General features: G+C 55.0%; 105 protein-coding genes, 2 tRNA genes and 1 pseudogene (2 of these 108 running past the window's edge). 69 read left to right on the forward strand and 39 right to left on the reverse strand.

Annotation, left to right across the window (positions count from 1 at the left end; genetic code table 11):
- Positions 1-652, forward strand: the 3' portion of a protein-coding gene (locus tag ACMGGX_RS13890; protein ID WP_181594433.1) for a class I SAM-dependent methyltransferase. Its footprint begins 122 nt before the window's first position; 652 of the gene's 774 nt are visible here — the last part of the coding sequence; the start codon falls outside the window, past its left edge; its stop codon occupies positions 650-652.
- Between the two features lie 52 nt (positions 653-704).
- On the opposite strand, the gene mltD is transcribed toward ACMGGX_RS13890, so the two are convergent.
- Both mltD and gloB read right to left on the reverse strand, forming a co-directional pair.
- Positions 705-2,069: a murein transglycosylase D gene (gene mltD / locus ACMGGX_RS13895; protein WP_032661729.1), complete on the reverse strand. Its 1,365-nt coding sequence runs from the start codon at positions 2,067-2,069 to the stop codon at positions 705-707.
- A gap of 68 nt (positions 2,070-2,137) precedes the next feature.
- On the reverse strand, positions 2,138-2,896 hold the full coding sequence (gene gloB, locus ACMGGX_RS13900) for a hydroxyacylglutathione hydrolase (RefSeq protein WP_420298494.1): 759 nt from the start codon (positions 2,894-2,896) through the stop codon (positions 2,138-2,140).
- A gap of 32 nt (positions 2,897-2,928) precedes the next feature.
- Here gloB and ACMGGX_RS13905 point away from each other — a divergent pair, with 32 nt between their 5' ends.
- Positions 2,929-3,648, forward strand: a complete 720-nt coding sequence (locus tag ACMGGX_RS13905; protein ID WP_023310484.1) for a class I SAM-dependent methyltransferase — start codon at positions 2,929-2,931, stop codon at positions 3,646-3,648.
- Here the strand turns inward: ACMGGX_RS13905 and rnhA are convergent.
- Positions 3,645-4,112, reverse strand: coding sequence for a ribonuclease HI (gene rnhA / locus ACMGGX_RS13910; RefSeq protein WP_023310485.1), 468 nt, complete (start codon positions 4,110-4,112; stop codon positions 3,645-3,647). The genes ACMGGX_RS13905 and rnhA overlap by 4 nt on opposite strands.
- Before the next feature lie 64 nt (positions 4,113-4,176).
- Here rnhA and dnaQ point away from each other — a divergent pair, with 64 nt between their 5' ends.
- The 9 genes from dnaQ (at position 4,177) to ACMGGX_RS13955 (ending at position 13,271) form a co-directional block, all read left to right on the forward strand.
- Complete coding sequence (dnaQ, locus tag ACMGGX_RS13915; protein WP_348560634.1) at positions 4,177-4,908, forward strand: DNA polymerase III subunit epsilon; 732 nt, start codon at positions 4,177-4,179, stop codon at positions 4,906-4,908.
- Between the two features lie 132 nt (positions 4,909-5,040).
- A tRNA-Asp gene (locus tag ACMGGX_RS13920) sits at positions 5,041-5,117 on the forward strand.
- A 379-nt stretch (positions 5,118-5,496) separates the two neighbouring features.
- Positions 5,497-6,216 (forward strand): FadR/GntR family transcriptional regulator, encoded by a 720-nt coding sequence (locus ACMGGX_RS13925; protein WP_181594436.1) that lies wholly within the window; start codon positions 5,497-5,499, stop codon positions 6,214-6,216.
- The gene (locus ACMGGX_RS13930) at positions 6,213-7,226 is read left to right on the forward strand and encodes an ABC transporter ATP-binding protein (RefSeq protein WP_420298495.1); all 1,014 of its coding nucleotides are present in this window, start codon (positions 6,213-6,215) and stop codon (positions 7,224-7,226) included. Before ACMGGX_RS13925 ends, ACMGGX_RS13930 begins: the two co-directional genes overlap by 4 nt.
- Positions 7,223-8,305, forward strand: coding sequence for an ABC transporter ATP-binding protein (locus ACMGGX_RS13935; protein WP_420298496.1), 1,083 nt, complete (start codon positions 7,223-7,225; stop codon positions 8,303-8,305). Before ACMGGX_RS13930 ends, ACMGGX_RS13935 begins: the two co-directional genes overlap by 4 nt.
- A 2-nt stretch (positions 8,306-8,307) precedes the next feature.
- On the forward strand, positions 8,308-9,822 hold the full coding sequence (locus ACMGGX_RS13940) for an ABC transporter substrate-binding protein (RefSeq protein ID WP_420298497.1): 1,515 nt from the start codon (positions 8,308-8,310) through the stop codon (positions 9,820-9,822).
- An 18-nt stretch (positions 9,823-9,840) separates the two neighbouring features.
- On the forward strand, positions 9,841-10,782 hold the full coding sequence (locus tag ACMGGX_RS13945; protein WP_023310491.1) for an ABC transporter permease: 942 nt from the start codon (positions 9,841-9,843) through the stop codon (positions 10,780-10,782).
- A 2-nt stretch (positions 10,783-10,784) separates the two neighbouring features.
- Positions 10,785-11,660, forward strand: coding sequence for an ABC transporter permease (locus tag ACMGGX_RS13950; RefSeq protein WP_029739694.1), 876 nt, complete (start codon positions 10,785-10,787; stop codon positions 11,658-11,660).
- Positions 11,661-11,669: 9 nt separating this feature from the next.
- Positions 11,670-13,271 (forward strand): gamma-glutamyltransferase family protein, encoded by a 1,602-nt coding sequence (locus tag ACMGGX_RS13955; protein ID WP_045356214.1) that lies wholly within the window; start codon positions 11,670-11,672, stop codon positions 13,269-13,271.
- 93 nt (positions 13,272-13,364) lie between these two features.
- Here the strand turns inward: ACMGGX_RS13955 and ACMGGX_RS13960 are convergent, their stop codons facing one another.
- The gene (locus ACMGGX_RS13960) at positions 13,365-14,135 is read right to left on the reverse strand and encodes an amidohydrolase (protein WP_039263863.1); all 771 of its coding nucleotides are present in this window, start codon (positions 14,133-14,135) and stop codon (positions 13,365-13,367) included.
- 108 nt (positions 14,136-14,243) lie between these two features.
- Positions 14,244-16,688: an acyl-CoA dehydrogenase FadE gene (fadE, locus tag ACMGGX_RS13965; RefSeq protein ID WP_181594440.1), complete on the reverse strand. Its 2,445-nt coding sequence runs from the start codon at positions 16,686-16,688 to the stop codon at positions 14,244-14,246.
- Positions 16,689-16,927: 239 nt separating this feature from the next.
- Between fadE and lpcA the strand changes: the two genes are divergently transcribed.
- Positions 16,928-17,506 (forward strand): D-sedoheptulose 7-phosphate isomerase, encoded by a 579-nt coding sequence (gene lpcA, locus ACMGGX_RS13970; protein WP_010427884.1) that lies wholly within the window; start codon positions 16,928-16,930, stop codon positions 17,504-17,506.
- A gap of 46 nt (positions 17,507-17,552) precedes the next feature.
- Positions 17,553-18,320 carry a class II glutamine amidotransferase gene (locus ACMGGX_RS13975; RefSeq protein WP_023310496.1) on the forward strand — a complete coding sequence of 256 codons (768 nt, stop codon included), beginning with the start codon at positions 17,553-17,555 and terminating at the stop codon, positions 18,318-18,320.
- On the opposite strand, the gene dpaA is transcribed toward ACMGGX_RS13975, so the two are convergent.
- A complete protein-coding gene (gene dpaA, locus ACMGGX_RS13980; protein WP_420298498.1) occupies positions 18,291-19,031 on the reverse strand; it encodes a peptidoglycan meso-diaminopimelic acid protein amidase in 741 nt (246 codons plus the stop codon). The two genes, ACMGGX_RS13975 and dpaA, sit on opposite strands and share 30 nt — an antisense overlap.
- A 298-nt stretch (positions 19,032-19,329) precedes the next feature.
- Between dpaA and ACMGGX_RS13985 the strand changes: the two genes are divergently transcribed.
- From ACMGGX_RS13985 to dinB, 8 genes are all read left to right on the forward strand, one after another.
- Positions 19,330-20,673, forward strand: coding sequence for a Na(+)-translocating NADH-quinone reductase subunit A (locus tag ACMGGX_RS13985; protein WP_181594442.1), 1,344 nt, complete (start codon positions 19,330-19,332; stop codon positions 20,671-20,673).
- A 3-nt stretch (positions 20,674-20,676) separates the two neighbouring features.
- Entirely contained in the window at positions 20,677-21,912 is a 1,236-nt protein-coding gene (locus ACMGGX_RS13990) for an NADH:ubiquinone reductase (Na(+)-transporting) subunit B (RefSeq protein WP_420298499.1), read from the forward strand.
- The gene (locus ACMGGX_RS13995; RefSeq protein ID WP_214579377.1) at positions 21,905-22,699 is read left to right on the forward strand and encodes a Na(+)-translocating NADH-quinone reductase subunit C; all 795 of its coding nucleotides are present in this window, start codon (positions 21,905-21,907) and stop codon (positions 22,697-22,699) included. The genes ACMGGX_RS13990 and ACMGGX_RS13995 overlap by 8 nt, the downstream gene beginning before the upstream one ends.
- Positions 22,692-23,330, forward strand: coding sequence for an NADH:ubiquinone reductase (Na(+)-transporting) subunit D (locus ACMGGX_RS14000; RefSeq protein WP_420298500.1), 639 nt, complete (start codon positions 22,692-22,694; stop codon positions 23,328-23,330). Before ACMGGX_RS13995 ends, ACMGGX_RS14000 begins: the two co-directional genes overlap by 8 nt.
- A 6-nt stretch (positions 23,331-23,336) precedes the next feature.
- Positions 23,337-23,933: an NADH:ubiquinone reductase (Na(+)-transporting) subunit E gene (gene nqrE / locus ACMGGX_RS14005; protein ID WP_008500255.1), complete on the forward strand. Its 597-nt coding sequence runs from the start codon at positions 23,337-23,339 to the stop codon at positions 23,931-23,933.
- 10 nt (positions 23,934-23,943) lie between these two features.
- Positions 23,944-25,167 (forward strand): NADH:ubiquinone reductase (Na(+)-transporting) subunit F, encoded by a 1,224-nt coding sequence (gene nqrF / locus ACMGGX_RS14010; RefSeq protein ID WP_420298501.1) that lies wholly within the window; start codon positions 23,944-23,946, stop codon positions 25,165-25,167.
- Positions 25,167-25,370: a (Na+)-NQR maturation NqrM gene (nqrM, locus tag ACMGGX_RS14015; RefSeq protein WP_023615899.1), complete on the forward strand. Its 204-nt coding sequence runs from the start codon at positions 25,167-25,169 to the stop codon at positions 25,368-25,370. Before nqrF ends, nqrM begins: the two co-directional genes overlap by 1 nt.
- 109 nt (positions 25,371-25,479) lie before the next feature.
- On the forward strand, positions 25,480-26,538 hold the full coding sequence (gene dinB, locus ACMGGX_RS14020; RefSeq protein WP_023310503.1) for a DNA polymerase IV: 1,059 nt from the start codon (positions 25,480-25,482) through the stop codon (positions 26,536-26,538).
- Positions 26,539-26,615: 77 nt separating this feature from the next.
- Here dinB and pepD read toward each other — a convergent pair whose 3' ends face one another.
- On the reverse strand, positions 26,616-28,073 hold the full coding sequence (gene pepD / locus ACMGGX_RS14025) for a cytosol nonspecific dipeptidase (RefSeq protein ID WP_063439699.1): 1,458 nt from the start codon (positions 28,071-28,073) through the stop codon (positions 26,616-26,618).
- A 260-nt stretch (positions 28,074-28,333) separates the two neighbouring features.
- On the opposite strand from pepD, the gene gpt reads away from it, so the two are divergent.
- The 3 genes from gpt (at position 28,334) to crl (ending at position 30,600) form a co-directional block, all read left to right on the forward strand.
- Positions 28,334-28,792, forward strand: coding sequence for a xanthine phosphoribosyltransferase (gene gpt / locus ACMGGX_RS14030; protein WP_010427903.1), 459 nt, complete (start codon positions 28,334-28,336; stop codon positions 28,790-28,792).
- Between the two features lie 104 nt (positions 28,793-28,896).
- Entirely contained in the window at positions 28,897-30,141 is a 1,245-nt protein-coding gene (gene frsA, locus ACMGGX_RS14035; protein WP_109846588.1) for an esterase FrsA, read from the forward strand.
- A gap of 57 nt (positions 30,142-30,198) precedes the next feature.
- Positions 30,199-30,600 carry a sigma factor-binding protein Crl gene (gene crl / locus ACMGGX_RS14040; protein ID WP_023310506.1) on the forward strand — a complete coding sequence of 134 codons (402 nt, stop codon included), beginning with the start codon at positions 30,199-30,201 and terminating at the stop codon, positions 30,598-30,600.
- Positions 30,601-30,741: 141 nt separating this feature from the next.
- On the opposite strand, the gene phoE is transcribed toward crl, so the two are convergent.
- Positions 30,742-31,794, reverse strand: coding sequence for a phosphoporin PhoE (phoE, locus tag ACMGGX_RS14045; protein ID WP_047648644.1), 1,053 nt, complete (start codon positions 31,792-31,794; stop codon positions 30,742-30,744).
- A gap of 304 nt (positions 31,795-32,098) precedes the next feature.
- On the opposite strand from phoE, the gene proB reads away from it, so the two are divergent.
- From proB to ACMGGX_RS14065, 4 genes are all read left to right on the forward strand, one after another.
- The gene (gene proB / locus ACMGGX_RS14050; RefSeq protein WP_023310508.1) at positions 32,099-33,202 is read left to right on the forward strand and encodes a glutamate 5-kinase; all 1,104 of its coding nucleotides are present in this window, start codon (positions 32,099-32,101) and stop codon (positions 33,200-33,202) included.
- Between the two features lie 11 nt (positions 33,203-33,213).
- Positions 33,214-34,467, forward strand: coding sequence for a glutamate-5-semialdehyde dehydrogenase (proA, locus tag ACMGGX_RS14055; RefSeq protein WP_420298502.1), 1,254 nt, complete (start codon positions 33,214-33,216; stop codon positions 34,465-34,467).
- 111 nt (positions 34,468-34,578) lie between these two features.
- Positions 34,579-34,654, forward strand: a tRNA-Thr gene (locus ACMGGX_RS14060).
- Between the two features lie 111 nt (positions 34,655-34,765).
- On the forward strand, positions 34,766-35,035 hold the full coding sequence (locus ACMGGX_RS14065; RefSeq protein ID WP_155731428.1) for a hypothetical protein: 270 nt from the start codon (positions 34,766-34,768) through the stop codon (positions 35,033-35,035).
- A 53-nt stretch (positions 35,036-35,088) separates the two neighbouring features.
- Here the strand turns inward: ACMGGX_RS14065 and ACMGGX_RS14070 are convergent, their stop codons facing one another.
- The 12 genes from ACMGGX_RS14070 to ACMGGX_RS14125 all read right to left on the reverse strand — a co-directional run bounded on the left by ACMGGX_RS14070 (position 35,089) and on the right by ACMGGX_RS14125 (position 47,328).
- Positions 35,089-35,715 carry a histidine phosphatase family protein gene (locus ACMGGX_RS14070; protein WP_063439704.1) on the reverse strand — a complete coding sequence of 209 codons (627 nt, stop codon included), beginning with the start codon at positions 35,713-35,715 and terminating at the stop codon, positions 35,089-35,091.
- 6 nt (positions 35,716-35,721) lie between these two features.
- Positions 35,722-37,071 carry an iron-containing redox enzyme family protein gene (locus tag ACMGGX_RS14075; RefSeq protein WP_198886327.1) on the reverse strand — a complete coding sequence of 450 codons (1,350 nt, stop codon included), beginning with the start codon at positions 37,069-37,071 and terminating at the stop codon, positions 35,722-35,724.
- A 188-nt stretch (positions 37,072-37,259) separates the two neighbouring features.
- Positions 37,260-38,375 (reverse strand): nucleotidyltransferase family protein, encoded by a 1,116-nt coding sequence (locus tag ACMGGX_RS14080; RefSeq protein WP_047648622.1) that lies wholly within the window; start codon positions 38,373-38,375, stop codon positions 37,260-37,262.
- The gene (locus tag ACMGGX_RS14085) at positions 38,365-39,546 is read right to left on the reverse strand and encodes an MFS transporter (protein ID WP_420298503.1); all 1,182 of its coding nucleotides are present in this window, start codon (positions 39,544-39,546) and stop codon (positions 38,365-38,367) included. Before ACMGGX_RS14085 ends, ACMGGX_RS14080 begins: the two co-directional genes overlap by 11 nt.
- Positions 39,543-40,601 (reverse strand): M14 family metallopeptidase, encoded by a 1,059-nt coding sequence (locus tag ACMGGX_RS14090; RefSeq protein ID WP_029739712.1) that lies wholly within the window; start codon positions 40,599-40,601, stop codon positions 39,543-39,545. Before ACMGGX_RS14090 ends, ACMGGX_RS14085 begins: the two co-directional genes overlap by 4 nt.
- Before the next feature lie 14 nt (positions 40,602-40,615).
- On the reverse strand, positions 40,616-41,326 hold the full coding sequence (locus ACMGGX_RS14095) for an iron-containing redox enzyme family protein (protein WP_029739713.1): 711 nt from the start codon (positions 41,324-41,326) through the stop codon (positions 40,616-40,618).
- Positions 41,319-42,371: a hypothetical protein gene (locus ACMGGX_RS14100; protein ID WP_420298504.1), complete on the reverse strand. Its 1,053-nt coding sequence runs from the start codon at positions 42,369-42,371 to the stop codon at positions 41,319-41,321. The genes ACMGGX_RS14095 and ACMGGX_RS14100 overlap by 8 nt, the downstream gene beginning before the upstream one ends.
- A gap of 12 nt (positions 42,372-42,383) precedes the next feature.
- A complete protein-coding gene (locus ACMGGX_RS14105) occupies positions 42,384-43,535 on the reverse strand; it encodes a pyridoxal phosphate-dependent aminotransferase (protein ID WP_196760026.1) in 1,152 nt (383 codons plus the stop codon).
- The gene (locus tag ACMGGX_RS14110; RefSeq protein ID WP_325760537.1) at positions 43,532-44,503 is read right to left on the reverse strand and encodes an NAD(P)-dependent oxidoreductase; all 972 of its coding nucleotides are present in this window, start codon (positions 44,501-44,503) and stop codon (positions 43,532-43,534) included. The genes ACMGGX_RS14105 and ACMGGX_RS14110 overlap by 4 nt, the downstream gene beginning before the upstream one ends.
- Positions 44,504-44,520: 17 nt before the next feature.
- Positions 44,521-45,297 carry a hypothetical protein gene (locus tag ACMGGX_RS14115; RefSeq protein ID WP_348560645.1) on the reverse strand — a complete coding sequence of 259 codons (777 nt, stop codon included), beginning with the start codon at positions 45,295-45,297 and terminating at the stop codon, positions 44,521-44,523.
- 13 nt (positions 45,298-45,310) lie between these two features.
- Positions 45,311-46,249 carry a U32 family peptidase gene (locus ACMGGX_RS14120; RefSeq protein WP_196760027.1) on the reverse strand — a complete coding sequence of 313 codons (939 nt, stop codon included), beginning with the start codon at positions 46,247-46,249 and terminating at the stop codon, positions 45,311-45,313.
- 23 nt (positions 46,250-46,272) lie between these two features.
- A complete protein-coding gene (locus tag ACMGGX_RS14125; RefSeq protein WP_063439712.1) occupies positions 46,273-47,328 on the reverse strand; it encodes a phosphotransferase family protein in 1,056 nt (351 codons plus the stop codon).
- 397 nt (positions 47,329-47,725) lie between these two features.
- Between ACMGGX_RS14125 and ACMGGX_RS14130 the strand changes: the two genes are divergently transcribed.
- Positions 47,726-49,006, forward strand: a complete 1,281-nt coding sequence (locus tag ACMGGX_RS14130) for a hypothetical protein (protein WP_420298505.1) — start codon at positions 47,726-47,728, stop codon at positions 49,004-49,006.
- Between the two features lie 164 nt (positions 49,007-49,170).
- On the opposite strand, the gene ACMGGX_RS14135 is transcribed toward ACMGGX_RS14130, so the two are convergent.
- On the reverse strand, positions 49,171-49,542 hold the full coding sequence (locus ACMGGX_RS14135) for a zincin-like metallopeptidase domain-containing protein (RefSeq protein WP_063439714.1): 372 nt from the start codon (positions 49,540-49,542) through the stop codon (positions 49,171-49,173).
- A 146-nt stretch (positions 49,543-49,688) separates the two neighbouring features.
- On the opposite strand from ACMGGX_RS14135, the pseudogene ACMGGX_RS14140 reads away from it, so the two are divergent.
- Positions 49,689-49,805: pseudogene (locus ACMGGX_RS14140) on the forward strand (toxin); the annotation flags it as partial.
- Positions 49,806-49,987: 182 nt separating this feature from the next.
- Here ACMGGX_RS14140 and catA read toward each other — a convergent pair.
- The 5 genes from catA to ACMGGX_RS14165 form a co-directional block, all read right to left on the reverse strand.
- Positions 49,988-50,665: a type A chloramphenicol O-acetyltransferase gene (gene catA / locus ACMGGX_RS14145; protein WP_420298506.1), complete on the reverse strand. Its 678-nt coding sequence runs from the start codon at positions 50,663-50,665 to the stop codon at positions 49,988-49,990.
- 63 nt (positions 50,666-50,728) lie between these two features.
- Positions 50,729-52,660 (reverse strand): EAL domain-containing protein, encoded by a 1,932-nt coding sequence (locus ACMGGX_RS14150; protein WP_420298507.1) that lies wholly within the window; start codon positions 52,658-52,660, stop codon positions 50,729-50,731.
- Between the two features lie 17 nt (positions 52,661-52,677).
- Positions 52,678-53,172: a molybdopterin-dependent oxidoreductase gene (locus ACMGGX_RS14155; protein ID WP_032661646.1), complete on the reverse strand. Its 495-nt coding sequence runs from the start codon at positions 53,170-53,172 to the stop codon at positions 52,678-52,680.
- Positions 53,173-53,572: 400 nt separating this feature from the next.
- Entirely contained in the window at positions 53,573-54,160 is a 588-nt protein-coding gene (locus ACMGGX_RS14160) for a cytochrome b (protein WP_348560651.1), read from the reverse strand.
- Positions 54,157-55,230 (reverse strand): catalase family peroxidase, encoded by a 1,074-nt coding sequence (locus tag ACMGGX_RS14165; RefSeq protein ID WP_420298508.1) that lies wholly within the window; start codon positions 55,228-55,230, stop codon positions 54,157-54,159. The genes ACMGGX_RS14160 and ACMGGX_RS14165 overlap by 4 nt, the downstream gene beginning before the upstream one ends.
- A 365-nt stretch (positions 55,231-55,595) precedes the next feature.
- On the opposite strand from ACMGGX_RS14165, the gene ACMGGX_RS14170 reads away from it, so the two are divergent.
- Positions 55,596-55,889 (forward strand): hypothetical protein, encoded by a 294-nt coding sequence (locus ACMGGX_RS14170; RefSeq protein ID WP_348560653.1) that lies wholly within the window; start codon positions 55,596-55,598, stop codon positions 55,887-55,889.
- Here ACMGGX_RS14170 and ACMGGX_RS14175 read toward each other — a convergent pair.
- Positions 55,886-57,670, reverse strand: coding sequence for a diguanylate cyclase (locus ACMGGX_RS14175; RefSeq protein ID WP_420298509.1), 1,785 nt, complete (start codon positions 57,668-57,670; stop codon positions 55,886-55,888). The genes ACMGGX_RS14170 and ACMGGX_RS14175 overlap by 4 nt on opposite strands.
- 119 nt (positions 57,671-57,789) lie before the next feature.
- Entirely contained in the window at positions 57,790-58,899 is a 1,110-nt protein-coding gene (locus tag ACMGGX_RS14180; RefSeq protein WP_159515581.1) for an AI-2E family transporter, read from the reverse strand.
- Between the two features lie 363 nt (positions 58,900-59,262).
- Between ACMGGX_RS14180 and mmuP the strand changes: the two genes are divergently transcribed.
- The 6 genes from mmuP (at position 59,263) to tauD (ending at position 65,603) form a co-directional block, all read left to right on the forward strand.
- A complete protein-coding gene (gene mmuP / locus ACMGGX_RS14185; RefSeq protein WP_181594473.1) occupies positions 59,263-60,663 on the forward strand; it encodes an S-methylmethionine permease in 1,401 nt (466 codons plus the stop codon).
- Positions 60,650-61,582 carry a homocysteine S-methyltransferase gene (gene mmuM, locus ACMGGX_RS14190; RefSeq protein ID WP_348560656.1) on the forward strand — a complete coding sequence of 311 codons (933 nt, stop codon included), beginning with the start codon at positions 60,650-60,652 and terminating at the stop codon, positions 61,580-61,582. Before mmuP ends, mmuM begins: the two co-directional genes overlap by 14 nt.
- Positions 61,583-62,193: 611 nt before the next feature.
- A complete protein-coding gene (gene tauA / locus ACMGGX_RS14195; protein WP_420298510.1) occupies positions 62,194-63,156 on the forward strand; it encodes a taurine ABC transporter substrate-binding protein in 963 nt (320 codons plus the stop codon).
- A 10-nt stretch (positions 63,157-63,166) separates the two neighbouring features.
- On the forward strand, positions 63,167-63,934 hold the full coding sequence (gene tauB / locus ACMGGX_RS14200) for a taurine ABC transporter ATP-binding subunit (RefSeq protein ID WP_420298511.1): 768 nt from the start codon (positions 63,167-63,169) through the stop codon (positions 63,932-63,934).
- The gene (gene tauC, locus ACMGGX_RS14205; protein ID WP_420298512.1) at positions 63,931-64,758 is read left to right on the forward strand and encodes a taurine ABC transporter permease TauC; all 828 of its coding nucleotides are present in this window, start codon (positions 63,931-63,933) and stop codon (positions 64,756-64,758) included. The genes tauB and tauC overlap by 4 nt, the downstream gene beginning before the upstream one ends.
- Entirely contained in the window at positions 64,755-65,603 is an 849-nt protein-coding gene (gene tauD / locus ACMGGX_RS14210) for a taurine dioxygenase (protein WP_194399672.1), read from the forward strand. The genes tauC and tauD overlap by 4 nt, the downstream gene beginning before the upstream one ends.
- Positions 65,604-65,702: 99 nt before the next feature.
- Here the strand turns inward: tauD and ACMGGX_RS14215 are convergent, their stop codons facing one another.
- Together ACMGGX_RS14215 and hemB are read right to left on the reverse strand one after the other, a co-directional pair.
- A complete protein-coding gene (locus ACMGGX_RS14215; RefSeq protein ID WP_420298513.1) occupies positions 65,703-67,403 on the reverse strand; it encodes a lysophospholipid acyltransferase family protein in 1,701 nt (566 codons plus the stop codon).
- A 127-nt stretch (positions 67,404-67,530) separates the two neighbouring features.
- Positions 67,531-68,505 (reverse strand): porphobilinogen synthase, encoded by a 975-nt coding sequence (gene hemB, locus ACMGGX_RS14220; RefSeq protein WP_028017695.1) that lies wholly within the window; start codon positions 68,503-68,505, stop codon positions 67,531-67,533.
- 451 nt (positions 68,506-68,956) lie between these two features.
- Between hemB and ACMGGX_RS14225 the strand changes: the two genes are divergently transcribed.
- Positions 68,957-71,731, forward strand: a complete 2,775-nt coding sequence (locus ACMGGX_RS14225) for an autotransporter outer membrane beta-barrel domain-containing protein (protein WP_420298514.1) — start codon at positions 68,957-68,959, stop codon at positions 71,729-71,731.
- A 94-nt stretch (positions 71,732-71,825) separates the two neighbouring features.
- Positions 71,826-72,449, forward strand: coding sequence for a helix-turn-helix domain-containing protein (locus ACMGGX_RS14230; protein ID WP_054830101.1), 624 nt, complete (start codon positions 71,826-71,828; stop codon positions 72,447-72,449).
- 2 nt (positions 72,450-72,451) lie between these two features.
- Here ACMGGX_RS14230 and ampH read toward each other — a convergent pair whose 3' ends face one another.
- Complete coding sequence (ampH, locus tag ACMGGX_RS14235) at positions 72,452-73,612, reverse strand: D-alanyl-D-alanine-carboxypeptidase/endopeptidase AmpH (protein WP_023310524.1); 1,161 nt, start codon at positions 73,610-73,612, stop codon at positions 72,452-72,454.
- A gap of 204 nt (positions 73,613-73,816) precedes the next feature.
- Between ampH and ACMGGX_RS14240 the strand changes: the two genes are divergently transcribed.
- From ACMGGX_RS14240 to ACMGGX_RS14250, 3 genes are all read left to right on the forward strand, one after another.
- The gene (locus ACMGGX_RS14240) at positions 73,817-74,350 is read left to right on the forward strand and encodes an isochorismatase family protein (protein WP_033144738.1); all 534 of its coding nucleotides are present in this window, start codon (positions 73,817-73,819) and stop codon (positions 74,348-74,350) included.
- Between the two features lie 115 nt (positions 74,351-74,465).
- On the forward strand, positions 74,466-75,686 hold the full coding sequence (sbmA, locus tag ACMGGX_RS14245) for a peptide antibiotic transporter SbmA (RefSeq protein ID WP_033144739.1): 1,221 nt from the start codon (positions 74,466-74,468) through the stop codon (positions 75,684-75,686).
- 14 nt (positions 75,687-75,700) lie between these two features.
- On the forward strand, positions 75,701-76,798 hold the full coding sequence (locus ACMGGX_RS14250) for a DUF1615 domain-containing protein (RefSeq protein WP_054830103.1): 1,098 nt from the start codon (positions 75,701-75,703) through the stop codon (positions 76,796-76,798).
- Here ACMGGX_RS14250 and ACMGGX_RS14255 read toward each other — a convergent pair.
- Positions 76,795-77,094, reverse strand: coding sequence for a DUF2755 family protein (locus ACMGGX_RS14255; RefSeq protein ID WP_008503287.1), 300 nt, complete (start codon positions 77,092-77,094; stop codon positions 76,795-76,797). The genes ACMGGX_RS14250 and ACMGGX_RS14255 overlap by 4 nt on opposite strands.
- A 249-nt stretch (positions 77,095-77,343) precedes the next feature.
- Here ACMGGX_RS14255 and ACMGGX_RS14260 point away from each other — a divergent pair, with 249 nt between their 5' ends.
- The gene (locus ACMGGX_RS14260) at positions 77,344-77,580 is read left to right on the forward strand and encodes a DUF2754 domain-containing protein (RefSeq protein ID WP_045356384.1); all 237 of its coding nucleotides are present in this window, start codon (positions 77,344-77,346) and stop codon (positions 77,578-77,580) included.
- On the opposite strand, the gene ddlA is transcribed toward ACMGGX_RS14260, so the two are convergent.
- On the reverse strand, positions 77,577-78,677 hold the full coding sequence (ddlA, locus tag ACMGGX_RS14265) for a D-alanine--D-alanine ligase (RefSeq protein ID WP_420298515.1): 1,101 nt from the start codon (positions 78,675-78,677) through the stop codon (positions 77,577-77,579). The two genes, ACMGGX_RS14260 and ddlA, sit on opposite strands and share 4 nt — an antisense overlap.
- A 103-nt stretch (positions 78,678-78,780) precedes the next feature.
- Between ddlA and ACMGGX_RS14270 the strand changes: the two genes are divergently transcribed.
- The 6 genes from ACMGGX_RS14270 (at position 78,781) to adrA (ending at position 84,448) form a co-directional block, all read left to right on the forward strand.
- Positions 78,781-79,464 (forward strand): extensin family protein, encoded by a 684-nt coding sequence (locus ACMGGX_RS14270; protein WP_348560663.1) that lies wholly within the window; start codon positions 78,781-78,783, stop codon positions 79,462-79,464.
- 168 nt (positions 79,465-79,632) lie between these two features.
- Positions 79,633-80,847, forward strand: a complete 1,215-nt coding sequence (locus ACMGGX_RS14275) for a multidrug efflux MFS transporter (RefSeq protein ID WP_023310531.1) — start codon at positions 79,633-79,635, stop codon at positions 80,845-80,847.
- Between the two features lie 209 nt (positions 80,848-81,056).
- Positions 81,057-81,317 (forward strand): anti-adapter protein IraP, encoded by a 261-nt coding sequence (gene iraP, locus ACMGGX_RS14280; RefSeq protein ID WP_023310532.1) that lies wholly within the window; start codon positions 81,057-81,059, stop codon positions 81,315-81,317.
- Between the two features lie 99 nt (positions 81,318-81,416).
- Positions 81,417-82,832 (forward strand): alkaline phosphatase, encoded by a 1,416-nt coding sequence (phoA, locus tag ACMGGX_RS14285; RefSeq protein WP_085841529.1) that lies wholly within the window; start codon positions 81,417-81,419, stop codon positions 82,830-82,832.
- An 89-nt stretch (positions 82,833-82,921) separates the two neighbouring features.
- On the forward strand, positions 82,922-83,242 hold the full coding sequence (gene psiF, locus ACMGGX_RS14290; RefSeq protein ID WP_023310534.1) for a phosphate starvation-inducible protein PsiF: 321 nt from the start codon (positions 82,922-82,924) through the stop codon (positions 83,240-83,242).
- Between the two features lie 102 nt (positions 83,243-83,344).
- Positions 83,345-84,448, forward strand: coding sequence for a diguanylate cyclase AdrA (gene adrA, locus ACMGGX_RS14295; protein WP_262768410.1), 1,104 nt, complete (start codon positions 83,345-83,347; stop codon positions 84,446-84,448).
- A 14-nt stretch (positions 84,449-84,462) separates the two neighbouring features.
- Here adrA and proC read toward each other — a convergent pair whose 3' ends face one another.
- Positions 84,463-85,272, reverse strand: coding sequence for a pyrroline-5-carboxylate reductase (gene proC / locus ACMGGX_RS14300; protein WP_024906789.1), 810 nt, complete (start codon positions 85,270-85,272; stop codon positions 84,463-84,465).
- Between the two features lie 97 nt (positions 85,273-85,369).
- Here proC and ACMGGX_RS14305 point away from each other — a divergent pair, with 97 nt between their 5' ends.
- The 5 genes from ACMGGX_RS14305 (at position 85,370) to ppnP (ending at position 88,006) form a co-directional block, all read left to right on the forward strand.
- Positions 85,370-85,828 carry a YaiI/YqxD family protein gene (locus tag ACMGGX_RS14305; RefSeq protein WP_010428006.1) on the forward strand — a complete coding sequence of 153 codons (459 nt, stop codon included), beginning with the start codon at positions 85,370-85,372 and terminating at the stop codon, positions 85,826-85,828.
- Between the two features lie 143 nt (positions 85,829-85,971).
- Positions 85,972-86,496 (forward strand): shikimate kinase AroL, encoded by a 525-nt coding sequence (gene aroL, locus ACMGGX_RS14310; protein ID WP_023334674.1) that lies wholly within the window; start codon positions 85,972-85,974, stop codon positions 86,494-86,496.
- Positions 86,497-86,540: 44 nt separating this feature from the next.
- Positions 86,541-86,732, forward strand: coding sequence for a protein YaiA (gene yaiA / locus ACMGGX_RS14315; protein ID WP_032638425.1), 192 nt, complete (start codon positions 86,541-86,543; stop codon positions 86,730-86,732).
- 237 nt (positions 86,733-86,969) lie between these two features.
- Positions 86,970-87,647, forward strand: a complete 678-nt coding sequence (locus tag ACMGGX_RS14320; protein ID WP_008503271.1) for an AroM family protein — start codon at positions 86,970-86,972, stop codon at positions 87,645-87,647.
- A 71-nt stretch (positions 87,648-87,718) separates the two neighbouring features.
- Entirely contained in the window at positions 87,719-88,006 is a 288-nt protein-coding gene (gene ppnP, locus ACMGGX_RS14325; RefSeq protein ID WP_008503270.1) for a pyrimidine/purine nucleoside phosphorylase, read from the forward strand.
- Positions 88,007-88,054: 48 nt separating this feature from the next.
- Here ppnP and rdgC read toward each other — a convergent pair whose 3' ends face one another.
- Positions 88,055-88,969, reverse strand: coding sequence for a recombination-associated protein RdgC (rdgC, locus tag ACMGGX_RS14330; RefSeq protein WP_023310540.1), 915 nt, complete (start codon positions 88,967-88,969; stop codon positions 88,055-88,057).
- A gap of 123 nt (positions 88,970-89,092) precedes the next feature.
- Between rdgC and mak the strand changes: the two genes are divergently transcribed.
- Positions 89,093-89,998, forward strand: coding sequence for a fructokinase (gene mak, locus ACMGGX_RS14335; RefSeq protein ID WP_420298516.1), 906 nt, complete (start codon positions 89,093-89,095; stop codon positions 89,996-89,998).
- Between the two features lie 504 nt (positions 89,999-90,502).
- Here the strand turns inward: mak and sbcC are convergent.
- Together sbcC and sbcD are read right to left on the reverse strand one after the other, a co-directional pair.
- On the reverse strand, positions 90,503-93,634 hold the full coding sequence (gene sbcC, locus ACMGGX_RS14340; protein ID WP_420298517.1) for an exonuclease subunit SbcC: 3,132 nt from the start codon (positions 93,632-93,634) through the stop codon (positions 90,503-90,505).
- Complete coding sequence (sbcD, locus tag ACMGGX_RS14345) at positions 93,631-94,836, reverse strand: exonuclease subunit SbcD (RefSeq protein WP_420298518.1); 1,206 nt, start codon at positions 94,834-94,836, stop codon at positions 93,631-93,633. The genes sbcC and sbcD overlap by 4 nt, the downstream gene beginning before the upstream one ends.
- A gap of 187 nt (positions 94,837-95,023) precedes the next feature.
- Here sbcD and phoB point away from each other — a divergent pair, with 187 nt between their 5' ends.
- The 7 genes from phoB (at position 95,024) to ACMGGX_RS14380 (ending at position 106,652) form a co-directional block, all read left to right on the forward strand.
- Complete coding sequence (gene phoB, locus ACMGGX_RS14350) at positions 95,024-95,713, forward strand: phosphate response regulator transcription factor PhoB (RefSeq protein WP_008503265.1); 690 nt, start codon at positions 95,024-95,026, stop codon at positions 95,711-95,713.
- A 21-nt stretch (positions 95,714-95,734) separates the two neighbouring features.
- Positions 95,735-97,030 (forward strand): phosphate regulon sensor histidine kinase PhoR, encoded by a 1,296-nt coding sequence (gene phoR / locus ACMGGX_RS14355; RefSeq protein ID WP_023310544.1) that lies wholly within the window; start codon positions 95,735-95,737, stop codon positions 97,028-97,030.
- A gap of 409 nt (positions 97,031-97,439) precedes the next feature.
- Positions 97,440-98,759 carry a branched-chain amino acid transporter carrier protein BrnQ gene (gene brnQ, locus ACMGGX_RS14360; RefSeq protein WP_023310545.1) on the forward strand — a complete coding sequence of 440 codons (1,320 nt, stop codon included), beginning with the start codon at positions 97,440-97,442 and terminating at the stop codon, positions 98,757-98,759.
- An 81-nt stretch (positions 98,760-98,840) separates the two neighbouring features.
- Positions 98,841-100,214: a proline-specific permease ProY gene (proY, locus tag ACMGGX_RS14365; protein WP_008503261.1), complete on the forward strand. Its 1,374-nt coding sequence runs from the start codon at positions 98,841-98,843 to the stop codon at positions 100,212-100,214.
- A 534-nt stretch (positions 100,215-100,748) separates the two neighbouring features.
- On the forward strand, positions 100,749-102,566 hold the full coding sequence (gene malZ, locus ACMGGX_RS14370) for a maltodextrin glucosidase (protein WP_420298519.1): 1,818 nt from the start codon (positions 100,749-100,751) through the stop codon (positions 102,564-102,566).
- Between the two features lie 88 nt (positions 102,567-102,654).
- Positions 102,655-105,270 (forward strand): DUF2339 domain-containing protein, encoded by a 2,616-nt coding sequence (locus ACMGGX_RS14375; RefSeq protein WP_420298520.1) that lies wholly within the window; start codon positions 102,655-102,657, stop codon positions 105,268-105,270.
- The gene (locus ACMGGX_RS14380; RefSeq protein ID WP_420298521.1) at positions 105,267-106,652 is read left to right on the forward strand and encodes a DUF3999 domain-containing protein; all 1,386 of its coding nucleotides are present in this window, start codon (positions 105,267-105,269) and stop codon (positions 106,650-106,652) included. Before ACMGGX_RS14375 ends, ACMGGX_RS14380 begins: the two co-directional genes overlap by 4 nt.
- A gap of 43 nt (positions 106,653-106,695) precedes the next feature.
- On the opposite strand, the gene ACMGGX_RS14385 is transcribed toward ACMGGX_RS14380, so the two are convergent.
- Both ACMGGX_RS14385 and acpH read right to left on the reverse strand, forming a co-directional pair.
- Entirely contained in the window at positions 106,696-107,298 is a 603-nt protein-coding gene (locus ACMGGX_RS14385; protein WP_014168840.1) for a peroxiredoxin, read from the reverse strand.
- A 127-nt stretch (positions 107,299-107,425) separates the two neighbouring features.
- On the reverse strand, positions 107,426-108,007 hold the full coding sequence (gene acpH, locus ACMGGX_RS14390) for an ACP phosphodiesterase (protein ID WP_420298522.1): 582 nt from the start codon (positions 108,005-108,007) through the stop codon (positions 107,426-107,428).
- Positions 108,008-108,099: 92 nt separating this feature from the next.
- On the opposite strand from acpH, the gene queA reads away from it, so the two are divergent.
- The 7 genes from queA to ACMGGX_RS14425 all read left to right on the forward strand — a co-directional run.
- Positions 108,100-109,170, forward strand: coding sequence for a tRNA preQ1(34) S-adenosylmethionine ribosyltransferase-isomerase QueA (gene queA, locus ACMGGX_RS14395; RefSeq protein ID WP_047173805.1), 1,071 nt, complete (start codon positions 108,100-108,102; stop codon positions 109,168-109,170).
- 53 nt (positions 109,171-109,223) lie between these two features.
- Positions 109,224-110,351, forward strand: coding sequence for a tRNA guanosine(34) transglycosylase Tgt (tgt, locus tag ACMGGX_RS14400; protein ID WP_003859110.1), 1,128 nt, complete (start codon positions 109,224-109,226; stop codon positions 110,349-110,351).
- Between the two features lie 22 nt (positions 110,352-110,373).
- Positions 110,374-110,706, forward strand: coding sequence for a preprotein translocase subunit YajC (gene yajC / locus ACMGGX_RS14405; protein WP_003859109.1), 333 nt, complete (start codon positions 110,374-110,376; stop codon positions 110,704-110,706).
- A gap of 27 nt (positions 110,707-110,733) precedes the next feature.
- Positions 110,734-112,581 carry a protein translocase subunit SecD gene (gene secD, locus ACMGGX_RS14410; RefSeq protein WP_071789390.1) on the forward strand — a complete coding sequence of 616 codons (1,848 nt, stop codon included), beginning with the start codon at positions 110,734-110,736 and terminating at the stop codon, positions 112,579-112,581.
- A gap of 10 nt (positions 112,582-112,591) precedes the next feature.
- A complete protein-coding gene (gene secF / locus ACMGGX_RS14415) occupies positions 112,592-113,563 on the forward strand; it encodes a protein translocase subunit SecF (protein ID WP_024906803.1) in 972 nt (323 codons plus the stop codon).
- Between the two features lie 142 nt (positions 113,564-113,705).
- On the forward strand, positions 113,706-114,071 hold the full coding sequence (locus ACMGGX_RS14420; RefSeq protein WP_033144761.1) for a VOC family protein: 366 nt from the start codon (positions 113,706-113,708) through the stop codon (positions 114,069-114,071).
- Between the two features lie 14 nt (positions 114,072-114,085).
- Positions 114,086-114,439 carry the 5' portion of a helix-turn-helix transcriptional regulator gene (locus ACMGGX_RS14425; protein ID WP_420298523.1) on the forward strand. The gene runs 327 nt beyond the window's last position, so only the first 354 of its 681 coding nucleotides appear in the window; it begins with the start codon at positions 114,086-114,088; the stop codon falls past the right edge of the window.

A 114,439-nucleotide genomic window follows, 5' to 3' on the forward strand; every position in this document is an offset into this window, starting at 1 on the left:
GGCGGCGTTTCCGCACGCGCACGTGCTGGATTTAGGCTGCGGGGCAGGGCATGCCAGCTTTACGGCTGCGCAGCAGGTCGCTCACGTTACCGCGTATGACTTATCCAGCCAGATGCTGGACGTTGTTGCCGGGGCGGCGAAAGCGAAGGGACTGGACAACATCGATACGCAACAGGGCTATGCCGAATCCTTACCGTTCGATGATGCGTCGTTTGAGGTTGTTATCAGCCGTTATTCCGCTCACCACTGGCACGATGTCGGCCAGGCATTGCGCGAGGTCAAACGTGTTCTGAAGCCGGGCGGCACCTTCATCATTATGGATGTGATGTCTCCCGGACACCCGGTGCGCAATATCTGGCTGCAGACGGTAGAAGCGCTGCGCGATACCTCACACGTGCAAAACTACGCCAGCGGAGAGTGGTTGTCGCTTATCACTGAAGCGGGGCTGATCGCGCGCGCGTTGATTACAGACCGCTTACCGCTGGAGTTCAGCTCCTGGATCGCGCGTATGCGCACCCCGGAAGCATTAAGCCAGGCGATCAGGCTCTATCAGGAGAGTGCGTCCGCGGAGGTAAAGGCATACTTTGAACTGCAGGCCGATGGATCGTTTACCAGCGATACCATCATGGCCGAAGCGCAAAAAGCGGAATAAATAAAAAAGGCACCGAGGGGAATCGGTGCCTTTTTATCTTTCGATCGTGTTATCAGGAGTCTGGCGTCGCGCTGTTCTTCACAAACAGCGTCAGCTGGTCGCCAGGTTTCAGATTGTCAGTATCATTGTTCCAGCGCATCACATCCTTGATGTTTACGCCGTGTCGTTTTGCGATACTGGACAGTGAATCACCCTTCCGCACGCGATAGGTAATGCTATCGCTGTTGCTGGCGAGACGCTGTGCGCTGCTACCTGCGCCTACCGTCAGAGTCTGACCCACTTTCAGGCCGGAGCTGCGCAGATTATTCCATTGCTGCAGATCTTTCGCATTCACGCCAAGACGTGACGCAATGCCCGAAAGCGTATCTCCTGAACGAACCTTATAGCTGCGGCTGTTAACTGATGATGCATCCGCGATCAGCGTTGACTGAACGGCGGCGATTTCACCAGAAGCTAAAGACTCGCGTAACTGCTCGGCATGTTTCTGCGGAACCATTACATACTGCGGGCCACTTGCCCCCAGGGTTGAGCCTTTAACGCCAGCATTAAAGGTTTTCAATTTACTTACCGACATACCCGTCATATCAGCAACCTGTTGAATATCAACCGGATTGCTGAGGCGAACACGCGCCAGTGCACGACTTTCGTCTGGTGTTGGCAGTTGTACACCGTAACGCTTGCTATTCTTGAGAATATCGCTCAATGCCAGCATTTTCGGTACGTAAATCTTTGTTTCCTGTGGCAGTGAGAGCGACCAAAAATCGGTGGATTTACCCCGTGCTTTATTCGCTTTCATTGCCTTCAGTACACGACCTTCGCCACTATTATACGCTGCGACCGTTAACAGCCAGTCGCCGTCAAACATCTTGTTCAGACGTTGCATCATGTCGAGAGCGGCTGTCGTTGAAGCGACAACATCGCGACGCGCATCATAGTTGCGGGTCTGTTTCAGACCATAGTTTCGCCCGGTGCTCGGAATGATCTGCCAAATGCCTGCGGCATTGGCGCCAGACGTCGCGTGTGGGTCAAAAGCGCTCTCCACTATGGGTAGGAGTACCAGCTCCATAGGCATGTTACGTTTCTTAACTTGCCCGGCTATCCAGTACATATACGGCTCTGCCCGTAACGTTACATCGTGGAGATAGCTCTTATTACTTAAATACTTCTGTTTCTGTTCGCGAATCCGGGGATTTTCCGGAATTCCCATCTTTAGCTCGTCGCCAATAGAGGTCCACAAGTCTTGATCCTGCGCGTAAGATGTTCCATCGTCCATCCATCGCGCCGAACTTGCAAACTTCCCTGCTTCCCCTTGACCAGCCGCAGAAAGGCTCTGTGCGTGCTGTTGTACGTTGCTGCCGTTTTGCGACTGGCAACCTACAAGCAGGACAGAGGCGAGTAATATCGCTTTTGCCTTCATGTGTGTGTCAATAGTTGCTTAAAAGACGAGCGATGATAACGGCGAAATTTTGAAAAGGCAACCCGCAATTATCTGAAGTTATCTTTCTTTGACCTTAACCATGCAAATCGTTGTTCTGGTTGTTGCAAATTTGTTTCTTGGTTAATTTTATTAATTAAATCAATATCATCTGTTCGTAAAAATAAATTAATTTGGCGCTCGTTTTTCAGAATTACGGGGAGTGTTTTTTGGTTTTTTGCACGTAACTCCTTCACTTTGTGATAATAATCCTGAATCGCTCGATCCTCGGGTAAGAGGCTCACGGCAAACTTCATATTTCCTAATGTATACTCATGGGCGCAACAAACGAGCGTCTCATCGGGTAGCGCGTTAATCTTCTGTAAAGACTGATACATTTGAGCTGGCGTACCTTCGAACAGTCTTCCGCAGCCTCCGGAGAACAGCGTATCGCCGCAAAAAAGATAAGGCTTACTGTAGAAACACAGATGTCCCAAAGTGTGACCTGGTGTAGCAAATACGGAAAACTCCCACTCGCGTATGAGGATATTTTCGCCTTCTTCGACTACATGCGTGATTCCCTTATCTTGTGCTTCTGCCGGTCCGTAAACCACAAGATGCGGAAAATGGGTGCGCAGTTCAGGCACGCCGCCAGTGTGATCGTTATGATGATGCGTTAACAAAACGGCTTCTGGCTGCCAGCCGTTCTCTTTTATGGCGTGCAGAACAGGGGCGGACTCTCCGGGATCGACAATGACGCATCGGCGATCGTCGTCAACCAAAACCCAGATGTAATTGTCCTGAAACGCTGGAATACTGATAAGATTCATACATTACCTCTTAGAGCGTGGCGGGTGTTTTGATGAAACCGGCAAGGATACCTCAGACTGTCGCAGCACCGGAACGTTGGGCGGAATTGCCCTGGGGTGAATACTATCGCGAAGCGTTAGAACAGCAGCTGAAGCCCTGGCTCGCGAAAATGTATGGCTTTCACCTGCTTAAGATTGGCAATCTCAGCGCGGAAATCAATACCGAAAGCTGCGCTATCTCGCATCAGGTTAACGTCTCTCTCGGCGGATCGCCGGTTCAGGTGAAGGCAGACCCGCTGCATCTGCCGTTTGCGGAAAAATCCGTCGATGCGTGTTTGCTTGCACATACGCTACCCTGGTGCAGCGATCCGCATCGTCTGCTTCGCGAAGCCGATCGCGTGCTGATTGATGACGGCTGGCTGGTACTTAGCGGATTCAATCCACTAAGCCTGATGGGCCTGCGTAAGCTGGTACCGGTGCTACGCCGGACTCCACCTTACAACAGCCGGATGTTCACCATGATGCGCCAGCTCGACTGGCTTTCGCTGCTGAACTTTGAGGTGCTCTGCTACGGAGGTTTTCAGGTGCTGCCCTGGGCGCGGCAGGGGGGCGTGGTACTGAGCACCCATCTCCCCGCATTGGGCTGTTTGCAGTTTATCGTTGCGCGTAAGCGAACTATTCCCCTTACGCTTAACCCCATGAAGCAGAGCAAGTCGAAAACGCCCATCCGCCAGACCGTCGGCGCCACGCGGCAGTACAAAAAAACCGATTAGGCGTCGGGCTGATAGCCCGCATCTTCATGTGCGGGATTGGATGCCGCAGCACGCGCCAGTTCGTCGCAGCGTTCGTTTTCCGGATGGCCTGCGTGGCCTTTAACCCACTCCCACTTAATCTGGTGCTGGCCCAGCGCAGCATCAAGACGTTTCCAGAGATCGACGTTCTTGACCGGCTTCTTATCGGCGGTTTTCCAGCCGCGTTTTTTCCAGTTATGGATCCACTGGGTGATCCCCTGACGCACGTACTGGCTGTCGGTGCTTAACACCACGTCACAATGTTCTTTTAACGCCTCCAGCGCCACGATGGCCGCCATCAACTCCATCCGGTTGTTGGTGGTCAGAAAATAGCCTTCGCTAAAGGTTTTTTCGTGCTGGCGATAGCGCATAATCGCGCCGTAGCCGCCGGGCCCTGGGTTACCGAGACAAGATCCATCGGTGAAAATTTCTACCTGTTTACGCATCTCTGGTAGACTTCCTGTATTCGAAACGTTCAGTTAAACGATAAGTCTGACATAAATGACCGCTATGAGCACTGCAATTACTCGCCAGATTGTCCTCGATACCGAAACCACCGGTATGAACCAGATCGGCGCGCACTACGAAGGGCATAAGATCATCGAGATCGGCGCCGTTGAAGTGGTGAACCGTCGTCTTACGGGGAACAACTTCCACGTCTACCTCAAACCCGATCGGCTGGTGGATCCTGAAGCGTTCGGCGTTCACGGTATTGCCGATGAGTTCTTGCTGGATAAGCCGACTTTTGGGGATGTCGCTGACGAGTTCCTGGAATATATCAAGGGCGCCGAGCTTGTTATCCATAACGCATCGTTCGATATCGGCTTTATGGATTATGAATTCAGCAAGCTTAATCGTGATATTCCGAAGACGAACACCTTCTGTAAGGTGACGGACAGCCTGGCGCTGGCAAGGAAGATGTTCCCCGGCAAGCGTAACAGCCTGGATGCACTCTGCTCGCGCTACGAGATAGACAATACCAAGCGAACGCTCCACGGGGCGTTGCTCGATGCCCAGATCCTGGCCGATGTCTATCTGACGATGACCGGCGGGCAGACGTCAATGAAGTTCAGTATGGAAAATGAATCCCAGCAGACGCAAGGCGAAGCGGGCATTCAGCGTGTTGTTCGTCAGGCCAGTCGCTTGCGGGTTGTTTTAGCCAGTGATGAAGAGCTTCTTAACCACGAATCCCGGCTTGATCTGGTACAGAAGAAGGGCGGCAGCTGTATGTGGCGCGCCTGAAAAAACGCCTGAATGCCTGTAAAACCATCGTTTGGGCGATTTTTGCAGCAAACGATTCAAAACGTGAGAAAAAGCGTTGACGAGATCGGAGGCGCACCGTAATATGCGCCTCGTTCCCCAAACGGGAACAGTGGAGCGGTAGTTCAGTCGGTTAGAATACCTGCCTGTCACGCAGGGGGTCGCGGGTTCGAGTCCCGTCCGTTCCGCCACTATTCAGAAGGCCTGAATCAGAAATGATTCAGGCCTTCGTCGTTTCAGCCTTCTGTAATCTCATCCTCTCACTTATTGTTAACATAAAGTTAATATGCGTGGTGCAATTTATTAACAATTGCACGGGTGTAGTGCATTATTTGCACTATGGTTGTGCATTTCTCCATCGATCCTTTCCTCTCACCTCGTTCAGAATATTTCTCTCTGTAAAAATAATTCACGCAGAATCATTTGGTTAACTCCTGCTTTCCAAAAATATACCGAACCAATTACGTATTGGTTTGGTTATTGCTTAATCATTAGCACGATAAGCTTCATTCCATATCAATAACTTATCGTTAATAAAAATAAAGCAATGATGAAAGCGAGCGAACCAATATGGAAAAATCGTCACGGTTTCTGGCAAATTCCAGCACCGCGCTTGAGCAGCTGCGCGGGCTTATCAACCAGCATGAGTCAACACCAGGCATACCGCTGCCCACGGAACGTGAGCTGTCGGACACTCTCGGCGTAGGACGACGTGAAGTGCGTCGCGCGCTGGACGTGCTGGAAGAAGAGGGGCGCATCTGGCGTAAGCAGGGCAAAGGGACCTTTATTGGCCCGGCGGCACCTGTTGAACCGCTGGCCCTTCAGGGATTGGTTCAGCAGACCAACCTTCTGGAAGTGATGGAAGCTCGTCTACAGCTCGAACCCGGCTTAGCCCGGCTTGCGGCACTGCGTGCCACCAGGGAAAACCTCGCGCTCATGCAGCGCATGCTGGAACGCATCGACAAGGTCAGCCCGGATGACCGCGATCTCAACGAACTCTGGGACAGCGCCTTTCACCGGGCAATTGCCGAGGCGGCGGGCAACCGTCTGATGCTCGGCCTGTTTGATGCCATTGATGCCGTTCGGCGCGAACCGGGCTGGCAGCATCTGCGCGAATTAGCCCGCACGCCCGAACGTGTCGACAGCTATAACGACCACCACCATAAGATCATGTCTGCGATTATCCATCGCCAGCCTAATGAAGCCGCGGCCGCCATGCGCGAACACCTGCTCAGCCTGCAAACCGCCCTGATTCAGGCGATCCACCTTGAGGACGACTTCACGCCATGACGACAATACCCTTTAAGGACGCCACGCCCGTATTGCGGGTGCAAAACCTCAACGTTACGTTTGCTGGCTCGCCGGCTAGCGTGCTTGATGGTATCTCGCTGACCGTCAGGGCGGGCGAAACGCTGGCGCTGGTGGGAGAGTCCGGCTGCGGGAAAAGTATCACCTCACTGGCGCTGATGGGGTTACTGCCCGCCAGCGCGCAGATTGTCAGCGGCGAGATGCAGTTTCGCCGCCACGATTTGCGAAAGCTCTCACCGCGGGAATATGCCGACCTGCGCGGCAGCGAGCTGGCGATGATTTTCCAGGAGCCGATGACCTCGCTCAATCCGGCGTTTACGCTGGGGGATCAGCTTAGCGAAGCGGTTATGCGGCACCAGAACGTCTCGCGCGCAGAGGCGATGAAGGTCGCGCTGCAGATCCTCGAGAAGGTACAGATCCCGGCGGCAGAGATGCGCCTGAAAGCATATCCCCACCAGCTTTCCGGCGGCATGCGCCAGCGGGTGATGATTGCGATGGCGCTGATTAACCATCCCAAACTGCTGATTGCCGACGAGCCCACCACTGCGCTCGACGTCACCATCCAGGCGCAAATCCTCGCCTTGCTCAACGCCTTAAAAGAGGAAACCGGCACGGCGGTGCTGATGATCACCCACGATTTAGGCGTCGTAGCAGAAGTCGCCCAGCAGGTAGCGGTGATGTATGCCGGACAGGCGGTGGAGCAGGGGAGCGTGGAGGCCATCTTTGCCGACCCGCAGCATCCGTACACCATCGGCCTGATGGGCTCGATTCCTTCACTTGGCGCACGCAAGGGCCAGCTCTCCACCATTCCCGGATCGGTCCCGCTCCCGGAAGCCATGCCGAAAGGCTGCCGTTTTGCCACCCGCTGTCCGTTTGCGCAGTCGCGCTGCCATGCTGAAAAACCGCAGCTCACCGCGCTCGGCGCGGGCCATCAGGTCGCCTGCTTCCGCGTGCCGCTCGAACAGCACATTGCCCTGGGAGAAATCGCATGACCACGCCCATTCTTGAAGCCCGTGACCTCAGCAAGCTTTTTCCCGGCCCCAAAAAGCTCTTTACCCCGGCACGGTTTGTCACGGCGGTCGATCGCGTTTCGCTTGCCGTGATGCCGGGCGAAACGCTGGCGATCGTCGGCGAGTCCGGCTCCGGGAAATCTACCCTCGGTCGTCTGCTGCTGCGCCTGCTGGCCGCCAGCGAAGGGCGGGTGTTTTACCAGGGGGAGGAGATCACGCATGCATCGGGTGCGCGCCTCAATCAGCTCCGGCGCGAGCTGCAGATTATTTTTCAGGATCCCTTCGCCTCGCTCAACCCGCGCATGACGGTGGAGCAGATCGTCGGGGAGCCGCTGTGGCTGCATCAGAACATGAAAAAAGCGGATCGCCAGTATCGCGTTGCCGAGCTGCTTAAAACCGTTGGCCTGCCTGCCGCCTGGGCCGGGCGCTATCCGCACGAGTTTTCCGGCGGGCAGCGCCAGCGTATCGGCATTGCGCGCGCGCTGGCCTCGGGACCGAAGCTGCTGCTGGGCGATGAGCCGGTGTCCGCGCTGGACGTCTCCGTTCAGGCGCAGGTGGTCAACCTGCTGGAAAGCCTGAAGCACCAGCTGGGGCTGACGATGGTGATTGTCGCCCACGGCCTGGCGGTGATCCGCCATATGAGCGACCGCGTGGCGGTCATGTATCTCGGGCAAATCGTCGAGCTTGCCACCGTCGACGAGATTTTTGACGCGCCGCTGCACCCCTATACGCAGGCATTGATCGCCTCGGCACCGCAGATGCATCCGGGCGTTGAACGCGACGCGCCGCTGCTGCAGGGGGATCTGCCCAACCCGGCCAGCCCGCCGTCCGGCTGCCGTTTCCACACCCGCTGCCCGTACGTCACCGATGAATGCCGCCAGGTTGAGCCGATCAATCAGGTGCTCGACGGTGGACGTCAGGTTGCCTGTCACCGCTGGCAGGAGATCAACCGCGATCGCAGCATTATTCAGATCGCACCGCCATCCGCCGCCTTTCTGCGCCGCCGCGCGCTGTTTGAACACGCGGCCACTCACTCGTCCCTTCCTTCAAGGAACTCATGATAATGACAATGCGTAATTCTCTTTTGACCGTACTGGGAAGTGTTATGTTGCTTGGCGCGGCGCTGCCCGCCCATGCTGAAAGCGTGCTGCGGATCGGCCTGGGCGCTGACCCGGACATGCTCGACCCGCATCTGGCGCGCACCTACTATGGCCGCTTCGTCTTTGCCTCCCTGTGCGACAGGCTGGTGGACGTGGATGAAAATCTGAAGGTCGTCCCCGGCCTGGCTAAAGACTGGGCGTGGAGTGACGACGGTAAAACCCTGACGCTCAATCTGCGCGAAGGCGTCACCTTCCACGACGGTGAGAAATTCGATGCCGCCGCGGCAAAATACAATCTCGACCGCGCCCTGACCCTGAAAGGCTCTCTGCGTAAAAGCGAGATCTCATCCGTTGAATCGGTCGAGGTCACCGGCCCGATGCAGATTGCGCTGCACCTGAAGACCCCCGATGCCGCGTTGCTGATGCAGCTCACCGACCGTGCGGGCGCGATGATGGCCCCCGAGGCGGCGAAAAAGCCTGACTTTGCCGCCCACCCGGTCTGCTCCGGCCCGTACAAGTTCGACAGCCGCGTGTCCCAGGACCGCATCGTGCTGACCCGCTTCGACAACTACTGGAACAAAGGCGCCTACCACTTCGACAAAATCATCTATCTGCCGATCCCGGATGCCTCCGTGCGCCTCGCGAACCTGCGCGCGGGCGATCTCGACCTGACCGAAGGCATCGCCGCCAGCGACGTTAAAACCGTCGAAGCCGACAGCAAGCTGGCGCTGGCGAAGGTGACGGGCCTGGGCTATCAGGGCATCACCTTCAACATCAACAACGGCAAGGTGCCGGCCAACGATCCGTTCAAGGACGCCCGCGTGCGCGAGGCGTTTTCTCAGGCCATCGACCGCGATGCGTTAAATCAGGTGGTCTTTGAAGGGCTCTATACCCCGGCCAACCAGGCGTTTTCCCCGGTCAGCCCGTATCACGTTAACCTGCCGGTCCCGCCGCGTGACGTCGACAAAGCCAAAGCGCTGCTGAAGGCGGCAGGCGTCACCGCGCCGCTGACCGTCAACCTGCTGGTGCCAAACAACCCAACCTCACAGCAGGTGGGCCAGGTGCTGCAGGCGATGGTCGCCGAGGCCGGATTTAACCTGAACCTGCAGATGACCGAATTCGCCACGCTGCTCGATCGCCAGCAGAGCGGTGACTATCAGCTGAGCTTCTCCGGCTGGTCGGGACGCCCGGATCCGGACGGCAGCATCTACGGCTTTATCAACAGCAAAGGCACCCTTAACGACGGCCGCTACAGCAACGCGCAGGTCGATGAGTGGTTGACCCAGGCGCGCCAGAGCACCGACCAGGCCGCACGCCAGCCGCTGTACGACAAGGTAGTGAAGCAGCTGCAAACCGACATGCCGATTGCCTACCTCTACTTCGAGCCGCGCATTTTCGGTCTGAACAAAAGCGTGCAGGGCTTTAAGCCGTACCCGGACGGCATCGTGCGTCTGGCGGGTTTAACGCTGGCGAAATAAAGGTCCTGAGGAGAACCCATGCTGGAACTGATTTGCAAACGTCTGTTGCTGGCTATACCAACCCTGCTGCTGGTGAGCATGATGGTGTTCGGACTGCAAAAGCTGCTGCCCGGCGATCCGCTGATCGCCATGGCCGGGGAGGAGCGCGATCCGGCGGTCATCGCTCAGCTGCGCGCGGAGCTGAACCTCGATGCGCCGATCCCCGTGCAGTATTTCCACTGGCTGACGCGGGCGCTGCAGGGCGATCTGGGCGTCTCCTTACGCACGCACGAACCGGTGACGCAGCTGATCGCCAGCAAGCTGCCGGTCACGCTGGAGCTGTCCCTGCTGGCGATGATTATTGCGCTGGTGTTTGGCATCAGCATGGGGATCCTCGCGGCGGTGAACAAAAACAGCTGGGTCGATCACGGGGCGAACTTCGTGGCGATCTCGGGGATCTCGATCCCGCACTTCTGGCTGGGGATCCTGCTGATTCTGGTCTTTTCGGTGAACCTGCAGTGGCTACCCGCGTCCGGCTACGTGCCGTTCAGTGAAGATCCGCTTCAGAACCTGCGCACGCTGCTGCTGCCCGCGTCCGTGCTCGGAACCGGCCTCGCGGCGACGCTGATGCGTCATACCCGCGCCTCAATGATTGCGGTGCTGAAGGCGGATTACATCCGCACCGCGCGCGCTAAGGGGCTGCTGCCAAAGGCGGTGATCCTGAAGCACGCGTTTCGCAACGCGCTGGTACCGGTCATCACCCTCACCACGCTGCTGTTCGGCGAGCTGCTGGGCGGCGCGGTGTTGACCGAGCAGGTCTTCACCATTCCGGGGTTCGGCAAGATGATCGTCGACTCGGTATTTAACCGTGACTACGCGGTGGTGCAGGGCGTGGTGCTGATCGTGGCGATCGGCTTCCTGATGCTCAACCTGCTGGCCGACGTGCTCTACGTCCTTATCAACCCGAAAATGCGAGGTTAACCATGGCGGAACTGACGACGCAAACCGTTACGCCCGCGCTTCCGCGCGCGCAGAACCGGGTGCTGAAGAAATTCCTCGCCAACAAAAGCGCGGTGATTGGCGCGGTGGTGGTGGGGTTCTTTGTGCTGGTGGCGCTGCTGGCGCCGTGGATCGCCCCGTTCGACCCGGTTAAAGCTAACTTCCTGGCGGTGCGCAAAGCGCCGTCGGCGATGTACTGGTTCGGCACCGACGAGCTGGGGCGCGACATTTTATCCCGCATTATCTGGGGGGCGCGCACCTCGTTGATGGCGGGCTGTATGTCGGTCGTTATCGCGGTGGTCATCGGCGTGCCGCTGGGTCTGGTGGCGGGTTACTTCCAGAAGATGTGGGACGGAGTGATCTCGCGGTTTATCGAGGCGCTGCTGGCCTGTCCGTTCCTGATCATGGCGATCGCGCTGGGGGCATTTTTGGGCCCGAGCCTGACCAACGCGATGATCGCCATCGGTCTTTCGGCGATGCCGATCTTCGCCCGCCTGACGCGCGGTCAGGTGATCGCTATTCGCAACGAAGAGTATATCGACGGCGCGCGGGCGATTGGCCTGCCGGATCGCTGGATCATCATTAAATATGTCCTGCCGAACGTGATGTCGCCGATCCTCGTGCAGGCCACGCTGGCGATTGCCTCGGCGATTATCGCCGAAGCCAGCCTGTCGTTTTTAGGGCTGGGGCAGCAGCCGCCCAATCCGTCATGGGGCTCCATGCTCAACACCGCGAAAGGGTTTCTGGAGCAGGCGCCGTGGATGTCCGTTTTCCCCGGCGTGGCGATTTTCCTCGCCGTGCAGGGCTTTAATTTACTCGGCGACGGGCTGCGCGACGCGCTTGATCCGCGCCACGACTAAGGAGTCATGATGACCAAAGCGCTTGATTTTACGTCCGGTTACGCTTCACGCCGCCCGCCAATGATGGGCCGTAACGCCGTTGCCACGTCGCAGCCGCTGGCGGCGCAGGCGGGAATGAAAATGCTGCAGCTGGGCGGCAACGCCGTGGATGCGGCCATTGCCGCCGCGATGGCGCTGACGGTGGTTGAGCCGACCGGCAACGGGATCGGCAGCGACGCCTTTGCCATCGTCTGGGACGGCGAAAAGCTCCACGGCCTGAACGCGTCCGGTCGTTCACCTGCGAGCTGGCATGCGGATCTCTTTGCCGGAAAAACCGCGGTGCCGGAAATTGGCTGGGACGCGGTGACCGTGCCGGGCGCGGTCTCCGGCTGGGTTGCGCTGGCGGAACGCTTCGGCACGCTGCCGCTGACCACGCTGGCGCAGCCAGCCATTGACTACGCGCGCAACGGTTTCCCGGTCTCCCCGCTGATTGGCCATCTCTGGCAGCGCGGCTATAGCAAGCTGAAAGATCAGCCGGGCTTCAGCGCCTGCTTCGCGCCGGAAGGCCGCGCCCCGCGCGTGGGGGAAATCTTCCGTAACCCGGCGCAGGCAAACTCGCTGGAGCTGATTGCCCGCACCAACGGTGAAGCCTTTTACCGCGGCGAGCTGGCGCAGAAAATTGCCGCTTTCGCCAAAGAACACGGCGCGCACCTGACGGCTGAAGATCTGGCAAACCACCGCGTGGACTGGGTAGAGCTGCTGTCGCGCGACTTCGCGGGCGGTTCGGTGCAGGAATTGCCGCCAAACGGCCAGGGGATCGCCACGCTGATTGCGCTCGGTATTCTGGAGCAGTGCGGCATTGAGAAGCATCATCCGGATTCAGTGCAGTCCCTGCACCTGTCCATTGAGGCGATGAAGCTGGCGCTGGCGGATCTCGACCGCTACGTGGCGGATGAAGACCATATGGCGTTCGCGGCGAAAGAGCTGCTGAGCGACCATTATCTGAAATCGCGCGCGGCGCTTATCAATCACGAGCACGCCTCTGATTTTGTCTACGGTTCCCCGACGCAGAGCGGCACGGTCTACATCAGCACCGCCGACGCCAGCGGGATGATGGTCTCGTTTATTCAGTCCAACTATATGGGCTTCGGTTCAGGCATTGTGGTGCCGGATACGGGGATCAGCCTGCAAAACCGGGGCTGTGGGTTTGTGCTGGATCCCAATCACCCGAACGCGCTGGCGGGCAGCAAGCGACCGTTCCATACCATCATTCCGGGCTTTGCGATGGACGGCAACGGCCAGCCGCTGATGTCTTTCGGCGTGATGGGTGGCCCGATGCAGGCGCAAGGGCACATGCAGATGGCGCTGCGCATTATGCTGCACGGGCAAAATCCACAGGCGGCAATTGATGCCCCGCGCTGGCGCGTGGTGCAGGGCAGGGAGGTGATCGTTGAATCGACCTTCGATCGCAATACTATCGCCGCGCTGCGCGAGCGGGGGCATCAGATCGTGGTGGAAGATCCGCTTCAGGATTACAACTTCGGCGGGGCGCAGGTGATTTATCGCCTGCCGGAAGGACACTACGTGGCCGCGACGGAAAGCCGTAAAGACGGGCAGGCGCTGGTGAGTTAATTAACGCCCGGTGGCGCTGCGCTTACCGGGCCTACGCTGTGCATTTGTCGCTTTTGTAGGCCGGGTAAGGCGCAGCCGCCACCCGGCTTTTATTCACCCAATGCTAAACGGATCCGCATCCTGCCATGCCGGAAACTTCTCGCGATACTCCTGCAGCGCCGTCAGCGACAGCTCCGCATCAATGCGCGTCGCCTGATGCGGCTCGGCGGTGGCAATGATCTCGCCCTGCGGATTCACCACCCGGCTGTCGCCGCGGTAGTGATGCCCGTTGCCGTCGGTTCCCACGCGGTTGCAACCCACCACGTACGCCTGGTTCTCAATCGCGCGCGCCACCAGCAGCGACTGCCAGTGCAGGGAGCGCGGTGCAGGCCAGTTGGCAACATACAGCGCCAGGTCGTAATCGTTGCGGTTGCGCGACCACACCGGGAAGCGCAGGTCGTAGCAGACCAGCGGCAAAATACGCCAGCCGCGCCACTCGAACACCACGCGCTCGTGACCCGCTTCATAGTGATGATGCTCATCCGCCATGCGGAACAGGTGGCGTTTATCGTAAAAATGCACTTTCCCTTCCGGCTCCACCAGCAGGAAGCGGTTCACCGGCCCGCGATCCGTTTGCAGTGCGGCGCTCCCGGCGATCAGCGCGTTGGTCTGCTGCGCTTTGGCATGCATCCAGGCGACCACCTCATCCTGCGGCATTGACTGTTGTGCCGCTTCCATGGCGAAGCCGGTTGTGAACATCTCCGGCAGGACAATCACATCACGCCCGGTAATCTCTTCCAGTTGACGATCAAAGTGGCGCAGGTTGGCGGGGCCATCCATCCACACTAAAGGTTGCTGCAAAATCGAAATCTTCAAACCAGGCACGATACAGACTCCTCAAACGACCACTTTTTGACACTGTAGCACGACATAACGAGAAAATGTGGCAATAAAAAACCCCGCGCGAGGCGGGGTTTGTATAAGCGAAACGGGTTATGCCGCTTCAGGCTTGCGGTGCTTCTCCGGCAGCTTTACCGGCTGCGTCGCCAGCTCGTCCGGCTCGAAATCATCCACGTTAATGCTGCGCAGACGGCTCTCTTCGGCTTTCACCAGCAGAGCGGCTTCATCTTTATTGATAATGCCGCCGGCCAGCGCCTGTTTTGCCAGTTCGTCCAGACGGGTAAACGGCAGGTTTTTGCCCAGCTGTTTACAGATTTTCTGGTGGATCGGATCGGCAGCCATCACGTCCAGCAGCGCCTCTTCCAGCAGACCCACCGGGTTATGCGGCGTCGGCGTCAGATACTGACCACGACCGATACGGGAGCGGGTTGCGCTCGGTACCTGCAGGATCTTCGCCACCTTGTGGTCCAGCTTGTCGGACGGCGCCAGATGGTGACGACCGGTCGGGAAGATCACCGCGCGCAGAGCGCCCGCCACGAAGCGGTTCGGGAAGTTCGCCAGCAGGTCGTCAATCGCCTGTTCAGCCTGATACATCGCATCCTGCACGCCCCAGTGCACCAGCGGCAGATCCGCTTCCTGACGGCCTTCGTCGTCGTAACGCTTCAGGACCGCAGAGGCCAGGAAAATCTGGCTCAGCACATCACCCAGACGAGCAGAGATACGCTCGCGACGCTTCAGGCTACCGCCCAGCACCGCCATGGAGACGTCAGACAGCAGAGCCAGGTTGGCGCTCAGACGGTTCAGATGCTGGTAGTAACGTTTGGTCGCATCGCCGGTCGGCGTCGCGCTGGTAAGACCGCGCGTCAGGCCCAGCCAGAAGCTGCGCACCTTGTTGCTGCCCACGTGACCGATATGTTTGAAGAGCAGCTTATCGAAGGCATCCACGTCGTTGTTCTGCGCGGCAGCCATCTCTTCCAGCACGTACGGATGGCAGCGAATCGCGCCCTGACCGAAGATCATCATGCTGCGGGTCAGGATGTTTGCCCCTTCCACGGTGATGGCAATCGGTGCGCCCTGATAGCCGCGCGCCAGGAAGTTGCCTTCGCCGAGCATAATGCCTTTACCGCCCGCGATATCCATCGCGTCAATGATCGACTGCTGCGCGCGGTGGGTACAGTGGTACTTCACAATCGCGGACAGCACGGCCGGTTTTTCGCCCAGCATAATGCCGTAGGTAATCAGAGTAGCAGCGGCATCCATCACGTAGGCATTGCCCGCGATACGCGCCAGCGGCTCTTCGATACCTTCCATCTTGCCGATGGAGATTTTGAACTGACGGCGGATGTGGGCGTAAGCGCCAATCCCCATCGCGACCGACTTCAGACCGCCGGTTGAGTTCGACGGCAGGGTAATGCCGCGGCCCACGGACAGACATTCCACCAGCATACGCCAGCCCTGACCGGCCATTTTCGGGCCACCGATGATGTAGTCAATCGGCACAAAGATGTCCTGACCGCGGGTCGGACCGTTCTGGAACGGCACGTTCAGCGGGAAGTGACGGCGACCAATTTCAACGCCTGGGGTAGAGGTTGGGATCAGCGCGCAGGTAATGCCCAGATCTTCTTCGCCGCCGAGCAGTTTTTCCGGGTCAGAGAGCTTAAAGGCCAGACCCAGCACGGTGGCGATTGGCGCCAGGGTGATATAACGCTTGTTCCAGGTCAGGCGCATGCCCAGCACCTGCTCGCCCTGCCATTCGCCCATGCAGACCACGCCGGTGTCCGGGATCGCGCCCGCATCGGAACCTGCTTCCGGGCTGGTCAGCGCGAAGCAAGGGATTTCCTGACCGCGTGCCAGACGCGGCAGGTAGTGATTTTTCTGCTCTTCGGTACCGTAATGCTGCAGCAGTTCGCCCGGGCCTAAGGAGTTAGGCACGCCAACGGTAATCGCCAGGATCCCGGAGACGCCTGCCAGCTTTTGCAGGACGCGAGCCTGAGCGTAAGCGGAGAATTCCAGTCCGCCGTACTCTTTCTTGATGATCATCGCAAAGAAGCGATGCTCTTTCAGATACGCCCACAGCTCTGGCGGCAGGTCGGCCATTTCATGGGTGATGGCAAAGTCGTTGGCCATACGGCACGCTTCTTCCACCGGGCCGTCAATAAAGGCCTGTTCTTCAGCGGTCAGGCGCGGCTGCGGATAGTTATGCAGCTTTTTCCAGTCCGGGTTGCCCTGGAACAGGTCGCCTTCCCACCAGGTGGTGCCCGCATCAATCGCTTCTTTCTCGGTGCGCGACATTGGCGGCATCACTTTGCGGAAGCCTTTGAACACCGGCGCAGAGATCATTGATTTACGCATCGGCGCCAGGTTAAACGGCAGAAGAATGATGGCAAGAGGGACTAAAAGCCAGATATTCCAGAGGCCTGCGACGCCAAGCGCAGCCGTCCAGGCCAGAAGAATCAGGCTGCTCAGGAATAAACTTACGCGGTGATAGAACAACACACCGAGCAGAACAACGGTTGCGAGAATGCTCAAAATCATCATAAAGAAAAGCTCCCTTGCTTGTAGGAGGTCTGACCACTTGTGATGATATGGTTGTAGTTGATGTTATTTCCTTTAGCAATGTGTTTACAAAATAATTACAACCTGGTTCACATTGTTCGCGTTTTAGCCGGCACAAAAAATCAAAACGCCGGACGTTTCGCATGGCTTTAGCTTCTCGCTTTTCCCGCTATCCGGTACACTCCACTGTGTTATTTCATCAATACTGAAGGATTATCCTCATGTACCAGGATCTTATTCGTAACGAACTGAACGAAGCGGCGGAAACGCTGGCGAACTTTCTGAAAGATGATGCCAATATTCACGCTATTCAGCGCGCAGCGGTCCTGCTGGCCGACAGCTTCAAAGCCGGTGGCAAAGTGCTTTCCTGCGGTAACGGCGGTTCCCACTGTGACGCTATGCATTTCGCAGAAGAGCTGACCGGACGCTATCGCGAAAACCGCCCGGGCTACCCGGCGATTGCGATTTCCGACGTGAGCCACATCTCCTGCGTAGGCAACGACTTCGGTTACGACCACATCTTCTCCCGCTACGTTGAAGCGGTAGGCCGTGAAGGCGACGTGCTGCTGGGGATTTCTACCTCCGGCAACTCCGGCAACGTGATCAAAGCGATCGCCGCCGCGCGTGAAAAAGGGATGAAAGTCATCACCCTGACCGGTAAAGATGGCGGTAAGATGGACGGTACGGCGGATGTTGAAATTCGCGTTCCGCACTTCGGTTATGCTGACCGTATTCAGGAAATTCACATCAAAGTGATCCACATCCTGATTCAGCTGATCGAAAAAGAGATGGTTAAGTAAGACTTCGCTGGGGGCACTCTTGCCCCCGCTGTTGTGGAGGTGTTGTATGTGCGAACTGCTCGGGATGAGCGCCAATGTGCCAACCGATATCTGCTTTAGCTTCACCGGGCTGGTTCAGCGCGGTGGAGGAACCGGGCCGCATAAAGACGGCTGGGGCATCACCTTCTACGAAGGCAAAGGGTGTCGCACGTTCAAAGATCCACAGCCCAGCTTTAACTCACCGATTGCCAAACTGGTGCAGGACTACCCGATCAAGTCCCGCTCGGTAATCGCCCACATCCGTCAGGCTAACCGTGGCGAAGTGGCGCTGGAAAACACCCATCCGTTTACCCGCGAGCTGTGGGGCCGTAACTGGACCTATGCGCACAACGGGCAGCTTACGGGCTATAAGTCGCTGGAGACGGGCAATTTCCGCCCGGTCGGCGAGACGGACAGCGAAAAAGCCTTCTGCTGGCTGCTGCACAAGCTGACGGAGCGCTATCCCCGCACGCCCGGCAACATGACTGCCGTGTTCAAATACATCGCGACGCTGGCATCTGAACTGCGTGAAAAAGGCGTGTTCAATATGCTGCTCTCTGACGGCCGCTATGTGATGGCGTTCTGCTCGACGAATCTGTTCTGGATCACCCGCCGTGCGCCGTTTGGCGTCGCGACGCTGCTCGATCAGGATGTGGAGATAGACTTTCAGAAGGAGACCACACCGAACGATGTGGTCACTGTTATCGCAACGCAGCCGCTGACGGGCAACGAAACCTGGCAAAAGATTATGCCAGGCGAGTGGGTGCTATTTTGTCTCGGGGACCGTGTAATTTGACGCCAGCTGCGGGTGGACGACTTCGTGGCTCAGCGGTTTGCTGACCACGTAACGGCCATCGACGATAGAGACCACCGGTGGCATGTGGGTCTGCTCAAAGTAGTCGTAACCCGGCTTCAGCTGTTTCCAGAAATCCGCGTAGTATGAGTACTTGTGACGCGCCATGTTGGCGTCCGTCATGCGGAACGGATAGATGCTGACCTGTACGTTAGGCTGCCCAAAGACCAGCGCGCCCGTCACGAACTGGAAAATCTCATCAATGCCGGAGTCGGTCATCGCATAACAGCCGATAGACACGCAGGCACCGTGGATCATCAGATATTTACCTTCATAACCGTGTGCACGGTCATAGGCATTCGGGAAGCCGATGTTAATGGCTTTATAGAAGCGGCTGTCAGGCTTGAGCTGGCTGCGCTGAACGTTGTAGAACCCTTCCGGACTTTTGAAATCGCCCTGACGCTGTTTTGGCCCCAGTCCGCCGGAGTAGTTACAAATTTTGTAACTATCAAGCAGCTGATATGTCTCGCCCATTTTCACAAACAGATCGAGAGTGCGCTCTTCCTTGAAGATCTGAATATAAACCGGCGATCCCATTAACTGCTGTTTATATTCCTTGCTGACCGGCGTCGTTGAGCTATTACTGCTGAGCAGTCCGGCAAACGACATGCACGGCATCAGAAGCATCGCAATGAACAATGCGATTTTACGCATACTACTAGTTCCTTGATAAAACCATGACCAACTTGCCAGGACGGCAAAAGAGACCCGAAATCAGATTATTCTGTTAGGAGCGCTCACATTAGCACCGCTATAGATTTTCGCAAGAGCCGGGCGGTGAGTTTACAAATTAGTTTTACTTTATAAACCATCAAAATTGCGATGGCTCCAGGAACTTTGCGCATTAGCTCGCAATTTGGCGCGCGCGCCGGCGGATTCCCTGCCCGCGGGAAGGGGAAAATGTTACACTTTGCGCCCACTGGATTGTTGTTCATGGAAACCTGCTAACCACATGTTTAAAATTAAAAAAGGACTTGAACTGCCGATTGCAGGCGTGCCAGCGCAGCACGTTTCGACAGGCGCAAGTGTCCGTCATGTCGCCATTGTGGGCGAAGACTACCTGGGTATGCGTCCTTCAATGCTGGTACAGGAGGGCGATCGCGTTATCAAAGGACAGACGCTCTTTGAGGACAAAAAAAATCCCGGCGTGATGTTCACAGCCCCCGCGAGCGGCACCGTTGTGGCCATCAACCGTGGCGAACGGCGCGTTCTGCAGTCGGTGGTTATCCGCATTGAGGGCGATGACAAGCGTGAATTTGCCCATTACGACGCCGCAGAGCTCGCGTCGCTAAACCGTGACGCCGTTCAGGAGCAGCTCCTGGCGTCCGGTTTATGGACCGCGCTTCGTACGCGCCCCTTCAGCAAATCCCCTGTTCCGGGCACGGAACCGGCCGCGATTTTCGTCACGGCCATCGACACCAACCCGCTCAGCGTGGACCCGGAACCGGTTATCCTGGCACAGCGAAAAGCTTTTGATGCAGGACTCACTATTCTAACCCGCCTCACGCCCGGAAAAGTGCACGTTTGCCAGGCTGGCGGCGGCAAGCTTGGCGGCCATCCGCTGGGGCAGGTCACGTTTAATGAATTTTCTGGCCCGCATCCGGCGGGGCTGGCCGGGACGCACATCCATTTCCTTGAGCCAGTCAGCCTGACGAAACAGGTCTGGCACCTTAACTATCAGGACGTCATCGCCATCGGTAAGCTCTTTACTACGGGTGAACTCTGCGCTGAACGGGTAATTGCCATCGGCGGACCGCAGGCTGCAAACCCGCGCCTGGTGAAAACGCTGCTGGGCGCTGACATCAACGAACTGCTGGTGGGGGAAACGAAAGAGGGCGAAAACCGCCTGATTTCCGGCTCGGTCCTCAGCGGCCGCCATGCTGCCAATGCGCATGCGTACCTGGGACGCTTCCATTTGCAGGTCAGCATTGTGCAGGAAGGGCGGGAGAAAGAGCTGTTTGGCTGGGTTCTGCCAGGCGCAGAAAAATACTCCGTCACCCGAACAACGTTGGGCCACTTCCTGCGTAATAAGCTGTTTAGCTTCTCAACCAGCACGCACGGCGGCGAGCGCGCCATGGTCCCGATTGGCAACTACGAGCGCGTCATGCCGCTGGATATTCTGCCCACCGTGCTGTTGCGCGATCTCCTTGCCGGTGATACCGACGGCGCGCAGGCGCTGGGCTGTCTGGAGCTTGACGAAGAAGATCTGGCGCTCTGTACCTATGTCTGTCCGGGCAAATACGAATATGGACCGGTATTGCGCGAGGTGTTAACCCGCATTGAGCAGGAAGGATAACCGATGGGCTTAAAACACCTCTTTGAAAAAATTGAGCCGCACTTTACCGAAGGGAAGCTCAAAAAGTACTACCCGTTATATGAAGCAACGACGACCATTTTCTACACGCCGGGCCTTGTGACGAAAGGGGCGGCGCACGTTCGGGATGCTATCGACCTGAAACGCATGATGATCCTGGTGTGGTTTGCGGTCTTCCCCGCGATGTTCTGGGGAATGTACAACGTTGGCCTGCAGACCATTCCGGCGCTGCACCACATGTACGATGCACAGCAGCTGGCGCAGATGATCCAGTCCGACTGGCACTACCGTCTGGCCCAGTCGTTAGGGGTGAGCTTCGCCGCAGACGCGGGCTGGCTGAGCATGATGACGCTGGGCGCGGTGTTCTTCCTGCCGATTTACATCACGGTATTTGTCGTGGGCGGCTTCTGGGAAGTGCTGTTTGCCATTATCCGTAAACATGAGATCAACGAAGGCTTCTTCGTGACCTCTATTCTGTTTGCCCTGATTGTTCCCCCGACGCTACCGCTCTGGCAGGCGGCGCTTGGCATCAGCTTCGGCGTGGTGATAGCCAAAGAGATCTTCGGCGGCACCGGGCGGAACTTCCTCAACCCGGCGCTGGCGGGACGCGCGTTTCTGTTCTTTGCTTATCCGGCGCAAATCTCGGGCGACCTCGTGTGGACGGCGGCAGACGGTTTTTCCGGCGCGACGCCGCTTTCACAGTGGGCGGCGCACGGCGGCGAAACGCTGGTTAACAACGCAACGGGTCAGCCAGTCACCTGGTTTGATGCCTTTATTGGCAACATTCCGGGCTCCATCGGAGAAGTCTCCACGCTGATGATTTTGCTTGGCGGCGCGATCATTCTTTTTGGTCGCGTGGCCTCCTGGCGGATCGTTGCGGGCGTGATGATCGGCATGGTGCTGACCGCCACCCTGTTCAACGTTATCGGTTCGACCACCAACCCGATGTTCTCGATGCCGTGGTACTGGCATCTGGTGCTGGGTGGCTTCGCGTTCGGCATGATGTTCATGGCGACGGACCCCGTCTCTGCCTCGTTTACAGACAAAGGCAAATGGAGCTACGGCGTGCTCATTGGCGCGATGTGCGTTCTGATCCGCGTGGTCAACCCGGCGTATCCGGAAGGGATGATGTTGGCCATTCTGTTTGCCAACCTGTTTGCGCCGCTGTTCGATTACCTGGTGGTGCGGGCCAACATTAAGCGGAGGAAGGCGCGTGGCTGAGGTTAAAAATAACGACAGCATCAGCAAAACGCTGCTGGTGGTGCTGGTGCTCTGTCTGGTCTGTTCTATTGTCGTGGCCGGTTCTGCCGTGGGGTTAAAACCCCTGCAGCAGGAGCAACGTGCGCTGGATAAACAGCGCAACATCCTTGCCGTCGCCGGGCTGATGCAGGAAGGAATGAGCGCAGACGACGTTTCGGCCGTCTTTGCTGAACGTATTTCGGCGCGACTGGTGGATTTAAAAACGGGTGAACTGCTGGATAAAGACCCGGCAAAATTCAACCAGGCGCTGGCGCTTAAAGATCCGCAGATGAGCCTGACGCTGGAGGCATCGCAAGATCCCGCCGGGATTAAGCGTCGCAGCAACCTGGCCGAAATCTATCTGGTTCGCGACCCCCAAAAACGTATTCAGGAAGTGGTACTGCCTGTTTACGGTAACGGTCTGTGGTCAATGATGTATGCCTTTGTGGCCCTTGATACCGATGGGCGCACCGTAAAAGGCATTACGTATTACGACCAGGGCGAAACGCCGGGGCTGGGTGGCGAAGTTGAAAACCCTAACTGGCGGGCACAGTTTGTCGGCAAGAAAGTGCTCGACGATAACGGCCTGCCTGCGCTGAAGGTGATGAAAGGGGCGGCACGTCCCGGTGACGACTACGCCGTTGACGGGCTTTCCGGCGCCACGCTCACCTCAAAAGGCGTGCAGCACAGTTTTGATTTCTGGATGGGCGAGCTGGGCTTTGGTCCTTTCCTGAAAAACGTAAGTGAAGGAGCGCTGAACAATGGCTGATACCAGTGAACTGAAAGAAGTTAAAAAGGTGCTCATTGGCCCACTGTTAGCCAATAACCCGATCACGCTCCAGGTGCTGGGTGTCTGTTCTGCTCTGGCGGTGACGACCAAGCTGGAAACGGCGGTGGTGATGACGCTGGCGGTAACGCTGGTCACGGCGTTCTCCAGCATGTTTATCTCGATGATCCGCCACCACATACCCAATAGCGTGAGGATCATCGTGCAGATGGCGATCATCGCCTCGCTGGTGATCGTGGTCGATCAGCTGCTGCGCGCCTTCGCCTATGAAACCTCCAAACAGCTCTCGGTGTTTGTCGGGCTGATTATCACCAACTGTATCGTCATGGGGCGTGCGGAAGCCTACGCCATGAAAATGCCGCCGCTGGCGAGCTTTATGGACGGCATCGGCAACGGCCTGGGCTACGGCGCGATCCTGCTGACCGTGGGGTTCCTGCGTGAGCTGATTGGCAGCGGCAAGCTGTTTGGCATCACGGTGCTGGACACGGTGCAGAACGGCGGCTGGTATCTGCCAAACGGCCTGTTCCTGCTGGCCCCTAGCGCGTTTTTCATTATCGGTTTGTTGATCTGGCTGATTCGTACGCTGAAGCCAGAACAACAGGAAAAGGAGTAACCGACGATGGCTCATTACCTGAGTTTGTTTGTGCGGGCGGTGTTTGTTGAAAACATGGCGCTCGCGTTTTTCCTCGGCATGTGTACGTTCCTTGCGGTTTCCAAAAAAGTGTCGACGGCATTTGGTCTCGGTATCGCGGTCACCGTGGTGCTCGGCCTATCTGTACCGATTAACAATCTGGTGTACAACTTTGTGCTGCGGGACGGCGCGCTGGTGGAAGGGGTTGATCTCAGCTTCCTGAACTTCATCACCTTTATCGGGGTGATCGCGGCGCTGGTGCAAATCCTCGAGATGATCCTCGATAAGTATTTCCCGTCGCTCTACAACGCGCTGGGGATCTTCCTGCCGCTGATCGCGGTGAACTGTGCCATCTTTGGCGGCGTCTCGTTTATGGTGCAGCGTGATTACAACTTCAGCGAATCCGTAGTGTACGGTTTTGGTTCCGGCATCGGCTGGATGCTGGCGATTGTCACCATGGCGGGGATCCGCGAGAAAATGAAGTATGCCAACGTGCCTGCGGGTCTGCGTGGCTTGGGGATCACCTTTATCACCACCGGGCTGATGGCGCTGGGCTTTATGTCCTTCTCCGGTGTGCAGCTATAAGGGCAAACAGATGGAAATTATCCTTGGCGTGGTGATGTTCACGCTGATTGTACTGGTGCTGTCAGGGCTTATTCTGGCGGCGCGCGCGAAGCTGGTGAATTCCGGTGACGTGGTGATTGATATTAACGACGAGCCGCAGAATCAGATCCGCACGCCGGCGGGAGACAAGCTGCTCAACACGCTCTCCGGTAACGGCATTTTTGTCTCCTCAGCCTGCGGCGGCGGCGGTTCCTGCGGGCAGTGCCGCGTGACGGTAAAAGAGGGCGGTGGCGATATTCTGCCAACCGAGCTGGCGCATATCACAAAGCGTGAGGCAAAAGAGGGTTGTCGTCTGGCCTGCCAGGTCGCGGTGCGTCAGAACATGAAGATAGAGCTGCCGGAAGAGATCTTCGGCGTCAAAAAATGGGAGTGCGAGGTTATCTCTAATGATAACAAAGCCACCTTTATTAAAGAGCTGAAGCTGCGGGTGCCGGAAGGCGAGCATGTCCCGTTCCGCGCCGGAGGATACATTCAGATTGAGTGCCCGGAGCACGCTGTGGCCTATGCGGACTTTGACGTGCCGCATGAGTACCGCGCCGACTGGGACAAATTCAATCTCTTCCGCTTTGTATCTGAGGTGAAAGAGCCGACGCTGCGCGCCTACTCGATGGCCAACTACCCGGAAGAGAAGGGCATCATCATGCTCAACGTGCGTATCGCCACGCCGCCATCGAATGTGCCGGATGCACCGCCGGGCGTCATGTCGTCATACATCTGGTCCCTGAAGCCTGGCGATAAGGTGACGATCTCCGGCCCGTTCGGGGAGTTCTTCGCGAAAGATACCGACGCGGAAATGGTCTTTATCGGCGGCGGTGCCGGTATGGCCCCGATGCGCTCGCACATCTTTGACCAGCTCAAGCGGCTGGGTAGCCAGCGTAAGATCAGCTTCTGGTACGGGGCGCGCTCGCTGCGCGAGATGTTCTATGAAGATGAGTTTGAACAGCTGGCGCGTGAAAACCCGAACTTCACCTTCCATGTGGCGCTTTCCGATCCGCAGCCGGAAGATAACTGGACGGGCTATACGGGGTTCATCCACAACGTGCTGTATGAAAACTACCTCAAACAGCACCCGGCGCCTGAGGACTGCGAGTTCTATATGTGTGGTCCGCCGATGATGAACGCCGCCGTGATTAAGATGCTGAAAGATCTCGGTGTCGAAGATGAGAACATCTTGCTCGATGACTTTGGAGGCTGATGATGCTGACGTTTCTGGCAACCTTTGTGGTGTTTGTGCTTGTCATCTTCGGCATGTCGTTAGGCTGGATCGTTAAGCGGAAAAGCATTCAGGGCAGCTGCGGCGGTATTTCCTCTATTGGGATGGAAAAGGTTTGCGACTGCCCGGAACCGTGCGATGCGCGGAAGAAAAGGATGGCCCGCGAACAGCAGCGCATTATTTAATTTTTTTGTAGGCCGGGTAAGGCAAAGCCGCCACCCGGCGTTCTCACATCTGCTTCTCAACCCTCATTTGTTTACTGTATACTTATCCAGTGATGAGTGAGGGCTTACTATGCGCAAAATAATCCATGTCGATATGGACTGCTTTTTTGCCGCAGTGGAGATGCGTGACAACCCGGCGCTGCGGGATATTCCCATCGCCATTGGCGGCAGCCGCGTTCAGCGTGGTGTCATCAGCACCGCCAACTATCCTGCGCGCAAATTTGGCGTGCGCAGCGCGATGCCGACGGCGATGGCCTTAAAGCTTTGCCCTCATCTCACGCTTCTGCCCGGCCGTTTTGAAGCCTATAAAGAGGCTTCCCTTCATATTCGGGAAATCTTCTCCCGCTATACTTCTTTGATAGAGCCGCTGTCGCTGGACGAAGCCTATCTGGATGTGACCGACAGCGTGCACTGCCACGGCTCCGCCACGCTGATGGCGCAGGAGATCCGCCAGACGATTTTCAACGAGCTGAATCTGACGGCGTCTGCGGGCGTCGCGCCCGTTAAATTCCTTGCCAAAATCGCCTCCGATTTAAATAAGCCCAACGGTCAGTACGTCATCACGCCTGACGAGGTGCCGGCGTTTTTGAAAACGCTGCCGCTCGGCAAAATCCCTGGCGTGGGAAAAGTTTCCGCCGCAAAGCTGGAAAGCATGGGGCTACGCACCTGCGAAGACGTGCAGCGAAGCGATCTCGCTATGCTGCTCAAGCGCTTCGGGAAGTTTGGCCGCGTGCTGTGGGAGCGCAGCCAGGGGATTGACGATCGCGATGTGAACAGCGAGCGGCTACGAAAATCCGTCGGCGTTGAGCGCACCCTCAGTGAAGATATTCATGACTGGTCCGAATGCGAAACCATTATCACGGAACAGCTTTACCCTGAGCTGGAACGACGCTTAAGCAAGGTGAAGCCGGACCTGCTCATTGCCCGTCAGGGTATCAAATTAAAATTCAACGACTTCCAGCAGACCACGCAGGAACACGTCTGGCCGCGTCTGAATAAAGACGATCTTATCGCGACGGCGAAAAAGGCATGGGAAGAGCGCCGGGGCGGGCGAGGGGTCAGGCTGGTGGGATTACACGTCACGCTGCTGGATCCGCAGTTAGAGCGACAGCTGGTTCTGGGATTGTAAAAAAGCCCGGTGGCGCTACGCTTACCGGGCCTACGTTTTTCACCCTCTCCCTGTGGGAGAGGGATGGAGTGAGGGTATTACTTCGCAGGGATCGCTTTCAGCAGTTCAGTCAGCAGCGTCCAGTAGTGACCGACGCTTTCGATATGAACCTGCTCATCCGGCGAGTGCGGGCCGGTAATGGTTGGCCCGATGGACACCATGTCCATGTCCGGATACGGTTTCTTGAACAGGCCACATTCCAGACCGGCGTGGATCACCTGAATGTTCGGGGTGCTGTTGAACAGACGCTGATAGGTTTCACGCACCAGCGCCATCACCGGAGAACTTGCATCCGGCTGCCAGCCCGGGTAGCTGCCTTTTGCAGACGTTTTCGCGCCCGCCAGCGTGCCCAGAGATTCCAGCATGCTCACCACGTACTCTTTACCGCTGTCGATCAGAGAGCGGATCAGGCAGATGATTTCCGCGCTGTCGTCGCTCATGGTCACCACGCCCACGTTCAGTGAGGTTTCCACCACGCCTTTCGCCACGTCAGAGTTGCGGATCACGCCGTTTGGCGTTGCGTTCAGCAGCTGAACGAAGGTGTCACGAGACTGTGCGGTCAGCGCGGCTTTATCTGTAGAAACAGATTCCAGCACCACGGTCAGGTTTTTCTCTTTCGCCGACAGTTCGTTCTTCAGGATATCCAGGTATACGGTGGAGAGTTTTTTCAGCTCGTCGGCTTTTGCCGCTGGAACCGCTACGGTGGCGAACGCTTCGCGCGGAATCGCGTTACGCAGGGTACCGCCGTTGAAGTCCACCAGACGCAAATCCAGCTCGGCCGCATGGCCTGCCAGGAAGCGCGCCAGCAGCTTGTTGGCGTTACCCAGACCCAGGTGAATATCGCCGCCGGAGTGGCCGCCTTTCAGCCCTTTCAGCGTCAGCTTGAAGGTCTGGAAGCCAGCAGGAATCGCTTCGCGCGACAGCGGCAGGGTAGAGATGAAATCAATCCCGCCCGCGCAGCCCATATAGATCTCACCTTCTTCTTCAGAGTCGGTGTTGATCAGGATGTCCGCCTGCAGCCAGTTCGCCTGCAGACCGAACGCGCCGTCCATGCCCGCTTCTTCGGTCATGGTCAGCAGCACTTCCAGCGGACCGTGCTCAACGCTGTCGTCGGCCAGCACGGCCAGCGCAGAGGCCATACCGATGCCGTTATCCGCGCCCAGCGTGGTGCCGCGTGCTTTCACCCAGTCGCCGTCGATGTACGGTTGAATCGGGTCTTTGGTGAAGTCGTGAACGGTGTCGTTGTTCTTCTGTGGCACCATGTCCAGGTGCGCCTGCAGCACAACCGGTTTGCGGTTTTCCATCCCTGCGGTAGCCGGTTTGCGGATCAGAATGTTGCCAACCTGGTCACGTTCAGCATGCAGACCTTTTTCCTTCGCCCAACCCATAATATGTTCGGCAAGCTGTTCTTCATGGTAGGAAGGGTGTGGAATGGAGCAGATTTTCGCAAAAATATCCCACAGCGGCTGCGGAGATAATTGAGACAGTTCAGACACGATAAGTCTCCTTGTCGAGGCGCTGCAAACAGGGTTGCAGGTCACAGGGTTAGCAGGTTAATAGTTACCACAAGTCAGGCTTGCGAGATGAAACTGAGAATACCACTTTCTCTGCTGGCTGGTAGCATAAAGCATGTAAAAACTCAGGCAGAGGGCGCTAAACACTGGTTTTTAGTGCGTCAGATCTCTATAATCTCGCGCAACCTATTTCCCCCTCGAACACTTTTTAAGCCGTATAAAAACAGGCTGGGACACTTCACATGAGCGAAAAATACGTCGTCACCTGGGACATGTTGCAGATTCACGCACGCAAACTGGCTGCGCGTCTGATGCCTTCCGAACAGTGGAAAGGCATTATTGCCGTCAGCCGTGGCGGTCTGGTACCGGGGGCGCTGCTGGCACGTGAGCTGGGTATTCGTCATGTCGATACCGTTTGCATCTCCAGCTATGACCATGACAACCAGCGCGAGCTGACCGTGCTGAAACGTGCGGAAGGCGACGGCGAAGGTTTCATCGTTATTGATGACCTGGTGGATACCGGCGGTACTGCGGTTGCTATCCGCGAAATGTATCCGAAAGCACATTTCGTCACTATCTTCGCGAAGCCTGCTGGCCGCCCGCTGGTTGACGATTACGTGATTGATATCCCGCAGGATACCTGGATTGAACAGCCATGGGATATGGGCGTGGTCTTCGTACCGCCTATTTCAGGCCGTTAATACCAGTACGTAACTTTACACGCCCGACTATGTCGGGCGTTGTTCTTTTTGGCCTGCCGCGCGTTACAATAGTCTTCATATGACGTATTCATGGAGGCAACGCAATGACGCAGGCGAATCTCACCGAGACTCTCTTCAAACCCCGTTTCAAACACCCTGAAACGTCGACGCTGGTGCGTCGCTTTAATCCGGGTACCCAGCCTGCCGTCCAGTCCGCGTTAGACGGTAAAAACGTGCCTCACTGGTATCGCATGATTAACCGCTTGATGTGGATCTGGCGCGGTATTGACCCCCGTGAAATCCTTGATGTGCAGGCACGTATCGTGATGAGTGAATCTGAACGGACCGACAGCGAGCTTTACGATACGGTGGTGGGCTACCGTGGCGGAAACTGGATCTACGAGTGGTCTAAACAGGCGATGCTCTGGCAGCAAAAAGCCAGCCAGGAAGAGGACGCCACGCGCAGCGGCAAGCACTGGCTGCATGCGGCCAATCTCTACGCCATCGCCGCGTATCCGCATCTAAAAGGTGATGAGCTGGCAGAGCAGGCCCAGGCGCTGGCGAACCGTGCTTATGAAGAGGCGGCGCAGCGTTTGCCGGGCCAAATGCGCGAGCTTGAGTTCAGCATTCCAGGTGGCGCACCCGTCACCGGGTTCCTGCATATGCCGGAAGGCGACGGCCCGTTCCCGACCGTCCTCATGTGCGGCGGGCTGGATTCGCTGCAAATTGATTATTACAGCCTGTATGAGCGTTACTTCGCACCAAAAGGGATCGCGATGCTGACGCTTGATATGCCTTCAATTGGTTTTTCATCCAAATGGAAACTGACTCAGGATTCCAGCCTGCTGCACCAGCATGCGCTCAAAGCGCTGGAAAACATTCCGTGGGTTGACCACACCCGCGTGGCGGCATTCGGCTTCCGTTTTGGCGCGAACGTCGCGGTGCGTCTGGCTTACCTTGAATCTTCTCGTCTGAAAGCCGTTGCCTGCCTCGGCCCGGTCGTACACGCTCTGCTCAGCGATCCCGCACGCCAGGGGAGCGTACCTGAAATGTACCTTGATGTACTGGCCAGCCGCCTTGGCATGCATGATGCATCAGACGAAGCGCTGCGCGTTGAGCTCAATCGTTACTCGTTAAAAACGCAGGGGCTGCTGGGACGTCGCTGCCCAACGCCGATGCTGTCTGGGTTCTGGAAAAACGACCCGTTCAGCCCGGAAGAAGAGTCACGATTAATCACTTCGTCATCTGCGGATGGCAAATTGCTTGAAGTGCCGTTCAGCCCGGTCTATCAGAATTTCGACAAATCGCTGAAAGAGATTACGCGCTGGATCGCTCAGAGATTGTGTTAATAGATTGCTAAATTTCGCTGGTTTGGTAAAACAGTGGCTTCACAAAAGGAGATCGCAATGACGTTACCGAGTGGACACCCGAAAAGTAGACTGATTAAGAAGTTTATGGCTCTCGGCCCGTATATTCGAGAAGAGCAGTGTGAAGAGAATCGCTTTTTTTTCGACTGCCTGGCTGTATGCGTCAACGTGAAGCCTGCACCCGAAAAACGTGAATTCTGGGGCTGGTGGATGGAAATGGAAGCAGAGGAAAAACGCTTTACGTATAGCTACCAGTTTGGCCTGTTTAATAAAGACGGCAACTGGCAGGCCACCACGATTAAAGATCAGGAAGTGATTGACCGCCTGGAATATACGCTAAAAGAGTTTCACGATAAGGCACGCGCGCTGCTGGCTACTTTGGATCTCAAGTTCGAACCCGCGGATGACTTTTCCAGCGAAGCGGTGAAGCTGACTGCCTGATGGTGTCACAGCGCCGGGTGGCGGCTTCGCCTTACCCGGCCTACAAATTCTCCCTCTCACCGTGGGAGAGGGCACCAGACCGCATGAATCCCCGATAATAAAAAAAACCGGCATCAAGCCGGTTTTTTTTATTTCACATCATCAGAACTGGTAGGTCATACCCAGTGCAACGATGTCATCGCTGCTCACGCCCAGTTTATTTTTGTCGTCAATCTGGTTGATTTTATAATCAACAAAGGTGGACATATTTTTGTTGAAGTAATAGGTCGCGCCAACGTCAATATATTTCACCAGATCCTCGTCGCCAATACCTTCAATATCTTTGCCTTTAGACTGGACATAGCCCAGGGACGGGCGCAGACCAAAGTCGAACTGATATTGCGCGACAACCTCAAAGTTCTGCGCTTTATTTGCAAACCCGCCGGAAATTGGCGTCATATTGCGGGTTTCAGAATACATTGCAGCCAGATAGATATCGTTCGCATCATATTTCAGACCGGTTGCCCAGGCTTCTGCTTTCTGGCCCTGGCCACGCGCCAGCAGGTTCTGAGCGTTGGTGCGGTCAGAGTTGGTGTAGGCGCCGCTGACGGCGAAATCGCTGCCGCCGAAGTCATAGGTCAGAGAGGTACCAAAACCGTCACCGTTCTGTTTCTTGGCGTCACGGTTTTCGTTTTTGCCCTGGTACTGCAGCGTCATGTCCAGACCGTCAACCGCGCCGAAGAAGTCGGTATTGCGGTAGGTCGCCAGGCCGGTAGCACGCTTGGTCATGAAGTTATCGGTCTGTGCGGAAGAGTCACCGCCGAATTCAGGGAACATATCGGTCCATGCTTCGACGTCATACAGGGCACCCAGGTTACGGCCGTAATCCAGTGAACCAAAGTTTTTCAGCTTAAGGCCAGCAAACGCCAGACGCGTCTTCTGAGAGGAGTCGCTCTCAGCTTTGTTACCTGCAAATTCAGATTCCCAACGGCCATAGCCCGTCAGCTGATCGTTAATCTGCGTTTCGCCTTTAAAACCGAAACGAACGTAAGTCTGATCGCCATCTTTGGTGGCATCATCGCTGATGTAGTGCATGGCTTTCACTTTGCCGTACACGTCCAGCTTATTACCATTTTTATTATAAACTTCAGCTGCGTGAACGGATGCAGAAGCCACTACGCCCATAACCATTAATGCCAGAGTGCTCTTTTTCATTTTCGATCCTGTCTTATAAACGCGCTAAAAAATTCGCTGGACGATAAGCTCATGCTTAAGTCCCGTGAAAAAACAGGAAGGGTTTTATCGTTCTGGAATGAAACTTTTATGACAAACTAAGAATAATTTTAAAAAACTGTGATTTATTATTTCGGTAATAAAAGTGTCAAATTCTCCCGCTACGCTTCCTGATCCCGCGCAACAAAGTGTTTCGCGATGTGCTAAGGCAGTTGGCAACGGGGCTGACTCCTGCTAAAACGTTCGTTCGACATTACTTTCCCTTATCGTTGAACGGCAGAGAATCATGAGTGACAGCCAGACGCTGGTGGTAAAACTCGGTACCAGTGTTTTAACAGGCGGATCGCGCCGCCTAAATCGCGCCCACATTGTTGAGCTTGTACGTCAGTGCGCTCAGCTACATGCCGCAGGGCATCGTATTGTGATTGTGACCTCCGGGGCGATTGCCGCCGGGCGTGAACACCTGGGTTACCCCGAACTCCCCGCGACGATCGCTTCCAAGCAGCTGCTGGCCGCCGTGGGGCAAAGCCGACTCATTCAACTCTGGGAACAGCTGTTCTCCATCTATGGCATTCACGTCGGGCAGATGCTGCTGACGCGTGCAGATATGGAAGACAGAGAGCGCTTCCTGAACGCCCGCGATACCCTGCGCGCGCTGCTGGACAACAATATTGTTCCGGTCATTAACGAGAACGATGCCGTTGCCACCGCTGAAATCAAAGTGGGTGATAACGATAACCTCTCGGCGCTGGCCGCGATTCTGGCCGGTGCCGATAAATTACTGCTGCTGACCGATCAGCAGGGGCTGTTCACCGCCGATCCGCGCTCCAACCCGGAAGCCGAGCTGATTACCGACGTTCAAGGCATCGACGATGCGCTGCGCGCCATCGCCGGTGACAGCGTTTCAGGCCTCGGAACGGGCGGTATGGGGACCAAGCTGCAGGCCGCTGACGTAGCGTGCCGCGCCGGTATCGACACCATCATTGCAGCGGGCAGCCGCCCCGGCGTGATTGGCGACGTAATGGAAGGCATCTCCGTCGGCACCCGCTTCCACGCCCAGGAATCCCCGCTGGAAAACCGCAAGCGCTGGATATTTGGCGCGCCTCCTGCTGGCGAACTCGTCGTCGATGAAGGGGCTACCGCCGCGATTCTGGAACGAGGAAGTTCATTACTTCCTAAAGGAATTAAAAGCGTGACAGGCAACTTCTCTCGTGGTGAAGTGATCCGTATCCGTAACCTCGAAGGCCGCGACATCGCCCACGGCGTAAGCCGCTATAACAGCGATGCCCTGCGCCGCATCGCGGGTCACCACTCGCAGCAGATCGACGCCATTCTGGGCTATGAATATGGTCCGGTTGCCGTGCATCGCGATGACATGATTATTCGTTAAGGAGCCAGAACATGCTGGAACAAATGGGCGCCGCCGCGAAGGCTGCCTCTTACAAACTAGCGCTCCTTTCCAGCCGCGAGAAAAACCGCGTGCTGGAAAAAATCGCTGATTATCTGGAAGCACAGTCCCAGGAAATTTTGCTCGCCAACGAGCAGGATTTACTGGAGGCGCGTCGTAACGGCTTGAGCGAAGCGATGCTCGACCGTCTGGCGCTGACGCCGGCACGCCTCAAAGGCATCGCCGACGATGTGCGTCAGGTCTGCAATCTGGCCGACCCGGTCGGGCAGGTGATCGACGGTGGGCTGCTCGACAGCGGTTTACGCCTTGAGCGCCGCCGCGTGCCGCTCGGCGTCATCGGCGTTATTTATGAAGCCCGTCCAAACGTGACGGTGGATGTTGCGTCCCTGTGCCTGAAAACCGGTAACGCCGCTATTCTGCGCGGTGGGAAAGAGACATGGCGCACCAACGCCGCGACGGTGAAAGTCATTCAGCAGGCGCTGGAAGAGTGCGGCTTACCGGCGGGTGCCGTACAGGCGATCGAGAGCCCGGACCGCGCGCTGGTCAACGAAATGCTGCGCATGGACAAATACATCGACATGCTCATCCCACGCGGTGGCGCGGGCCTGCACAAGCTGTGCCGCGAGCAGTCGACGATTCCGGTGATCACCGGCGGTATCGGCGTGTGTCATATTGTTGTCGACGACAGCGCTGAGATTGAACCGGCGCTGAAGATTATCGTGAACGCGAAAACCCAGCGTCCAAGCACCTGTAACACCGTTGAAACGCTGCTGGTGCATCAGGACATTGCGAACTCCTTCCTGCCGGCCCTGAGCAAACAGATGGCAGAGAGCGGCGTGACGCTGCATGCTGACGCCAGCGCGCTCGCACTGCTTCAGGATGGCCCGGCTAACGTTGTTCCCGTAAAAGCGGAGCAGTACGACGACGAGTTCCTGTCACTGGATCTGAACGTGAAAATCGTTGCCGATCTCGACGACGCCATTGCGCACATCCGTGAACACGGCACGCAGCATTCTGACGCCATCCTGACGCGCACCCTGCGCAATGCCGATCGCTTCGTGAACGAAGTGGACTCCTCTGCGGTCTATGTGAATGCCTCCACCCGCTTCACCGACGGCGGCCAGTTCGGCCTCGGCGCTGAGGTGGCGGTCAGCACGCAGAAACTGCACGCGCGCGGTCCGATGGGGCTGGAAGCGCTGACCACGTACAAGTGGATCGGCTTCGGTGATGATACGATTCGTGCGTAAATAATCACGGGTGATGCAAAAGTAGCCGTTTGATTCAAAAGGGCATTGACGCATCACCCGGATAGATCTAACCTTTTGCCCCGTGGTTACCCTCGTAACCGGCCTCTCAGGGCCGATATAGCTCAGTTGGTAGAGCAGCGCATTCGTAATGCGAAGGTCGTAGGTTCGACTCCTATTATCGGCACCATTTCAAACTCTTCCCAAATATACCGAAATCAACTAAAAGCCCGTATACTACGCTTTCTGGCCGCATCTTATCTCCTGATATCAACTTGCCGCCACGCGCAATCACGACATCGTGACGATCATCCTGAATGAGGACCGGGTGATTCCGGCGATATTTGAGGCCATGATCGGCGAGGGAGTCTATACCGATAGCTGGCGCAAGCGGGCACTGCCCGCGTCAGCACACTGCAGGCACTCAATAAGCCATACCCTGGGTGATGTTCTGGCGGAGCCTGCCGCGTTGTGCTTCGGAATGGGCCAGGAAACCGGGCAACGCGCGTTGCTGATATTGCTGTCGTACACGCTTATCTATTACAAGCAGCCAGAGAGCAGGATTCGGTGACGCTTAACCGTCTCTCAGATACTGGCGCACCGCGCTTGTCTTTCCCCATTTGTTCACTCAGCACTGGACAGCTTAAGCAAGTGGGAAGCGATCCCCCAACGGAGGGTCATATCCTCCCCTCCGCCCGCCTCCAGCACGGTATAACTCGCGTTCGGTTGTGCGTAGCGGTTGAAATGATCGATGTTTCCCTCTTTAAGCAACGCAAGCATACCCTGCATGACATGTCCGTGAGTGACAACACAGAACGTCTGATGCGTTGTGGTTGCCATCTTCTTGTGCAAAAAATGGATAATACGCTGAGAAGCGTGGGCAAGCGACTCGCCGCCAGGAGGACAAAACGCGGCATTCTGTGAAAATAACGCGAGAAACTGACTCGGATATTCCTGCTCTAATTGTGCCTTCGTCATGCCTTCATATTGACCAAATGACTGTTCTTTTAGGGCCTCTTCGATCACCAGCGGGCACTGAAAATGGCCCGCCAGTGCCTGACCCATTTTCCACGCACGTCCAAGAGGTGAAGTAAAGACACATTCCACCGGATAAGCAGCATCCGTTAAAGCCGTCAGTAATGCCGATGTTTCCAGCGTGCCGCGGGCAGTCAACGGGCTATCCTTGTGTCCCTGGATAACACCGTGCTGATTCCATTCTGTTTCTGCATGCCGCACTAAAATCACTTTCATCAGAAATTACAATTGCTCCAGTAGCTGGCCTGCATCCACAAGAGGCAATGATGGCAAGGCATGCCATGCATTCCAGATTGACCCAATGATATCCTCTTCACGGTAGTCCGAAACGGTACCCTGAACGAGCTGTTCAAGCCATTCAAGCGTATTCGTATAACGAGCAAGATCTGTACAGGCGGTTTTCCAGAGAACATTCTCCAGCATTAGCATTAACAACTCTTCGTCTTTATTGATATCAAATTCAACCACTGGAAGTTGCTTAAGCGTGCACAGCGTCTTCACCAGCTTATCACTTTGTGACAGCGTGGCCCTGGGGATTGCAATCGGTAATGTGCTCATTTTCAACTGAGGAAGCATTTCACTCAGTGTTTGCAGGAAAAGCACCTTATCCACGCCGGCAAAGCTAATGCCGCCTAAGAGCCAGGGTGTAATAGCCCGGCGTATAGCATAAAATTCACGGACAGCTTTCTTGGCAATAACTAAATCATTTACGCTAAGAGCATTAATATGCGAGAAAATTTCACGCCCTTCATTACCATGCTCACCTTCAATATTAATCTTCTCATGGACTATCTGGCTACGTATTGCTTCTGGAGCGAGACCGGAGTTCTCCAGTACGTCAATATAGGCCTGACTTTCCTCACTGGTCCCTTCCATCAGTGCCACCAGCGTGACGAAGGTCGGCAAATGAAAATGAGCCGCTTTGAGTAACATGGCCATTGTAGCCTCAGTGCAGAGATGAGGACTGGTAGATTCAATTTCCTCGTCGCTCATCCCAAAACCCAGTAACGACCGGCGCAGTAATTTTTCATGACCGACTTCATCAAAGAAGAAGTCACGGATCGCCATCGTCAGGTCGTCATTACCATAGTCGCGCAAAGATGCGGTAAGTACCCGTTCTGCAGCCCGAGTGACATGGTAATATTCAACGGACCAGCGCTTTAACGCCGCGTCGTCTATAGTTTTGGTGAATACTTTGCGGCTAAATTCATCCTGTTCAAAAGCAGGTAAAACAATATTGTAATAATAATTCTCAATCTCACAGATAAACGCCTTGCCTGAAATGACGTCATTTACAGATTGAGCGTCAGAAAGTAGATGTTGCTCATCGAGCATAGAGAGAAAATCATTAACCGTATATGGCTGCATTGCCGAACCCAGCCTTTCATTCAGCGCTGGAACATTAATATCAGCATCCGTCAAATGTTTAAGAATATCTCCGGCGGCCTGGGCCATTATTTCATTCTCAAAATCAATGGTGAAACTCTCGCTGGGAGTAATAAAAATAACTTGCTGGCGATCGAGTCGATAGGTGATATCTTTTGCGAGGCATGGATTGTTTTGATAAATCATAAAGAAACCCTCAAAAAAAGTAAAGGCACTCTATCGAAACAGAGTGCCTGGTTTGATCTATTACAGACGAGCGTTCATAACTGGAATAACACGACGAGTAACTTTCATGTTAGTCTCCTTGTTGAAGGTTAATAATCCTCGAAGAGGGCCTGTTTTCATACACCGATTTTCGGGTTAAATACCCAAAACTAATAAATAAAACGGTCACAAATCTTATAACGTTCCAGAAACGTGAAACCTGCATTCGCTGGCTCATATTTAGCAACAACAGGCATTCCTTTTTCCATCCACTGCGTCATTTCTTCGGTGGAGTATTTTCTTGTCGTCTGCCTCGGTGAATCGTAAAGCAAGCCGTGAAGCTGTACCAGTTCATCGAAATCCTGACGAGCCATCCCAGACTGTTGCTGATAAGGCCATGATTGATGTTCAATAATAGAATAATGCCCATCCCAGCGTACCGCGTGGTATTGCTCATGCAGCCATGCCAGAAGAGGAGGCATTGACTCATGGATTTCCTGTTGCCAAAAATCAGCCAGCAATAATAACGGCGCTTCAAGTTTAGCCTGTTTTAATAAGTTGCTTAAAGAATCCCATTCCTCTCTTTTTATCAGATTAAACGTCAGCTTTACATCCATCATGTCACGCAATGTGAATTTTTTAGTCACACCATCACGGAAAGTAAATTCAGCAATCAATAATACAACTAATCTCATTGCTTCTGTCAAGACGTATAATTGATTAAAATATAAATTTGAAAAATTTGACACAGGAAATGCATTAAAATGAATCTCAACATATACATCATCAAGAGCACGTTCGCCAGCATTATTCCTCAGTCGAAACTTGGCAGAACTTGCAATGCTGTTATTCGTTTTCCGCACCCAGACAAACATTTCTTTGAAGCCAAGAGACAATAGATAATCATGTGCCTCGATAAAATCTTTTTCATTTTTATATAAGATATCAACATCGCGAGATTCACGCTGAAATCCTTGAGGATAAAAATGCTTAAAGCTTTCCCCTTTAAGGGTTATCAAAGAATCAGACTTACATTTCTGTGTTAGTCTTGCAAGTAATTTCTCATGCAGCAAGCTTTTTTTACGATAAATATCCAGTCTTTTTTGTGCCCATGAAGAAAGTGTATTTTCTTTGCACCAAAATTCAAGCCAGGCATAAAGTAATTTATTTCGATACAGCTCTTCCCAGTGTTCTTCACCGATAGACGGTAATACAGCATCGCGACCAGAAATAAGATACTGACTGAAATAATCGTAGAAGCTCAATAATTCTTTATTAAATTTCATAGACAGACTCCCTGTGTGATTTCAGTGCCCATAAGGTAACGGGAACAGTTAACACTAACTCAACGACTGCTGTGAGTAGATAGACCTGCCGTACCCCCATCCGCCAGGCTATATACCCACCAATCAAGGTCGCGACAGGGATCCCACTTTTAACAAGAGCCCCTGAGATACCTAGTGTGGTCCCATAGCTGGCAGGATCAGAACAGAGCTGGCGTAATGTTCGAAATGAGACCGCTGAAATCACTATCGATAGTGATTCGATGAACATTGAAATCACCAGTACAGGGTAGCTGTTTAGTTCATAAACAAGAAAATAGAGCAGTGCGTTGATGAGCATTGACGCAACCAGAAGCCCCAGCAGCATTGAGGGCCTTTTACTGATAAAACCTAACAGCCATGCCCCGACAATGCCCCCCACCCCTGCTGCTGTAATGATACTCCCGGTATCAAGAGCACTCAGCTTTAACTCATGGGTAGCGTAAAAAACCATCAATGTTGCTGGCACAGTTTCGACAGCATTCACGAGCAAAATAATAAATGAGAGATGCATCAAAGCACGGTTCGCTCTGAATGCCTTAATTCCTTCCTTAACACGTACGAAAAACAGCGAATACCAGGGCTGGTGCACGCCTTCCCTTTTTTCATAACGTGGGGTAATCAGCGACACCCCAAAAGAGAAACCAATTAGCAGAAACAGCGTCCACTGCAAAGACCAGGTTAGCGCCCACCCCATTGCAAGGGGAATAACGACGGTAACAATTTGTTCAAACAGTGATGTTCTCGTATTAAAATCGCCCCATTTTTCTTTTGGCAGCACATCATAAGCAGTACGGCTAGTCCCTGCAGAGACGCTGTAGGCAACAGCCGACATAATAAATAGCGCAACATAAAGCGCCTGTATAGGTAACCAATTGTTATAGACCAGGACCATCAACCCCAGCGGGAGTATATGGAGATAAAGACTCCAGCGCATAATGACCCCCGCCCCCCAGGAATCAATTGATGCCCCAACAATAATACCAACCACAATATAAGGAACGTATTCCATCGCACGGTAAGTGGCAAAGACATCAGCATCGGCAATTTGCTGAGCAAGAAAAATGGGAATCAGCACCGAGAGGCCGACAGCGATAATTTTGGAATAGGTAAATTGCAAGATTAGCCGGGTCATGAAGATACCTCCTGCACCGGGCAAGAAGCATTCAGAACTTTGATGGCTCCCTCTACCGTCTGGTAAATAGCTTCTCTGGCCAGTGCCAGCCATTGAGGATCCGACGGGAAAAATACCTCGCGAAATTCCTCTCGAACCTTGTCGTATTGTGGTCCGGAACTGATCTGCCGTTGCCATAACCAGTTCTCACGCTGCATCGCGATCATGACTTCCAGCGCTGGACTGGTACCTAACTCCAGAACATAACCTTCTGCCCGCCCGCCAGGAAAAAGGCTATCGACATAGCCGGTCAGCGTGCCCTGGAGTAGAGAGGAAACCGCATTATGGCTGGCGTAATTAATGGCCTGAGCGAGAACTGGCTCTTTGCCGATACCCCGTCCACCTTCACGGATGATACTTAGTTGTCCCTTTTCACCCAGCCCCGTATGAATATCGAGCACCAGAAAATGACGGAACTGGCGGGATAATGTCAGGCATACTTCGCGTACAGCTATCTGGCTCGGCGTGATCTTATCCCCGCCATAAAAGAGTCCTTCAGGGTGATGATACTGCCCGCTGGTGATCACCGACTGTACACGTTGAAGCCCGTCGTGTGTAATCCATTCAAGCAACTTTGATCGAAGCTGCGACTGGTCGGGCAGCTCAGAGCCAGCAGGACATATTATTTCACGCGCGCGATCATAATCCCTGTTGCGCTGGGGAACAGACCCACCAATAAAATTTCTGTTGAGATCGATATTTGTCTCATTCACTCGCCGAAGCTCATGCATACCCCAGGGATTGACGGCATGCACCAGGCAAATCGCAATATGTTTTGGCGTTGGGAAATCCCTGAGAAGGGTTTCCTGTATAAGTGCACCAGGTAGTCCCTCAACGCCATGCACACCAGAAAAAACAACAATGCAGGTGTTCGCCTGAAGATCACCGAGCACCGTATACGTTAAATGAAGAGCACTACCGTCTTGCCCCAGTGTCACGGGGATCTGTGTTACTTCTACTCCACGTTGCTGCGCAAGACGACTAAATTGCGCTCTGCTTTCGGTATACATGCTCATGTTACATCACTCCATCAGGCCACATTATCGATATCAGATTTATCAAAGGTCAGATGATAGAGCTCTTCGTAATACATAACGAAAAGCTTGTAGACATTATCAATATGCGAAAGGATCTTCTCTTCATCTTCAGGAAGATTCGCTGTTTTGACCAACACATCCCAGACAAAGTCGACATGATCATCATCATCGTCATGATCAACATGTGCGCGTTGACCTCTGACATACTCTTTGCCCATAACCTGCTCAATATTGTCAATAATATCGGGTTGCGTTTTTTCAGATGCTGATTCAATAAAATACGAACTGCAGAGTGATGCTAACGGGCGACCTTCATGTTCAAGACCGTAATAGAAATATCCCTGAAGCAACTTTGTGGATAAAAGTGGCTCGGTTGAATAAATCTCATCTGGTGACACACCAACTTTTTTCAAATCAGCAGCAAACATGGAGTCATGTAGCATTTCATCACCCGTATACTCGCACCAGCGTTTGGCAAGTCGCGGATCGGTTTTTGTAAAATAATGAATAGTTAAACCATCAATCGTGCGCTTCATCCGTAAACGCAGAATTATTTCAATTAAATTACGTTTGTAATATTCGAGATTAATATTTTTGGCGTCTTTCTGGTGTGATGCGCCAGGCACAGTAGTAAGAAATTTATTTACACGATCTGCAATAAATTTATCGACCCGCTGTCTGAATTCACTATGATTATTACTCATAAAACCCCTCAGTCGTGTTACGCATTGAACTGTTGAATGGAACGTGTTTACCTTTACCTGCAAGCCAGTCATCAAGTCCATCACCCCGCATTAATGCAAACTCCAGCGAGTAACTGTGATGAATCAAGTTGGTACAAATAATCATGAATGCAACATTGCTGAGGTGGATATCAAGCTTGTGAAGCTTGTTCTCCAGTTCCCTCACGGATAACGCTTTACCCGCGGGCATGCCATGCAAAAGCCACTGTTCAATGTCAGCAAGCAATAGGTTAGCCTCTTTCGGAAACGGGCAAGTGCTGACTGAAGATCGTAGTTCTTCCAGCGCAGTGGGCCAGTTGAAATCATTCTCAGAAAAGCGTGATGTTTTTCCATCCAAATAATCAGCAAGTTGTGCCGATTTATTTTCATGAAAGTTATCAACAATCTCCTGAAAAAAATTGTGGCGTTCCTCTGAACTAAACAGTATTCCAGATTCCCTGATAATATCAGCGGGCTCATCTGTGGTATGGACAAATTTAAATAAACGATTATGACTCTTCAAAATCGCTCGTAACTGCTCTGGCTTATGTAATTCTGGTAAAGAACTTCCCTTCAGGGACTGAAGGCGTACCGTGCCCGGCAACTCACGCTTCTGGCTATTATCACGAAATACAACCATAGTGCAGTCGTCACTGGTAAGCAGCTTTTCATTAAGAAAAATTCGGTCCAGTGAAAACTGATTCAGTTGATAACGCCAATCTTCTCGCATTGTCCAGTGATTATAGCGAAACTCTCGCCATGTAATCGGCGTAAAGTTTTGGCGCTGCAAATAATCAAGGGCATCCTGACATTTTCTTGCCATGAATGCATCGGGTTTGAATACCAGAACAGCAATATTTTGCAAAAAAGAGACGGTATTTTCACCAAAAACCTTCCGCGCGTCACTCCAGGCTTCCCTGAAGTATACATCTCGAGAATAAAATGTTTTTTTCTCGGGCATGACAGTTAAACCTTCCCAACTATCATGACCAACCTCATCAATAATATCTTCACCGGTATTATACATTAAGGACATCACTTACCTCCGACTGAACCAGGAAATAAGAATCTCAGATGCTGAGGTTATCGTCGCTAAATCTGCAGCAAAGGAAAAACGAATGAATTTGTGTCCATTATAAGGGTCGAAATCAACACCCGGAGTGATGGCAACTCCCGTTTCCTCAAGTAACTGTTTACAGAAAGCCACACTGTCATGGGTTAAATGTGATACATCAGCGTAGATATAAAAAGCCCCCTGAGGGTAGGTAATGTTGTGTAATCCACACTCTTTCAATGCTGCATACAGGATATCTCTTTTTTGTTGATATCCGGATACATATTCGTCCATAAGCTGATACGCTTTAAAAGCGTGAATGGCGCCCACTTGGCTCAGCGTTGAGGTAGCGATAAACAGATTCTGGATCAGTCGTTCAACGGTTCGCAGCCAGTTATCCGGTACAATCATCCAGCCAATGCGCCAGCCTGTCATCGAGAAGTATTTTGAAAAACTATTGACCACAATCGCTTTCTCGGAATATTGACGTGCGCTGGTTGCTTTAGTACCGAAAGTAATACCATGATATATTTCGTCTGAAATCAGAGTAATAGCGTTACTGTCACAATACACCGCCAGTTCATCCAGCACAGCAGCGTCATACATGGTACCGGTAGGATTATTCGGTGATGAAACAATGATTCCGTCTACCGGCTCCGTCAGGTCCCTGAGATGACGCGCAGTAATCAAATAATCAGTCTCCGCGGTGACGTGAATATCAACCGGGATTAAATCTAGTGCTAATAAAATGTTGCGATAACAGGGGTAGCCCGGAACCGGTACAGCAACCCGAGCCCCTTTGTCAAAGCCTGACAAAAATGCCAGGATAAACGCAGCCGATGAGCCCGGGGTGACAATAATGTTTTCAGCTGGGACTGAGATCCCGTAAAAATCAGCATAATGCTGAGAAATATTTTCACGCAGTGCACTCAGCCCTGCAGCGACCGTATAACCCAGCGTCTGTTGCGGTAATGCGATTTTTAATGCCTCAATGACGGGGGCCGGGGCGGAGGTACCAGGTTGCCCCACCTCGAGGTGCCATACGATCTTGCCGTGGGCCTCGCGTTCGGCAGCTGCCTGCATAACGTCCATAACAACAAAAGGTGAGATATCTGAACGTTGGGATAAAGATTTCACGCCTGGTTCTCCTGTAATACGTATTCAGCACTATTGCACGACTCCTCGTTGATATAACGCGCAAGGATCGCGGCCCGATCGGCGATGACCTTTCTGGTCCAGGCCGAAATATGTGGGGTCATGTCGACATTATCGAGTTGCCTAAAATCTGCCGCTGATGGTCTTAATTCCTGGTCTCCTTTTTGAGGATAAAACTGCCATACATCGATGACAGCTCGGCCGATTTTTCTGTCGTGGCAGGCTGCGGCCAGGGCCTCATAATTTACACATTCAGCCCGGGCGATATTAATGAGTAATGTATCCGGCTCCATCATAGTGATGGCGTGCTGGTCAATAATATTTTGGGTATCTTTATCAACACCACAAGCGACAATTACGACATCACATCCTCGGATAAAGTCATCCCGTTCAGTTCGTGGGAAAAACAAAACTGAACCTGAGGTTTCGTATGGATAGCGCGTCAGGCAGCGACAGGATGAGCCAAAGAACGAAAAAACCTCAATCACCTTGCGACCAATTCTCCCACCACCGATAACACCAACAGTGAGTTCATTGAGTTGTTTTCGCGCAATGCCTCCCAGCCGTGAACAATCCCGCCAGTCATAGCTGGATTTAAACCTTTCCCCAATACTATCCAGTTCTCGGAAATATGAGATGACGTAACTGAGAATATATTCCGATACGGCCATCTCGTGTGCTGCACAAGTTAAAACCTCAACATTCTCAGGTAATTGTGAAAAATTAATTTTATCAACGCCAATTCCCGGAACAAGAACCTTTTTAAGACTGCTGGTTACAAAACGCTGGTCAAATACCATGGATACTAAAATATCTGTATTCTGACAATGAGAGGCAATCTCCGCGTCTGTCGCAGACTCATCCAAAAAGGTCATAACGTGCTTTTCTGCACACAAATGCATCTGGCGGCTCAAGTAGCAGGCCATATTTCCAAAGAAAAAAATTTTCACTCGCTCTCCAAAAATCATTATATGACTTTGAATCGGCTGTATAGCTGTGCTCTCGCATTAGCATCAGAAAGATGCAATATACAGATCATCCGGTCTGACAGTGTCAGGTTGGCGGAGAAAAACTCATTCACAACAGCATCACGGCATTGTGGCATTTGTTGATAGAAATCATCAGGCACTTCACCACTTGCGTTATATATCACACCATTTTTTTTATTATATTTAAATCCAGGATGCAGATAGTTAGCCAGTTGTATAGAGAAGTCAGCCAGTTCGTTATCATTGCTCAGTAATATCTGCGGAAAGAAAGCAGAATTTTTAATATCTGAAAAAGAAGCAAGTATTTTGAAAGAACGAGGGTTAACGGTTTTCAAAATAATATACTCATAATCCAGACCTATTTTTTGAGACAATGTCGAAAAGAGACTTTGCAATATGGAATAAGTGACGCGAGTTCCATGTTGTTTTTCCGATATCAGCAATGTGTAAAGCATGATACATGTTTTACCGGCGATCTCAGCGACGTTGCAGCTTAAAAAACCACAACATTCATTTGTCTCTTTTGTATAGCAAAATAAGCACAGATCAGTCCTGGCAATGGTTTCAGGCTTGGCCATAAAGTAACTGTTAACCTTATGCTGTGGCATTGCCAACGCCAGCTCTCTTACCGCCTTCTCAATGTAGTCTGCTCCTGGCTTTTCAGGCCCAAATATGTCGACGTACACCGATCCTCTTTGCATCATTTCGTAGAGCCCAGCACTGCTGGAGCTCTCGCGGGCATGAGATACTTTCATTACGATGCAACCATTACATCTGCTGTGGTAAGCAAACCGTAGGATCTGCGTGGTCAATTTTTTGTAGTTCAGGTGCAACCTGCTGAAGATGATCCAGTACCAGGCCCAGGCGACGCACACGTTCTTTGGCAACCGGCGCACCAACGCTGTCATAAGGATGGGATTGAGCGCTCGCGCCGACTTTCAGATACATCGGGGCAGCAATCTGAGCCAGTTCACCCACTTCATAGAAACGCAGATACCCACCTTTTGATGCATAGACATCAATCGGAATATCAATCACCAGGTCCGGGTTGAAACGTCGTATTTCGTACATCGTAGCGAGAGAAAGATCATGGGCTGTAGTAATACTGTCAGCCCCCGCATCAGCCATCAGACGAGCAATAATAGCGTTGGTTACCATGCAATGTGAGGACGTTTTAAACTTCATATTTGCAGGTAGGATCTCTTTTTTACGAAGCTCATTAAGAATAAACAGCACACCCGGATCGTAAACGATGAGGCCACGGCAGCCCAGCTCACTCAAGCGCAGCGCTTCTTCAATGGAGTGCGAAATGGCATCATTGTTATTGAGCTGGCGACCCTGTTCCATTCCGAACTCGGTACGGTAAAAAGAGGACTTTACATCATATTCCGGGCGCGGTCCCAGACCGAAGAGCATGCCATAGTTATTTTCATGACACAGTTGTAGCATTTCTTTAATTTCACGGTCGGAACGCAAAAAAGAGCCATGCGTTTCATTAAACCGGGTACAATAGATTTCGCTTTCGCGCAGTGCCGAGACTATTGTTTCCAGCATCATCAGATTATTGACTGCAGGTATTTCTACACCATATTGCCCCCCCTTCGGAAATGAACGCCCCGAAGGCTCTAAGGTCACATCATCAGAAAAAGGAAAACCATTATCACGGAGAATAGTCCGCGCTTTATCAGCACTACGTTTTAAGCTCATATTTAATCCTTCCTGTATGAAAACTAATGTGTGAATGCAACTTCGTTAAAAATGAAATCAAGAGAAAACAGATTCTTAGTTAAAAGGTTAAGGGCTTTCTTTCTAATTGTATTTTTATGGCACTCATTCAGATAGTGCAGCGTTGACTTCCCGTCAACTCTTGCCAGCATCAGTACTGGAATGAGTGCCGCTATCCGTTTCTCAAGTCCCGTACGATCTTCCCAGTTCACTTTTTGCAGATATGACGTAGCAAGCAGTCTGGACATCAAGATAAAACGGGCATCCCCTAACCGATAAAATTTTAATAGCAAATGATTAATACAAAATGCGATATCAAAAGCCGGATCAGCATAACAGGCACATTCTGCATCTAAAAAAACGGGTTTCGAATCACGATTAAGAATATTTTTTGGACTCAAATCCCCATGTATCACCGAGATACGATTCGCCAGAACCGACTCGCCAATCTCAACGAGGCGTTCACTCATGTCTGGAAATGTGTCGATCAGTGCAAAGATATATGGCTCAATGCGCGTCGCACGTAAAATGTCAGCACTATTAAACTCTCTGGCATAATTCTGGCTACCTGCCGTCATCTCGTGAAAAATGGCAATTTGCTCACCTAATTGTTGAACAAATAGCAAGTCGAACCGCCCAGAGAACAGCTGCCTTTGCCAGACTTCAGCTTCAGTAACGTCTATGTACTGCGTCACTAACAGCGGTTTTTTTTCATCAAAATAATAAACGTGAGGAACACTTTCCGCTGACACACGGCTGGCCATTTCCAGCCATAAATTTTCATAAAATGCTCGTTTTAGCGGGGCTGACCAGTTCTTCTGAACCCGTAATGTTGCTAAAGGCTGTTTAATAACATAACGCTTAAGATTATTCCCTTGCAGGCAATCCATAAGCCATACATCGGAGGAAACGCCTCCCTGAAGTCGTCTTACATTTTGGCTGGAAAACAATTCAATGCCAGTGTCATTCATTAACTCAAGCACGTAATCAACTTCATCAGAATCAATTTCTACAATTCCCCCAGCATGGGGAAATGGCATATCGGTATCCATTAGAGCCATAACATTGTCCGGTTGGATTTTGGCGTTTGTTATTTACAAGCTGTATCAGTGAGCGAATTTGAATCTACAAGGTGATATTTAACATGTAAAGCATTTTATTTACATTTCTTTAAAATGCAAAAAAAACTTAAGAATTGTCTTATGCCAAAAATAGTAGGGGGCTAATGCAGCCTGCTGTTTTTTATGATTTTTTTAAAAGATATATTTTGGTCATAATTTTTAATTATGAAATTAAATGTGAACATAATCACTTTAACTCTGGTGTTAATGGGACCCTCCTAATTTTCATAGGTATTAATCTTTTGACTAATAGCCTTTTTCTTTTAGCATTCTTTTGGCAAACATTTCCCATATGAACTTACTTATCTAACCGCAAGTTACAACGAGACCAATAGCCATGGTGAAAACAGCTATCACTGCATTAATAGCACGTAAGGTCTGGAGTTCTTCAGGCTTGCCCGCGCTTGAGATTGAGGTTTTTATTGATAAACGGATCTCAGCCAGAGCTATTACGCAGTCGGGTCTGTCAGGTGGTTATGTTGACCCAATATTAAATAGCGAAAACATATGCGCCAACTTACATAAAATGCTGGATTGTAAAATCCAATACATTGACAAAATACTCACCCCGCAGTTGATGGGACAGCGTATCGACGACCAACTTATCATTGACTCTATTTTGAGCTTAAGTACACAAAATAATAAACTCTCGCATGCTGACACTGCAGCAATTTCTATTGCGGTTGCGGACCTTGCTGCCAGGTACTATGCCATTCCGTTATGGAAATACATTCAACAAGAATATATTGAACCCGTTATGCCGTTGCCAGAAATTGAAATATTCGGCGGTGGTGCTCATGCATCTTATGCTTCAACAGTACAGGATGTAATGGTGATTGCCCCCGGCGCAGAAAACTATCAGCATGCACTCTGCATCGGGGCAGAAATATTTCAGCGTATTAAAAATCAGCTGGTGAAGGCAGGAAAACCCACAGGGCTCTGTGAAAAAGGGGGACTTTGGCCAAGCTACGACCATTTTCGCCATGCTTTAGAGATGGTAAGCGAAGCCATTGCGCATTCGGGTCTTACGGCTGGTAAAGATATTGGCATAGCAATCGATTTCGCAGCAGATGGTTTTTACGAGACAGGCCATTACTGGCTGAACGGAAATGAAGGTTGCGGTCAGACTTCAGATGACTACATTGCAACATTGACTTCGTTGATCAAAGAATTTCCGATCATGTCACTTGAAGACCCGCTGGCGGTAGAAGACAGGGCGGGATATCGTAAGTTGATGCAGCTGTCAGGCAAGCAAGTACAAATTATCAGCGACGATCTGTTGGATTCCGATCCGCGACTGGTGCAGTCCGAGGATGCAGCTTTACTGTGCAATGCCATCATGATCAAGCCGGCAAAGTCTGGCACCTTAACAAAGACGATTTCAGCGTTAAGTCATGCGCGAAGCAAAGGCTGGGGAGCCATCATGGCAGGGCGCTCTATTGACAGCGAGGATACAGCTGTAATGCACCTTGCGGTAGGCTTGGGGGTTGGTCAGTTCAAAATCGGTTCGCTGGCACGCGCTGAGCGGAGCGCAAAATTCAATGAGGGGATCCGCATCGCAGAAGCATCACGCGACCTTGTATTTGCTGGGGCAAAAGAGTTGCCAAAAGGCATGTAGTGAATTACTTATTTGTAAATGACCTGTCGCAGCTACCCAGGCAGCATATTTACATTGTCAAACACAGGAGAGGCGCATACTTTCCACCTATTACACTTGCGTTAAATTTTGTCTATACGCAGTTAATGGAGCTGAACGTTGGGTGCTGCAGGATCAGTTTTCCTTCAGCGCGCAGGGGGATCAATACACCGCGCAGCCGGTCTGTTGTTCAGGTGGAACTCTACATTAATTACAAAAAGGATACAGGAAATCAGCCATGGCACATGATAGCGCTCATGCTGCACCTCCCCCGTTACGCCTAAGTCGGCTATTAAAAATGCACGGCCCAGCTCGGCAATTAGTTCCTCAAAAGCATATTCCTCTGATTCGAAGCAGGTAGGGTGAATAAGATTTAAGTTGTGCGCCGCTCCCGCCCAGTGAACCAGCTCATGTAGTGTCGTGGCGTAGAAATTATCTGCCTTTTTGAAGCGAAACCGAGCCGATAAGACGGTCTCATCCGCCGCAGGCCGGTAAAACGCCGAGCGTACTCTTTCCATAATTTCGCACCGGTACGCTTTATCAGGGCCACCACCTGCGATAGCGGGTCAAATGTAATGTGCGTCTGCGGAAGCGCATCGAGAAGCAGGACGTCCTATAATGCTTCCTGATTCGCCAGACCTCGGGCAATGACTATCGAGATACCGTACAAGTGCCATATTTGACCGTTACAGATATCCTTCATGCCAGGAGAGCATGCGGATTAATGAACAGTTGTTCGTATCGGGAAGTAAGTAATATTGTTCTTAGCCGATCGCTGTAGTGAGAAAGACTTCAAGAGCCGAGAAGATTTGTACGGTCTGTGAACGCATAAAAAAACAAGATGGGGGCACAAAAGGGGGCACTTATAAAGATGAAACAAGAAAAAGCGTATCTTTATCAATGGTTTTGTGTTGTTTGTTATGCTCCTATTATCGACCATCTTTTAAAACCGCCTTCGGCGTATCAGCCATTAAGTTCCTCCGACAGCCCCGACAAACCATCACACATCTCCTGCAGCTCATTAAACATTCTTGCTACGTGGAAACCATCGCACACGGAATGATGGACCTGCACCGCCATAGGCAACAACACTTTTCCATCCTGTTCGTAGTATTTTCCAAACGTGAACATCGGGGAAAAGAAGTTCTTCATGTGCGCAATGTTCATCGTAAAGTTCGTAAACGTTACCCAGGGAATAGACGATACGAAAAAGACATTTTCCCGTGACTCTTCCTTAGGCCAGTAAGAAAGGTTGCTGCCATAGCGGGCAACGTCTTCCGCATAGGTGTTCTGGAAGTGCTGAATATTGCCGTCGAAGTGGCTCCACAGTGACGAAAAGGTCTCTGTTTCAGGATGGAAAATGGTATAGCTGGGATGAATTTCATTCCATATGACAAGCTCATCGTCCTTCATGGCCATACGGAATTCCGGATGCCGGTTCATGATTTTAGAGAGGAGGGAAATAATCGTCGGGTAAAACTTCCAGCCGACCTCTTTGATATGTTTTCGCAGCGCGGTGATGTCGATCAGAACCGTTTGGTTAATGGTACACTCAGCAAATGACTGGAATACTTCAAAATGCTCCTTCCTGGCCCAGCGAGATAAATCAACAGGTGTATAGGCCGGGGCTGTTTTTTTCATTGTTTAACCTTTGATTATCAATCGACTAAAGGGTTTTAGGCCAGAAAAAGCCGCGCAACCATTTCAACCGTATCTAATCTTCCTGTCAATCTCAGCCTGGGGTTTTCCGAACAGGTATCCCTGGACGAGATCGCAGCCAAGCGCCTGAAGACGTTCAAGCTGCGCTTCGGTTTCAACACCTTCTGCAATGACCCTCATATTGAGGCTCTTCGCCATGCCGGTTATCAATTTAACGATATTAAGGGCATCATCCTGCGTGGATATCGGGTTCACGAAGGATTTGTCGATTTTAATTTTATCAAAATTCAGTTCACTCAGACGTGAGAGCGACGAATAACCCGTTCCGAAATCATCGATTGAAATTCTTACACCCAGCGTTCTCAGCTTTTTGAGAATAGTGAGCGGCGTGTTGCTGTCGCTGAAGAGCGATGACTCCGTAACCTCTAATTCAAGACGGTTTGCCGGAAGTCCTGTCTCCTTCAGGATGGACTGTACCATCGCCGTAAAGGATTTCGTGCCCAGCTGAACGGGTGAGACGTTCACAGAGATCCTTGCCGGAACCGCCCAGGAAACCGCTTCCCGGCAGGCAAGCTCCAGTACGGTTTTGCCGATCTGATTGATCATCCCCGTTTTCTCCGCGACGGAAATAAAGTAATCAGGTGACAGGATCCCCTTCACCGGGTGTATCCAGCGAATAAGGGCTTCATAGCCGTAAATTTCATTGCTGAATGAATCGACAATAGGCTGGTAATAAACAACGAATTCATGGTTATCGATCGCCAGTGCCATATCATGTTCAAGGGTTCGGCTTTCCTGTAACTTTTGCAGCATCCACTGACGGAAGACTTTTATCTGCTGTGAACCCTCTTTTTTGGCTTCGTAGAGCGCCAGATCGGCAAATTTATAAAGATAGTCAGAGCGCCGTTCATTATCAGATAAAACAATACCCACGCAGGTGGCGATTTTTATCAGCTGGTTATTAATCGTATAGGGCTGGCTGATATGTTCGCTGATTTCTTTGGCACGCGAAACGGCTGCTGCTTCAGTGAGGCCGCTGGACAGCAGGGCAAACTCGTCTCCGCCCAAACGGTAAAACGTATCAGTGGCGCTGCTCATTGAGGTGAGGCGTCGGGATACCTGATTCAACAGCAAATCTCCGGCATCATGGCCATAGGTATCGTTAACCTCTTTGAAGCGGTCTAAATCAAATAACATCACCGTGACGGGGATATGGTTTTTATCTGCCTGAAGATTAATTTTGTTGAGATCGTCCCAGAAGAAGAGGCGGTTTTTCATGCCGGTGAGGGAGTCATGATAAACATCATATTCCAGCTTTGAGTTCTGAATTTGCAGCTTTTCTTTTGATATCTGCAGTTCGTCAGCAAGGCTTTTAACCTGCATGTGCGCTTTGAGAATGTTTTTATTCTGGTAGATCATTAAGAAACCCAGAATAAAGCTTAATATCACCAGCAGTAATGAAAGTGCCGAGTAAATATAGTAAAGGATCTGTATTTTATGGTTGGATTCATTAACCGTGTTAATATCTTTCGTCAGTGCCGTGGCTGAAAGCTGGCTAAGAGGTGCATCGAGATCATGCATATTTGTCAGGTATGCCTGTAACTCTGGGTGGCTCATTTTTTCAAGATGGCTATCCAGATAGGTCAGTATTTTCTCTAAGCGCAAAGCAAGCTCCTGATGCGCTTTATCGCTGTCAATATAGCGACCTAAATCTCCACCCTTCATTAAATCGCTCTGGCTGAGCATAATTTCGAGACGCATGCGGACCTGGTCTATCGTAACGTCATCGGTATCGGTTGCGTATAGACCAAGCCATGATTCAAAACGGTAATACTCTGATACCAGTTGTGCCACGGACCAGGACTCAGTGTATTGAGTCAGTTTTTGCAATTCCTGCTGTCGATCGTAAACAAGGAATGCAATATATCCTGTCGTGATAAAAAGAGAAAAAATGATACCAACCAGTATCCTGTTCATTATGTTCTCCTGAACGACTACTCAATCTTCATTTTGCTAACCTGCCATGCTGAACGCGAGTAATAAATTTGATTATTCAACTCAGGAAGACTGTCATAGGGGTATACAATGAAAGATGGGCCTTTATCGCGAATGCGCATATATTCGCCATTGATCTTTAAGGCAAGTATGGCGTTGTATTTTTTAAAGTCGCTGAGAGGGATCACGGTAGAGTAATCATTGAGCGCAATAACATTAACGTTAGTTCCCTTCGCACCCACATACTCCATGAGTTTGTTCATTGGAACACCCTCAAACTTCGTACGACCATTATACCAGGGAGATGTCGTCTCGAAACTCACTACTCCGAGTTTTTCAAGGCTGGCGAGATCAAACACTGCTTTTCCATTTTCATTGGTATTTTCTATATTACCGTAAATCGTTAAAATGGGTTTACCAACTGGTTTTGGCAGTTCGCCCGCCCAGGTTACACTTTGTACGAGACAGCATAACAGCAGTAGGGTTAATCGCATTTTGACCTCCACCTTTTGAACATAAGTATAAGAATTATAATTTAGATATCACACGAGTTTATATATTTTGTTGAGGAGTAAGGGGTTTTATCTTTTTTGTTGATATAAACTCATTTTAATCAATGAGTTAGGTGTTGTGGGTGGCAGGGGGTTTGATACTCGAGCGACGCTTAACTTTTTGATAAAAGCTAAAATTGCGGGCATAAATGCTATTCTGTTTAAAAAATAATCGCTTTAATTGATGGGTATTAACTTCCGCGACAATTTTAGGATGTCCTTGGCTTTTTGGGGTGCGAATCTGGAGACTAAATACGCACCCCGGTTGTGTCCGCCGTTCCTGGATGACGACGATAAGCGAGGACACGGCCATTCTGATGGTGCGTGTCCCATATCGCTTGCCTTACTTCATGTCATCCTGGATGGCTGACGCCGACTTCCCCCCTTTCGCCATGCTGGAAAACACTGCGTCCCGGTAGATCCACGCATGAACGAGGGCGGCAGAGAGATGGACCAGCACCACAGCAAAAAGCAACTTTGCCAGAAGGCTATGGGCGTCGTGACACCAGGCATACAGTGCTGGACTGTTCGGGGCAATCGCCGGCAGGTTGACGCCATTAAACATCACAATCGGCAGCCCCGCTGCCGACAGTTGCGCCCAGCCCAGCAGCGGCATTGCCAGCATTAACCCATACAGCATCCAGTGTGATGCCTTTGCTGCAAGCACCTGCCAGACGGGCAAATCAGCGGGAAGTGGGGGCGCCCGGCTAAGGAGCCGGTTGACCATACGCACCAGTGCCAGCAGTAAAATGGCGACACCCAGCGGCCGGTGCAGGTCGATTAACCAAATCCGGTGATGTAACGACGTCATCATCGCGGCACCGATGAAAAGTATGGCCAGGATCATCACCGCCATCAGCCAGTGCAGGCTTCGCGCCAGGATATTGAAATGCTGCGGCGCGTGCTCTCGCATATCTTTATTCGAGCTCATTTTACCTCCTGCTTTTGCACGGCTTCGGTGGCCTTGCCGTAGCCGATTTCCCGCTCACGGCGACTGAAAGAGTGGGAATAGGCAGCGGAACGGGCGTTTAAGATGGGATCATCAGACACCGCAACGCCTGCAGGAACAATCGAAGGGTCAAAGTTAACGTCGCGGCACGCGCCCTCGGATTGTGCTTCGACGCGCGTCACTTCCAGCGTGCCGGCCACCATCTTTTTGCGATCGTCCGGCCATGGCTGGGAAGGGTCATCCACCGGATCGCCCCGCTGTGCGAGCTGCAAAACGTAATCCCAATAGAGTGGCTTCTGCGCCAGGCGCTGACGCAGGTTTTCGAACAGGAAGTTGTCATCGGCTTTCTGTCGTTGTTCATCGCTCATCGAAAGGAAAGGCTCGTGCGGACGCATCATCCAGCGAACGGCCTGGCGATCCCCTTGCGTCTTCACAAGATAAAAGGCGTTAATGCTGTAAAACGTCGCCCCCGCGAAGCTGCCGGGCGCGGGTTTTTGTGCCGCCCATTTAAGGTATTTCTCCGCCTCCGGGTACGCTTTCAAAAAGTTTGCGAGACGCTGTGGATCCGGTTTGCCAGTGGCTGCATCGACAGCCGTGGCTTTTCGCAAGGCCAGAAAACCTTCCGGACTGTGCGTGGCGAAGAAAGGCTCGTTGTTCATCGCCATCCGCCATTGTTGCTTGTCATCTGTCTTCAGCAGCAGCGCCATGCTCAGGGTTTTGGTCGTACTATCCGGGGCATGGGGATCGCCAGTACCAATAGAGAATCGGCCCACCACGGGCACTTCCTGCTGTGAGAAGAGGCGGGAAGTTGAAAGAGAATTTGCCGAGCCGTTTGGCGTAAAGGTGCCAGCAAAGCAGATGCCTTTTCCATGCGCGCGGCGAAAACCCGGCGGGAAGGGTTTCGGTGTTTCACCCACCAGTGCCTGGCTGACCGTGCGTGAACCAAGCCAGCCCGCCGTCCATGCAAAAGCAAATGCCAGCGTACCGGCGACAACGGCGATCGATGCCAGCGCGCCCCAGGTTTTTTTGGATCTCAAATCCAGTTTCGACATAGACGTTTTTCCATAACAAAATATCTTCACATGTCATGCACAACGTATTGCGCGTGACATGTGTTAATACAGTGGCGAATATGGCTTGAGTATAAAAATTAAGGGGCGTAAAGAAAGAATATCACGAAAAGTTTAAACCTTTTCGCCGTCACAAAGGAGGGCTACTTATCACAACGGTAATTGTGGCAGGACAGGTTCTTACTGAGAAATAGTGACGAAATATGTAATTTAAAGTTTTCCATTTCTCAAGCGAGAACGTGTAAGGTTTGTTGTTCCTGACGAATTAGATTCATTGATGTAAATCAGATTATCTCTTTCATTCGCCACTTATCGTGTGCACACCCTTCCTTAAAACGAATCAAAAAATGAAAAAAAGACCATTCTTGATGGTGCTTTGCGCTGTGTGCTGCTTTTTTGTTGCGGACATCGCTATGGCAAAAAACAGTTCAGTTTCCAGTGAACAGGTTAAAGAGAACATTATTGCAGAGTCGATCGCATCTTATCCCGGAGTATGCGCCTGTCCTTTTAACCAGGCCAGAAACGGAAGCGCCTGCGGCAGACGCAGCGCATGGAGTAAAGCGGGAGGCTATGCTCCCATTTGTTATAAAAATGAAGTTACGGATGAGATGGTAAAGCAGTGGCGCGAAAATAATAGCTAACCCGCCTCCAGCATCCCAAAGCTCACAATCCGCGCGCGGCCCAGCTCTTTCGCCCGGTACAAGGCCACATCCGCAGCGCGCAGCAGGTTGTCAGTCTGGGCATGTTGCGGGTAGCTGGCAATGCCAATCGACACATCCACCGGCCCAATCTCGGTCAGCCCGTAGCGAATCGACAGCTCATGTACGCCGGTGTAAATCTTCTGCGCGCAGGCGTACGCTTCTGCCTCATCGGCACCGGGAAGCAGCACCAGAAACTCCTCGCCCCCGTAGCGGAATGCGAGCCCGTTGTCATGTGCGGCCCGCTGGACAATTGACGCCACGCTTTTAATCACCTGATCGCCCGCTTCATGGCCGAAGCGGTCATTGATGCTCTTGAAGTGATCGATGTCGATCATCATGCAGCTTAACGGCTCGCCGGTGCGCAACGCCTGTGCCGTTTGGGTTTGCAGGGTATCTTCCAGATGATGACGATTACGCAGGCCGGTGAGCGGGTCGAATAAGGCTTTTTCCAGCAGCGCGTCGCGCAGGCGTTGGTTGGCCAGTGCCAGCCCGAGCGCTTCGGCCATCAGTTCCAGATACGCGCGGGAAGGGGCGTTGTCCGCCGTGATGTTCTGGAAAGAGAGCAGGCCAATGGCCTCGCCCAGGGCGATAAGCGGCACGCACAGCGAGCTTTCCCCCTGGGACGACGGCAGATGGTAGCAGGCGATATCCGGCTCGCCGTTTACCGGCGGGTGGCTCTGTCCGCGGCGCACAGCCCAGCACTCGTCAGGGTGGAAGCTCGTCTCTTCCCCAACCGGTGAAAGCCATTGCGCGACGCAGCGCATCTGCCACGGCTCCCGGTCAAGGACGTAAAGTCGGCCCGCGATCCCCGGTGCGATATTAGGCGCAAACAGCTCCGCCACGTTAATCACATCGTTAAAGTTCTCACACCCCTGCAGCCGCTGGGTCATGCGCGCCAGCAGCTCGCGGATGGCCCAGTCGGCATCGCGCTCTTTTTCCAGACGCTGTCGCGCCAGGCCGTTTTCGCGGAAGATGCGGATGGCCTGGGCCATATCGCCAATCTCATCAATCTGGTTGAAATTGGGCGTTTCAACCGCGTAATCCTGGGACGCCAGGCGGTGCACCACGTCGCTCAGGCGCACCACGGGACGCAGCACGCGGCGCTTCAATATAAAGCCGAGAACAAACAAGAACAGCAGGGCGGTCAGGCCGACCATCAGCTCAGACGCGGTACGCAGCGCTTTCGATTTTTTTGTCGCGTCCTGAACGGAGGCGATGACGCGTTTGTCGAGTATCTGGCGGAAGTGATCGATCTGGTTCTGCGCGCGCTCCAGCTCCTGCTCATAGGGCGCACCGTAGAGCAGCGCAACGGCCTGCGCGTCTTCTCCTCGCTCAAGGCTGGAAAGGGCGGTTTGCTGCTCGTCCTGCAGCTCATCGACGATCTTTATTCCTTCATGCAGCAGGGCCAGTTCTTCATCCGATGCGCCGTTATCCTGCAACTTTTCAAGCCGAAGCTCGATGCTCTTCAGGCTGTTTTCTGCCTGGTTATATTCCTTGAGAACCTGAGGATCTTTTTTAATGACGTACAGCCGCGCTAAATCAGACTGGGCCCAGATATCGGTTTCGATATCTTCCGTGAGCTGATCAAATTTCTGCCGTTGTTCAACGGCCTGACGCTCGAGGGTATCAGCACTGGACGCCATCAGCATGATAATGCCGGAGGCGATGGTCAGGCAGACCGTGGCCCCATAGGCCCAGTTTGTTATCGTCGCGATTCGCACCTGATGATCCTTTTACGACATGAGTAGGATGGCGTTCTTCAAATTATAGAAAACGTCTGATTTAAGGCGAAAAAAAAGGCGGCACAGCGCCGCCTGGTGTGGTCTATATCGTCACATCCTCACAATTCTGGAGGATTTTTTCCTTCTTCGATGAAGTCGGGGTCCAGCTCTTCGGCGTTACCTTCGTGATCGCGCCCTGAGAAGAGATTCCAGCAGGCGATAAACAGCGCGGCAATGAGCGGCCCAATCACAAAGCCGTTAATGCCGTACAGCTCCATGCCGCCTAGGGTAGAGATGAGAATCAGGTAGTCCGGCATTTTAGTGTCTTTCCCGACCAGCAGCGGGCGCAGGATATTGTCTACCAGCCCGACGATAATCACGAAGAAGCCGACAATAAACAGCCCTTGCCAAAGCTGATGGGTGGCGAACAGGAATATGGCGGCGGGAACCCAGACAATCGCCGAGCCGATGGCGGGCACCAGCGAGAGGAAGGCCATCAGCGCGCCCCAGAGCACGCTGCCGTCAATACCGGCAATCGCAAACGCAATCCCGCCAAGTATGCCCTGAACCACCGCCACCGCCGCCGTACCTTTTACCGTGGCACGCGACACGCCGACGAATTTGGCGAAGAGGTGCTGCTTGGCGAAATCGGACAGCGGCAGGGAGTCGAGGATCTGGCGCACCAGATACGGGCCGTCTTTCAGCAGGAAGAACAGCAGATAAAGCATGATGCCGAAGCTTATCGCAAAGCCAAACGTGCCCTTGCCAATCAGAAACGCGCTGCCGGCGAGATACTGCCCGCCCTGCAGGGCGACGTCAGAGAGTTTTTTCTGGATCTGCGCGGCGTTGGTCAGGTTGTGATCCGCCAGGAAGCCGCTGGCCCAGTCAGGCAGATGGTTAAAGATGCTCGCTACCACTTCCGGGAACTGGGTGTTGTTCTCCTGAAGCTTCGTGTAAACCACGTTCAGCTCAATGGCGAGCGAGGAGAGGATCACCATCAACGGGATAAAGACGATCAGGCAGATAATGCCGATGGTCAACAGCGAGGCAAGCCCGTTGCGATCCCCCAGCGCGGCGCGCAGCCTGTTTTTTACCGGGTTGAAGATGACGGTCAGAATCGCGGCCCAGAGTATCGCGGAGAAGTAGGGCGACAGCACGTCGAAGAAGGCCCAGGTCACAAGGGCAAGAATAAAGATAAAGAAACCTTTGGTCAGTCCGTTAAAGCGCATCAGTCAGTCCTGGTTACTAAGAAACTGTGTCGACTATAGAACTGATTGTGAGAATTACCAACCTTGCGCCGGCTGGCGGCTGCGCCTTACCCGTCCTGCGGGCAGTGTTGCGGTATGAATCCGCTCTTCGCGGATACCACTTTCGACTGACCGAAGATCGCCTTTTCCCGCACCATGCTGTAAGTATCTGCTTGCGGAGGTGCTTATGGCCTGGCGTCCGATTCTCTATGTGATCCTCACAACCCACCCCAGACTCAGCGCGCGGCGCGCCCGTTTGCGTCTGGTCATCTAGCTTTTTATTAACAATCGCGGTATAACACACCTTCTTTGGATGTTTAGATGTCCATACGTATAGAAGGTAATATGCAAACACAACAAGAAAATGGGCAGCTTAAGCGCACCATGAAAACACGCCACCTGATTATGCTCTCGCTGGGTGGCGTGATTGGGACAGGGTTATTCTTCAATACCGGATACATCATTTCAACCACCGGAGCGGCGGGCACGCTGCTGGCGTACCTGATAGGCGCGCTGGTGGTCTGGCTGGTGATGCAGTGTCTGGGCGAGCTTTCCGTGGCGATGCCGGAAACCGGCGCGTTCCACGTCTATGCCGCCCGCTATCTTGGCCCGGCGACGGGCTACACCGTGGCGTGGCTCTACTGGCTCACCTGGACGGTGGCGCTCGGCTCGAGCTTCACCGCCGCGGGCTTTTGCATGCAGTACTGGTTCCCCCAGGTGCCCGTCTGGGCCTGGTGCGTGGTCTTCTGCGTGGTGATTTTTGGCCTGAACGTCATCTCGACGCGCTTCTTTGCTGAAGGCGAATTCTGGTTCTCCCTGGTGAAAGTCATCACTATCATCGCCTTTATTATCCTTGGCGGGGCGGCGGTCTTTGGCTTTATTCCTATGCAGGACGATTCCCCCGCGCCGGGCTTAAGCAACATCACCGCCGAAGGCTGGTTCCCGCACGGCGGCCTGCCGATCCTGATGACCATGGTGGCGGTGAACTTTGCCTTCTCCGGGACGGAGCTCATCGGCATCGCGGCGGGCGAAACGGAAAATCCGCACAAGGTGATTCCGGTTGCGATCCGCACCACCATCGCGCGCCTGATTATCTTCTTTATCGGCACCGTGTTTGTGCTGGCGGCGCTGATCCCGATGCAGCAGGCGGGCGTGGAAAAGAGCCCGTTCGTGCTGGTGTTTGAAAAGGTCGGTATTCCTTACGCGGCTGACATCGTTAACTTCGTGATCCTGACGGCGATCCTCTCGGCGGCGAACTCGGGTCTGTATGCCTCCGGGCGCATGCTGTGGTCGCTGTCGAATGAGAAAACGCTGCCGCGCTGCTTTGCCCGCGTGAACAAAAACGGCGTGCCGCTGACGGCGCTCTCGGTCTCTATGCTCGGCGGCGTGCTGGCGCTGTTCTCAAGCGTCGTGGCCCCGGACACGGTGTTTGTCGCGCTCTCGGCGATTTCTGGCTTTGCGGTGGTGGCGGTGTGGATCAGCATCTGCGCGTCGCACTTCGTTTTCCGTCGTCGCCATTTGCAGTCCGGCCAGCCGCTCTCTGCGCTGCAGTACCGCGCGCCGTGGTATCCGCTGGTGCCGGTGCTCGGTTTTATCCTCTGCGTGGTGGCCTGTGTCGGCCTGTGGTTTGACCCGAGCCAGCGCATTGCCCTTTATTGCGGGCTTCCGTTTGTCGCCCTGTGTTATGGTGCGTACTACCTGACCCGAAATATGACATCGCAGGAGCCTGAACATGTCGCAGAATAACCCGCTTACCGCCATCCTTGAAAAACAGCCGTTTGTGGTGCTGGATGGCGCGATGGCGACGGAGCTGGAAGCGCGCGGCTGTAACCTGGCAGACAGCCTCTGGTCAGCCAAAGTGCTGGTGGAAAACCCGGAACTCATTCGCGAAGTGCATCTCGATTACTACCGCGCGGGCGCGCAGGTGGCGATCACCGCCAGCTATCAGGCCACGCCTGCGGGGTTTGCGGCGCGCGGTCTGGACGAAGCGCAGTCCCGCGCGCTGATCGGCAAAAGCGTGGAGCTGGCGCGTAAGGCGCGCGAAGCGTATCTGGCTGAAAACCCGCACGCGGGCACGCTGCTGGTGGCGGGATCCGTTGGGCCGTATGGCGCGTATCTGGCGGATGGCTCAGAGTATCGCGGCGACTACGTGCGCAGCGCCGGGGAGTTTACTGCCTTCCACCGCCCGCGCGTGGAAGCGCTGCTGGATGCGGGCGCTGACCTGCTGGCCTGCGAAACGCTGCCTTCGTTTGTGGAGATTAAGGCGCTGGCGGCGCTTCTGGCCGAGTCCCCCCGCGCCCGGGCGTGGTTCTCCTTTACCCTGCGGGACAGTGAACACCTGAGCGACGGTACGCCGCTGCGTGAGGTGGTCAGCGCGCTGGCAAACTCTCCGCAGATTGTCGCGCTGGGTATTAACTGCATCGCACTGGAAAACACCACGGCGGCGCTGAAGCATCTGCAAAGCCTGACGTCGCTGCCGCTGGTGGTCTATCCGAACTCGGGCGAGCATTATGATGCGGTAACCAAGACCTGGCATCACCACGGTGAAGCGTGCGAGACGCTGGCGGGGTATCTGCCGCAGTGGTTGGAAGTCGGGGCCAAATTAATCGGTGGATGCTGTCGCACCACGCCGAAAGATATTGCTGAGCTGAACGCGCAGCGCTGAGTGCATAGCCGTGTGGCGGCTACGCCTTACCCGGCCTACATCTAGGTTTCGTGCGCCTGATGCCCTCACCCTGACCCTCTCCCACGGGGAGAGGGAAAAAAAATCAAAAACAGCAACATGCGTTGTTTCAGAATGATTGAAGGCTTTCAGCGATGCTCTGGTCCGGCTGTAAATCGCTGAGGCGTTTCCTGCAGGCCGGGGCGAGGCGCAGGGATGCGCCGAGAGGGCGGGCTTTACAGGGACGTTACCTCCGCCCGTCCCCGATAAGCCGGAGGGAATAAGCCGAGGGCACCGCGTAGCGGCGATTTACCGCCGGGAGCCCGGGTCGCCAGGGTGGTGGCGACTGAGCCACCCTGGCACGTTCACAGGTCATGCCATTACAGAGTAGCAAGGAACATAAAGTGAACGGAATGACCACTACCGCCTTATGTTCCCCTCACCCTAACCCTCTTCCCAAAGGGGAGATGAGAAAAAAACAACCGCACAAAATCAACTATCCTTTCCCGCTTTTTATCTAAAAACGAATCGTTATGAGCGATTCATTTTTATTCCTTTATCAAAATTCCCGCGCCGGAAATACTGCCCTCATAACAACAAGGGGAGCAGGCACTATGGCAATTTCATCGCGAATCACACTTCTCGGCGCACTGGCGCTGTGGGCATTTCAGGCGCAGGCGGTGGACGTCACCGTCGCGTATCAAACCTCTGCGGAACCGGCGAAAGTCGCGCAGGCGGACAACACCTTTGCCAAAGAGAGCGGCGCGAAAGTCGACTGGCGCAAGTTTGACAGCGGGGCGTCCGTGGTGCGTGCGTTAGCCTCCGGCGACGTGCAGATCGGCAATATCGGTTCCAGCCCGCTGGCGGTTGCGGCCAGCCAGCAGGTGCCGATTGAGGTTTTCCTGCTCGCCTCGCAGCTCGGTAACTCTGAAGCGCTGGTGGTGAAGAAAAACATCACTAAACCGGAAGATCTGATCGGCAAACGCATCGCCGTACCGTTTATCTCAACGACCCACTACAGCCTGCTGGCGGCGCTCAAACACTGGGGCATCAAGCCGGGTCAGGTACAAATCATCAACCTGCAGCCGCCGGCGATTATCGCCGCCTGGCAGCGCGGGGATATTGACGTTGCTTACGTCTGGGCTCCGGCAGTGAACGAACTGGAAAAAGACGGCACCGTGCTGACCGACTCAGAAAAAGTGGGCCAGTGGGGCGCGCCAACCCTCGACGTGTGGGTCGTGCGCAAAGACTTCGCCGAGAAACATCCTGAGGTAGTGAAAGCCTTCGCCAAAAGCGCGATTGACGCCCAGCAGCCGTACATCTCTAACCCGGATGAATGGCTGAAGCAGCCCGCCAACCTGGAAAAACTCTCCCGCCTGAGCGGCGTGCCGGAAGCGGACGTGCCGGGGCTGGTGAAAGGCAATACCTATCTGACCCCCGCGCAGCAGGTGCAGCAGCTGACCGGGCCGGTAAACAAAGCGATTGTGGATACCGCCACCTTCCTGAAAGAGCAGGGCAAAGTGCCTGCGGTAGCGGCGGATTACAGCCAGTACGTGACCGATCGTTTTGTGAAATAAGGAGTCCGCCATGCTGAATATTACGAACCTGTACGCCGATTACGGTGGGAAACCCGCGCTGGAGGACATCAACCTGACGCTGGACAGCGGTGAGCTGCTGGTGGTGCTGGGCCCGTCCGGGTGCGGAAAAACCACGCTGCTGAATCTGATCGCCGGGTTTGTCCCTTATCAGCATGGCACCATCCAACTGGAAGGCAAAAAGGTGGAAGGCCCGGGCGCCGAGCGCGGCGTGGTCTTCCAGAACGAAGGATTGCTTCCCTGGCGCAACGTGCAGGAAAACGTGGCGTTTGGGCTACAGCTTGCGGGCGTCAATCGCGAACGGCGGCTGGAAACGGCGCGGACGATGCTGAAAAAAGTGGGGCTGGAAGGGGCGGAAAAACGCTTTATCTGGCAGCTTTCCGGCGGTCAGCGGCAGCGCGTGGGTATTGCCCGCGCGCTGGCCGCGAATCCGCAGCTGTTGCTGCTGGACGAGCCGTTCGGAGCGCTGGATGCCTTCACCCGCGAGCAGATGCAAACCCTGCTGCTGCGCCTGTGGCACGAGACGGGCAAGCAGGTGCTGTTGATTACCCACGATATCGAAGAGGCGGTGTTTATGGCGACGGAGCTGGTGCTGCTCTCGCCGGGGCCGGGCCGCGTGCTGGAGCGTTTGCCGCTGGATTTCGCCCGCCGCTACGTCGCGGGAGAACCCGTGCGCAGCATCAAATCCGATCCGCTGTTTATCGAACAGCGTGAATACGTTTTAAGCCGCGTGTTTGAACAACGGGAGGCTTTCTCATGAGCATCGTCTTCAGTGAAAAAACGCGCCGCACGCGTCTGGCGCTGCGCTGGCCTTTCTCGCGCCAAATCACGTTGAGCGTCGGTACGCTGCTGGTGCTGCTGGCGGTGTGGTGGGCGGTTGCTGCCCAGCAGTGGGTCAGCCCGCTGTTTCTGCCGCCGCCGGGCCAGGTGCTGGCCAAACTCATTACCATCGCCGGGCCGCAGGGCTTTATGGATGCCACGCTGTGGCAGCACTTAGGTGCAAGTCTGGCGCGTATTCTGGTGGCGCTTCTGACAGCGGTAATTATCGGGATACCGGTCGGGATCGCGATGGGCTTAAGCCCGACGGTGCGCGGTATTCTCGATCCGCTGATCGAGCTTTACCGCCCGGTGCCGCCGCTGGCCTATCTGCCGCTGATGGTGATCTGGTTTGGCATCGGTGAAACGTCAAAAATCCTGCTGATTTATCTGGCGATTTTCGCCCCGGTTGCCATGTCGGCGCTGGCGGGCGTGAAGAGCGCCCAGCAGGTGCGGATCCGCGCGGCGCAGTCGCTGGGGGCCAGCCGCACGCAGGTGCTGCTGTTCGTGATTTTACCGGGCGCGCTGCCGGAAATTTTAACCGGGCTGCGCATCGGCCTCGGCGTGGGCTGGTCCACGCTGGTGGCGGCAGAGCTGATTGCGGCCACGCGCGGCCTTGGGTTTATGGTGCAGTCGGCGGGAGAGTTTCTTGCGACTGACGTGGTGCTGGCAGGGATCGCGGTGATCGCCGCGATCGCCTTCGGATTAGAACTGGGGCTGCGCGCGTTACAGCGTCGCCTGACGCCCTGGCATGGAGAAATACAATGAGTGAACGTCTGACCATTACCCCGCTGGGGCCGTACATTGGCGCGCAGGTGTCGGGCCTGGATGTGACCCGTCCGCTGAGCGATAACCAGTTCGAGCAGCTGTACCACGCGGTGCTGCGCCATCAGGTTGTTTTCCTGCGCGAACAGGCGATCACCCCGCAGCAGCAGCGCGCGCTGGCCCTGCGCTTTGGCGATCTGCATATCCACCCCGTCTATCCGCATGCGGAAGGCGTGGAGGAGATTATCGTTCTGGACACCCACAACGATAACCCGCCGGACAACGACAACTGGCACACCGACGTGACCTTTATCGAGACGCCGCCCGCCGGGGCGATTCTGGCGGCGAAGCTGCTGCCGGAAACCGGCGGCGATACGCTGTGGACCAGCGGGATTGCGGCGTATGAGGCGCTCTCCGCACCGTTCCGGACGCTGCTGAGCGGGCTGCGGGCGGAGCACGACTTCAAAAAATCGTTCCAGGAGTACAAGTACCGTAAAACGGAAGAGGAACATCAGCGCTGGCAGGAGGCGGTTGCGAAGCATCCACCGCTGCTGCACCCGGTGGTGCGGACCCATCCGGTCACGGGCAAGCAGGCGCTGTTCGTGAACGAAGGGTTCACGACGCGCATTGTGGACGTGACGGAGAAAGAGAGCGAGGCACTGTTAAGCTTCCTGTTCGCGCATATCACCAAGCCGGAGTTTCAGGTCCGCTGGCGCTGGCAGGAGAATGACCTGGCGATCTGGGATAACCGCGTAACGCAGCACTATGCCAATGCGGACTATCTTCCGCAGCGCCGGATTATGCAGCGGGCGACGATTTTGGGGGATAAGCCGTTCTACCGCCCTTGATTACACGTAGGCCGGGTAAGGCATAGCCGCCACCCGGCAATTGTGCACTGTTCTTGCCGGGTGGCGCTGCGCTTACCCGGCCTACAAAAAACCGCACATTTAAAGGTGCGCCTCAATATACCGCTGATACCGGTTCGCCTTCAGGTAACACAAATCCACCAGCACCAGTCCGTCGACGCAGTCGTTAAACGCCGGGTCGCTGCCAAAATCAATAAACTGCACGCCGCCGGGTTCACACAGCTCGGAATACTGCTTGTAGAGCGGCGGAATGCCGCAGCCCAGATTGCCGAGCAGGGATTTCAGCTTCGTCAGGTCGTCCACGTAATCCACGCCGCCAAACTGCGCGAGTACGTCCGGCAGCGATGCGGGATAAGGCTGACGTGACGCGGCCAGCGGATGCGTTGCCGGGAACCACAGGCGGTAAAAGGCCACCAGCAGATCCCGCGCGGCAGGCGGTAAGCCACCGGAAATCGAGACCGGGCCAAACAGGTAGCGATAGTTCGGATAACGCGCCAGGTAGGCTCCAATGCCGGACCATAAATAGTCCAGGCCGCGGCGACCCCAGTAGCGCGGCTGAATAAAGCTGCGCCCCAGCTCAATGCCGTGCTCCAGCACGTCCTGCATTTTGTCGTCGTAGTGGAACAGGCTATAGCTGTACAACCCCTCCAGACCGCGACGTTCAACCTGTCTGGCGGTCGGCATAAAGCGGTACGCGCCGACGATCTCCAGATTCTCATCATCCCAGAGGATCAGGTGCAGATAATCATCATCGTAGCAGTCTGTGTCACGGCGTTTGCCGCTCCCTTCCTCGACCGCGCGAAAGGCAATCTCGCGCAGGCGGCCCAGCTCGCGCAGCAGCGGGGCGTCTTCCTGCCCGTTGCGCTGCCATAGATAGATGGTTTTACCGTCGCTGGTATTGCCCAGACATTCGGCCTGCGCCAGCGCGCGTTTCAGGGTGGCGCGGTCTTCCGGACGGGCAATCGCGCACTGGGTTTTAAAGATGCCAGGCAATCCCTTGCCAAGACGCATCACGTGCTGACGGCACTGTTCGGCCATCTCACGCGACGAAAGGGTGGTGCTGTGCCAGTGATGCCAGGCAATCTGCTGGCCGATTTTAATCGGCAGCTGGCTGTGGCGGCGGCGGAACATCTGCTGCATGAGCAGCAGCATTGACAGCGTCGGGGAGACCAGCGTGCTGGCATAGAAGAGCAGGCTGTTATGCGCCTGAATATGCACCGGCAGCAGCGGGGCGCGCAGCTTGCTGGCGAGTTTGATAAAGCCAGAGTGCCACTTTTTGTCGCGAATGCCTTTGCGCGTGGGGCGGGAAACTTCTCCGGCCGGGAAGAAGATCAGCACTCCTGCGTTTTGCAGATGCTGTTCCATCTGCACCAGGGACGATTTCGCCGTCCTGCCGCCCATATTATCCACCGGAATAAACAGCGAGCTGAGGGGCTCAAGGTGGGTCAGCATCCTGTTGGTGACGACTTTAACATCGCGTCGCACGCGGGAAACGGCGTACATCAGCGCCAGACCGTCCAGCGTACCCGTCGGGTGGTTGGCAATAATGACCAGCGGGCCATGTTCGGGGATTTGTTCAAGATCGCGGGCGGAAACGGTGCAGAGAATATCAAGGTGTTCCAGAACTTGCTCCACCATATCCAGTCCTTTCAGGTGGCGGTGTGCTGCTGCAAATTGCTGAAATTCGTCTTCGTAAAACAGTCTTTTTAACAGACTTTTTTGCCAGGGTGCAGGCCTCGCCTGAGGCCAAAGATCGTCGAGAACGCTATCGAGGCTAAACATGGTTACTCCTCCTGCCGTCTTGCGAAGACAGTAGAAGGCGCAGATGTCGGTTGTATTGCAGTTTGGTGAAGATTAGCACAGAGAGCAGGCCGGGTAAGGCGAAGCCGCCACCCGGCGCTAAAGCGGATTAACGCAGAATTTTCTTCTCGGCCAGATCCAGCGCGAAGTAGCTGAAGATCAGATCCGCGCCTGCGCGTTTGATGGCGCCGAGGCTTTCGAGGACCACTTTCTCTTCGTCAATCGCACCGGCCAGCGCGGCGAATTTGATCATCGCGTATTCGCCGCTGACCTGGTAAGCGCCCAGCGGCAGCTCGGTGCGCTCGCGGATGTCGCGCAGGATGTCGAGGTACGCGCCCGCTGGTTTCACCATCAGGCAGTCTGCACCCTGGGCTTCATCGAGCAGGGATTCACGAATCGCCTCGCGGCGGTTCAGCGGGTTCATCTGATAGGTTTTACGATCGCCTTTCAGCGCCGTGCCGGCCGCTTCACGGAACGGGCCGTAGAAGGAGGAGGCAAATTTGGTGGAGTAAGACATGATGGCGGTGTCGGTAAAGCCCGCTGCGTCGAGCGCCTGACGGATCGCCTGAACCTGTCCGTCCATTGCCGCAGAGGGCGCGATGAAGTCCGCACCCGCAGCGGCAGCCACGACCGCCTGTTTGCCGAGGTTCAGCAGGGTGGCATCGTTATCGACACCGTGATCGCACAGCACGCCGCAGTGGCCGTGAGAGGTATATTCGCAGAAGCAGGTGTCTGACATTACCACCATTTCCGGCACGGTCTCTTTGCAGATGCGCGACATGCGGGCGACGAGGCCATCTTCTTTCCACGCGTCGCTGCCGGTGGCATCGGTATGGTGAGAGATGCCGAAGGTCATCACCGAGCGGATCCCCGCGTTGGCGATGCGTTCAATCTCACGCGCCAGATATTTCTCCGGAATGCGCATTACGCCCGGCATGGCTTCGATGGCTTTGTAGTCATCGATCTCTTCTTCGACAAAAATCGGCAACACCAGATCGTTTAAGGTCAGGGTTGTCTCTTCAAACATAGCGCGCAGTGCAGGTGACTTGCGCAGGCGGCGGGGACGTGCAATTAAATCGGTCATGGTATGCCTGATGTTTGTGGAACAAAGAAGGCTAGTGTACCTCAAAGTGAAGACAGGTGTTTTGGTAAAAGTGGGCATTTTATTTTTGTAAAATGTGATGGGTCTGGCTTTCTGGCATCAATATATAATGCAGGGCAGTATAACGCCGAAATGGAGATGAGTTATTCATATTGTTTTTATATTAAATAGAAAACATCATTGAAAATGATTCATTATATATTTTTATATGTGTCTTATTGTTGTGTCTGTATTTTAATGCTTTGTTTTTATAATATTTATCTGTAGTGACAGATGCTTCCTCGGTTTTGATGTGTTATTAGTCTGGATACGGACTTAATGGAAACATTCATTGAACCTTTTCGAAATGAAAATGCATAATTCCCTCCGCAATTAAACATTGCAAAATCATTGATGGACAAACTTGCTTACGTCCCTGAGGAGGGATGACCCAATGCAAACATGGAAAAAGAAACTCGTTGTATCTCAACTTGCATTAGCCTGCACCCTGGCTATCGCTTCTCAGGCAAATGCGAAGGATATTTCCGGTACGACATATAATACATTCGGATACGATAATACCGCTTCCACCCCCTGGTATTATGGCTATGCCGACTGGGATTACTCAGGCGCTACCCATGACGGTGATATTTATCCGGTGATTAATAAAAGCACCGTGAATGGTGTTATTTCAACATACTATCTGGATGATGGCATCAATGGTCGGGCGAATGCGTTAAGCATTTCCAACAGTACCATTAATGGCATGATTACCTCTAAGTGTATGACCCCCCCGTGTGCTGATGGCGTGGATACCGATGGCACCAACCATTCTCAATACGATCGTTTTAGCCTGACCGTAGATAATTCCACCATTAACGATACCTATGAGCATTATGCGTATGATGTCGTGAACGGGGAAAATACGGAAAGACACTATCTGGACACGTATAATCTGGGTAATGCGATCACCCTGGATGTGGAGTCCGATATTGTTATCCAGAACAATTCCCACATTGCCGGTATTACCCTGACGCAGGGTTATCAGGAGTCGGATAACACTCCTTACGACGGTGTTGAAGGCGTAGCCAACAGCAGCAAAGTATTTACCGACACGCTGGTGGTGAAAGATTCCGTTCTGACCTCAGGCGCGTACCGCGATCTGGGGACCAACGGGTTCTACGGTCAAACCGCGAAGCCGAGCGACTACGGTGAAACGAATGCCACGGCGGCGGATGATGCGGCGCTGATCGTTGCCGCTAGCGCGTCTGATAACGCGATGCAGACCACTGCCACGTTCGATCACTCCACCGTTACTGGCGATATTTTGTTCTCCAGCACCTTCGACAACAACTTCTATCCGAACGGCGATCCGGCTACGGATACCACTGCAGACGGTGTCTATAACCCAACCACCAACGGCTGGGATGGTACCGATAAGCTGGATGTTACTCTGACCAACGGCAGCAAATGGGTCGGTGCAGCACAGTCCAGCGTCGAGGCTATCGGCACAGCGCAGATGTATGGTCTGGGCTACAGCAACGTAGACTGGAGTAGCTTATCCCCTAACAGCATTTGGCCGGATTCCGTTTATGACAGTAACGGACACGTTACGGGTGAAGCGGTGTATCAGAGCGGGCTGTTTAACATCGCGCTGGATAACGGCTCTGAGTGGGATACCCGCAAGCTTTCTAATATCGACACGCTGACGGTAAACAACCAGTCTCAGGTTAACGTTGAAGACTCTGGCCTGCTGGCGGACTCCATCACCCTGACCAATGCTTCATCAATGAATATTGGAGACAGCGGCGCCGTGGCGACCGACCATCTGTATCTGGACAGCTATAGCCGTGCGGCACTGACGGAAGAAACGGCCCAACTGTATGCCAACACCATCACCGTGGATAACGGTGCTGAGCTGGCGCTGGGGCTGGGTCAGGTTGATACGCACAATATGGAACTGACCGATGGCGGGGTGCTTAACGTTGCCAGCCGTGATTACGTCCTGAACAGCGATTTGAACAACGCACGCTATATCACTAACGATAAGTACAATGTCGATTACGACTACGGTGTTGTGGCGATTAACTCAGACGGCCATCTGTCAGTGAACGGTAACGTTGCGGGTAACTACCAGGTGCGCATCGACGATGCGACCGGTGCCGGTTCCGTTGCCGATTACAAAAACAAAGAGATTATTCGCGTCTATGACAATAACGCGGATACCACAGCCAGCTTCACTGCCGCAAACAAAGCCGATTTAGGCGCTTACACCTACCAGGCGCAGCAGCAGGGTGATTCCGTTGTCCTTCAGCAGAAAGAGTTGACCGATTCTGCCAACATGGCGCTGAGCATCCCTTCTGCCAACACCAATATCTGGAATCTGCAGCAGGATACCGTCGGCACGCGTCTGACCAACAGCCGTCACGGCCTGGCGGATAACGGCGGGGCGTGGGTGAGCTACTTCGGTGGCAACTTCGACGGTGACAATGGCGTTATCAGCTACGATCAGGACGTGAGCGGCATTATGGTGGGTGTGGACACCCTGATTGACGGTAATAACGCGAAATGGATCGTCGGTGGTGCGGCAGGTTTCGCGAAGGGTGATACCAGCGATCGTACCGGCCAGGTCGATCAGGATAGCCAGAGTGCGATGATCTATGCGTCAGCGAAGTTCATGAACGATCTGTTCCTCGACAGCTCCCTGAGCTACACCCGCTTCAACAGCGATCTCTCCGCCAACATGAGCAATGGTCAGTACGTTGACGGCAATACCACGAATGATGCTGTTGGTTTTGGGCTGAAGCTGGGTTATGACTGGAAGCCAAACCTCTCTGGCTACGTTACGCCATATGCAGCCGTCTCTGGCCTGTTCCAGTCTGGCGATGATTATCGTCTGAGTAATGGCATGCGCGTTGATGGACAATCTTACGATAGCCTGCGTTATGAACTCGGCGTTGATACGGGTTACACCTTCAACTACGGCGGCGAACAGGCTCTGACGCCTTACTTCAAACTGGCCTACGTCTATGACGACGCCGATAACAATGCCGATATTAACGGTGACAGCATTGATAACGGCGTGAAAGGCTCCGCTGTGCGGGTAGGGCTGGGCACCCAGTTCAGCTTCACGAAGAACTTCAGTGCGTACACCGATGCCACTTATCTGGGCGGCGGCGACGTTGATCAGAACTGGGGCGCAAATCTGGGCGTGAAATATACCTGGTAATGAATAAAAGCGGGGGAGTGGTTATCTCCCCCGCTTTTTATAGAAGCAATAAAAATAATATTGGACCGACAAATACGGATGACTTGAGGTCTGCATGAACGTTAATGCGAAACCGCTTTCTGAATTACGCCGGCTCGAACAGCATTTAACAGCGGCCAGTACTCCTTTTACATGTGCGCCCCAGCAATTAATTACGTCAGACGAATGGAATGAGCCTTGTACGATCGTATTACAAACCGGCGTTATTGAGGTTTATCGAACTTCTGATGAACTGCTGGTAGGGATTGCGACTGCCCCTTTTATATTCGGGCTGTCTACGGTGGTGATTAATCACTCTCATGAATACAGGGTGATTGCTAAAACGGCCTGTACCGGTTTTTATTTGCCCACGGAAACCACCCGTCAACTCATCCAGCAGTATTCACTCTGGAAAGAGGCCTTCTGCTGGTTATCCTGGATAACTTACATTCTTGAGAAACGCGATAAGCAGCTGGTGGGAAATAACTCCTATCACCAGATCCGCTCGATGCTGCTGAATATGGCGGAATGGGATGAAACGCTGCGTTCAAAAATCGGTGTGATGAATCATATTCAACAGAGCACACGAATTTCACGCTCCGTTGTTGCCGAGGTGCTTGCCGCCCTGAGGCAGGGAAACTATATCAACATGAGCCGGGGCAAGCTGGTCAGCATCAACCGCTTGCCCACGGAATATTAAAATTAGTTAGAAGCGGTGAGAACCTGGGCTTTATTGGCGCTCAGTTCAGCCACTAAGTTATTAATCCCGTCACTCATATTGACGAAACGCGTATGCGGGGAGCGGGTGACCACCACAAATGCGCCCACGTTTGACTGCGGGATCATGGCCATATAGGTGATGAATCCACCGCCGCCGCCGGTTTTCTGAATAATACCCGGACGGCCATTTTTCGGTGCCATATAGACCCAGCCCATACCGAGCGCGTCGGCTTTACCCGGCACGTCCATCCCGATGACGCGTTGCAGCTGAGTGCGCTGATAAATCAGGGTCTGCATGCGATCGGCCTGGCTGCTGCGAGCGTAGAAATCTGAGGAAAGGAACTGCTGCATCCAGCGCATCATGTCGCCAGGCGTGGAATAGACCCCGCCGCTGCCCACGGCCGCGAGCGTGTTATTACAGGGGCTAGCGCCTTTCTCCGCCACCATCAGGCGACGACACTGATCCGGGGACGGGGTAAAGGTGGTGTCTTTCATACCCAGCGGACGGGTTATCTGCTCTTCAAACAGCTGCGTGTAGGGTTTGCCAGCCGCCGTCGAAAGGGCGTCCGCCAGCAGGTCAAAGGCCAGGTTTGAATAAGAGGCCTGCGAACCCGGCGCCGCCTTCAGCGTGGCGGTACTCAGGTAGCTCCAGCGCTGGTCGCGCGTTGGCCAGACAAATACGTCACGGTGCGCTGCCCCGCCAGGCTGCTCGCGCGGCAGGGCGCTGGTGTGGGTGGCAAGGTTCACAAGCCGAATCGGCGTACCCTGATAGGTTGGAACCCGGGCGCCTGGAGGCGCGTATTTGCTGAGCGGGTCGTCGAGTTTCACCACGCCCTGATCGAGCAGTTTCACCAGCATTTCGCTGGTCATCAGCTTGGTTAAGGACGCGATGCGGATAACGGAATCCAGCTGCGGGTGAACGTTATTTCCTGGGCGCGTTTCGCCAAAGCTGCGGAACACACGCTGGTTGCCGTCGATGACGACCATCGCCATCCCGGTCGCGCCGCTGCCGTAATAGATAAGGTTCGCGTAGCGATCGGCAATATCTGAAGCTAAAACGGGCGCCGTCAGCGGTTGGGCTGCCTGGGCGGTAGAAAAGCTCACCGCACACAGCGCGGCAAAAGAGAGCAGACAACGTTTCAACGAAAAGCATCCATGAAGTGAATGAAGAAAGTAATGGGTATTTATACTACTAATCGGTACCGCGCAATGCCCCGAATTGCATAACGATAGCGAGAAAAACGTAACCATGGGTAAATATGAACAATTTACTTACGAGCCATCTCCCATTTTGTGACATCGGGCTTATGATAGGCACCAGTGTCACTCAATCTTACGGAGAACGGTATGTCTGAGAAGCGTGTGGTTATGGTTGTCGATATGCAGAACGGGGTATTTGAAACCCCTCGTCATCAGCGCGAAAAATGTGTCTCTCTGATCAACCAGCTTACGCAGGCAGCCGACAAGGTCATTTTTATTCAGCATACCGAGGCAGGGGGCCTGGAAGAGGGAAGTGAAGGGTTTGCGCTACTGCCTGAACTCCATCAGCCAGCTGACGCGCTATATGTGACCAAAACCGCCTGTGATGCCTTCTATAACACCGTGCTTGAGGCGCTGCTGCGTGAGCAGGGCATTCGCGAGTTTGTCATCTGCGGCTGCGCCACCGATTACTGCGTCGATGCGACGATCAAGAACGGCGTCAGCCGGGGTTATCACATCACCGTGGCGGAAGATGCCCATACTACCGCCAATCGCCCGGCGGCAGATGCGCGGATCCTGATTAACCACCACAACGACGTCTGGCGTAACTTCATCGCGCCGGCGAATCCTCTCGCGGTGAAACGCACCGAAACAATTCTCGAAAACTGGAAAGCGAACTAATAATCAACCCTCGGGTCTGACCTTTTTGCCTGAGTCGGGAGGCTGGCTCGGGCAGGTTTTTCGTGTGGTAACGTGTTGTGCACAGCAACAGCCATAACAACAAGAAGGAAGCATTATGTTTAAGTCTTTTTTCCCAAAGCCGGGGCCTTTTTTCCTGTCGGCATTTATTTGGGCACTCATCGCTGTCATTTTCTGGCAGGCGGGCGGCGGCGCATGGCTGACGCGCATCACGGGAGCAACGGGCGAGGTGCCGATTAGCGCGGCGCGCTTCTGGTCGCTCAGCTATCTGCTGTTTTACGCCTACTACACGGTGTGCGTAGGGCTGTTTGCCCTGTTCTGGTTTATGTATTCTCCGCACCGCTGGCAGTACTGGTCTATCCTCGGCACATCGCTAATTATCTTTGTCACCTGGTTCCTCGTGGAGGTGGGTGTGGCGGTGAACGCCTGGTATGCGCCGTTCTACGATCTGATCCAGACCGCGCTGAGCTCGCCGCATAAGGTGACCATCAACCAGTTCTATCATGAAGTCGGCGTCTTCCTCGGTATCGCCCTTATTGCGGTGATCATCGGCGTGATGAACAACTTCTTCGTTAGCCACTACGTTTTCCGCTGGCGTACCGCGATGAACGAACATTATATGGCGCACTGGCAGCACCTGCGGCATATCGAAGGTGCAGCACAGCGTGTGCAGGAAGACACCATGCGTTTTGCCTCCACCCTTGAAGACATGGGCGTCAGCTTTATCAACGCCATCATGACGCTGATCGCCTTCCTGCCCGTGCTGGTAACGCTCTCTGCGCACGTGCCGGATCTGCCGATTGTCGGCCATATTCCTTATGGTCTGGTGATTGCCGCGATCGTTTGGTCGCTGATGGGTACGGGCCTGCTGGCGGTCGTCGGGATCAAACTGCCGGGCCTGGAGTTTAAAAATCAACGCGTCGAAGCCGCTTACCGTAAAGAGCTGGTTTACGGTGAAGATGATGCTAACCGCGCCTCGCCGCCGACCGTCCGCGAGCTGTTTGGCGCCGTGCGTCGTAACTATTTCCGACTCTACTTCCACTATATGTATTTCAACATCGCGCGTATTTTGTATCTGCAGGTGGATAACGTTTTCGGTTTGTTCCTGCTGTTCCCGTCGATTGTTGCGGGTACGATTACGCTCGGTCTGATGACGCAGATCACCAACGTTTTCGGTCAGGTTCGCGGGTCGTTCCAGTACCTGATCAGCTCCTGGACCACCCTGGTAGAACTGATGTCCATCTACAAACGTCTGCGCAGTTTTGAACGTGAGCTGGACGATCGTGACCTGCAGGAAGTCACCAACACATTTAGCTAATACAGGAAGTTGCTATGTCTTTTGCCGTACCGCGCGCGTTACCGTTGTCCTTGCTGGCCGCTCTTGTGCTGGCAGGCTGTGCCGAAAAAGGGGCCGCTCCGCTCAAAAAGGGGGAGAAGCCCGTCGATGTGGCGAGCGTTGTGCGGCAGAAAATGCCCGCCAGCGTGAAGGATCGCAACGCGTGGGCAGATGCGCTGGCAAAAACCTTTGAAAGCCAAAAGATCGCGCCGACCGAGGAGAATATCTGCTCGGTGCTGGCGGTGGCGCAGCAGGAGTCGATGTACCAGTCAGACCCGGTCGTGCCGGGCCTGAACAAAATTGCCTGGAAAGAGATCGACCGCCGCGCGGAGTCCATGCATATCCCGGTTTTCCTTGTGCATACCGCGCTTAAAATCACCTCGCCGAACGGCAAAAGCTACAGCGAACGGCTGGACGCGGTGAAAACCGAAAAACAGCTCAGCGCCATCTTTGATGATTTCATCAGTATGGTCCCGATGGGGCAGAAGCTGTTTGGCTCGCTGAACCCGGTACACACTGGTGGCCCGATGCAGGTGAGCATTGCGTTCGCGGAGAAGCATACTGACGGCTACCCGTGGAAAATCGACGGTACGGTGCGTCAGGAGGTCTTCTCCCTGCGCGGTGGGCTGTGGTTCGGCACGTATCATCTGCTGAACTATCCGGCGAACTACAATGAGCCGCTGTACCGCTTTGCCGACTTTAACGCGGGCTGGTATGCCAGCCGTAATGCGGCATTCCAGAGTGCGGTCAGCCGCGCAAGCGGCGTCAAGCTGGCGCTGGACGGCGATCTCATCGCTTACGGCAGCAGCGAGGCGGGAAGCACCGAGCTGGCAGTACGGAAATTATCGAACACGCTTGGCTTGAGCAACAGCGACATTCGCCGTCAGCTAGAGAAAGGCGACAGCCTGGCCTTTGAGAAAACGGATCTGTACAACAAGGTGTTTGCGCTTGCGGAGCAGAAAAGTGGGAAAACGTTACCGAGGGCGATCCTGCCGGGGATCCAGCTGGAAAGCCCGAAGATCACGCGTAACCTGACAACCGCATGGTTCGCAAAACGCGTGGACGATCGCCGGGCGCGCTGTATGGGGCTTTAACGGCGACGGCGAAAGCGCAACACTAACGCCACAACGCCCAGAATCATACATCCCGCGAGGAAGGGGATCAGGCCGAACAGGGTGCTTACGCCAAAGCCAATCTCAACTCGCGGGCGTCCGTTATCCTGCACCTGCATCAGGTGTTCATAAACGCCTGGCGCATGGACCAGCATGTTGAGCAGCTGGGAACCGGCCCAGAAGCAGAACAGGACAAACAGGGCATAAGCAATATTACCCGCCGTGGAGGTTTTTGGTTTGCCGCCAAAAATCGGTTTCGACAATGTAAAGTCAGCCATGTTGACCTCCCGTGGTATCACTCTGTTTTAATACGCGTCTTACGGGGTGAGTTTGACAGGTCATCGCATTTGTCAATATCAGAATCGTGGTAATTTGCGCTCAGGAATTCTCCTGGATTGTCGATTTCTGCAGCACATCACAATTTCATCACTTAAGTGAAATTGCGTCGCGTTTCAGAATTTCCGTATCTGCCACAGACCTGGCCGTAAAACTGTGAGAGGATGTCTTTTTTTCCTGCCGGAGTTGTTATGAAGCTCACGTCCAAACTACGCCGTGACTGGCACTACTACGCCTTTGCCATCGGGCTGATCTTTATTCTTAACGGTGTCGTGGGCCTGTTGGGTTTTGAAGCTAAAGGATGGCAAACCTATGCCGTCGGGCTGGTGACCTGGGTGATAAGTTTCTGGCTGGCGGGGCTGATTATCCGCCGTCGTCCTGAAGAGACGACAGCGGATGACGCGGAGTCGGCGAAGAGCGCCGATTAACCGTTTACGGAACTTTTAAGCGCGCTGTCGGCGGCGTGACGCTCCAGCGCCAGTTCGATCAGGCGGGTGATCAGTTCCGGGTAGCTCAGGCCGCTGGCCTGCCACAGTTTTGGATACATGCTGATGTTAGTGAACCCCGGCAGCGTGTTGATTTCATTGATCACCACTTCGTTTTCGGGCGTCAGGAACACATCCACGCGCGCCATGCCGCAGCAGCCGAGCGTCTGATAAGCGCAAATGGCGATCGCCCGGATCTTATCGTTAATCGCCGGATCGATATCCGCAGGAACGACAACCTGCGCGCCTTTGTCATCAATGTATTTGGTGTCGTACGAGTAGAAGTCGCTGTTTAACACCACTTCGCCGCAGGCGCTCGCCTGTGGGAAATCGTTGCCCAGCACGGCGCACTCAATTTCACGGCCTTTGATACCCTGCTCAACCACCACTTTATGGTCGAACTCAAACGCCAGACGGACGGCCTGCGTGAACTCTGCTTCGCTGGTGACTTTGCTGACGCCCACGGAGGAGCCCTGGTTCGCCGGCTTCACAAACAGCGGCAGACCCAGCTCTCCGCTAATTTGTGCGAAGCTGTGCTTGTCGCGGTTGGCGCGGGTGAGGGTCACGAATGGCGCAATATTCAGCCCGGCATCGCGCAGCAGGCGTTTGGTGACGTCTTTGTCCATGCACGCGGCAGAGCCGAGTACGTCCGAGCCGACGAACGGCAGGTTGGCCATGCGCATCATCCCCTGCAGGGAGCCATCTTCGCCCAGGGTGCCGTGAACGATAGGGAAGACAACGTCGATCTGAGCGAGAGCCTGCGCGTTGCCGGCGTCGATGAGCTGCCCCTTCACGACGCCGGGTACGGTGGCGACGCTCACTTCCGAAGGATTAAGGGCGATATGCGCCGGATCGTGAGCATTCAGCAGATACTGGCTGGCATCGTTAACGTGCCACTGACCCTGTTTATCAATGCCCAGCAGCACCACGTCGAAACGGCTTTTATCGATCGCATCAACGATATTTTTGGCCGATTGCAATGACACTTCGTGCTCCGCTGATTTTCCCCCAAAGACAATACCTACGCGCTGCTTAGCCATCTCACTCTCTTCCAGTCTGACGAAAAGCCAATAACATACCACGATGCCCGGCGGGTTTCGCGGCCTTCTGCCATAATGTTTTGGGGAATGTTAAGGGGGGAGAGTGAAAGGAAAAACGCTGCTGACCGTATTCATCATTGTGGCCGTTGCAACGGTGGGTTACCGCTGGTTGCCGCCTTACTATAACCCTTTCATGCCGCTGACGCTTGACGACCCGCCGGGCCGAATCACCCAGTATAAGCTTCGGCGTCTAACCCCCGAGGCGTGCGCGAGCCTGCTTTCGCAGGCTAACCAAAGAGATCTCATCCGCACCCAGCCGGTGGCCGACAGCGGCGGCGCGTGCCCGCTTAACAACGTCGTGAGCGTGCGTGATTTCGGCCCGGTCGGCCTGAACAGCAGCTTTCTTGCCAGCTGTCCGCTGGCGCTCAGCTCTGCGCTGTTTATCAGCCAGCAGGCCCGGCCGCTGACAAAACGCTATACGGGCAGCGACCTGGCGCGTATCGACCACCTCGGCAGCTATGCCTGCCGCAATATTTATCACCGCCCTGACGCGCGACGCAGCGAGCATGCCACGGCGGAGGCGCTGGATATCGCCGCCTTTCGGCTGGCGAACGGGGAGCGCGTCACGGTGCTGAACGGCTGGAAGGCGGCAGCAACGCAGCCATGGCTGAAGGCCATGCTGGCGGCAAGCTGCGGCTACTACGGAAACGGCCTCGGGCCGGAGTATAACGCGGCGCATGCCAACCATTTTCATCTGGGAATGCGCGGTTTCGGACTCTGTCGGTGAAGCATAATATTCCGCCAGAAAATGGATGAATTGTGACTTATTTCACAAATATGATGACTGGGAAGATAAAACACCAAAGTCAGTCAGGCCGCATCTCTGGTGCGACGTCAAAACGCGTAACTTGCTAATCTGTAGGCGAATTCGCCTAAAAATGAAGACTATTTCTTTATGGAATCCTGGAAAGTTAATCTCATCTCGGTCTGGTTCGGCTGCTTCTTTACCGGGCTGGCCATCAGCCAGATCCTGCCGTTCCTGCCGCTGTACGTCTCGCAGCTGGGGGTGACCTCGCATGAAGCGCTCTCCATGTGGTCCGGCCTGACGTTCAGCGTCACGTTTCTGGTCTCCGCCATTGTGTCACCGATGTGGGGCAGCCTGGCGGATCGGAAAGGCCGAAAACTGATGCTGCTGCGCGCCTCGCTCGGGATGGCGATTGCCATTCTGCTGCAGGCCTTCGCCACCAACGTCTGGCAGCTGTTTTTTCTGCGTGCGGTGATGGGGCTGACGTCCGGGTACATTCCGAATGCCATGGCGCTGGTCGCCTCTCAGGTGCCGCGCGAGCGTAGCGGCTGGGCGCTGAGTACGCTCTCCACGGCACAGATCAGCGGCGTCATCGGCGGTCCGCTGCTGGGCGGCTTTCTGGCGGACCACGTCGGGCTGCGCGCCGTATTTATCATCACCGCGATCCTGCTGGTGGTCAGTTTTCTGGTCACGCTCTTTCTTATCAAAGAGGGGGGCCGCCCGGTTATCAGTAAATCTGAACGCCTGAGCGGCAAGGCCGTCTTCGCCTCGCTGCCCTATCCGGGACTGATGATCAGCCTGTTTGTGACCACTATGGTTATCCAGCTTTGTAACGGTTCGGTCGGTCCGATTCTGGCGCTGTTTATCAAGTCGATGGAGCCGGATAGCACAAATATCGCTTTTCTGAGCGGCATGATTGCCGCCGTGCCGGGCGTATCCGCCCTGATTTCCGCGCCGCGTCTGGGAAAACTGGGTGACAGGATCGGCACGGCGCGCATCCTGATGGCGACGCTGATCTTTGCGGTCGTGCTCTTCTTCGCGATGTCGTTTGTCACCTCTCCGCTTCAGCTTGGCGTGTTGCGATTTCTGCTCGGTTTTGCTGATGGCGCAATGTTGCCTGCGGTACAGACCCTGCTGGTTAAATATTCCAGCGACCAGGTGACGGGGCGTATCTTTGGATATAACCAGTCATTTATGTATCTGGGGAATGTTGCCGGTCCGCTTATTGGCGCATCCGTTTCCGCGATGGCCGGTTTTCGTTGGGTATTTGCCGCCACGGCGATTGTCGTTTTAATCAATATTATCCAGCTGGCTATTGCGCTGCGTCGCCGCAGACAAATGGCGGAAGCGAAATCGTCGAGATAATCGTTTCGTTGATGTATTATATATTCTTATAGTAGCCGCATTTTTATATAACAAAATGCGGCGTTTTTTATAGAAAAACGTTTCGCTCACCGCGGCGGTTCTTTATTTTTATTCCTGCATCACTTTTGCATACCATAATAAATTTCTTCTCTTTGCATTATGGATTCAGAATGCTAACTTCAGACAAAACTGAAAAAGGAACTGGCACGATGAAAAATCTCATTGCTGAATTGCTGGTCAAACTGGCACAAAAGGAAGAGGAGTCAAAAGAGCTGGTTGCTCAGGTCGAAGCGCTGGAAATTGTGGTCACCGCGCTGCTGCGACAAATGGCGAAAACCGATCAACAGGCGTTGATTGAGAGCGTGGAAGGCGCGCTGGACAGCGTCAGGCCTGAATCGCAGGTTCCGGTTGAGGATGCCGAGATGCTCCACCAGTACGTAAAGAAGCTGTTAAGGCATCCGCGCACCTAAACCGTCACAGGACGTAACGACGTGTCATAGAATTGTCATGCAGGATGCCTATAGTCGCTCTGTTTTTATTTTTATGTATTTGTACATGGAGAAAATAAATTGAAACAGAGCGCACTTTTCATCGCATTACTTCCCCTGTTAATTACCCCTGCCGTTTATGCCGATACTGCCCAAACCAGCGTGCTGGATAATCGCGCGGCAAAAGGGGATATCACCCAGCCTGGCGGCGCACGCCGTTTATCAGAAGATCAAACTGCCGCTATTCGCGCTTCGCTGAATGATAAGCCGGCGAAAAATATTATTCTGCTTATTGGCGATGGAATGGGGGATTCCGAAATCACGGCGGCGCGAAATTATGCCGAGGGTGCGGGCGGCTTTTTTAAAGGTATCGACGCATTACCGCTGACCGGACAATATACCCATTACGCGCTGGATAAAAAAACCGGTAAACCGGATTACGTCACGGACTCGGCGGCCTCTGCTACGGCGTGGTCCACCGGCGTGAAAACCTATAATGGCGCGCTGGGTGTGGATATTCACGAAAAAGATCACCAAACCCTTCTGGAGATGGCAAAAGCGGCGGGCCTTGCGACCGGCAACGTCTCCACCGCTGAACTTCAGGATGCAACGCCTGCGGCGCTGGTGGCGCACGTGACCTCGCGTAAATGCTACGGTCCGTCAGTGACTAGCGAAAAATGCCCGACGAACGCGCTGGAAAAAGGCGGCAAAGGCTCGATTACGGAACAGCTGCTGAACGCGCGTCCTGACGTGACCCTGGGCGGCGGCGCGAAAACCTTCGCAGAAACCGCGACGGCGGGCGAGTGGCAGGGCAAAACGCTGCGCGAGCAGGCGCAGGCCCGCGGCTATCAGCTGGTGAGTGACGCCAGTTCGCTGGCAGCCATCACCGAGGCGAACCAGGACAAGCCGCTGCTGGGGCTATTCTCTGACGGCAACATGCCCGTGCGCTGGGAAGGACCAAAAGCCTCTTATCACGGCAATATCGATAAACCTGCCGTAACCTGTACGCCTAACCCGAAACGCACGGACAGCGTACCGACGCTGGCGGCGATGACCGATAAAGCCATCTCTCTGCTGAGCAAGAGCGAAAAAGGGTTCTTCCTGCAGGTGGAAGGCGCGTCGATCGATAAGCAGGATCATGCGGCGAATCCGTGCGGCCAGATTGGCGAAACCGTCGATCTGGACGAAGCGGTGCAGAAGGCGCTTGAGTTCGCGAAAAAAGACGGCAACACCCTGGTGATCGTCACCGCGGATCATGCGCACGCCAGCCAGATCATTCCGGCAGATACCAAAGCCCCGGGCCTGACGCAGGCGCTGAATACCAAAGATGGCGCCGTTATGGTGTTGAGCTACGGCAACTCTGAAGAAGAGTCCATGGAGCACACCGGCACCCAGCTGCGCATTGCAGCCTACGGTCCGCACGCGGCAAACGTGGTAGGCCTGACCGATCAAACGGATCTGTTCTACACCATGAAGGCGGCGCTGGGTCTTAAATGATAAAATCCCGGCGGAAATCACATCTGTCGGGTGGTTTTTTTCCTGTCACGAACCAGACTTACAGGGAATGTTCACAAAAGGATGGTGCAATGAAAACAACATTACTGGTTACTCTGCTCTCTGGCCTGTTCCTGATCGCATCTGCGAACGCGGAAGAGAAGACGCTAACGCCTCAACAACAGCGTATGACCACCTGTAATCAACAGGCGACGTCTCAGAGTCTGAAGGGAGATGCTCGCAAGACCTACATGAGCGACTGCCTTAAAAACGGCGCCGCGAAGCCGGCTGAAAAAAGCCTGACGCCGCAGCAGCAAAAAATGCGCGAGTGTAATGCGAAAGCAACCGAACAGTCCCTTAAAGGGGACGACCGCAGCAAGTTCATGAGCGCGTGCCTGAAGAAAAAAGTGTAGTCCAAACGGGTGAGCGGCTCCGGCGGCTCACCCGAAATTTCATACTTTCCCCGCAGACCCCCTCTCTATAATTTGGGAAAATGTTTCAGAATATTCCCAAAAATGATGAATGATGAAACGTATTACAACAAAAAGCGCATTCGGGAAGAGTGGAATTTAACCCTTTCTCAGGATGACCCTCACCGCGCCGGCATTCAGTTTGCCCGGCGAGTGCGGCTGGCGCGCGCCGTCGGGCTGGCGGCAATGTTTTTCCCCGTTGCGGGGATGCTGGTCACCCATTTTTTACCCGGCGGCTGGTGGCTTTTACTGGTCGGGTGGTCGTTCGTCTGGCCCCATTTTGCCTGGCAGCTGTCCTGCCGTGCCGCTTCGCCCCATCAGCAGGAAATTTTCAATCTTAAAATCGATGCCATTATTGCCGGGCTCTGGATCGGGGTGATGGGGATGAATGCGTTACCCACGGCAGCGCTGGTGATGATGGTAGGGATGAATATGATGGGCTCCGGGGGCTGTCGCCTGTTTATCCCGGGGATTGCGTTGACCCTGCTCTCCGCGCTGGTGACGCTGCCACTCGTCGGGAAGGTGGCCGTCTTTAACCCCGACCTTGTGGAGTGGGGCTTAACGTTACCCGTACTCGTGCTGTATCCCATGCTGTTTGCCTGGCTCAGCCACCGAACCGCCGTCAGGCTTGCGGAACATAAGCAGCGGCTGGAAATGATGAGCACCCGCGACGGGATGACCGGGGTCTTCAACCGCCGACACTGGGAAATGCTGCTGCGAAATGAATTTGAGCATTGTCGGCGCGAGCACAGCACCGCCACGATACTGCTGATTGATATCGACCACTTTAAAAACATCAACGACACCTGGGGGCACGACGTGGGCGACGAGGCGATCGTTGCGATTACGCGTCAGCTCCAGCGGTCGGTACGGTCAGGCGATGCGATCGGCAGGTTTGGCGGGGATGAGTTTGCGGTGATTATGTCGCAGACCGCGGCGGAAAGCGCCATCGCCGTGATGTCGCGGCTGCATGAGCGGCTGGAAAAGCTGACGTTACCGTGCGCGCCAAAAGAAGCGCTGCGCATCAGCGTAGGCGTTGCCCCCTGGGGGCCGCAGTTTGGACATTATCGGGAGTGGCTAAAGGCGGCTGACGTGGCGCTGTATAAGGCGAAAAATGCCGGGCGCGGCCGCACCGAAGTGGCCGCCTGACGCCCGGTCAGAAATCAGGATTTACTCAGCTTCTCTGATTTTTCCATGCATTTTGCCATCGCTTCAATGACGGCCGAGCGGAACCCGCGCTCTTCCAGCACCCGCACCGCTTCGATGGTGGTACCGCCCGGAGAGCAGACCATATCTTTCAGTTCACCCGGATGTTTGCCGGTTTCCAGCACCATTTTGGCGGAGCCCATGACGGCTTGCGCGGCGAACTTATACGCCTGCGCGCGCGGCATTCCGCCAAGCACGGCGGCGTCGGCCATCGCTTCTAAAAACATGAAAACATAGGCAGGTGCTGAGCCACTCACGCCCACCACCGGATGGATCATCGATTCCGCAATCACTTCTGCTTCACCGAAGCAGCGGAAAATATTCAGCACGTCGGCCACCTCTTCCGTGGTCACCAGCGCGTTAGGCGTGACGGAGGTCATGCCGGCATTGACCAGCGACGGTGTGTTCGGCATCGCGCGGACGATTTTACGATCGTGACCCAGCGCGCGCGCCAGCTGATCGAGCGTGACGCCTGCGGCAATCGACACGACCAGCGTCTCTTTATTCAGGCTGGAGGTGATATCGCTCAGCACTTTGATCATGATGTTTGGCTTGACGGCACCAAAGACGATATCGGCGACCTGGGCGACTTCCTGCGCGCTTTCGGCGGCGTTGATCCCGTATTGATCGCGCAGTGCGGCGACCTTGTCCGGTGACGGGGTATAGACCCAAATCTGACCCGGCAGCACCTGCCCGCTGGCGATCAGACCGCCCAGGATGGCTTTGCCCATGTTACCGCAGCCGATAAACCCGATTTTCTTGTCCATCACGATTCTCCGTCATTATGCGTTGTTTTCTCTGATTGATAGCTTAACAACGAAATGCAGGCGACAATAGTCGGCAGACTCATTATGGGGAGACAATATGGCGATTTGGGTTGATGCGGACGCGTGTCCGAACGTGATTAAAGAGATTTTATTTCGCGCCGCCGAGCGCGTTCAGATGCCGCTGACGCTGGTGGCGAACCAGAATATTCGCGTACCGCCTTCGCGGTTCATCCGCTCCTTGCGCGTGCCGGCCGGGTTCGACGTGGCGGATAACGAAATTGTTCGTCTGTGCAGCGCGGAGGATCTGGTGATCACGGCGGATATTCCGCTGGCTGCCGAAGTGCTGGAGAAAGGGGCGGCGGCGCTCAATCCGCGCGGGGAGCGTTACTCGCCTTCGACCATTCGGGAAAAGCTCACCATGCGCGATTTTATGGATACGATGCGGGCCAGCGGCGTGCAGACCGGTGGACCGGACAGCCTGTCCCAGCGCGACCGTCAGCAGTTCGCTGCCGAGCTGGATAAATGGCTGCTGGAAGTGAAGCGCCGTACAGCGTAATGATAATTATTGTCAATTTGTGGTACAGTGTGACCTCCACAGGGTTGTCATCCCGTACCGCTTTGCAGTAAAGTAATCGCAACATCTTCTGCAATTATTTCTTTACACTCTTCAGCCATTCGGCATCAAGGGGAACACCTGGCATGACCCAACCCATCTTTTTAGTTGGCCCCCGCGGCTGTGGGAAAACCACCGTTGGCCTGGAGCTGGCACGCGTGTGTCATCGCCAGTTTGTTGATACCGACCACTGGCTGCAAACCGAGGCCGGAAAAACCATCGCTGAGATCGTTGAGCAAGAGGGATGGGAGAGCTTTCGCGCGCGCGAAACCGCCGCGCTGAAAGCGGTCACTATCCCGTCTGCCGTGATCGCGACCGGCGGTGGCATTGTTCTGGCGGAGTGTAATCGCCACTTTATGCGCGAAAAGGGGATTGTGATTTATCTCAGCGCGCCGGTGTCGGCTCTGGTAGGGCGGCTGGAAGCCTTTCCGGAAGAGGGGCAACGCCCCGCGCTGACCTCCAGGCCGCTCAACGAAGAGGTGAGCGAAGTGCTGGCCGAACGCGATGCGTTATACCGCGAAGCGGCTCACCACGTGGTGGATGCGTCAGCCTCTCCCGAAGACGTTGTGATTCAGATTATTACCGCCCTGCGTTTGGCTTGTGCCAGCTAACCGGCGTCTATACTTATAGCTCAGACATAAAAAAAGGATGAGCTATGCCAACCAGACCTCCCTATCCGCGTGAAGCACGTATTGTTACCGTTGAAAAAGGCCAGACGGGTCATACCGTGACCTGGTATCAACTGCGTGCCGATCACCCCAAACCGGACTCGCTGATCAGTGAACACGAGACTGAACAGGAAGCGCTGGATGCGAAACGGCGCTATGAAGATCCCGATAAAACCTGACCCTTTTCCTAAACGTTCCAGTATCGTGCCTGAATCACACTTTTTACTCATCGGGAAAGTTAAGCAGGAGTTAATATTTAGTTATTACAAGTAACTCCGGTATCGGCAGGCGATCTTTACATTTCGATGTCGGGATCACCTGCTACGCTTGGTGCTGTTTTGTTGAAAAAATGAACTGTGCAGCGTAGTGAGCCTGTACCTGTGTGCACGATGTTGGAGTAATGGAAGGCGATCAAGATGAAGGCAACGTTGGCGATCCTCACCATTGGTGTGGTCCCTGTAAGCGAAGTGTTACCGCTCTTAACCGAGCATGTATCTGAACAACAGATAACGCATCTTAGCCTGCTGGGGAAGATGAGTCGGGAAGAGGTCATGGAAGACTACGCTGTCGAGGCGGGGGAGGATCCCCTGGCGACGTTATTAAGCGACGGTAAACTGGCGCATGTTTCACGTCAGAAAATCGAGCGCTCGCTGCAGGGCGTAATAGAAGTGCTCGATAATCAAGGTTATGACGTTATTTTGCTGATGAGTACCGCGCCCATTAAGGGCCTCACGGCGCGTAATGCGATTTTGCTGGAGCCGATGCGGATCATTCCACCGCTGGTGGCCTCCATCGTGGATGGTCATCAGGTGGGGGTGATTGTGCCCATTGAGGAGCTTATGGATAACCAGGAGGCAAAGTGGCACGTGCTGGAAAAAGTGCCCTTGTATGCGCTGGCAAATCCGTTCTGGGACAGTGAGGCAAAACTTATTGCTGCCGGGAAGGAACTGCTGGAAAGAGGAGCAGATGTCTTGATTCTGGACTGCCTCGGTTTCCATCAGCATCATCGTGATCTGCTGCAAAAAGCGCTGGATGTCCCCGTGCTGTTATCCAACGTTCTGATGGCTCGCCTGGCCTCGGAACTCCTCATGTAATGATTTTGCGTGACAGGTGATGAGCATGGCCCCTATAGTGAATTTTTATCTATAAATATAAGGGCCAGTTCATGCTTCAAAGTAACGAATACTTTTCCGGTAAAGTGAAATCCATTGGTTTTACCAGCAGCAGCACTGGTCGCGCCAGTGTCGGCGTTATGGCGGAAGGGGAATACACCTTTGGCACGGCGGAAGCTGAAGAAATGACGGTCGTCAGCGGGGCGCTGAACGTCTTACTGCCGGGTGAAACGGAATGGAAAGTTTACGCTGCCGGGCAAGTTTTCAACGTCCCTGGCCACAGCGAGTTTCATTTGCAGGTCGCTGAACCTACCTCTTATCTGTGCCGCTACCTGAAATAAAAAATAAGCCGGGTGGCGCTAACGCTTACCCGGCCTGCGTTTTGCCTGTTATCTCTGCGCTTCGCCGCCGAGACCTTCCACCAGATTCTGAATCAACGCGGCCAGCTCGCCGGTCATCAGGATGAAGTCCGCGTCAAAGCGCTGGGCGTAATCTTCCCTGTCGATATCTTCGTTCTGATCGCGCAGCTCGTCGCAGAACTTCAGACGCTTCACGGAGCCGTCGTCGCACATTACGAACTGAATGCGCTGCTGCCAGTCGAGCGCCAGTTTAGTGACCACTTTACCCGCTTCGATGTGTACAGCGATCTCGTCGCTCACCAGATCCTGCTTCTTCGCGCGGATCACGCCGCCATCTTCCAGCAGGGCTTTCAGCTCGGCTTCATCAAGGATCTGGAAACCCTGAGCCGCAGCGCCGCTGCGTACCCATTCGGTTAACGTCAGCTCGATCGGCGTTTCCAGCGCCAGCGGAACGACCGGTAAAGATCCGATGCTTTTACGCAGCAGGGCCAGCGTATCTTCTGCTTTCTTGGCGCTGGCACAGTCCACCATGATCAGGCCGTTGACGGTGTCGATCCACATCATGGTCTGGCTGAAGCGGCTGAAGGCGCGCGGCAGCAGGGAGTGCAGCACTTCGTCTTTCAGCGAATCTTTTTCGGTCTTTTTCAGCTTGCGGCCCTGTTCGGCTTCCAGCTTGAAAATTTTCGCTTCGAGCGCCTGCTTAACCACCGGCGTCGGCAGGATTTTCTCTTCTTTACGGGCGCAGACGATGATTTGACCCGTGCTGCTGGCGTGGGTCAGTGCATCGCTTTGTGAACCCATTGGCGGAACCCAGCCGGTTTTCGCCATATCCTGGCTACCGCAAGGGGAAAAGGTATAAGCGGCTAACTGTTTTTCCATCTCTTCTGCACGCAGCGAAACGTCGCGGCTGAGACGGTAAACCATCAAATTTTTGAACCACAGCATGATAATTTCCACGGCCTTGTCGTTAAATCAGCGGGCATGATAACGAATTGTCGCATCGCTTGCATTGCTAATCGGGGAGCGTGCTTCTACTCTGTTGATAATCAAAATAATGAGGAGAGTCTTGTGCGTATTGGGATCGATTTGGGCGGCACCAAAACAGAAGTCATCGCACTGAGCGAGCAGGGGGAGCAGCTGTTCCGCCACCGTCTGCCGACGCCGCGCGATGATTATCACCAGACTATCGAGACGATTGCCAGCCTGGTTGAGATGGCAGAGCAGGCGACAGGGCAAACCGGCAGCGTCGGGATGGGGATCCCGGGGTCGATCTCGCCGTATACCGGGGTGGTTAAAAATGCCAACTCCACCTGGCTCAACGGTCAGCCGTTTGATAAGGATTTGAGCCAGCGTCTGAACCGGGAAGTGCGTCTGGCCAACGATGCCAACTGCCTGGCGGTCTCTGAGGCCATCGACGGCGCGGCGGCCGGTGCCCACACCGTGTTTGCCGTGATCGTCGGTACCGGCTGCGGCGCGGGCGTGGCGTTCGGCGGGCGCGCCCATATTGGCGGCAACGGCACCGCGGGCGAGTGGGGACACAACCCGCTGCCGTGGATGGACGAAGACGAGCTTAAATACCGCGCTGAAGTGCCGTGCTACTGCGGAAAGCAGGGCTGTATTGAGACGTTTATCTCCGGCACCGGTTTTGCGACCGACTACCACCGTCTGAGCGGCCATCCGCTAAAGGGCAACGAAATCATGCGTCTGGTCGAAGAACAGGATCCGGTCGCCGAGCTGGCCCTTAGCCGCTACGAAATGCGGCTGGCGAAATCCCTGGCGCACGTGGTGAATATTCTCGATCCGGACGTGATTGTACTCGGCGGCGGCATGAGCAACGTTGACCGGCTGTACGCCACGGTACCGAACCTGGTGAAACAGTGGGTGTTCGGCGGCGAGTGTGAAACCCCGATCCGCAAAGCTGTCCACGGTGACTCCAGCGGCGTGCGCGGCGCGGCGTGGTTATGGCCAGAATAAACCTTTATTCCCTCTCCCTGTGGGCTGAGGAATCCCCAGTAATTTTTTAAACTGGAAGCGACCTACGTTGCATCAGGAAAATGAATAACTTACAGCGATACCCTGGTCCGGCTGTAAATCGCTGAGGTGTTTCCTGCAGGCCGGGGCGAGGCGCATGGATGCGCCGAGAGGGCGGGCTTTACAGGGATGTTACCTCCGCCCGTACCCGATAAGCCGGAAGGAATAAGCCGAAGGCACCGCGAAGCGGCGATTTACCGCCGGGAGCCCGGGTTGCCAGGGTGGTGGCGATTGAGCCACCCTGGCACGTTCACCGGTCATGTCGTTACAAAGCAGCAAGGAACATAAAGTGAACGGAATGACCACTATAGCCGTATATTCCCCTCACCCTAACCCTCTCCCCGGAGGGGCGAGGGGATTGTTCTCTGCTCGCATTATTTTGTGGGGATCCCTCAGCCCTGTGGGAGAGGGCCAGGGTGAGGGCATCAGATCGCACCATCCCCCCATTTATTCCACCGCAAACACCTTATCCAGCCTGCTGTACCCCAGCCCGTTGATCTTCTTCACCTTGATCTGCACCGGAATGCGCTCTTTCATCGCCTCTACGTGGCTGATCACGCCGATGGTTTTCCCGGTGGCGTTCAGCGCGTCGAGCGCATCCAGCGCGGTATCCAGCGTTTCACTGTCGAGCGTGCCGAAGCCTTCATCCAGGAACAGGGAATCGATCCGCGTTTTATGACTCACCAGATCGGAAAGGGCCAGCGCCAGCGCCAGGCTGACCAGGAAGCTCTCGCCGCCCGAGAGCGTGCGGGTATCGCGAACCGCATCCGCCTGCCAGGTATCGACCACTTCCAGCTCCAGCGCGTCGCTGGCCTTGCGCTGCAGCAGATAACGCCCGTGCAGACGGTTAAGCTGCTGGTTAGCAAGCCAGACGAGATTATCCAGCGTCAGCCCCTGTGCGAATTTACGGAACTTGTCGCCGGTGCTGGAGCCGATCAGCGCGTTCAGATAACCCCAGTCGTCCGCCTCGCGCGCGGCCTCTTCAATTTGCTGCATCAACGCCAGCTGGTGCTGACGGTTATCGCTGTCCTGCTTAAGCTGCTGGCGGATCTCGCCCTGATGCGTCGTGTTCTCGCGAAGTCGTTGCGCCAGCTGCTGCAGCTGGCTTTGCAGCGCAGGGGCATCTGCATTGAGACCTTCCGGCCGCAGCGCCAGATGAGATTGCAGCTGCTGATTAGCCTGGCCGGAAAGGGCCGAGGCCTGCTGTATCTGGCTTTCCAGCGACTGCTTCAGCTGTTCGAGGCGACGAATAGCGTCGTCATCCAGCAGCGCGGCAAGGAACGTGTCCCGATCGGCAAAGCAGCTCGCTGCGAGCGCCGCGGTGAACTGTGCCTGCGACTGAAGCAGGCGCTCTTGCTCCAGCTTTTCCTGCTGCTGCTGCGCGCTGAGCTGGCTTTGTAGCGACACGCATTCGTCGTGAACGTCGCGCCAGCCGTCAGGAATGGCCGGTTCGGCCTCTTCGCCGTTCGTTTCCGGAAGCGTGTCGAGCAGCGGCTTCAGCGCGTTTATGCGTTCCAGAAGCGCGCCGTGCTGCGTTTGTTTCTCCTGCCACTGCGCGAATTCCGCTTCGCGGGCGTGCAGCCAGGCGGCTTCATTACCGTCTTCAGGTACGTTAAGCGATAGCGAAAGCAGGGTGTTTTCCAGCGCCTGGCGCGCGGCCGTCAGCTGCTGCTGATACTGTCGCTCCTGCACTTCCTGCTCGTTTAGCTGGTTTTGCAGGGTCAGACGCTGGCTGAGCTGATAAAGCTGGCGCTCGTACTGTTCCTGCTCGTTCATCCATGGCGTGATATCTTCCTGAATATTCAACGCGATGTTCAGGTAAGTGCAGGCTTCCATCCACTCTTTAGTGAGCGCTTGCTCTTCCTGAGAGAGAGTCTGCGCTTCGTCCGTCTCGCGCTGGATCTGCTGCGTCAGGGCATTAACTTGTCCCAGCACCAGCAGGCCTTCCTCTTTAAGCGCGGCGACCTCTTTTTCCAGGTCATCGCGGCGGCGCTGGTTATCCGTCAGCTCAAGCGACTGGTATTGCGCAACGGCGGGATGCTCGCTGGAGCCGCACAGCGGACAGGGTTTGCCTGCCTCAAGCTGCGAACGATAATGTTCCAGCTTTTTGATCGTCGCTTCGGTTTCGCACAGGGCCTTGAGGTCCAGATAGTGCTGGTGTTTCTCTTTGTACTGCTGGCGGCGCAGCGTCAGCGTTTCATTGAGTTTATTTTGATCGGCCTGGGCCTTCTGCACGCTTTCACCGCTCTGGCGCAGGCGTTTTTGCAGCGGCTGATAGCGGGCATGCAGCGACGTCAGACGCTGGCGCAGCGTGCGTGACCGGGACTGCTGCTCCATGGCCGCGCTGACCTCATCCGCCGTCAGCGTCAGCGAATTTTCCGGCATCTCAGCCAGCCTGTTGCGTAATTCACCCATCCGCGCAGCAAGCGAGGCTAACTGCGTTTTGTCGCGGTTAAGCTGAGAGAACTGGGCACGCCAGCCGGCAATCTCCTGCCCCAGCAGGCGATAGCGTTCGTGCTCCGCCAGCCACTGCGCCAGCGCCGTCTGCTCGGTCTGAAGCTGCTCATGATTACGCTGGGCGGTATGACGGATCCGCGCGCGCAGCGCGGTTTTGGCTTGTAAGCGAGTATTTACTTCGAGAATTCGCTGCTGGGTTTGCGTCAGGCGCGCGGTTTGCTCCTGCTGGTGCTCCCAAAGCGGTCGAAGCTGGGCGGCAGGCAGAGCAAGCTGGAGCTTTGCCAGCTCTGGCGCAGCGTTCGTCAGCGCCTGTTGCGCCTGCTGCTGCATCGCGGTGACGCGCTGTTGCTCAAGTACGAGCTCATCATGGCGCGTAAGCCACTGAAAATCTTTCTGCTGGCTTTGCTGCTGAACCAGCAGGGTTTTCTCTTCGTCAGTAAGCGCCTGCAAACTTTGCTGCAACTGCTGCTGTTGCTCTTCGCTCAACAGCACGACGCCCGCCACCTGCGCCTCGCATTTTTCAAGCACGCTGCGGGCGGCTTTGTGCTTCTCAAACACCATGGCGGAAATCTGGCCGTAGATCTCGGTGCCGGTCAGCTCTTCCAGCAGCTCGGCGCGATCGCTCGGCCTGGCATTAAGGAAGGCGGCAAACTGCCCCTGTGAGAGCAGCATGGAGCGGGTAAAGCGGCCATAGTCCAGCCCGGTGAGCGCGGCGGTTTGCTCCAGTTTATCCGTCACTTTGTCGGCCAGGATTTTGCCATCTTCGCAGCGCGCCAGCTCCACGCGCGGCGCCTGCAGGTTTCCGTCCGGCTGGTTGCGCGCGCGGTTCTGGCTCCAGAATGCGCGATAGGCGGTGCCTTTTACCTCGAACTCCACTTCCGCCAGGCACTCGGCGGTGTCGCGCGTCATCAGGTCGTTTTGCGCCTGAGAAACCTTCTGCAGTCGCGGCGTTTCGTGATAAAGCGCCAGACAGATGGCGTCAAGCAGGGTGGTTTTACCTGCCCCGGTCGCGCCGGTGATGGCAAACAGACCGTTGCTGGCAAAGGGCTCCGCGGTAAAGTCAATTTTCCACTCGCCCTTGAGGGAGTTGAGATTTTTCAGGCGCAGGCTCAAAATTTTCATGCGTTTTCTTCCTCATTATTGAGCGCATGCAGGGTATGGCTGAACAGTTCGCTGAGTCTTGCGCGCTTCGCGTCGTCAATTTCCTCCTGCGAGAGCCTGCGTTCAAACACCTCTTCAACCCGAAGCTCACTGAGCGTTTCGCGTTGAGCGCTTAACAGAATTTTCTCGCGCTGCTCGCGGCTGCGGCGTACCAGTAAGACCTCGACGGGTAAATCTTCCGTTAGCGCCTGAATTTTACGCTGCATATCGTGCAGGTAGTCGTCGGTGGTGATTTCGATATCCAGCCAGACGGGCGGGTTAAGCGCCGCGCCACGCCACTGCTCAAGCTGGGCGGTAATGGCGTCAAGATCGCCCTTCAGCACCGCCAGCGGCTGGGTGACGGGCACCTCCAGCGTCTCGACGGCGTGAAGTTTCCCTTCGGAGAAGCTCACCAGATGGACGGATTTGGCCTTGCCCGTTTCGTCAAAGCTGAGCGAAATTGGCGAGCCGCAGTAGCGGATGTGCTCGCTGCCGCCGACGATCTGCGCCCGGTGAATGTGTCCGAGCGCAATGTAGTCGGCTGGCGGGAAGTTCTGCGCCGGAAAGGCGTCCAGCGTGCCGATATAGATCTCACGTACCGCGTCACTTTTACTCGCCCCGACGGTGGTGAGATGCCCCGTCGCAATCACCGGAATCGGCTGGTTGCCGCGCAGGGCGCATGCATCGGCGTGCTGCTGGTGATAATAGTCGGTGATGGCCTGTGATAGATGCTGCTGCTTTTCCGCACCCGACAGCCCCGCCTGGCTTTGCACGATGTCGCGCGGCCGTAAAAAGGGAATGGGGCACAGCACCGCCCCCGGCGTGCCGTCGCGTTTTTTCAGGATCTGCGGGGCGTGCCCGGCGCTGGCGACGACGGTGGTATTGAGAAATGCCAGGATGTCGCGGGATTCATTGAGGGTCGCGACGGAATCATGGTTGCCGGCGACAATCACCAGATGACAGCCGGTTTGCTGCAAATTCACCACGAAGCGGTTGTACAGTTCACGCGCATAGCTGGGGGGCGAGCCGGTATCAAAGATGTCACCCGCCACAATAATCGCGTCCACCTCGTGCGTCCGGGCCGTTTCCAGCAGCCAGTTCAGGAAGGCTTCATGTTCAGCCGCACGGCTTTTGCTGTAAAAATTTTGACCCAGATGCCAGTCCGAGGTGTGAAGTATGCGCATAGCAGATCCGTGGCAAAAAAGAGAAAGCAGGATTATAAACGTTCAGAGACGGGAAAATAACCGCTGTAATAAAACAACGGTTTGCCCCTTATCGTGGTACTGTTTTTCATAAATCTGTCATAAATCTGACGCATAATGGCGCCGAATTACAAACTTGTAACTTAAATAAGATAAGACAGGGCAAAGTATGGCGAGACGTATTCTGGTCGTAGAAGATGAAGCTCCAATTCGTGAAATGGTGTGCTTCGTGCTCGAGCAAAACGGCTTCCAGCCGGTTGAAGCGGAAGATTATGACAGCGCAGTGAACCAGCTGAATGAACCCTGGCCCGATCTGATTCTGCTGGACTGGATGTTGCCCGGCGGCTCCGGACTGCAGTTTATCAAACACCTGAAGCGTGAAGCGCTGACCCGCGACATCCCGGTTGTGATGCTCACGGCGCGCGGAGAAGAAGAGGATCGCGTTCGCGGTCTGGAGACCGGCGCGGACGATTACATTACTAAACCGTTCTCTCCAAAAGAGCTGGTTGCCCGCATTAAAGCCGTGATGCGCCGAATTTCGCCGATGGCGGTGGAAGAGGTGATAGAGATGCAGGGGCTGAGCCTTGACCCCACCTCACACCGCGTGATGACCGGTGAAAATCCCCTCGACATGGGGCCTACTGAATTTAAACTCCTGCACTTCTTTATGACCCACCCGGAACGCGTTTACAGCCGCGAGCAGTTGCTGAATAACGTCTGGGGAACTAACGTGTATGTCGAAGACCGGACGGTTGACGTACATATTCGCCGCCTGCGAAAAGCACTGGAACTGAGCGGCCACGATCGCATGGTGCAGACGGTCCGCGGCACGGGTTATCGTTTTTCTACCCGTTTCTGAACAATGACAGGAGTGTGACGCGTGCTGGAACGTCTGTCATGGAAAAGGCTCGTCTTTGAACTGATCTTATGCTGTATTCCGGCCTTCCTTCTGGGGGCCTTTCTTGGACACCTGCCGTGGTTTCTGCTGGCGTCGGTCACCGGGCTGCTGATCTGGCATTTCTGGAACCTGCTGCGCCTCTCCTGGTGGCTGTGGGTTGACCGAAGTATGACGCCGCCGCCGGGAAGCGGCAGCTGGGAGCCGCTGCTGTACGGTCTGCATCAGATGCAGATGCGTAATAAAAAGCGCCGCCGCGAGCTGGGAAGCCTGATTAAGCGTTTTCGCAGCGGTGCAGAGTCGCTGCCGGATGCCGTTATTCTCACAACCGAAGAAGGGACGATCTTCTGGTGTAACGGCCTTGCGCAACAGCTGCTGGGCCTGCGCTGGCCCGACGACAATGGTCAGAATATCCTCAACCTTCTGCGCTATCCCGAGTTCACGCTGTATCTGAAAAAGCGTGATTTTACCCGCCCGCACAATCTGAAGCTCAATAATGGTCGCCATCTGGAAATCCGCGTGATGCCCTACAGCGATAAGCAGTGGCTGATGGTGGCGCGCGATGTCACCCAGATGCACCAGCTGGAAGGGGCGCGTCGCAACTTCTTCGCCAACGTCAGTCACGAACTGCGTACCCCGTTGACCGTGCTTCAGGGATACCTGGAGATGATGCAGGAGCAAACGCTTGAAGGCGCGCCGCGTGAAAAAGCGCTGCACACCATGCGCGAGCAAACGCACCGGATGGAAGGGCTGGTGAAGCAGCTGCTGACGCTCTCGAAGATTGAAGCGGCGCCGACGCTCGCGCTAAATGACACCATTGATGTGCCGATGATGCTGCGGGTCGTTGAGCGTGAAGCGCAGACGCTAAGCCACAAAAAGCATCACCTGACCTTTGAGGTCGACAATACGCTGAAGGTGCTGGGCAGCGAAGATGAACTGCGTAGCGCCATTTCCAACCTGGTGTATAACGCGGTGAATCATACGCCGGAGGGGACGAATATCGTGGTGCGCTGGCATCATGCCCCAACGGGGGCTGAGTTTAGCGTGGAAGACAACGGGCCGGGGATTGCGCCTGAGCATATTCCGCGTCTGACCGAGCGCTTTTACCGTGTGGATAAAGCGCGATCCCGGCAGACTGGCGGAAGCGGCCTGGGGCTGGCAATTGTGAAACACGCGGTGAATCACCATGAAAGCCGTCTCGATATTCAGAGTACGCTGGGTAAAGGAACCCGCTTCAGTTTCGTAATTCCGGAACGATTAATTGCCAAAAAGATCGCCTGACGGCAGGCGTGTCATTTTACCTTTCCACGGGCCAGCGTCTGCTGGCCCGTTTGCTTTGCAGTCAAGCGAAACGCGGGTGAATTTTATACGGTTGACCGTTTTTTGTTCGCATGATTAGCCATGGGTTTTTCTTATAAATAGCGTATTGTTCTGACGTGTATTTTCATGCTGGCATATTGTTCTGGTTTTACGATCCCACCTTGCCTTTAAACGTTATAAGCGTTTAAATTGCGCCCCAGATACTGTCAGACCGACTGTATTTGCGTGGTAAATCGAAAAACTATTCTTCTCCACGCCAGGACGGGAGCATTTCCCGCTGAAATTGAGCAAATTTTCGGCTGTATCGTCCCGTCAGGGATATCGAAAATCTCAATGTTTTCAACACCACATCCACAGGCAGTAAGGTTTTATGACCCATCACTTAAAATCGCGTGACATCATCGCGCTGGGCTTTATGACATTTGCGCTGTTCGTTGGCGCAGGCAACATCATTTTCCCTCCAATGGTTGGCTTACAGGCGGGTGAACACGTCTGGACCGCCGCGTTTGGTTTCCTGATTACTGCCGTGGGTCTGCCGGTGCTGACCGTCGTCGCGCTGGCGAAAGTCGGCGGCGGTGTGGATAGCCTCAGCACCCCGATTGGCAAAGTTGCAGGTGTTCTGCTGGCAACCGTCTGCTATCTGGCCGTTGGCCCGCTGTTTGCGACCCCGCGTACGGCAACCGTGTCCTTCGAAGTGGGTATTGCTCCCCTGACCGGTGACGGTGCGATGCCGCTGTTTATCTATAGCCTGATCTACTTCGCAATCGTGATTCTGGTTTCCCTCTATCCGGGCAAGCTGCTGGATACCGTGGGTAACTTCCTGGCTCCGCTGAAAATTGTGGCGCTGATTGTTCTGGCGGTAGCCGCGATTGTCTGGCCAGCGGGCCCGATTAGCGACGCGATGGACGCCTATAAAAACGCCGCGTTCTCTAACGGCTTTGTGAACGGCTATCTGACGATGGATACGCTGGGCGCGATGGTGTTTGGTATCGTTATTGTTAACGCCGCGCGTTCCCGCGGTGTGACCGAAGCGCGTCTGCTGACCCGCTATACCATCTGGGCTGGCCTGATGGCCGGCGTGGGGCTGACGCTGCTGTATCTGGCACTGTTCCGTCTGGGCTCCGACAGCGCCATGCTGGTTGAGCAGAACGCCAACGGTGCGGCTATCCTGCACGCCTACGTTCAGCACACCTTCGGCGGTGCGGGCAGTATGCTGCTGGCAGCGCTCATCTTCCTGGCCTGTCTGGTGACGGCGGTTGGCCTGACCTGCGCCTGCGCAGAGTTCTTTGCACAGTATCTGCCGCTCTCTTACCGCACCCTGGTGTTTATCCTCGGTATCTTCTCTATGGCGGTGTCCAACCTCGGTCTGAGCCACCTGATTCAGGTCTCGATTCCGGTGCTGACGGCGATTTACCCGCCGTGTATCGTGCTGGTGGTGCTGAGCTTTACTCGCCCGTGGTGGAACAACTCTTCACGAATTATTGCGCCAGCCATGTTTATCAGCCTGATTTTTGGTATCCTTGACGGGATTAAAGCATCAGCTTTCGCGCACATACTGCCGGCATGGACACAGCGTCTGCCGCTGTCCGAGCAGGGGCTGGCCTGGTTGATGCCTACCGTTGTTGCACTGGTTCTGGCGATTATCTGGGATCGTGCTGCAGGGCGTCAGGTCGCATCGAACGCTCATTAATCAACGGCAACAAACTGTTTAACCACGGGGCTTAAGGCCCCGTGGTTTTTTGTTTTTTTCGTGTTGAATGGCAAGATTTAAATGGAAAGCACTAACAAACTTAAACGTGGATTGAGCACGCGCCACATCCGCTTTATGGCGCTGGGCTCGGCTATCGGCACCGGTCTTTTTTATGGCTCGGCAGATGCCATCAAAATGGCCGGTCCCAGCGTTCTGCTGGCGTACATCATCGGCGGCGTGGCGGCGTATATCATCATGCGCGCCCTCGGCGAAATGTCGGTTCACAACCCGTCCGCCAGCTCCTTCTCCCGCTACGCGCAGGAAAACCTCGGCCCGCTGGCCGGGTTTATTACCGGCTGGACCTACTGCTTTGAAATCCTGATTGTGGCAATTGCCGACGTGACGGCGTTTGGCATCTATATGGGCGTCTGGTTCCCGGCGGTGCCGCACTGGATTTGGGTGCTGAGCGTGGTGCTGATCATTTGCGCCGTCAACCTGATGAGCGTGAAGGTGTTCGGCGAGTTGGAGTTCTGGTTCTCCTTCTTCAAGGTCGCCACCATCATCATCATGATCGTGGCCGGTTTCGGCATCATCATCTGGGGAATCGGCAACGGCGGGCAGCCGACCGGTATTCACAACCTCTGGAGCAACGGTGGCTTCTTCAGCAACGGCTGGCTCGGGATGGTCATGTCGCTGCAGATGGTGATGTTCGCCTACGGCGGTATCGAGATTATCGGTATTACCGCCGGGGAAGCGAAAGATCCGGAGAAATCCATTCCGCGCGCCATCAACTCGGTGCCGATGCGTATTCTGGTGTTCTACGTGGGTACGCTGTTCGTGATTATGTCTATCTACCCGTGGAATCAGGTCGGCACCAACGGCAGCCCGTTTGTTCTCACCTTCCAGCATATGGGTATTGCCTTTGCGGCCAGCATTCTGAACTTTGTGGTGCTCACCGCGTCGCTCTCCGCGATTAACAGTGACGTCTTTGGCGTGGGCCGTATGCTGCACGGTATGGCGGAGCAGGGCAGCGCGCCGAAGGTGTTCGCCAAAACCTCACGCCGCGGCACGCCGTGGGTAACCGTTGTGGTGATGACCGTGGCGCTGCTGTTCTCGGTTTACCTGAACTACATCATGCCGGAGAACGTCTTCCTGGTGATCGCATCGCTGGCGACCTTCGCGACGGTGTGGGTGTGGATTATGATCCTGCTGTCGCAGATTGCGTTCCGCCGTCGTCTGTCGCCGGATGAGGCAAAAGCGCTGAAGTTCAAAGTTCCGGGCGGCGTTGCGACGACCGTCGTCGGGCTGATCTTCCTGGTGTTTATCATTGGCCTGATTGGCTACCATCCGGATACCCGCATTTCCCTGTACGTGGGCTGCGCGTGGATCGTCCTGCTGCTGGTGGGCTGGGTGTTTAAATGCCGCCGCGACCGTCAGCTGGCGGAAGCGCAGTAATATTTGTATTACTTGTTCCGTGGAAGGGGATTGCCAGGCAATTTTTAACCTGAAGCGATGCATGTGGTTTCAGGAAAGTGAATGGCTTACAGCGATGCCCTGGTCCGGCTGTAAATCGCCGAAGCGTTTCCGTAAGGCCGGGGCGAGGCGCAGGGATGCGCCGAGAGGGCGTGGCCTGCATGGATGCAGGCTCATGCCCGACCCGATAGCCTGAAGGAATAAGCTGAGGGCACCGCGAAGCGGCGATTTACCGCCGGGAGCCCGGGTCGCCAGGGTGGTGGCGACTGAGCCACCCTGGCACGTTCACAGGCCATGGCATTCCAGAGTAGCAAGGAACATGAAGTGAACGGAATTACCCCAATAGCCGCATGTTTCCCCCTCACCCCAGCCCTCTCCCTCAAGGGAGAGGGAGCCGTCCGTGCGGGCATTATTACCTCCTCCCCCGTCCTCCTCCCCCAATAAATCACGTCATGGTGAGCTATCCTTAACCACCCTGTGGCAAGGTGACGTCAATTTCATCAAAGGGGATTCGTGATGTTAAACGCCTGGCACCTTCCGGTTGCCCCATTTGTTAAGCAAAACAAAGACAACCTTGTGATTACGCTCTGGCTGGCGGGGGAAAATCAGCCTGAACGCGTGACGCTCCGCGCCGAAATAGATAACGAAGAGACCGGGCTGAAAATGCACAGGCTGCGCAGCCAGCCGCAGCCGGGGATCACGGCGTGGCGGGCGAATATCGACCTGAGCAGCGGGCAGCCGCGCCGTCGCTACAGCTTTAAGCTTTTGTGGAATAACCGCCAGCTGTGGTTTACCCCGCAGGGGTTTAGCCGTTTCCCGCCCGCACGGCTGGAGCAGTTCGCGGTCGATTACCCGGATAACGGCCCGCAGTGGGTTAACGATCAGGTGTTTTACCAGATTTTCCCGGACCGTTTTGCGCGCAGCGAAAAACGCACCGCCGACCAGGATAAGATCTATCACCACCATGCGGCGGGCCACGACATTATCCTGAAAGCGTGGGATGAGCCGTTAACCGCGCAGGCGGGCGGATCCACCTTTTACGGCGGCGATCTCGACGGCATCAGCGAAAAGCTGCCGTACCTGAAAAAGCTCGGCGTGACGGCGCTGTATCTCAACCCGGTGTTTAAAGCCCCGAGCGTGCACAAATACGATACCGAAGATTATCGCCACGTTGACGCGCAGTTTGGCGGTGACGAGGCGCTGCTGCGCCTGCGTAAGAACACCCAAAACGAAGGTATGCGCCTGATTCTGGACGGCGTGTTCAACCACAGCGGAGATTCGCACGCCTGGTTTGACCGTCATAACCAGTCGATGGGCGGGGCATGTCATAACCCGGAGTCGCCGCAGCGCGACTGGTACAGCTTTAACGAGGAGGGCCGCGCGCTGGACTGGCTGGGTTACGCCAGCTTGCCGAAGCTGGATTTCCAGTCGCCAACGCTCGTGAATGAAATCTACGGCGGTGAAGACAGCATCGTCCGTCACTGGCTGAAGGCGCCGTGGAATATGGACGGCTGGCGTCTGGACGTAGTGCATATGCTCGGCGAAGCGGGCGGGGCGCGGAATAACCTTCAGCACGTCGCCGGGATTACGCGTTCGGCAAAAGCGGCCCAGCCGGAGGCGTTCGTCTTTGGCGAGCACTTTGGCGACGCGCGCCAGTGGCTGCAGAACGATGCGGAAGATGCGGCGATGAACTATCGCGGCTTTACCTTCCCGCTGTGGGGATTCCTCGCTAACACTGATATCTCCTACGATCCGAATCATATCGACGCTGAAACCTGCATGGCGTGGATGGAGAACTATCGTGCCGGTCTGTCTCATCAGCAGCAGCTGCGGATGTTCAACCAGCTCGATAGCCACGATACCGCCCGCTTTAAATCCCTGCTCGGCAAGGATGTGGCGCGTCTGCCGCTGGCGGTGACCTGGCTCTTCACCTGGCCGGGCGTGCCGTGCATCTATTATGGAGACGAAGTGGGGCTGGACGGCAACAACGATCCGTTCTGCCGCAAAACCTTCCCGTGGGAGCCAGAGAAGCAGGACAAGGTGCTGTTCAGCCTGTATCGGCGGCTGGCGAAGCTGCGTAAGCAGAGTCTCGCCCTGCGCTACGGCGGCTGTCAGGTGGTGTACGCCCACGATAACGTGGTGGTGTTTGCTCGCGTCTACAATCAGCAGCGCGTGCTGGTGGCCATTAACCGGGGCGAAGCCTGCGAAGTGGTGCTGGATGATTCACCGCTGCTGAAGGTGGCGGCGTGGAAGAATAAAGAGGGCAAGGCGACGATACAGGACGGCGTGCTGGCGCTGCCTGCGGTATCCGCGACGATCTGGTTCGGCAGCTAAGACCTGCTAATGTTTCCACCTTTTAAGATGGCGCAAATGCAACTATTTGTGTCAATCTTAACGGATCGTTTACGGTGAAGGTGGAAACATGGACGAGCTTTACATCCTTGGCTGTTTGTTCCTGGTATTTGCGCTGGTGGTGGCACCCGTGCTTGCGGTTATCGGCTTTAACCGAAGTACGGCGGCTCGACAGGAGATCGCCCGGCTACGCCAGCGCATTGAGGCGCTTGAGCAGCGCGGCGCGAATGAGATAGCGCCAGAGCCGGTGCAGTCTGCCGCTCCGGCGGTCGTGACCGCGCCGGTGGTTGAAGATGCTCCCGCGCCTGTCGACCCCTGGCGTTCCGATACTCCCGCAGCCGTGGCAGAACCCGCTCCGGCCCCGACGCCTGCGGTAAAAAAGCCTTCTGCCTTTGGCGGTATACTGACGTCGCTGGCGCGCTGGTTTATGCAGGGTAACCCGCTGGCGAAGCTTGGGATCCTGCTTCTCTTCCTCGGTCTTTCATTCCTGCTGCGCTATACCGTTGAACATTCCCTGTTCCCGCTTGAGCTGCGCCTCGTGGCAACGGCGCTGTTTGCCATCGTTCTGCTGGCGGTGGGGTGGCGGCTGCGGCATAAGCAGCGTGTCTATGCGCTGATCCTCCAGGGCGGGGCGACGGGCGTGCTCTACCTGACGGTGTTTGGCGCATTCCGGCTCTGGCAAATGCTGCCGATGACGCTGGCCTTTGCGCTTCTGGTGGTGATTTGCGCCGCGAGCGTTGGGCTGGCCGTGTTGCAGAAAGCGCTGAGCCTTGCCATGCTGGCGAGCCTCGGCGGGTATCTTGCGCCGCTGCTGCTGTCTACCGGGGGCGGCAGCTTTGTGGCGCTGTTCTCTTTCTATCTCCTGCTTTCCATCGGCATTCTCGCTATCAGCATCTGGCAGCACTGGCGCGAGCTGAACCTGCTCGGGCTGCTGTTTACGTTCGGCGTGGGCGGCCTGTGGGGGCTGAATGACTACCAGCCTGAAGACTATTGGGTCTGCCAGCTGTTCCTGATTGCCAATACGCTGATATTCGGCGTCCTGAGCGTGGCGCTGTCGCTGCGGGCGCAGGAGAAAGGGAAGCAAATTATTGACGGCGTGCTGCTGTTTGCCCCGCCGCTGATCGGTTTCGGTATGCAGTACGGCATGACCCGGCACTGGGAATATGGACCGGCCCTGAGCGCGCTGGGCTACGGCGCATTTTATCTTACCCTCGCGTTCCTTGCGCTGCGGCGCTATCCCTCTATCGGGCGACCTCTGGTCATGGCGGCGCTGGCAATCGGCGGCGGATTTGCCACGCTCGCCATTCCGCTGGCTCTGTCGGCGCGCTGGACGGCGATGGCCTGGGCGCTGGAAGGGCTGGGTATCCTCTGGCTGGGCGTACAGCAGAACCAGCGTCGCATGAGCTATAGCGGGACGGCGCTGCTGGTGCTGGCGCTCGGCAGCGCACTGTGGGCGCAAACGAACGGCGTTACGTCCCTGAGCCTGCTGCTGATCTTCACCATCCTCAGCCTTTGCTGGCTGGCTGCGGCCTGGCTGTGGCGGACTCTCTTTCTGCCGGTCAGCTGGGCGCTGCTGGCAGGCGGGCTGCTGTTCTGGCTCGTGGCGCTATTGGGTGCATCGCGGCTGGCATTGACGAAGGAATTACCGATTCTGGCGGGCGTGCTGGCGCTGACGGCGGCGTCGGTCTGGGGCTGGCGGCAGGCGGCTGCTCGTCTGGCGTGGCGGGAGCTGGATGCCAGCAAATGGCTGCTGTGGCCGGTTATGCTGCTGATGGTGGGTTATCAGCTCTGGCACCAGCAGATCGTTGCCGCCGGGTGGTCAAATCTCGCCTGGTGCGTTGCGCTTCCTGCCGCGCTGATGCTGCTGCGGCGCGACGGTGACAGACTCCTGCCGCGCATCGCGATGGGGCTGCATTTGTCGCTGTTCTGGATGATTTTGCTGGCGCTGGCGGCTGAGCTTTACTGGTTTGCCCGGTCGCTGCCGTGGGGCATGGCGGCCTGGGGCAGCGGAGTAGCGATGGCAGCAGGCGGCGGGGTAATTATGGGGCTCTCTGCAGCCGTACGGCGTCGCGGGTGGCCGTTCCGGGTGTGGCCTGCGCTCTACGCCTGCCTGGCGCCGATCCCCGCGGTCGTGGCGCTGCTGGTACTGCTGGTGGTGACCAATTTCCAGGACGGCGTTGTCTATCGTCAGACCTGGCTGCCGCTGATAAACCCGCTTGAGGAAGGCGCGGCGTTCGCATTGCTGGGGCTGGTCGTCTTTTATCGGGCGGTGGATCGCTACTACCCGGTGTGGCTCTCGCAGGCCCGCCCGTGGCCTGCCGTTGCGCTGATGGCGTTTGGCTTCTGGTGGCTTAACGGTGCGCTGATGCGCGCCCTGGCCTGGTACGGCGACGTGGCCTGGAATATGGCATCGCTATGGGATTCGTGGCTTATCCAGACCAGTTTTGCCCTGTTCTGGATGCTGAGCGCGCTGGTGGTCATGATCCATGCCACCCGTCGGGCGTCCCGGCAGGAGTGGCTCTGCGGTGCCGTGCTGCTGGGCGTGGTGATGGTTAAACTGATGCTGGTGGACAGCGCGGGCGGAGGCGGTTTGTCGCGCGCGGTGGCGTTTATCGGCGTGGCGATACTGGTTCTGATCGTGGGGTATTTCTCACCGCTACCGCCCAAAACAGGAGATGAAAAATGAAATGGATGAAAGCGGTAGCCTGTACCGCGCTGCTGGCGCTTTCCGGCCCGGCGTTTTGCGACGAGGGACAAACGGAATCGCCCCGGGACTATGCCTTTGGTCTTTCACTGGATACGTCTGTTCCTTCCCAGTGGTATCGGGTGCTGCTGCCGCTCGCTGTCTATGAGCAAAGCACGTCGCCGGATCTGCATGATGTCCGCGTCTTTAACCAGTCGGGCGAGCCGGTTCCCTTCAGCCTGGTCAGCGCGACGCGTCCGCAGACGCCAGCGCAATCCACCGCGCTGCGCCTCTTCCCGCTGGACGCCTCGCCGCTTGCGGCTTCGCGAGGATCCGGTGATAGCGATAAGATCCTGCTTCGTTCCCGAAACGGCGTTGAGATTGTGCTGGAGGGGCAAAAAGCCGCCGCAGCCGGGCAACATTATCTGCTGACCCTGCCGGAGCAGGCTACGGGGGAGATGGCCATATCCCAGCTGCAGCTGCTCTGGAATACCCCTCAGACGCCGTGGCAGGGAACGGCGTCGGTCTATTACAGCGAGGATCTTAAGCGCTGGTATACCCTGCGTGAGGATATGCCATTGCTGGACGTCGTCAGCGGTCAGGATCGTCTTAAGCTCGATCGGATCGATACCGATACGGTTTTATCTCCCGATGCGAATCGCTATCTCATGGTGGTGCTGAACGCGCAGAGCCAGGGGCTAACCTTGACCGGCGTAAACGCAATCAGCACACCTGCGCAGGCGGCCCCGGAAGCTATCGACCTTGAGGGGGAAGGGGAGCAGCTATCGACAAGCGAAGCTCAGTGGCACTGGGCGCGCCCGCAGCCGCTGAGTGCTGTCAGCATCTCACTGAATGGCGATGGCGTCCTTCCCGTGGAGATCGCGTGGCGGAGTACGGAAAAAGACGCATGGCATTCTCTCAAGAAAGAAGTCCTTTACCGTCTTGAGGGAAAAGCGTCGCCACCGGTTTCGCTTAACGGGGGCCTGGTGCAGGCCGTGAAAATCACGACGCTGAATGCGCGTCTGCCAGAATACCTGCCGAGCGTCACGGGACATCGCGACCGCTATGACCTGGTGTTCAACGCGCAGGGGAAAGCGCCGTACGTGCTCGCCTGGGGCAACGGCGCCGCGAAGCCTGCCAGCGTCGAGCCCGGCATGCTGATCCCGGCCGACCTGCGCAAGACCTATGACATGGCGAACCTGCCGCAGGCCGACATTCTGGATGATGTCGCCTTAGGCGGCCAGGAGCGTCTGACTGCTACCTCTGCGGCCGAGCGGGAGAGCAGGATGAACACGCTTCTGGTATGGGGCGTGCTGATTGCGGGGGTGATTCTGCTGGCGGGCATGGCCTGGCGAATCTGGCGAGAGACGCAGCGTAAGGCATAAAAAAAGGCCCGCATAAGCGGGCCTTTTTCGTAAACCGTGCCGATTACAGGCTGGATACGTTCTCAGACAGGTATTTAGCCACGCCGTCTGGAGACGCGTTCATGCCTTCTTTACCTTTTTCCCACTGAGCCGGGCACACTTCGCCGTGCTCTTCGTGGAACTGCAGCGCGTCAACCATGCGCAGCATTTCGTCGATGTTACGACCCAGCGGCAGATCGTTCACAACCTGGTGACGAACGATGCCGTTAGCGTCGATCAGGAAGGAACCACGCAGCGCAACGCCAGCGTCCGGATGCTCGATACCGTAAGCCTGCTGGATTTCGCGTTTGATGTCCGCAACCATTGCGTATTTCACCGCACCGATGCCGCCTTTGTCGACAGGGGTGTTACGCCATGCGTTGTGTACAAATTCAGAGTCGAAGGAGACGCCAACAACTTCCACGCCACGCTTCTGGAATTCTTCATAACGTTTGTCGAATGCGATCAGCTCAGACGGGCAAACGAAAGTGAAGTCCATTGGCCAGAAGAACAGAACGGTCGCTTTACCGTTGGTGTGCTGTTTGAAGTTGAAGTTTTCAACGATTTCACCGTTGCCCAGAACTGCTGCAGCTGTAAAATCCGGAGCCGGACGAGTTACCAGAACCATATGATTCTCCTGTAGATACTAAGGTTATTTGGAACGCAACGCGAGCCAGTATAGAGAGTGTTCATGGATAAGACAAAGAGGTGGTGACAATCGTTCCGCCAGCTTTTACCTATCAATGTGAATTCTGTCAGAGCTGTTTGTTTTTCGCCTGCACCATCATGCGCGGGTAAAACTGCCAGAAACGCGCTTCCAGCGCATCGTAATGTTCATCCAGGTCATACCAGGAGTCACGCAGCGCATCCAGTCGCGGGCGGCGGCTCGCCATCCCGTTCAGCACGTTCTGGATGAAATCCATCTCGCGATAGCGCTCCAGCCAGCGTTCCGACCATAAATAGTTGTTCAGATTCACAAAGCGCGGCGGCGAGTCGGGCAGAATGATCGACACCTGCTGGTGGGCATAGCGCACAAACGCCGGTAAGGGCATCTCCGGCGATAGCCGTTCCCAGTGGCGCGACAGAAAGTGATCCCACATCACGTCGAGCGTGATCGGCGCAACGCGGCGCGTTTCAGGGCGAAACCACGCTTTGGCTTCCGTCACTTCCGGCAGCTTATCCGTCAGCGCGTCGATGCGGCGGTGCATGAAAATTCCGTCGACAACCTCCGGGGAATAGTCCTCAGCGGGGTTGCCGCGTACGAAATCGGCCAGCAAATTGCCGGACAGTGAGCTGTCAGCGAGGTGAGCGAGATGCAGGTGAGCGAGAAAATTCATGCGTTTTATTTGTCCGGGGGCGGCTAGTTGTTGCAGCAAAAGGGTGTGAGCACTAGACTATGCCGCCTGTTTTTAAGTCACGAGTATACGTCATGCGCGTCGCCGATTTCTCCTTTGAACTACCTGAATCCCTGATTGCTCACTATCCCATGCCTGAGCGCAGCAGCTGTCGCTTACTGTCACTCGATGGGCCAACGGGCGAGCTGACGCACGGTACTTTCACCGATTTGCTCGACAAGCTCAACCCTGGCGATCTGCTGGTCTTTAACAATACCCGCGTGATCCCGGCGCGCCTGTTTGGTCGTAAAGCCAGCGGCGGCAAGATTGAAGTGCTGGTCGAACGTATGCTCGATGATAAACGTATTCTGGCACATATTCGCGCGTCTAAGGCGCCGAAGCCGGGCGCTGAACTGCTGCTGGGCGATGATGAGAGCATCAAAGCGACCATGACCGCGCGCCACGATGCGCTGTTTGAGGTGGAGTTCAACGACGAGCGCACGGTGCTCGATATCCTGAACGCCATCGGCCACATGCCGCTGCCGCCGTATATTGAGCGTCCGGACGAAGAGGCCGACCGCGAGCTGTACCAGACCGTCTACAGCCAGAAGCCGGGTGCCGTCGCTGCGCCGACCGCGGGCCTGCATTTTGATGAGCCGCTGCTGGAGAAACTGCGCGCGAAGGGCGTGGAGATGGCGTTCGTGACGCTGCACGTCGGGGCGGGAACCTTCCAGCCGGTGCGCGTGGACAGCATTGAAGATCACATCATGCACTCTGAGTATGCCGAAGTGCCTCAGGATGTTGTGGACGCGGTGCTGGCGGCGAAAGCGCGCGGTAGCCGCGTCGTGGCGGTCGGTACAACGTCCGTGCGCTCACTCGAGAGCGCCGCGCAGGCCGCAAAGAGCGATCTTATCGAGCCGTTCTTTGGCGACACACAGATCTTTATCTATCCGGGCTATCAGTACAAAGTGATTGACGCGCTGGTGACCAACTTCCATCTGCCTGAATCGACGCTGATTATGCTGGTGTCGGCATTTGCCGGTTATCAGCATACGATGGCGGCCTACAAGTCTGCGGTAGAACAAAAATATCGCTTTTTTAGCTACGGGGACGCGATGTTTATCACGTACAATCCGCTGGCTTTGAATGAGCGTGTCGGGGAATAAGTCCGCGGCACCGTTTTACAACGTTGGACTGTTTTTCTGACGTCGGAGAAAAAATGAAATTTGAACTCGATACCACCGATGGCCGCGCGCGTCGCGGTCGCCTGGTGTTTGATCGCGGCGTGGTGGAAACCCCCGCGTTTATGCCTGTGGGCACGTACGGCACCGTAAAAGGGATGACGCCGGAAGAAGTAGAAGCCACTGGCGCACAGATTATCCTCGGCAACACCTTCCACCTGTGGCTGCGTCCGGGTCAGGAGATCATGAAGCTCCACGGCGACCTGCACGATTTCATGCAGTGGAAAGGTCCAATCCTGACCGACTCCGGCGGCTTCCAGGTCTTCAGCCTGGGCGATATCCGCAAGATCACCGAGCAGGGCGTACACTTCCGTAACCCGATCAACGGCGATCCGATTTTCCTCGATCCCGAAAAATCGATGGAGATTCAGTACGATCTCGGCTCTGACATCGTGATGATCTTCGACGAATGTACGCCGTATCCTGCTGACTGGGACTACGCAAAACGCTCCATGGAGATGTCTCTGCGCTGGGCGAAGCGTAGCCGTGACCGTTTTGACTCCCTGCAGAACAAAAATGCGCTGTTCGGCATTATCCAGGGCAGCGTTTACGAAGATTTACGCGATATCTCTGTTAAAGGTCTGGTAGAGATAGGTTTTGATGGCTACGCTGTCGGCGGTTTGGCTGTGGGTGAGCCGAAGGAAGACATGCACCGCATTCTGGAGCATGTCTGCCCGCAAATCCCGGCGGATAAACCACGATACCTGATGGGCGTGGGTAAACCAGAAGATCTGGTTGAAGGCGTACGCCGCGGCATTGATATGTTCGACTGCGTCATGCCAACCCGCAACGCGCGTAACGGCCATTTGTTCGTTACCGATGGCGTGGTGAAAATCCGTAACGCGAAGCATAAGAGTGACACCAGCCCGCTCGATTCCGAGTGCGATTGCTATACCTGTCGCAATTATTCTCGCGCGTATCTGCATCATCTCGATCGTTGCAACGAGATTTTGGGCGCGCGTCTCAATACCATTCATAATCTTCGTTATTATCAGCGCTTAATGGCTGGTTTACGTAAGGCTATCGAAGAGGGTAAATTAGAGAGCTTCGTGACCGATTTCTACCAACGTCAGGGGCGGGATGTTCCACCGTTGAACGTTGATTAATTTTAATAATGAGGGAATTTGAATGAGCTTTTTTATTTCTGATGCGGTAGCGGCAACAGGTGCTCCAGCGCAGGGCAGCCCGATGTCTCTGATTCTGATGCTGGTTGTGTTCGGTCTGATCTTCTACTTCATGATCCTGCGTCCACAGCAGAAGCGCACCAAAGAGCACAAAAACCTTATGAACTCCATTGCGAAAGGCGATGAAGTACTGACTAACGGTGGTCTGGTGGGTCGCGTAACCAAAGTGGCTGAAAATGGCTACATTGCTATCGCCCTGAACGACACCACTGAAGTGGTCATCAAACGTGACTTCGTAGCTGCCGTTCTGCCGAAAGGCACCATGAAGGCGCTGTAATCCCAACTTTTCCCAAAGGGAACTGCCGTGTTAAACCGTTATCCTTTGTGGAAGTACATCATGCTGGTCGTCGTGATTCTCGTCGGCCTGCTGTACGCGCTTCCCAACCTGTATGGTGAGGATCCGGCTGTTCAAATCACTGGCGCGCGCGGTGTCGCCGCCAGTGAGCAAACGCTGATCCAGGTCCAGAAAACGTTACAAGAAGAAAAAATTACCGCTAAGTCTGTGGCTCTGGAAGAGGGTGCAATTCTTGCTCGCTTCGACACCACCGACACGCAGCTCCGCGCTCGCGAAGCGCTGATGGGCGTGCTGGGTGACAAATACGTCGTGGCGCTTAACCTTGCCCCTGCAACCCCGCGTTGGCTGGCTGCGATGAAAGCAGAGCCAATGAAACTCGGCCTTGACCTGCGTGGCGGCGTTCACTTCCTGATGGAAGTGGATATGGATACCGCGCTTGGCAAGCTGCAGGAGCAGAATATCGACAGCCTGCGCAGCGATCTGCGTGATAAAGGCATCGCTTACACCACCGTGCGTAAAGAAGATAACTACGGCATGAGCATCACGTTCCGCGACAGCGCGGCGCGCGATCAGGCTGTAGATTACCTGACCCAACGTCACCGTGACCTGGTAATCACCTCTCAGGGCAGCAACCAGCTGCGCGCGGTGATGACCGATGCGCGTCTGAAAGAAGCGCGTGAATATGCCGTTCAGCAGAACATCAACATTCTGCGCAACCGTGTAAACCAGCTGGGCGTGGCCGAGCCGCTGGTACAGCGTCAGGGTGCTGACCGTATCGTGGTTGAACTGCCGGGTATCCAGGATACCGCGCGTGCGAAAGAGATTCTGGGTGCGACCGCAACCCTGGAATTCCGTCTGGTGAACTCCAACGTCGATCAGTCCGCTGCCGCCGCAGGGCGTATTCCGGGTGACTCCGAAGTGAAACAGACCCGCGAAGGTCAGCCAGTTGTGCTGTACAAACGCGTGATTCTGACCGGTGACCACATCACCGACTCCACGTCGAGCCAGGACGAATACAACCAGCCGCAGGTTAACATCTCGCTGGATAGCGCGGGTGGTAACATCATGTCTAACTTCACCAAGGACAACATCGGTAAACCGATGGCGACCCTGTTCGTGGAGTACAAAGACAGCGGTAAGAAAGATGCAAACGGTCGTGCGGTGCTGGTGAAAGAGGAAGAGGTGATTAACATCGCCAACATCCAGTCTCGTCTGGGTAACAGCTTCCGTATTACCGGTATCAACAACCCGAACGAAGCGCGTCAGCTCTCCCTGCTGCTGCGTGCCGGTGCGCTGATTGCGCCAATTCAGATTGTTGAAGAACGTACCATTGGTCCAACGCTGGGTATGCAAAACATTCAGCAGGGTCTGGAAGCGTGTCTGGCCGGTCTGGTGGTCTCTATCCTCTTCATGATCTTCTTCTATAAGAAGTTTGGTCTGATTGCGACCTCCGCGCTGATTGCCAACCTGGTGCTGATCATCGGCATTATGTCCCTGCTGCCGGGGGCGACGCTGACCATGCCGGGGATTGCGGGTATCGTTCTTACCCTTGCGGTGGCGGTCGACGCCAACGTACTGATTAACGAACGTATCAAAGAAGAGTTGAGCAACGGTCGCTCTATTCAGCAGGCGATTGACGAAGGCTATAAAGGGGCGTTCAGCTCCATCTTCGATGCGAACGTAACAACACTGATTAAGGTTCTTATCCTGTATGCAGTGGGTACTGGCGCGATCAAAGGCTTTGCGATTACAACCGGTATCGGTGTTGCAACGTCGATGTTTACCGCTATTGTCGGCACCCGTGCCATCGTGAACCTGCTGTACGGCGGCAAGCGCGTCAAAAAGCTGTCTATCTGAGGAGTGCGTTGTGGCACAGGAATATACTGTTGAACAATTAAACCACGGCCGTAAAGTCTGGGACTTTATGCGCTGGGACTACTGGGCCTTCGGCATTTCAGGTTTTCTGCTGATTCTGTCCATCGTCATTATGGGCGTGAAAGGCTTTAACTGGGGGCTGGATTTCACCGGCGGTACGGTCATCGAGATCTCCCTGGAAAAACCGGTCGATATGGACCAGATGCGTTTGTCTCTGCAGAAAGCGGGCTTTGAAGAGCCGCTGCTGCAGAACTTCGGCAGCAGCCGCGACATCATGGTGCGTATGCCACCGGTGCACGATGCCAACGGCAGCCAGGAGCTGGGCAGCAAGGTTGTTAGCGTGATTAACGAAACAACCAGCCAGAACGCGGCGGTCAAGCGTATTGAGTTCGTCGGCCCAAGCGTGGGTGCTGACCTGGCGCAGACCGGCGCAATGGCGCTGCTGGTGGCGCTGATCTCCATTCTGGTATACGTCGGTTTCCGCTTTGAGTGGCGACTGGCGGCCGGTGTGGTTATCGCTCTGGCGCACGATGTGGTGATCACCATGGGCATACTGTCGCTGTTCCACATTGAGATTGACCTGACGATTGTGGCATCCCTGATGTCCGTTATCGGTTACTCACTGAACGACAGTATCGTGGTATCTGACCGTATCCGTGAAAACTTCCGTAAGATCCGTCGCGGTACGCCGTACGAAATCTTTAACGTGTCGTTGACCCAGACGCTGCACCGTACCTTGATCACATCCGGTACCACCCTGATGGTGATCCTGATGCTGTTCCTCTTCGGTGGTCCGGTACTGGAAGGCTTCTCGCTGACCATGCTGATCGGTGTCACCATCGGTACGGCGTCGTCTATCTACGTCGCATCCGCTCTGGCACTGAAACTCGGCATGAAGCGCGAGCACCTGCTCCAGCAGAAAGTCGAGAAAGAAGGGGCGGATCAGCCGTCCATTCTGCCGTAAGGCGACGTTTAGCGCGTTATCGAAATCCCGGTCTGTTGACCGGGATTTTTTTTATCTGCTCCTGACAAACACTCCTGACAGTATGCTGTCAGGAGCCCTGTCGTAGACTCCTTCTGAACCCAAACAACAGGCAGGAGGATGTATGAAAAGCGTCATTAACTGGTTTGAAATTCCGGTCGCGGATATGGATCGCGCCATCAAATTTTATGAGCCGGTGATGCAGCTCGCGCTGCGTCGCGAGAAAATGGACTGTGCGGAGCTGGCCGTTTTCCCGCATGAGGATCCGTATACCGGCGGGGCGCTGGCAAAATTTGACGGCGTTACACCGTCTTTGCAGGGCGCTATTATTTACCTGCATACTGACAATCTGGCGGCTACGCTCGATCGCATCGCCTCCGCGGGCGGCGAGTGCGTGTTTGGCCCGCTGGAACTGCCGCATGGCATTGGCACTATCGCATTATTTACCGACAGCGAGGGTAACCGCGTCGGCCTCCATCAACCTGCCTGAGAGCGGAATAAGATATGACCCGACGCGCTGACCGTTTGTTTCAGATTGTGCAGATCCTGCGGGGCAGGCGTCTGACAACGGCAGCGCATCTGGCGGACCGGCTTGGCGTATCCGAGCGCACAGTCTACCGCGATATCCGCGACCTGTCGCTTTCCGGCGTGCCGGTGGAAGGTGAGGCGGGGAGCGGATATCGGCTGATGTCGGGTTTTGACCTGCCGCCGCTGATGCTGACAAATAAGGAGTCAGAGGCGCTGATCGTCGCGATTCGCCTGCTCAAAACCTGGGGAGGGGAATCGCTGTCGCGCGAGCTGGAGTCGGCTCAGGAGAAGGTGCTGGCTATCCTGCCTGAGGAGAGTCGTCGAAAGGCG

Source organism: Enterobacter sp. BNK-29 (assembly GCF_048684785.1).
In the GTDB taxonomy this organism is placed as follows: domain Bacteria; phylum Pseudomonadota; class Gammaproteobacteria; order Enterobacterales; family Enterobacteriaceae; genus Enterobacter; species Enterobacter cloacae_M.

Excerpts from the sequence above, each read along its gene's own strand:
- mltD (WP_032661729.1), bottom strand. The coding sequence starts at position 2,069 with ATGAAGGCAAAAGCGATATTACTCGCCTCTGTCCTGCTTGTAGGTTGC.
- gloB (WP_420298494.1), bottom strand. The coding sequence starts at position 2,896 with ATGAATCTTATCAGTATTCCAGCGTTTCAGGACAATTACATCTGGGTT.
- ACMGGX_RS13905 (WP_023310484.1), top strand. The coding sequence starts at position 2,929 with ATGAAACCGGCAAGGATACCTCAGACTGTCGCAGCACCGGAACGTTGG.
- rnhA (WP_023310485.1), bottom strand. The coding sequence starts at position 4,112 with ATGCGTAAACAGGTAGAAATTTTCACCGATGGATCTTGTCTCGGTAAC.
- dnaQ (WP_348560634.1), top strand. The coding sequence starts at position 4,177 with ATGAGCACTGCAATTACTCGCCAGATTGTCCTCGATACCGAAACCACC.
- ACMGGX_RS13925 (WP_181594436.1), top strand. The coding sequence starts at position 5,497 with ATGGAAAAATCGTCACGGTTTCTGGCAAATTCCAGCACCGCGCTTGAG.
- ACMGGX_RS13930 (WP_420298495.1), top strand. The coding sequence starts at position 6,213 with ATGACGACAATACCCTTTAAGGACGCCACGCCCGTATTGCGGGTGCAA.
- ACMGGX_RS13935 (WP_420298496.1), top strand. The coding sequence starts at position 7,223 with ATGACCACGCCCATTCTTGAAGCCCGTGACCTCAGCAAGCTTTTTCCC.
- ACMGGX_RS13940 (WP_420298497.1), top strand. The coding sequence starts at position 8,308 with ATGACAATGCGTAATTCTCTTTTGACCGTACTGGGAAGTGTTATGTTG.
- ACMGGX_RS13945 (WP_023310491.1), top strand. The coding sequence starts at position 9,841 with ATGCTGGAACTGATTTGCAAACGTCTGTTGCTGGCTATACCAACCCTG.
- ACMGGX_RS13950 (WP_029739694.1), top strand. The coding sequence starts at position 10,785 with ATGGCGGAACTGACGACGCAAACCGTTACGCCCGCGCTTCCGCGCGCG.
- ACMGGX_RS13955 (WP_045356214.1), top strand. The coding sequence starts at position 11,670 with ATGACCAAAGCGCTTGATTTTACGTCCGGTTACGCTTCACGCCGCCCG.
- fadE (WP_181594440.1), bottom strand. The coding sequence starts at position 16,688 with ATGATGATTTTGAGCATTCTCGCAACCGTTGTTCTGCTCGGTGTGTTG.
- lpcA (WP_010427884.1), top strand. The coding sequence starts at position 16,928 with ATGTACCAGGATCTTATTCGTAACGAACTGAACGAAGCGGCGGAAACG.
- ACMGGX_RS13975 (WP_023310496.1), top strand. The coding sequence starts at position 17,553 with ATGTGCGAACTGCTCGGGATGAGCGCCAATGTGCCAACCGATATCTGC.
- dpaA (WP_420298498.1), bottom strand. The coding sequence starts at position 19,031 with ATGCGTAAAATCGCATTGTTCATTGCGATGCTTCTGATGCCGTGCATG.
- ACMGGX_RS13985 (WP_181594442.1), top strand. The coding sequence starts at position 19,330 with ATGTTTAAAATTAAAAAAGGACTTGAACTGCCGATTGCAGGCGTGCCA.
- ACMGGX_RS13990 (WP_420298499.1), top strand. The coding sequence starts at position 20,677 with ATGGGCTTAAAACACCTCTTTGAAAAAATTGAGCCGCACTTTACCGAA.
- ACMGGX_RS14000 (WP_420298500.1), top strand. The coding sequence starts at position 22,692 with ATGGCTGATACCAGTGAACTGAAAGAAGTTAAAAAGGTGCTCATTGGC.
- nqrE (WP_008500255.1), top strand. The coding sequence starts at position 23,337 with ATGGCTCATTACCTGAGTTTGTTTGTGCGGGCGGTGTTTGTTGAAAAC.
- nqrF (WP_420298501.1), top strand. The coding sequence starts at position 23,944 with ATGGAAATTATCCTTGGCGTGGTGATGTTCACGCTGATTGTACTGGTG.
- nqrM (WP_023615899.1), top strand. The coding sequence starts at position 25,167 with ATGATGCTGACGTTTCTGGCAACCTTTGTGGTGTTTGTGCTTGTCATC.
- dinB (WP_023310503.1), top strand. The coding sequence starts at position 25,480 with ATGCGCAAAATAATCCATGTCGATATGGACTGCTTTTTTGCCGCAGTG.
- gpt (WP_010427903.1), top strand. The coding sequence starts at position 28,334 with ATGAGCGAAAAATACGTCGTCACCTGGGACATGTTGCAGATTCACGCA.
- frsA (WP_109846588.1), top strand. The coding sequence starts at position 28,897 with ATGACGCAGGCGAATCTCACCGAGACTCTCTTCAAACCCCGTTTCAAA.
- crl (WP_023310506.1), top strand. The coding sequence starts at position 30,199 with ATGACGTTACCGAGTGGACACCCGAAAAGTAGACTGATTAAGAAGTTT.
- phoE (WP_047648644.1), bottom strand. The coding sequence starts at position 31,794 with ATGAAAAAGAGCACTCTGGCATTAATGGTTATGGGCGTAGTGGCTTCT.
- proB (WP_023310508.1), top strand. The coding sequence starts at position 32,099 with ATGAGTGACAGCCAGACGCTGGTGGTAAAACTCGGTACCAGTGTTTTA.
- proA (WP_420298502.1), top strand. The coding sequence starts at position 33,214 with ATGCTGGAACAAATGGGCGCCGCCGCGAAGGCTGCCTCTTACAAACTA.
- ACMGGX_RS14070 (WP_063439704.1), bottom strand. The coding sequence starts at position 35,715 with ATGAAAGTGATTTTAGTGCGGCATGCAGAAACAGAATGGAATCAGCAC.
- ACMGGX_RS14075 (WP_198886327.1), bottom strand. The coding sequence starts at position 37,071 with ATGATTTATCAAAACAATCCATGCCTCGCAAAAGATATCACCTATCGA.
- ACMGGX_RS14080 (WP_047648622.1), bottom strand. The coding sequence starts at position 38,375 with ATGAAATTTAATAAAGAATTATTGAGCTTCTACGATTATTTCAGTCAG.
- ACMGGX_RS14085 (WP_420298503.1), bottom strand. The coding sequence starts at position 39,546 with ATGACCCGGCTAATCTTGCAATTTACCTATTCCAAAATTATCGCTGTC.
- ACMGGX_RS14090 (WP_029739712.1), bottom strand. The coding sequence starts at position 40,601 with ATGAGCATGTATACCGAAAGCAGAGCGCAATTTAGTCGTCTTGCGCAG.
- ACMGGX_RS14095 (WP_029739713.1), bottom strand. The coding sequence starts at position 41,326 with ATGAGTAATAATCATAGTGAATTCAGACAGCGGGTCGATAAATTTATT.
- ACMGGX_RS14100 (WP_420298504.1), bottom strand. The coding sequence starts at position 42,371 with ATGTATAATACCGGTGAAGATATTATTGATGAGGTTGGTCATGATAGT.
- ACMGGX_RS14115 (WP_348560645.1), bottom strand. The coding sequence starts at position 45,297 with ATGAAAGTATCTCATGCCCGCGAGAGCTCCAGCAGTGCTGGGCTCTAC.
- ACMGGX_RS14120 (WP_196760027.1), bottom strand. The coding sequence starts at position 46,249 with ATGAGCTTAAAACGTAGTGCTGATAAAGCGCGGACTATTCTCCGTGAT.
- ACMGGX_RS14125 (WP_063439712.1), bottom strand. The coding sequence starts at position 47,328 with ATGGCTCTAATGGATACCGATATGCCATTTCCCCATGCTGGGGGAATT.
- ACMGGX_RS14130 (WP_420298505.1), top strand. The coding sequence starts at position 47,726 with ATGGTGAAAACAGCTATCACTGCATTAATAGCACGTAAGGTCTGGAGT.
- ACMGGX_RS14135 (WP_063439714.1), bottom strand. The coding sequence starts at position 49,542 with ATGGAAAGAGTACGCTCGGCGTTTTACCGGCCTGCGGCGGATGAGACC.
- catA (WP_420298506.1), bottom strand. The coding sequence starts at position 50,665 with ATGAAAAAAACAGCCCCGGCCTATACACCTGTTGATTTATCTCGCTGG.
- ACMGGX_RS14150 (WP_420298507.1), bottom strand. The coding sequence starts at position 52,660 with ATGAACAGGATACTGGTTGGTATCATTTTTTCTCTTTTTATCACGACA.
- ACMGGX_RS14155 (WP_032661646.1), bottom strand. The coding sequence starts at position 53,172 with ATGCGATTAACCCTACTGCTGTTATGCTGTCTCGTACAAAGTGTAACC.
- ACMGGX_RS14160 (WP_348560651.1), bottom strand. The coding sequence starts at position 54,160 with ATGAGCTCGAATAAAGATATGCGAGAGCACGCGCCGCAGCATTTCAAT.
- ACMGGX_RS14165 (WP_420298508.1), bottom strand. The coding sequence starts at position 55,230 with ATGTCGAAACTGGATTTGAGATCCAAAAAAACCTGGGGCGCGCTGGCA.
- ACMGGX_RS14170 (WP_348560653.1), top strand. The coding sequence starts at position 55,596 with ATGAAAAAAAGACCATTCTTGATGGTGCTTTGCGCTGTGTGCTGCTTT.
- ACMGGX_RS14180 (WP_159515581.1), bottom strand. The coding sequence starts at position 58,899 with ATGCGCTTTAACGGACTGACCAAAGGTTTCTTTATCTTTATTCTTGCC.
- mmuP (WP_181594473.1), top strand. The coding sequence starts at position 59,263 with ATGCAAACACAACAAGAAAATGGGCAGCTTAAGCGCACCATGAAAACA.
- mmuM (WP_348560656.1), top strand. The coding sequence starts at position 60,650 with ATGTCGCAGAATAACCCGCTTACCGCCATCCTTGAAAAACAGCCGTTT.
- tauA (WP_420298510.1), top strand. The coding sequence starts at position 62,194 with ATGGCAATTTCATCGCGAATCACACTTCTCGGCGCACTGGCGCTGTGG.
- tauB (WP_420298511.1), top strand. The coding sequence starts at position 63,167 with ATGCTGAATATTACGAACCTGTACGCCGATTACGGTGGGAAACCCGCG.
- tauC (WP_420298512.1), top strand. The coding sequence starts at position 63,931 with ATGAGCATCGTCTTCAGTGAAAAAACGCGCCGCACGCGTCTGGCGCTG.
- tauD (WP_194399672.1), top strand. The coding sequence starts at position 64,755 with ATGAGTGAACGTCTGACCATTACCCCGCTGGGGCCGTACATTGGCGCG.
- ACMGGX_RS14215 (WP_420298513.1), bottom strand. The coding sequence starts at position 67,403 with ATGTTTAGCCTCGATAGCGTTCTCGACGATCTTTGGCCTCAGGCGAGG.
- hemB (WP_028017695.1), bottom strand. The coding sequence starts at position 68,505 with ATGACCGATTTAATTGCACGTCCCCGCCGCCTGCGCAAGTCACCTGCA.
- ACMGGX_RS14225 (WP_420298514.1), top strand. The coding sequence starts at position 68,957 with ATGCAAACATGGAAAAAGAAACTCGTTGTATCTCAACTTGCATTAGCC.
- ACMGGX_RS14230 (WP_054830101.1), top strand. The coding sequence starts at position 71,826 with ATGAACGTTAATGCGAAACCGCTTTCTGAATTACGCCGGCTCGAACAG.
- ACMGGX_RS14240 (WP_033144738.1), top strand. The coding sequence starts at position 73,817 with ATGTCTGAGAAGCGTGTGGTTATGGTTGTCGATATGCAGAACGGGGTA.
- sbmA (WP_033144739.1), top strand. The coding sequence starts at position 74,466 with ATGTTTAAGTCTTTTTTCCCAAAGCCGGGGCCTTTTTTCCTGTCGGCA.
- ACMGGX_RS14250 (WP_054830103.1), top strand. The coding sequence starts at position 75,701 with ATGTCTTTTGCCGTACCGCGCGCGTTACCGTTGTCCTTGCTGGCCGCT.
- ACMGGX_RS14255 (WP_008503287.1), bottom strand. The coding sequence starts at position 77,094 with ATGGCTGACTTTACATTGTCGAAACCGATTTTTGGCGGCAAACCAAAA.
- ACMGGX_RS14260 (WP_045356384.1), top strand. The coding sequence starts at position 77,344 with ATGAAGCTCACGTCCAAACTACGCCGTGACTGGCACTACTACGCCTTT.
- ddlA (WP_420298515.1), bottom strand. The coding sequence starts at position 78,677 with ATGGCTAAGCAGCGCGTAGGTATTGTCTTTGGGGGAAAATCAGCGGAG.
- ACMGGX_RS14275 (WP_023310531.1), top strand. The coding sequence starts at position 79,633 with ATGGAATCCTGGAAAGTTAATCTCATCTCGGTCTGGTTCGGCTGCTTC.
- iraP (WP_023310532.1), top strand. The coding sequence starts at position 81,057 with ATGAAAAATCTCATTGCTGAATTGCTGGTCAAACTGGCACAAAAGGAA.
- psiF (WP_023310534.1), top strand. The coding sequence starts at position 82,922 with ATGAAAACAACATTACTGGTTACTCTGCTCTCTGGCCTGTTCCTGATC.
- adrA (WP_262768410.1), top strand. The coding sequence starts at position 83,345 with ATGATGAATGATGAAACGTATTACAACAAAAAGCGCATTCGGGAAGAG.
- proC (WP_024906789.1), bottom strand. The coding sequence starts at position 85,272 with ATGGACAAGAAAATCGGGTTTATCGGCTGCGGTAACATGGGCAAAGCC.
- ACMGGX_RS14305 (WP_010428006.1), top strand. The coding sequence starts at position 85,370 with ATGGCGATTTGGGTTGATGCGGACGCGTGTCCGAACGTGATTAAAGAG.
- aroL (WP_023334674.1), top strand. The coding sequence starts at position 85,972 with ATGACCCAACCCATCTTTTTAGTTGGCCCCCGCGGCTGTGGGAAAACC.
- yaiA (WP_032638425.1), top strand. The coding sequence starts at position 86,541 with ATGCCAACCAGACCTCCCTATCCGCGTGAAGCACGTATTGTTACCGTT.
- ACMGGX_RS14320 (WP_008503271.1), top strand. The coding sequence starts at position 86,970 with ATGAAGGCAACGTTGGCGATCCTCACCATTGGTGTGGTCCCTGTAAGC.
- ppnP (WP_008503270.1), top strand. The coding sequence starts at position 87,719 with ATGCTTCAAAGTAACGAATACTTTTCCGGTAAAGTGAAATCCATTGGT.
- rdgC (WP_023310540.1), bottom strand. The coding sequence starts at position 88,969 with ATGCTGTGGTTCAAAAATTTGATGGTTTACCGTCTCAGCCGCGACGTT.
- sbcC (WP_420298517.1), bottom strand. The coding sequence starts at position 93,634 with ATGAAAATTTTGAGCCTGCGCCTGAAAAATCTCAACTCCCTCAAGGGC.
- sbcD (WP_420298518.1), bottom strand. The coding sequence starts at position 94,836 with ATGCGCATACTTCACACCTCGGACTGGCATCTGGGTCAAAATTTTTAC.
- phoB (WP_008503265.1), top strand. The coding sequence starts at position 95,024 with ATGGCGAGACGTATTCTGGTCGTAGAAGATGAAGCTCCAATTCGTGAA.
- brnQ (WP_023310545.1), top strand. The coding sequence starts at position 97,440 with ATGACCCATCACTTAAAATCGCGTGACATCATCGCGCTGGGCTTTATG.
- proY (WP_008503261.1), top strand. The coding sequence starts at position 98,841 with ATGGAAAGCACTAACAAACTTAAACGTGGATTGAGCACGCGCCACATC.
- malZ (WP_420298519.1), top strand. The coding sequence starts at position 100,749 with ATGTTAAACGCCTGGCACCTTCCGGTTGCCCCATTTGTTAAGCAAAAC.
- ACMGGX_RS14375 (WP_420298520.1), top strand. The coding sequence starts at position 102,655 with ATGGACGAGCTTTACATCCTTGGCTGTTTGTTCCTGGTATTTGCGCTG.
- ACMGGX_RS14380 (WP_420298521.1), top strand. The coding sequence starts at position 105,267 with ATGAAATGGATGAAAGCGGTAGCCTGTACCGCGCTGCTGGCGCTTTCC.
- ACMGGX_RS14385 (WP_014168840.1), bottom strand. The coding sequence starts at position 107,298 with ATGGTTCTGGTAACTCGTCCGGCTCCGGATTTTACAGCTGCAGCAGTT.
- acpH (WP_420298522.1), bottom strand. The coding sequence starts at position 108,007 with ATGAATTTTCTCGCTCACCTGCATCTCGCTCACCTCGCTGACAGCTCA.
- queA (WP_047173805.1), top strand. The coding sequence starts at position 108,100 with ATGCGCGTCGCCGATTTCTCCTTTGAACTACCTGAATCCCTGATTGCT.
- tgt (WP_003859110.1), top strand. The coding sequence starts at position 109,224 with ATGAAATTTGAACTCGATACCACCGATGGCCGCGCGCGTCGCGGTCGC.
- yajC (WP_003859109.1), top strand. The coding sequence starts at position 110,374 with ATGAGCTTTTTTATTTCTGATGCGGTAGCGGCAACAGGTGCTCCAGCG.
- ACMGGX_RS14420 (WP_033144761.1), top strand. The coding sequence starts at position 113,706 with ATGAAAAGCGTCATTAACTGGTTTGAAATTCCGGTCGCGGATATGGAT.